The sequence below is a fragment of the Yersinia aleksiciae genome (assembly GCF_001047675.1).
GTDB lineage: Bacteria > Pseudomonadota > Gammaproteobacteria > Enterobacterales > Enterobacteriaceae > Yersinia > Yersinia aleksiciae.
This window is the reverse complement of the sequence record NZ_CP011975.1, coordinates 3,110,297-3,225,639: the sequence shown is the minus strand read 5'-3', so window position 1 is coordinate 3,225,639 and position 115,343 is coordinate 3,110,297. Positions and strand designations below refer to the sequence as shown.

Here is a 115,343-nt window from a genome sequence, read left to right as displayed (position 1 = left end):
CTCGACCATCGCAATTATTTCTGGAATATGGTGGGTCGCGCGCGGCTCTAAATCAGGGCGTTTAAGGTTCAATGCATCAAAATCTTTATGCATTTCCGCCAGCATGCGCGTGGTCAGTTGCTCGCAGGTTTCATTGTTTTCAATCGCACGTTTGATAATTTTATCGTCAACGTCAGTAACGTTGCGGACATATGTCAGTGAGTAACCTAAATAACGCAAATAGCGCGCAACAACGTCGAAAGCGACAAAAGTACGCCCATGCCCAATGTGACACAGGTCATAAATGGTGATCCCGCATACATACATACCTATTTTACCGGCATGGATAGGCTTGAATTCCTCTTTTTGGCGACTCAGTGTATTAAAAATCTTTAGCATCGGGACATTCCGTGGTTTTGTTTTTTGCGGTATGCAGGGTTCATACTCAAAGTAATTGACGTTGCAGCTAAGCAGCAAGCAAACGCCCTTTCAGCTTCAATTACGAAGGGTATATAGGATATCATCAGATTATGCGGTAAATCAGCCCGTGATTCAGCACTTTTTCGCCCCTATAGGCCGCGTTGCGAGTGCTGACTCAATCTCAGAGATATGATATAAGAGCCGTCTAAAGAGTTACGACTCATTTGTGAATACACTTATTACACTAGCAGGAATATTATTATGGTCACGTTTCATACTAATCACGGCGATATCGTCGTCAACACCTTCGCGGATAAAGCGCCGGTTACCGTTGAGAACTTCCTGAACTACTGCCGTAAAGGTTTCTATGATAACACTATTTTCCACCGTGTTATTGATGGTTTCATGATCCAAGGCGGTGGTTTCGAGCCGGGTATGAACCAGAAGGAGACTGATACACCTATCAAGAACGAAGCCAATAACGGTCTGAAAAACACCCGTGGCACTCTGGCAATGGCGCGTACCAACGATCCACACTCTGCCACTGCTCAGTTCTTTATTAACGTTGCAGACAACGACTTCCTGAACTTCCGTTCAGAGCGTCCAGATGGCTGGGGCTACTGCGTATTTGCTGAAGTGACCGAAGGGATGGACGTGGTTGAGAAAATCAAAAACGTCGCAACGGGCCGCAGCGGTATGCATCAGGATGTGCCAAAAGAAGACGTCATCATTAAAAGCGTTACTGTAAGCGAGTAATAGCGACTTGATGAGCACGCTTTTTATTGCAGATTTGCATCTTAGCGTTCAGGAACCGGCCATCACTGCCGGTTTCCTGCATTTTATACAGCGTGATGCTATTCATGCTGATGCTTTATATATCTTGGGCGATTTATTCGAGTCTTGGATTGGCGATGATGATCCCGAGCCGTTGTACCGGCAAGTCGCCGCCGCATTGAAATCACTCCAGCAACAGGGCGTGCCCTGCTACTTTATCCACGGCAACCGTGATTTTCTGCTTGGTAAGCGCTTTGCAGCCGAAAGCGGCATGACGTTGCTTGCGGAAGAAAAAGTTGTTGAGCTGTATGGCCGCAAGATAGTGATTTTGCATGGTGATACTTTATGTACCGATGATGCCGACTATCAGCATTTTCGCCGTAGAGTTCACAACCCCCTGATTCAAAAACTCTTCCTATGGCTACCGCTACGCTTTCGTTTACGTATTGCCGCTTATATGCGTAACCAAAGCCAACAGAACAATAGTGGTAAGTCACAGCTCATCATGGATGTGAATCCACAAGCTGTTATCGATACATTTCAGCGTCATCAGGTCAGTTGGATGATTCATGGCCACACTCATCGCCCTGCGGTCCATAATGTAGAACTGCCTACAGCAGCAACAGCACATCGGGTGGTGTTGGGTGCCTGGCATGTTGAAGGCTCGATGGTCAAAGTCACGGCTGAAAGTGTTGAGTTGATTAAATTCCCGTTTTAACCGCCTGACGGCAAATAACCGTAAAAACCGACTAAAAGCCACGACGCAACCGTTTTCCTCGCCTTTGGCTCATGATATGCTCTACGCCCTCATCGCCAGCCACGATATCTACATTCGTTCTGGCCGACGCTTGCGCAATCACAGGAGCCTTACCCTCATGGGAGCCAACCTCGATTCGGCTTATGCAGCCGGGGTTAAAATCGCTATCGTAATGGGGTCCAAAAGTGACTGGGCCACCATGCAGTTCGCCGCCGACGTGCTCACCACGCTCAATGTTCCATTTCATGTCGAAGTGGTCTCTGCACACAGAACTCCCGATAAACTGTTCAGTTTTGCCGAGCAAGCAGATGCCAATGGCTTGCATGTCATTATTGCGGGCGCGGGCGGTGCAGCTCACCTGCCGGGGATGATCGCGGCGAAAACGCTGGTACCGGTTTTAGGTGTTCCGGTGCAAAGCGCGGCGTTAAGCGGCGTCGATAGCCTCTATTCCATTGTGCAGATGCCACGCGGCATTCCGGTGGGAACGCTGGCAATCGGTAAAGCGGGTGCGGCAAATGCAGCATTGCTCGCAGCTCAAATATTGGCGCTGCATGACACTGAATTGGCTGGCCGTCTAGCGAGTTGGCGTCAAAGCCAAACGGACGAAGTGCTGGAAAATCCCGATCCGAGGGATGAAGCATGAAGCCAGTTTGCGTATTAGGGAATGGTCAGTTAGGGCGTATGTTGCGCCAAGCGGGTGAGCCGTTAGGCATTGCCGTTTATCCGGTGGGGTTAGATGCCGAACCAGAAGCGGTGCCTTATCAGCACAGTGTGATCACCGCTGAGATTGAGCGCTGGCCGGAGACCGCCTTAACCCGCGAGCTGGCAACACATACCGCATTTGTTAACCGTGATATTTTCCCGCGTCTAGCCGACCGCCTGACACAAAAACAACTGCTCGATAGTCTGAATCTGGCGACTGCCCCTTGGCAGTTATTGGCCAGTGCCAGCGAGTGGCCGCAGGTTTTCGCCACACTGGGCGAACTTGCCATCGTGAAACGCCGCGTCGGCGGTTATGACGGCCGTGGTCAGTGGCGTTTGCGCACGGGTGAGCAAGATACCTTACCCGCAGATGCTTACGGCGAATGTATTGTCGAGCAAGGCATTAATTTCTCTGGCGAAGTTTCGCTGGTGGGTGCTCGCAGCCATCAAGGCCAATCGGTTTTTTATCCGCTGACCCACAATTTGCATGAAGATGGCATTTTGCGCATGAGTGTAGCGTTACCTCAGCCGGATAGTCGCTTACAGCAACAAGCGGAAAAAATGCTCTCGGCCATTATGGATGAGCTGAATTATGTCGGTGTGATGGCGATGGAGTGCTTTATCGTCGGCGACAGTTTGCTGATCAATGAGTTAGCACCACGAGTGCATAACAGTGGTCACTGGACCCAAAATGGTGCCTCCATCAGCCAGTTCGAACTGCATCTGCGCGCCATTTTGGATTTGCCGTTACCTAAGCCGGTGGTGAATACCCCGTCTGCGATGGTCAATCTGATTGGCACTGCGGTCAATACCCAATGGCTGTCACTGCCATTAGTGCACCTGCACTGGTACGAAAAAGAGGTGCGTGAAGGCCGCAAAGTGGGTCATTTGAATTTGAATGATCCCGATGGCGCAGCATTAAGTACCGCGCTGGCCGAGCTGGCCCCTTTGCTGCCCGCAGAGTACCAAAACGCGCTACGTTGGGCGCAAGCGAAGCTCTGAATAATTCGCGGGCAACTCATGCTGCCCGCGAATAAAACCTACCCCTCGTAATTGCGGAATAATGCCCGACCCTGTAACAACCGCGCACCGAGCCAGCCACCACAGAGTGACAGCAGCAGCGCCGCCGCCAGCGGCAATAACCACCACATGACCCAGTTAGGCTGCCACGGGAAGTCAAAGACTAACCGCTGTAGCGCCCAGAGCGCAGCTTCCGCACCAATAGCTGCCGCCAACCCCGCCACCAACCCTAACAGTGCAAACTCCCACCACAGGGTGCCTCGTAGTAAGCGTTTACTTGCGCCGAGTGTACGATAGACCACCAACTCCTGACGGCGCTGGCGCATACCGACCTGTACCTGTGCCAGCAGTAGCAAGGTGCCACAAATCATCACCAGCACCACCATCACTTCCAGCGCGCGACTGACCTGCTGTAGCACCTGCCCGACCTGTTTCAGCATCGCGCCAATATCCAGCAAGCTCAGGGTCGGGAACTGGCGGTTCAGTTGCGTCAGTGCTTCGCCATCCCCCTGATAGCGGAAGCTGGTCAGCCAGGTTTGTGGCTGCTTATCCAGCGCACCCAGCGGGAAAATAAAGTAGAAATTGGGCCGCAAACTTTCCCAGTCCACCTGACGAATACTGCTCACCCTGGCCTCAAATGATTGCGTATCGCCACTGAATGTCAGCTTATCGCCGATTTTAATGCCCAGTCGATCAGCGATTCCTTTCTCCATCGACACTTCATCTGGCTTCGGCGGCCACTGACCGGCGGTCAAAATATTGTGTGCCGGCAAATCCTGCTGCCAGGTCAGATTCAGTTCACGGTTAACCGCCTCACCGCCGGGATCATCCTCATGCACCCGCTCAGTGGCCAGCTGCTGGTTAATTTCGCTCAATCGCACCCGAACAATCGGATAGAACGTCGAAGGGGTGATCTGATGCTGAGCAAGAAATTCAGTCACTTGCGGCACCTGCTGCGGGGTCATATTCAGCAAAAAGTAGTTCGGGCTATCCGGTGGCAGTTGCTGTTGCCAGCGATCCAGCAGATCGCCGCGCAGCACTAAGAGCAATGCCAACAGCATGAAGGATAACGAAAATGCCGCCAGTTGCGTCAGCGTCATCCATGGCTGGCGAAGCAATCGGTTGATGGCTAACCGCAATGACAAACGGGTGACAGTCAGGCGACGCAACAGCAACAAACCGCCCCAACCAATCACGCCCAGCAGTAGCGCCAACACCACCATGCCACCGAGGATCGCCCACAGCAGGGAGTTGCCGCCCATCAGTAGCGCCAACAGCCCCACCACGATCACCACCATCGCGGGAATAAAGTAGCGCAGCGGCCAGACATTGGCGGATACATCACGGCGCAAGACCCGTAATGGCTGGGTCGCCAGCAGTTGCCGATAAGGGCGAACCCCCACCAGCAACGAAATCAATATCAGCGATCCCATTGACCATACCCATGGCCATAAACCCGCGGCGGGAAGTGCAGCCGGTAACACCGGTGACAATAAGCGCACCAGTATCTTCTCGAACAGCAGGCCAATCAGGCTGCCACACAGACCCGCCAGCACCAGCACCGAGAGCCACTGGCCAATAATCAGCCGCCGTAGCGCACTGCGTCCGGCCCCCAAGGTTTTTAGCACCGCGACCAGATCATAGCGGCTGCGGCAATAGTGCCCCATCGCCACCGCGACGGCGGCAATGGAAAGTAATAGCGTCAACAGCGCCGATAACAGCAAGAATTGCTGCGCCCGTTGCAGGGATTTCCCTAATGCGCCACCGGACTCTTGCAGGCCATACCAGCGCTGCTCCGGCTTCAATCGTGGGGTGAGCCAGTTGCTGAACTGCGCCACCGCCTCCGGTGAACCCGCGAACATGTAACGATAGGTCAGGCGGCTACCCGGCTGTATCGCGCCTGTTTTCTCCACATCCGCCAGATTAATCAAAATACGCGGCGAGGTCTGGAACGGATTAAAACCAGAATCTGGCTCCTGAATCACTTCACCGACAATTTTCAGCGAGGTATCTCCCACCTCGAGCATGTCGCCGACTTTCACCCCCAGCAGCGACAACAGCCTTGGTGCCACCAGCACCGTACCCGGCGCCAGCACTGCTCCGGCGGGTTGAGTCTCTAGCTTGCCATACAGCGGATAGGCCAAATCGGTAGCTTTGACATCCGCCAACTGCGGACGATCACCGGCAAAAGTCATGGTCATAAAGGAGAGCTGACGGCTGACTGTCAATCCCTGCTGTTTCGCCTCCAATAACCAGCTCTCAGGCACAGGGTGCGCAGCACTCAGCACCCGGTCACCCGCCAAAAAGTCGCGGCTCTGCTGACTCAGCCCCTTCTCCATGCGGTCACTGATGGTGCCTAACGCCAGCACACAGGCCACCGCCAACGTTAATGCCAGCCAGACAATTAATAGCGAGGGTGAGCGCCACTCACGCCAAAACCAGCGCCAAATCATGCTTCCTCCCACAATTTACCATCTTGCAAGCGCAGCCGACGCTGGCAACGACCCGCCAGTTGCACATCATGGGTGACCAGAATCAGCGTGGTGTCATAGTCGCGATTAAGGGAAAACAACAAATCGGCGATGCGGTCACCGGTATGGCGATCGAGGTTACCGGTTGGCTCATCGGCAAATAATACTTTGGGCCGCCCACTGAAGGCGCGGGCCAGTGCCACCCGCTGCTGCTCACCACCAGAAAGCTGGGCCGGAAGATGGTGAAGGCGCTTATCCAGTCCCACCAGCTTTAGCAGCTCAATCGCATGGGCTTTACTTTCGCGCTCGCTCTCTCCCCGTAGCAAGGCTGGGAGCTGGACATTCTCTAATGTGTTGAGGGTGGGCACCAACATAAATGATTGAAATACAAAACCGACATTTTTTGCCCGCAGTTGCGCGCGCCCCTCTTCATCCATCGCCGTCAAAGAGTGCCCCAGTAGGCTCACCTCACCACTGCTACCGTCATCTAGCCCTGCCAGAATTCCCAATAAAGTGGATTTACCTGAACCTGACTCCCCAATCAGCGCAATTGTCTGAGCGGGTTTGACAACGAGCTCAACTCCGGTAAGGATGGAGAGCTGTTGCTCACCCTGACCGACGTGCTTATTAAGATGATGAACTTCAAGAACGTTTTCCGCTGGCATCTTCCCTTCCTATTGCTGTTGGGATTATTCAGTTTGCGTGCCGCCGCAACCGATACACTTTTGATTCTCGGCGACAGTTTGAGCGCCGGTTACCGCTTGCCCATTGCCGAAGCCTGGCCTACACGGCTGGATAAAACATGGCAGGTCACTCCCGCATTACCGAAGGTGGTCAACGCCAGTATTAGTGGTGATACTGCCGCCCAAGGTTTAGCTCGCCTGCCAGCGCTGCTCAAACAACATCAGCCCCGCTGGGTACTGATTGAACTGGGCGCGAATGATGGACTGCGCGGTTTTCCAACACAGGATATTCAACGGGATCTGACACAAATTATCAATCTGGTAAAAGAAGTTAACGCCCAACCTTTATTGATGCAAATCCGCATTCCGCCTAACTATGGCCGCCGTTATACTGATGCCTTCACTGCGATGTATCCACAGCTGGCACAGCAATTTGACATTCCACTGGTTCCTTTCTTTATGGAACACGTTGCCGTAAAGCCCGAGTGGATGCAGGATGATGGTTTACACCCTAACGCTGAGGCCCAGCCGTTCATTGCTGATTGGATGGCGCAGCAACTCAAGCCGTTAGTGACTAATAAACAGTAATAATGCTTTAGTTAACCACTTGTTCAAGCAAATAGATTCACTCACTAGGTAAAGTTATGCAAAAAGCCGTATTAATTACCGGTTGTTCCAGTGGTATTGGCCTGGTCGCAGCACAAGACTTGAAAAGCCGGGGCTACCGCGTCCTGGCTGCTTGCCGCAAGCCCGATGACGTGGCAAAAATGACACAGTTGGGGCTGGAAGGTATTGAGCTGGATTTGGATGACAGTGCCAGTGTGGAATGTGCGGCGGCACAGGTTATCGCCCTGACCGCCGGCCGCCTGTATGGCCTGTTTAACAACGGCGGTTTTGGCCTATATGGCCCGTTGCAGACCATCTCCCGCCAGCAGTTAGAACAGCAATTTTCCACCAATCTGTTCGGCACCCACCAACTGACGCAATTACTGTTGCCGGCCATGCTGCCCCATGGCGAAGGGCGCATCATTCAGACCAGCTCGGTAATGGGGTTGGTTTCAACTGCTGGCCGCGGCGCTTACGCGGCCAGTAAATATGCCCTAGAGGCTTGGTCTGACGCGCTGCGCATGGAGCTGCACGACAGCGGGATTCATGTCTGCCTGATCGAACCCGGCCCTATCAGCACCCATTTCACACAAAATGTGAATCAGGCCGAAGCCAATAAACCGGTCAATAATCCCGGTATCGCGAAGCGTTTTACGCTGCCACCGGAAGCCATATTACCGAAATTGCGCCATGCGCTGGAGAGCCCGCGCCCGCAATTGCGCTATCCAGTCACTTTGGTCGCCCATGCACTGACCTTACTGCGACGCATCTTGCCGGGGCGAGTGTTAGATAAAGTCCTGCGGGGCAATTCTTGATAATAGTGATGAGGGTTGAAGCAACTTAACTTGCCCCAATTAACTGCTATACCCTAAATAATTCGAGTTACTGGAAGGCGGCAACTGAGTGAATTCCCAGGAACTTACATCAGCAAGTGACTGGGGTAAACGAATGCAGCCAACACACATGCAGCTTGAAGTATGACGAGTATAAAACGGATGAGAGAAATATTTTATGCTAGCACCTACAACGATTGATATTACTGAAGCAAACCTACACCAGACCTTAGAACAATCCATGACCGTGCCGGTGCTGTTCTACTTTTGGTCTGAACGCAGCCAGCACTGCCTGCAATTGACCCCAGTGCTGGACAAACTGGCCGCTGAATATGCGGGTCAATTTGTTCTGGCCCGTGTCGATTGTGATGCAGAGCAGATGGTGGCTTCACAGTTTGGCCTGCGCTCCATTCCGGCGGTTTATCTGTTTAAAGAGGGTCAACCGGTCGATGGCTTCCAAGGGCCGCAGCCCGAAGAGCTGGTCCGCGAACTGCTGCAACGGGTGTTACCAAAACCTGAAGAGTTGAAAGTCGCTGAAGCCGCACAATTAATCAGCGAAGGTAAAGTACAGGAAGCCCTACCGTTGCTGAAAGATGCTTGGGCACTGAGTGGGCAAAGCAGTGAAATTGGCCTGCAACTGGCCGAAGTGCAAATCCAGTTGAACCGCAGTGAAGATGCTGAAGCGGTTTTGGCAACCATTCCGCTGCAAGACCGCGATACCCGCTATCAAGGGCTGATTGCTCAGATTGAGTTGCTGAAACAGGCCGCCGACACCCCAGAGATCCAGCAGTTACAGCAACAGTTGGCAGAGCAGCCGGATAACGTGGAACTGGCGGTCCAACTGGCATTGCAGCTGCATCAGGTCGGCCGCAACGAAGAGGCGCTAGAGCTGTTGCTAGGCCATCTGAAAAAAGATTTGGCCGCCGCTAACGGTACGGCGCGTAAGACATTAATGGATATTTTAGCCGCATTAGGCACAGGTGACGCGCTGGCCGCCAAATATCGCCGTCAACTTTATTCATTGCTCTACTGACCGCGAGAGTTCATCGCCATAGCCCTATTGGCGATATCCTTATTTGCTCCTGCGCGGGGTCATCCCGCGCTGTTTTATTCTGCTCCAGCCGAGTTTTTTCTCATTTACACGCTTTTACCTGCCTTTAGTTAGGCATTTAGCAACCCGTCACGTAATATTAAGAAACAAAAATCATTGCTGACAGGAAGTTAAATATGTTTACAGTTATCCCTGTTCTTATCGTTGTTGCCCTGATTGTGGTGTTTTCCTCAATCAAAATCGTCCCGCAAGGTTTTCAGTGGACCGTCGAACGTTTTGGTCGTTATACCAAAACGCTGATGCCCGGCCTGAATATCGTCGTGCCATTTATGGATCGTGTTGGTCGTAAAATCAATATGATGGAACAAGTCTTGGATATCCCATCCCAAGAGATCATCTCCCGCGATAACGCCAACGTGGCGATCGATGCCGTCTGCTTTATCCAAGTTATTGACCCGGTGAAAGCGGCGTATGAAGTGAGCAATTTGGAATCGGCCATCATCAACCTGACCATGACCAACTTCCGTACCGTTTTAGGCTCTATGGAGCTGGATGAAATGCTGTCCCAACGTGACAACATCAACGGCCGCCTGTTGCATATCGTCGATGAAGCCACTAACCCGTGGGGCATCAAAGTCACCCGTATTGAAGTCCGTGACGTGCGCCCACCCGCTGAATTGATCTCTGCGATGAATGCGCAGATGAAAGCAGAACGGACTAAACGTGCTGATATTTTGGAAGCTGAAGGGGTGCGTCAGGCGGCAATTTTACGTGCTGAAGGTGAGAAGCAATCACAGATTCTGAAAGCCGAAGGTGAGCGTCAATCCGCATTCTTGCAGGCGGAAGCCCGTGAGCGTGGCGCAGAAGCTGAAGCTCAGGCCACCAGAATGGTTTCTGAAGCTATCGCTGCCGGTGATATTCAAGCCATCAACTACTTTGTGGCACAGAAATACACCGACGCACTGCAACACATCGGTTCAGCCAATAACAGCAAAGTGATAATGATGCCGCTGGAAGCCAGCAGCCTGATGGGTGCTATCGGTGGTATTGCAGAACTGATTGGTGAGAGTAAAAACAGCCGGGGTAAATAACCATGCTGGAAGCAATTGCAGCGAATCCTAGCTGGTTTTGGCTATCACTCGGCGGGCTATTACTGGCCGCTGAGATGCTAGGTGCCAGTGGCTATATGCTGTGGAGTGGTGTTGCCGCCGTGGTGGTAGGCGCTTTGGTCTGGCTATTTCCCTTTAGTTGGGAGATGCAAGGGGTACTGTTTGCCATCCTGACCGTGGTTGCTGCATTCCTGTGGTGGTATTGGCTGAGTAAACGCACCAAGCCACAACCGGCGATGCTCAACCAACGTAACCATCAATTGCTAGGGACGCGAGCAACACTGACCGAACCAACGATTGATGGCTATGGCCGCATGAAAGTCGGCGACAGCAGTTGGCGCATTTACTCTGCTAATGAGCTGAGTATCGGCACTGAAGTTGAAGTGATATTAGTGGAAGGCAATACCTTGCATGTGCGAGCTGTTCATCACTAATTATTGATAGAAAGGCGTATTTATCTGAATACGCCTTTCGCTATATTCCAAACCCAGAATATTCCAACCCAGCCACATCGCCCCCTAACACCTCATTACCCCACTTTCTGCTTATCATTCACGTGACAACATCCCGCCAGGTTATTGATAATCGGGCAATCGGCTCCATCATCCCCTGGGCACTCATCCGCCAAAGCCAACAACCGCAAGCGCATCTGATTAAGATCATTAATATGTTGCTCGATTTCCGCTACTTTTAGCAAAGTTGCTGCTTTCACATCCGCGCTGTGTCTGGCTGGGTTATGGAACAGTGCCAACAACTCGCGACACTCATCCAATGTAAAACCAACCTGCCGCGCCTGACGCAATAATGTTAACTCTTCAATATGTTTGGCGCTGTAGCTGCGGTAACCGTTGTCGGTACGGATGGGAGGTGTCACCAGTTTTTTTTCTTCGTAAAAACGTATGGCTTTGCTGGTTAAGCCCGTTTTTTTTGCGACATCACTAATGTTCATATTTCCCCCTTGACCTTCCCCTTGCTGGAAGGTTTAACCTCCATAATTAGTGAAAATGACGTTGTCAGTCAAGCGGAATAAAAGTTGTACAGCCCAAGATAACGGATCAGTCCACTATTGCGCAGGGCGTGATATGCGACTGAAAATACCGACTAAACTTATGCCGACGAAATTAACGGATAAGTTGCTACTCGATAAGGAGTTAATTATGTTGCAAACCACAGTGCTGGCCTTAAACGGGCTCTCCTGTATGAGTTGTGCCAAACGGGTGAAAACGGCGTTAGAGAGCCGCGAAGATGTTCATCATGCAGAAGTGAATGTTCACTACGCCAAAGTGACCGGTGAAGCCGAGACTCAGGCGCTGATTAATACCGTCCAACAAGCGGGATATCAAGCGGAAGAAGCTCAAGCACCTGATATTGAGTTGCAGCTCTCTGGTTTGAGTTGCGGGCATTGCACCGAAACCACACGCAAAGCACTGGAAGCAGTTCCCGGTGTGATTGCCGCGGATGTCACTCTTGAGAGTGCCAAAGTCTACGGTAAAGTTGAGGCGCAAACGCTGATTGATGCGGTGGAACAGGCGGGTTATCACGCCACACTGCCAGGGGCTCAATCCCCAAAAACTGAGCCGCTGACTCACTCAGCCCCATCTCAGCCGGAATATCAGGCAGCGGCCTCTTCAACTATTCCGGCAACAAATGATGCTAACAAAGCAGAGATAGCTCAAGCCGCCCCCGCGACAGAGAGCGATAGCGTGCAGTTATTGCTTAGCGGGATGAGCTGCGCCAGTTGTGTCTCTAAAGTACAACACGCACTGGAAAGCGTCGATGGTGTCGAGGTGGCGCGGGTCAATCTAGCCGAACGCAGCGCGTTGGTGACCGGTAACCCAAGTAATGACGCTTTAATAGCAGCGGTCAAGCGCGCCGGTTATGACGCCGAGATCATTGAGGACGAAGCGGAGCGACGTGAGCGCCAGCAGCAAATGTCCCACGCCAGTATGAAGCGCTTCCAGTGGCAAGCAGCACTTGGCCTGCTATTGGGTATCCCATTGATGGGATGGGGGTTATTTGGCGGCAGCATGACGCTGACCCCAGAAACTCAAACGCCATGGCTGATTGTCGGGGTCATTACCTTGCTGGTGATGATATTTGCGGGCGGCCATTTTTATCGTAATGCTTGGGTCAGCTTGAAAAACGGCAGCGCCACTATGGACACCTTGGTGGCATTAGGGACGGGTGCTGCATGGATCTACTCCATCACGGTCAATATCTGGCCAGATGTTTTCCCGATGGAAGCGCGCCACCTCTATTACGAAGCCAGTGCCATGATAATCGGGTTGATTAACCTCGGTCATGCCATGGAGCAGCGGGCCAGACAGCGCTCATCCAATGCGCTGGAACGGCTATTAGACCTCGCACCACCCACCGCGCGAGTAGTGACGGAAGAAGGTGAGAGAGTGATCCCACTCGCTGATGTCCAACTGGGCATGACCTTGCGCCTGACCACCGGTGACCGAGTGCCGGTTGATGGTGAGATAGTGCAAGGGGAAGTGTGGATGGATGAAGCCATGCTGACCGGCGAACCTATCCCGCAACAAAAATCAGCCGGTGATATGGTCCACGCCGGGACGCAAGTACAGGACGGCTCGGTGCTGTTCCGCGCCAATGCCATTGGCAGCCAAACCACCTTGGCGCGCATCATCAAGCTGGTTCGTCAGGCGCAAAGCAGCAAACCAGAAATCGGTAAGTTGGCGGATAGGATCTCGGCGGTGTTTGTACCGACCGTGGTCGCGATTGCGGTGTTCGCTGGGCTGATTTGGTACTTCTTCGGTCCGCAGCCACAGTTGGTCTACACTCTGGTGGTCGCCACTACCGTGCTGATCATCGCGTGTCCTTGCGCACTGGGGCTGGCAACACCGATGTCGATTATCTCCGGTGTGGGCCGTGCAGCCGAGTTTGGTGTCTTGGTACGTGATGCCGATGCATTGCAGCAAGCCAGCAACCTCGACACTTTGGTGTTCGATAAAACCGGCACCCTGACCGAGGGGCACCCGCAAGTGGTGGCTATCCATACCTTCAACGGCGTGAGCGAACAGCAAGCGCTAGGGTGGGCAGCAGCACTGGAAACTGGCTCTAATCACCCACTAGCCCGGGCTATTTTGCAGCGTGCAGAAGGGGTGACACTGGCGACGGTTAACCAGTTCCGTACTTTGCGCGGCTTGGGGGTCAGTGGTGAAGTTGACGGCGTTCCGCTGTTACTGGGGAACAACCGCCTGCTGGAAGAGCAACACATTGATACCCGTGAGTTGCAATCTCTGATGCAGCAGCAAGCTGAAAGTGGCGCGACACCGGTGATCCTGACCGCAAATGGCAAACCGGCAGCACTGTTGTCTATCCGCGATCCACTGCGCAGTGACAGTGTCAGCGCCCTGCAACGATTGCATCAACTGGGATACAACCTAGTGATGTTAACCGGTGATAACCCAATTACCGCCAATGCTATCGCTAAGGAAGCCGGTATTGATCAGGTCATCGCGGGTGTCCTGCCCGATGGTAAAGCCGAAGCTATCAAGCAGTTGCAAGCGGCTGGGCATAAAGTGGCAATGATAGGTGACGGCATCAATGATGCGCCAGCACTGGCGCAAGCCGATGTGGGGATTGCCATGGGGGGCGGCAGCGATATTGCGATTGAAACCGCAGCAATTACCCTGATGCGCCATAGCCTGCATGGGGTTGCCGATGCGGTGGAGCTTTCCAAAGCCACATTGCGCAATATGAAACAGAATCTGCTGGGTGCATTTTTCTACAACGCACTGGGCATTCCGATTGCAGCGGGGATCCTGTTCCCGTTCACTGGGACGTTGCTCAGCCCAGTGGTTGCAGGCGCAGCGATGGCGTTGTCGTCCATCACCGTGGTTAGCAATGCCAACCGTTTACTGCGCTATAAACCCAAGCAGTAATCTTTCCCGGTAACCTATGGCGCACAACGCTTTCTTGTGCGCCATTTAGCGTTTAGCATAGAAACAAATGCTGATAAGGGAAAAACATGGGCCAATTATTACGCCGCATAGCAACACTCCTCGGAATTAGCGCGCCAACGACCTACACTTACCCCGCGTTGGATATCACCTTACCCGGTGATCGCCACTTCCATATGGTCGGTAGTATCCATATGGGAACCGATGGCATGTTCCCCCTCCCCCATAAATTGCTGAATAAGTTAAATCAGGCTGATGCGCTGATTGTCGAAGCGGATATTACCGAAGCCGCCCCCTCTTTTGGTCAGGATACCCTTACCAAACCCTTAGTCGATAGATTATCCGAGGAGCACTATCAACAGCTGTTGCAGCGCTGTGAAGAGCTGGACAACGACCCACTGTCGATAGCTTTTCTGCCCGCATGGCAAGTTGCCTTGATGCTGCAAGCCCGTCAGGCACAACGACTGGGATTGCGGGGGGAATACGGCATCGATTATCAATTATTGAACGCGGCCGCCGCACAGAAGAAAAAGATTATTGAGCTGGAAGGTGCGCAAATGCAGCTCGATTTGTTGGCGACATTACCTGACAACGGCATGTCTTTGCTGCTTGATACCCTGACCCATTGGCACACCAACGCCCGCCTATTGCAAACCATGATTGGCTGGTGGCTGGAACATCATCCGACCACGGAGCTGACAACACTGGCTCCCACCTTTAGCCAAAACCTCTATGACGTGCTGATGATTCAGCGCAACAAACGTTGGCAACAACAGCTAGAGCAGTTACCGCCCGGACGCTACGTTGTCGCCGTCGGCGCGTTGCATTTATACGGTGAAGGGAATTTACCGGAATTATTGAAACCGATGATTAACCATCAACAATAGCCGAAAAAAATGGCCGATATCGCTATCGGCCAGTCAAAGAGGAATTTTCATTATTTTAGTTATTTAGCGCCCACACACCTTGCGGATAATATGAGCAGCAGGTATAGGGTAGCAACCTGACGATTAGATTAGCAACTGACATTCATCGCCCGCGCGAAACTAATCAGCATCATGCTGATTTTATTAGATTAAATTTAACCCCCTTCGCACTAATTGGGTGTAGGATAATCCACCTGAATAAATTTTCATTTTTAACTGGACGTTTATTATGACACCTGCGGTCGTTTTGCTGGAAAAACAAAAAGTTCCTTTCACATTACACCCTTATCATCACGACGCGGCTGAAACCAATTTTGGTGATGAAGCGGTTAAAAAACTGGGGCTCAATGCAGCTCAGGTTTATAAAACACTGCTAGTTGCGCTAAATGGTGACGCTAAAAATCTGGCTGTAGCCGTCACTCCGGTGGCAACTCAACTTGATCTGAAGAAGGTCGCGCGGGCGCTGGGGGCAAAAAAGGCTGAGATGGCCGACCCACAATTGGCGCAGCGGACCACCGGATATTTAGTCGGCGGCATCAGTCCACTCGGGCAGAAAAAACGCTTACCTACAGTGATTGACAGTCTGGCGCAAGAGTTTCCGACCATATTTGTCTCTGGCGGTAAACGTGGTCTGGATATTGAATTAGCGGCTGCGGATTTGTGCCGATTATTGCAAGGCACATTTGCCGATATCGCAAAGCGGGATTGATTCATATATTGAATTAAAACTGTGCGGCGCTCGGCACATATCGCGTGCAATGAGAGAGCCACTGGCAGAAGCCCCCACCACCAGATGGAGGCTTCCAGCTTAACGACTTACTGATAAACAATCTGTTACTGATAAACAATCTCACCTTTCGGCTGATACTGACTGGCATCCAGTGGAGAGTGCTTTTCAATATACTGCTTTAGCACTTCTGCATCGATAAAACCGGTATTGACGTAACCCGGCAGCGTATCAATCTTCGGATAGCCATCACCACCTAAGGCATTGAAATTCAAGGTTGCCAGACGATAAGTTTTATTCGGATCTAGCGGTTTACCCTGTATTTTCACCTCACTGACACCCTTTCCATCAGCAACCAAACTCACATTGGCAAACTGCGCATAAGCCCCTGAATCGACTTTCTTATTGGCGACGACTGCCAGATATTTCTCAACCTCACTGCCTTTCATATCCGCGTATACCAGCGTATTACCAAATGGCTGCACCTTGAGCACATCTTTATAGGTGATATCACCCGCCTCGATTGAGTCACGAATACCGCCGCCACTCATCACGGCAAAATCAGCGCCAGCTCGTTCCATTTGCGCAGCCAATAGCACGCGCGCCAAATTGGTCTGCTCGAAGCGCACTTTACTGCGGTCGCCCTCAAGCTTGCCATTCACGCTACCCACTTTGACATCCAGTTGCGCCTTGCCCTGCTCTTCAAATGGCGTCAGCAGTTTCAGCATTGACGGATCTTCGGCAATCTCTCGCGTATAAAAGACTCGCTCGCTGGTGCCATCAGCCTTCTCAACTTTTTTCTTTAAATTGATCGGGATTAACTGATAACTCACCAACTTGAGTTCGCCATTACGGAATTTGAAATCAGCCCGGCCGACGTATTTCCCCCACTCATGGGCCTGAACAATCCAAGTCCCATTTTGCCGATCCGGCGCACAAGGGGTGCCAGGTACATAATCAGCTTGCTTATGGTTCTCGCTCGCCATACAGACCGGATCCTGTGAGTGACCACCCACTATCATATCTAAATAGCCCGTCGGTAAACTGCGGGCCATCTCGACATCACCTGGCGCATTAGATCCATGCTTGCCGTCATCGTAATGCCCCATATGGGTCGCCGCGATAATAATGTCAGGCTTTTCCGTTTTGCGCAGTTGCTCAACCACTTGCTTCGCTTCTGCTGCTGGCTGGCGGAATTCAATATCAGTGAAATACTCGGGATTGCCGATCTTAGCGGTATCGTCAGTGGTTAAACCTATCACCGCAATTTTCACCCCCTGCTTATCAAATAGGGCATAAGGCTTAAATAACCGCTGTTGCGTGCTTTTCTGGTAGATATTGGCAGATAAGAGTGGGAAGGCAGCCCACTTTTCCTGCTGACGCAACACACTCAGCGGGTTATCAAATTCATGGTTACCGATAGCCATCGCATCGTAACCCACCAGCGTCATGCCACGAAAATCAGGTTCGGCATCTTGCAAATCGGATTCAGGAACGCCGGTATTAATATCGCCGCCGGAGAGCAATAGCATGCTCCCCCCTTCTGCAGCAACTTGTTTACGGATGCTATCTACCAGTGTTTTTTGTGCCGCCAGACCATACTCGCCGTGATCGTTTTGCCAGAAGTGTCCATGGTGGTCATTGGTATGCAGTATGGTGATATCGTAAGTTTTATCTTTTTCCCAGGCAGCAGCCCATCCCGGTGCAAACACCAGCGACACAGCCAAGGCACATGCTGTGGTCGGTAATGAAAAACGCATGGCAAATCTCCATATTGTCTTTAAAAGCCAGCTCGGTAAGTGCCAGCTTAATGAGTAAAAATGGTGTAATACATAGCAATAGCACGATAAATCAAAGTCATACTGTGACAAGATTCGTATTGTCTGTGGTAACGCATGGATACATTTCAGAACTTTGGAATATATATCAAATTGTGTCAGATGTAGTAAAAATCATTCGATCTGCATAGTATGTATTCATTACCAACATACTATTAACAGTGAAAATTATTAGGCGAATACTCACTATGACCGATCGTTCTGATACTGCACTTCCTCCGGCCGTTAATGCATCTGTAAAACGTACATCCTTCTCAATTCTGGGGGCGATTAGCGTATCTCACTTTCTCAACGATATGATCCAATCGTTGATTCTGGCGATTTATCCTCTATTGCAAGCCGAGTTTTCACTGAGTTTTGCTCAAATAGGGCTAATCACACTGACTTACCAGCTTACGGCTTCGTTGTTACAGCCGTTGATTGGTTTGTATACCGATAAGCACCCACAGCCCTACTCCCTGCCAATTGGTATGGGATTCACGTTGTCGGGCATATTATTGCTCGCCGTGGCAACGACTTTCCCCGTGGTTTTACTGGCCGCTGCGTTGGTTGGCACCGGTTCATCGGTGTTCCATCCAGAATCATCACGGGTCGCCCGTATGGCATCCGGTGGACGTCATGGCATGGCTCAGTCCGTGTTTCAGGTAGGTGGTAACTTTGGTAGCGCACTCGGCCCTTTGCTGGCAGCAATCTTGATTGCACCTTATGGCAAGGGCAATGTCGGCTGGTTTTCACTCGCGGCACTACTCGCGATTGTCGTGCTATTGCAGGTCAGTAAGTGGTATCAGCAGCAACAAAGAGCCTCCCATGGGAAAGCTATAAAAATCTCATCGGCTAAAATGCTGCCAAAAAAGACAGTTATTAAGACGTTAGCTATCTTGATGGTGCTGATATTCTCTAAATACTTCTACTTGACCAGCATCAGTAGCTATTACACCTTCTATTTGATGCATAAGTTCGGTGTTTCGGTACAAAATGCGCAAATACACTTATTTGTATTCCTATTCGCAGTAGCCGCCGGAACCATTATTGGCGGGCCTCTCGGGGATCGAATAGGCCGAAAATATGTTATTTGGGGGTCTATATTGGGTGTAGCACCATTTACCCTGATTTTACCCTACGCTTCTTTGTACTGGATGGGCATTTTAACCGTGATCATCGGTGTCATCCTCGCATCGGCCTTCTCTGCGATACTAGTCTATGCACAAGAGCTGATTCCGGGGAAAGTGGGGATGGTATCCGGCTTATTCTTCGGTTTTGCTTTCGGTATGGGCGGTATAGGTGCGGCTGTACTAGGGTATGTTGCTGATTTGACCAGTATTGAATTGGTTTATCAAATATGTGCATTCTTACCATTACTCGGGATATTTACTGCATTACTGCCTAATATAGAAGATAAGTAATAGTAATTACCTAATAATCCCGACTGAGATATCTGTTTCAGTCGGGAGAGTTCCCTATGTAATAGTAGCAAAATCAGCAAATCCCTCACAAACAACCACTTCAAACAATTTCCATGCCAAACATGACTTTTATCGATAAAAAATGAATTTTTATCGCGCATTGATCGCATAAATGCAATAAACTGATGTTATTGCTGTGAAATGCTTACCGCCCTGTAAATACCTAATAAATTTCAAAATGCAGGAAGACGGCAAGCGAATGAATCCCGATGAGCTTACTTCGATAAGTCATTCGGGTGATTGAACGCCAACATACCCGCAACTTGAAAGATGACGGCTATAACTAGAAGGAGTCTGGATGCACCACTCAACACCCTTAATCACCACGATCGTCGGAGGCCTTGTTCTCGCCTTCCTCTTGGGCACACTGGCTCACCGCCTACGCATCTCACCACTGGTGGGATACCTTGCCGCAGGGGTGCTTGCCGGGCCATTCACGCCAGGTTTTGTTGCTGATACATCATTAGCACCGGAACTGGCTGAGATTGGTGTTATTTTGTTGATGTTTGGTGTCGGACTTCACTTCTCGCTTAAAGACCTCCTCGCCGTAAAATCGATCGCCATACCGGGAGCCATCGCACAAATTGCCGTCGCAACCTTGTTAGGGATGGGCTTATCTCATTTATTAGGCTGGGATTTGATGACTGGATTTGTCTTCGGTCTCTGTCTGTCAACCGCCAGTACCGTGGTATTGCTGCGGGCATTGGAAGAGCGGCAACTGATTGACAGCCAACGAGGACAAATTGCCATTGGCTGGCTGATTGTCGAAGATTTGGCGATGGTGCTGACATTGGTGCTATTGCCCGCTTTTGCTGGTGTCATGGGTAACGAAACCACCAGTTTGAGCCAATTATTCACTGAGTTAGCGATTACCATCGGTAAAGTGATCGCATTCATTACACTGATGATTGTCGTCGGTCGTCGATTGGTGCCATGGATACTGGCTAAAACCGCCAGTACTGGCTCGCGAGAACTGTTTACACTGGCAGTACTGGTGTTAGCGCTCGGCATTGCTTACGGTGCTGTGGGGCTGTTCGATGTATCCTTCGCCCTCGGTGCATTCTTCGCCGGAATGGTATTGAATGAATCGGAGCTAAGCCACCGCGCGGCACAAGATACCTTACCGTTACGTGACGCCTTCGCCGTGCTGTTCTTTGTGTCAGTGGGTATGTTGTTCGACCCGATGATCTTGTTACATGAGCCGTTAGCCGTACTGGCGTCATTAGCCATCATCATCTTCGGTAAGTCAGTGATAGCTTTCGCATTAGTGCGGATGTTTGGTCACTCAAAACGCACCGCACTCACCATTTCCGTCAGCTTGGCACAAATCGGGGAGTTCGCCTTTATTCTGGCGGGGTTGGGGATCTCACTTGGCTTAATGTCTGAGCATGGTCGTAATCTGGTGCTGGCGGGGGCGATTCTGTCCATTATGCTCAACCCATTGCTTTTCACCTTGCTGGATCGTTATTTAGCCAAGAACGAAACCATGGAAGATCTGATTCTGGAAGAGGCGGTCGAAGAGGAAAAACAGATCCCTGTCGACTTGTGCAACCATGCATTATTGGTTGGCTATGGCCGGGTCGGGAGCTTATTAGGGGCAAAACTTCATGCCGAAGGGATCCCGCTGGTCGTCATCGAGAATTCTCGGCCAAGAGTAGAAGCTCTACGTGAACAAGGTATTAATGCCGTATTAGGCAACGCTGCAAGCGCCGATATTATGTCGCTGGCGCGTCTGGATTGCGCGCGCTGGTTATTGTTGACGATTCCAAATGGCTACGAAGCGGGTGAAATTGTTGCATCTGCCAGAATTAAGAGGCCCGACCTCGAGATCATTGCTCGCGCCCATTATGATGATGAGGTGGTTTATATCTCAGACCGCGGTGCGAATCAGGTTGTTATGGGTGAACGCGAAGTGGCTAACAGTATGCTGAATATGCTGAAAATAGATACGCTGACGGAAGAAGATAAGCGTCCAGCTTGCCCAATCTAACCTCGCTTTCTGTCATTCAGTACCCGACAAAAACAAACAGGGCCAGCATATTTGCCGGCCCTGTTTTTTATCGGGTGTACTTCCACGGCTTATTACCGTTCCCAGTAGGACTCTTCCAAACTGTCTTCCCGCTCAGGCAAACCACGAGTTAAACGCGGTGAATGTTGGTTCAGTACCTGATAGCTAACCCGGTTTGCATATTTACACACTTGAGCCAATGAAGAGTAGCTAAGGTAACTGCGAACATGTTTACTGGAGTTAGGAACATTATTACGGTGATAACCATTGGCTGCAATATCATGCAGCACAGCGGATAGAGCGCCGTCCCCTGCCCCATTGGTATTCATTATTTTCTCAGGCCCACCCATATAAGGCGCAATATGAGAATAGATACGGAATGGATTATCACAATACTCTTTGCGCATCGCCCTACTGAATTCGTACAGATTAAATTCTGCAATTGCCCCCGGCAATAGTGGATGCTGAGTCTGGCGCTTATTCGCCTCTTCGGTATAACCCGCCATATAAAGCCCATTAGGGCCCGCGGTACACAGCACTAAATCTACCCAGTTCAGCGCCATATCCGAAGCCATCAGCGGATCATTTAGCCCAGTCAGCTCATAAGCCTCATCTTCATTCATCGCTAATATAGAGACATGATCATTAAGGAAATTACGCCACCACTGAGGATTATCTGCAATGACATATTTAGTGCCTAGCGTCATGACCACCGGAACATTATGTTTCTTCGCATAACTGATTGCCTGCATGGTGGCATCAGGCATCGGCTCACCCGGCTTACAACGCACCAGATAAGCCGTCAGAACTAAAGCAGATGCCCCTGCAATCACCTCTTCCGGAATACTTCCAGGACGTAGCTGATTCATTTGGCCAGGACTAATCGCAAAAGTCCGCTCGCCATTATCGGTAATCAAGGTAAAACAACGGCCAATAGCCCCATCAACGGCCTGCAAATAATTCAGGTCAGTCCGACTGGAGGTGTTGCACAAGTAACGATAGGCATAGCTACCAATTTTGATATTGCTACACATCGTCCCCAAAAGAATGGAGCGATCATCAGCTAACACGGAATAATTGTGCAACGTATTACCGATGGTACCGCCCGCAAACTCATGAGTAATTAACCCATTGAGTGTCAGTTCCTGATAAAGGCGCTCAGCAACATCATCCTCAATCACCAAAGAGTGCCCCTGGCTGAGGCCATAGCGCGCGATAAAGTCCTCATCGACCTTAGCTTCAATATCAACCAGCGTTTGATCAATGCCAACGATATAAGATGCACTCATTTCATTATCAGCCTGAACTGGCTGCAATAATGGATCACGGGCATTAACAGGAAAATAGTGCTTAGATTTGCGCTTACCAGGAAATTTCATTGTTTTGGGTTACAAATGTAGAAATGGGAAGATGCAGAATTTTAGCACATTTAGGGAAGAGGAACAGGGAGGGATAGGCCGAGCTACCAAGCTGTCAGCACAAAAATAGCAGATGATGAGATAAATTATGGCTATAAAAAAAGCAGCAGAGTTATTGTTCCACTGCCTTTTATTATTAATCTAATACAAGCTATTCTTTCGGTAATCTTACTAATGCATCTTGACGTTCACGCACATAATGGCGAACTAAGACAAAACCAATCGCCCCGACTAAGCCAACAAAACCAAATAAAATAACAATCAAGATACGTTTTTTAGTATCTTGAACTATAGGATCAGAAGGTTGCTGTAAATAGCTAAAGCTTTGAAAATAAACATAAATAGGCTTAAGCGCCATAATCTTATCAAGATGCATTTTTTTGTTTAACAGATCTATATTGACAGTAGTTAAGTCAGTTATAGATCTCTCAATGTCTAATTCGCGACTCAAGGCATCATAACCCAATGAAATTGGATAATTATTACTATCACCCGAAATATCAAATTCATCATGGGTTGGTTTCTGCAACCCCGCAGCCTTAGCTATTGAAGCCGCATATTCTAACTTCTGAATTCTGACTATTTGCTCATTTTTAGCCAACTGTAAGGCCAATTGATACTCTTCGGTAGCTGTCTTTTTAGCATTATCTATAATGAAGCTAATTTGATAATTAACTTCATTATTGACCTGTTTGTTAACATAAGAAATGTAGCCTGCTAACGTGTCCTTTATACCTAAATCACTGTTAGATTTGTAATTTAGGACATAGCTATTTTTATTCTCAAGATAATCACTCATATTTTTATCGGTAATTAATCTTGAAACATCCACACTACCGACTGGCTTAACGTCTAAATTGTCAGCATACTTATTAAATAAATCCCGAGAAGAATAATTCTTTTTAAAAGAACCAAAAATATCATCCTGACTAATATTCGCATCAATATTTAACAGTAACAGTGAAGAATTTACAGAGTCTAGAGATTGAAGTTCACGCTCAGAAGGTAGAGAAACTATTGCTGAACTGAGCCAGTTTTTCGGAGAGAGCAATGTAAGACCAACACCCAAAAAAACAAAAATAACAGTAATAAAAGCAACGATCTTATATGACTTTGATATAATAGATGCTAGTTCTATAAGATCTATCTCATCTTTGTTCGAAGATAAGTTACATTGCTCAAAAGAAGATAATTTCTTATTATCTAGAGATCTGCCAATCATCAATTTTTATCCATGTTCATAAAAGTATTAACTCATTAATTACTAAGAAAAAACCATTAATTATAACCATTGGGATTCATCTCTTGCCATTTCCAGGCATCCCGAAGCATGTCAGATAAATTCCTTTTCGCTTGCCAGCCCAACTCTATACCGGCAAGTTCAGGACTTGCCCAACACTCAGCTATATCACCTGGCCTGCGAGAAACAATATCAAATGGAACATTCTTACCTGTAATACGCTCAAATTCGTTAATCATTTGTAAAACAGAATAGCCTATTCCAGTTCCTAGATTATATATGCGAAACCCAGTAACTAATTTATTTAAAGTACTAAGATGCCCTTCAGCTAGATCCATAACATGGATATAATCTCTAACACCAGAGCCATCTGGCGTATCGTAATCATTTCCATAGACAAATAGTTTAGATAATCTACCGATGGCAACCTGGGTCATGAATGGTAATAAATTATTGGGTTTCCCATTAGGATCCTCACCAATTAATCCAGAAGAATGAGCTCCTACTGGATTAAAATACCGCAATGCTGTTATTGAAAAATCAGGATGAGATAAAGAAAAATCTTTTAGTATTTGTTCAACCATTACTTTTGAAGTGCCGTATGGATTGGTAGTACCACCAATTCGAGCATTTTCAGTCAATGGAACAAACTCAGGTTCACCATATACCGTAGCTGAAGAACTGAATATTAATTTATTAACATTAGCAGCAAGCATTTCCTCAAGTAATACAATCGAACCTGTAACATTATTTTGATAATATTCGAGAGGCTTCTCAACCGACTCACCTACCGATTTCAAACCCGCAAAGTGGATCACTGAACTGATTTTATGACTCGAAAAAATAAGCTTCAGACAAGACCTATCAAGCACGTCACCTTGATAGAACTTAGCCTCGCGCCCACAAATTTTTGATACTCTAACCAAGGATTCTGCTGATGAGTTAACTAGATTATCAAGAACAACAACATCTTTCCCTTGCTCTAACAACGTGAGTACTGTATGGGAACCTATATAGCCCGAACCACCAGTGACTAAAACAGTCATTTCTCACCCTCGATTAATAAATAAGTACATTATATTCATAATAACTAGATTAGTGCAGATTGCTTTGACATATTAAAAACCTATTAATCACCAAAAATAATTTTACTGTATTCTTCTTTCTTATTATTAATATCAAATTTGTTTTTTCTATTTTTTGCTATCGAATGAAATCGTTCATAATTAGTAAAGATAGTTTCTAATGCTACAGATAAGTTTGTTTCTGTGTTAGTAATAAGTATGCCATTCCCATCAATGACTTCGCTACAACCACCAACATCACTTAATATGAGAGGCACCCCAGCTGTTGCTGCCTCTAATGCGGACATGGGTAAGCCTTCACTATCGGATGTTAAGACAAAAACATCATATTGTTTAAACTCGTTAAAATTTTCTATCTCACCTAAAAAACTTATATTATTGTAATCCGAATACTTATTGCGTAAAGAATCTCTATACTCCCCATCCCCAATAACATCCAACTTATATTCAGGGTTATTAGAAACAACCTTACAAATCAATTCGGGTCTTTTAGGGTGAGTTAACCGACCTAAAAATAATATCTTATTTTCGCATACCCGATCATCACGAGGTGATAAAGGCGTAATCGCATTTAGTGACGTGACTATCTTATCTTTTTTTATTCCAATATCATTAACAGCCTTTACTTCATCACTTTTTGATACACACCATATTACATCGGATAAATGTGACAATAAACGTTCAACATAACAAAATATAGACTTTAAAAATTTTCCATTGTATAAACAAGACCAACCATGAGAAACATAAATGCATCTAAATCTCATGAAAATACGGGTAAGTCTACTATATAGTCCTGCATTAGCAGAGCTTGAAACAACAATATCAATATTTTTTTCCTTTAAAGCCTTATACATTAAATATAACGCCTTAATACTTGTCATTCTTTGCAACTGAGGGATTATTATAATATCATCACATGAAATTGACTCCGTCAACCAACCTGGTTCTGATGTTATCAAAGTAATGTTATGCTCCCGATTAAACAATTTAACCTGTTCTAAAACCCAACTTTGGGCTCCACCCACTTCAGATTTTGTTATTACAAATGCAATATTTGGCATCTTGCCCCCTCAAAAGAGCCTCACTAGTTATTGTGAATGATAATTATTAATTTTATTTATTCACAAACTCTTCTGAGATAGTTTTCACTACTGCATCTTGCAAAGAGTAAGGGGCTGAAAAGCTATAAGCACCAATATTTTTTGAGCTAAACTGTGTTTTGGCACAAAATTTCTTAATTCTAATACTACTGACAGGCAGTTCTTTACCGCTAATTTTTGCCAAAAAGTCAAAGAAATAACCAGCACAGATCCCAATAAAATAAGGGATCTTAACAACTTTATTTTTCCTCCCAAGGCAAGTATAAATTACAGTAGATAACTCATTCATCGTGAAATCAGGCTTATCTACATAATTCACTAAATGATATCCAGTAGGGAATGAAATACTTTTAGCCAAGAAAGCAGCTATATTCTCTACATAAGCCATAGATTTTTCATTTTCACCACGACCAATCATCAAAAACTTGCCTGATGCTATTTGCTTAAATAAGTTATATACATTACCTCGGTTACCAATACCAAAAACAACTGTAGGACGAATAGTCACTAATTTTGCCTCTGAGGAAGTATTAAACCAAGCATCATAAACATTTTCTGCTTCTAACTTAGATTTTCCATAATGATTGAAAGGAGAAAACTTTCCATTTTCATCAGTGTCTTCTTCAACAAACCCATAAACAGCAACAGAGGACGTAAAAATAATATTTTTAATATCAAGAGAATCTGCCGCTCTACAAATATTTTTAGCACCATCAACATTGACTTGATAGTAAAGACTTACGGGTCGCACATTATCTTTGTGTTCAGCCGCTAAATTTATAATTACATCATGACCATAAAGAGAGGATGCTAATGTATCATATTGAGTGACATCACAATACTTCCATCGCTCAGGATACGCATCACTTTTTTTCTTATCTAAAATAGTAAATTTGACATTACCATTACTAAGTAACCTAGCCAAATTTGTACCAATAAAACCAGAACCACCAATTATAGCTACATTCATATAAGATCCATACATTATTAAATAATCAAGAAAACAAAAAAATCATCTTCCCACAAAAGAATAAATATAAAGAGGAATAGCCTCTTGCTTATATTATGTTATGTTTAGCCTTAGACTCATTGATACAAGCAAGCACTAATAGAGGATAGAAATATATTAATGGTGTTATATTTTGTTTGTACCTTATTGCAGCTCCTGGGTTAAAAATTCCAAAAGGATAATGAATCATTAATACTATAACTACAGCTGGAATAAATGAGAAATAAAAGAACTTTCTATAAAATGGATTATTTTCCGTTGCTTTATAATATCGATAATATATATATATGGTTAGAATAAAACTAATAATTCCTTCAATAAAGAAAGGAGTATAAGTAACTCTATTTATTGTTTCATAAAATGTCGGTCCAACAATAGAAATAAAAAAACCCCACACCATATTATTGAAATAGTTTGAGATTGTACCCCATTGTATATAATACCGATTAGCATATGAAGTATCAGACGATAAGAAGTAATTCTTAATTATATCTAACACGGTCAAGAACTTGATACTCCACGTATCTACAGTTATAGCTAGTATCAACATCAATATAGTAGATAATACTATTAATGATAAGATATAGAACCATTTCGTAAAGTTAGCAAATTTAACATTACTCAGCAGAATACTGCTAATTGCAAGATAAACATATGCAATACCATAATGTGGCCGGAGTAGAAGTCCAAAAACAATACCTAGCCCCAAAAAAATTATTTTATTTTTTCTTCCAAACTGTACATTAACAAGCCATTTTATAAAAAAAAGAAATCCAGCTATAGCTATAACTTCCTTCCCAGCTACGCTGGTCCAAATCTGAAAGCTTGGCAGAAGAAAGCATATATATAATATTTTTCTATCTATAAAATTAAGAAGATCTTTAAATACATAAAAAAATGACAGGCCAAACATTATAGATATAAATATATTTGTCATTAACTTACTTGAAATGAAATATTGTAAAAGTGAAAATATATTATCTACAAATTGAGTTCTATCTAAAAAATCATTTAAGTTGATTGTTGCATTTAAATATCTTTCAGCGTCAGCCAAATGAGAAAACCGATTATATACAAAAACCGCAAAAAGTGTAAAGAAAACCTTTACTATAATAACTGAGGTAAGTTCTTTTTTATATAGCATATCACTCTCAATTAGCACCCATAGAAATAATTACTCACACTTATTCCTATATACTTCATCACTACTTGATATAAATAATTTCATTACAAAAGAGCAAGTAATTACAAATAAAACTCAAATTTTCTCTTTTGAAGAAAGTCAGATATAGGCTTTCCATATATTTTTTTGCATGCAATATTAATTATAAACAAATAGAATCGTGGAAATCTTAACATTGCTATTAACAAGAAAGCTCTTATTTTTTGCAGAAAATTACCATATTTTATATAGACACTCATAATTCTTCCTGCATAAGCGTTCACTTTATCAGAACACTCTGAATCAATTATTTTGTTAAATGCTAATTGAGCAATTAGAAATTCAGGAATAGATAGCCCTTCCATAATCGTATGAATTGCTCTTTCTCTGAACTTAGCATTTGATAAAACATCAGGTAAAAAAAGCAGATTAAAAGCAGATGATTGTTGCCAACAGTTCATACGATCTGGCTTTTGCCACTCAACAATACTTTCACCTGATAATAAAATACGAGCGTTATTTTCTAAAGCACAATATACAGGTGCTAAATGTGGTGCATTAACAAAACATCCCCAATATGTGAACTTCAGAAATGGTCGGAAAACTTTCATATTGAAAACATTATTAGAAATAAGCAAATGGTTACTAAAGTTTTTTCCAATTGAATCTAAATATGCTTCGAAAGACTCACATACAGAATCAACTCGTTTATTTTTTAAAAGCTCAGATGAAAAATTTATAAAATCAACTTTCCCTTCACCGATATATTTTTTTATTATACTTAACGCATTTGGTTTTACACAATCATCATCACTGAGTAGCCACATCCAGTCATTTTTTTCTAATTCAAAACATTTTGCAATATTCGCATTTGCACCAATATTTACTTTATTTCGATGGAAAGATATTCTTGACTCATTTCTGAAAAGATCAATAATTTCGATATCGAAGTTTTCAGTAGCATTATCTGATATCAACAGTGTATCACTTTTACTCATTTGTGGTAGTAACTCAGAGATGCGTCTCTTTAACTTTTCTATTCTATTGTATGTAGGAATGACAATTGCCACACTAATATCGGATTCAGAACTCATATTATAATACCTATCAATGATAGCTAGAAAGTTTCATATTAATGTTCAAAGAGATTAAAGTATTTCTATTTACAGTCAATAGCTACTTTAAATAAAAATTTATTTTTTTAAAACCAGATATTACATCATAGTGCGGAGTCCACTCAAGAGCACGTAATTTAGTTGTATCCGGATACAATACGATTAACAGTACTTGAAATATAGTTGTTATCATTATTTGAAATAATAATTTTTGAAATGTTATTTCTTGACAACTGATTTACCGACAAAGCCAAATCACGAATACTTATCTCACAATTTTCATTTCCAACATTATATGCTTCTCCTATATGGCCACATAGCAAAACCTTGAAAATTGCATGAATAGTATCGGATAGATTACAAAAAGCTCGTATGGCTGAACCATCACTTTTCATATTTATATCTTTCCCTTGAGCAGCACTGCTTACAAAGCAAGCAAAAACGCGGCCATCATTTAGGTCCATCCCCGGTCCATATGTATGGAATATTCTAACAATTTTGCACGGGACAGAATATTGTTTCCCCCATGAAATGCACATTGTCTCACCCATTCTCTTGCTTTCAGCATAGCAAGCACGTAATTCACTGCAATCCAATGAGCCAAAATCATTTTCCGAAACATATTGAACAACTTGATTTAGGTTCCCATAAACTTCGGCGCTACTAAAGAAAAGCACTCCATCAATACTTTGAAGATTATTCCTAGCAAATTCAAGTACGTTATAAGTTCCTTTTGTATTTGCCAGAAGAGTTCCGACGGGATCTGCCTTATAATACCTTGGGCTAGCTTGGCTCGCAGCATGGATAATATAATTAATAGTAGTGTCTATTTTAATTTCTATTGAAACATCTTGGCATATAAAACTCAACCAATTATCCTCCAGAAGGTGGTTAAATCTCTTTTTGGCTTTTATCTCATTTCTTACTAAAGCGCCTACTTTGATGTTTAAGCCATGATATTTATTTAACACTGAAATAGTTTCAACCATATAAGCCGGAATGAAACCATTTCCCCCTGTAATTAAAATGGTTTTGTTTTTTTAATTTTATCACCTCCTGGACTGAGTTAATTACATTGTTTATATCCTGAAAGATTATTTTTTATTCATCATATATATTTTGATATAAATACCATTTCAAAAAAATCGTAATACATTATTAGGAAAATACCATTCGGTATACTGCACACCTAAACTAAATCATAATGAGAGATACAAAATAATGACTATTCGACTTAGTCACCATCAACTACATCACGATAGTAATATTTTCGAAATAGTATATAGCACCAAGGCAATGATATAATTATCATTATAACTCCATAGATTGCAATTGTAGCAAATGAGCTAATTTTCGAAAAAATATAAATAAGCGGAAGAGCTATAAGTCCAGTTAACAATGAATTCCATATCATAGGCTCCTCCTTATGACACCGCATATAGACTGCCATAGAGAATATTGCATGATTAGCTATAGAAATCACGAAAAGCAATACGAGAATATCAAAGCTGGCAATTCTATTCACTATATCGATATTAAATTTTTTTAGGAGAAAAACAAGAATTAAGAACAGAATGGACACTAAGAGATTTAGTATCGCTGATTTTTTCATCAAAGATATAAATAATGTATTCAATTCTGACTTTTTATTTTCTGCGATCAACCTAGCCATTGTTGGACTCTTAGCTGTAACCCAACTCATTGAGAGGGATAGCATTGCACTAAATGTCGCCAATGTTAAGCCTACTCTTCCAGCCTCAATTGATCCTTGATGTGCAAATAGCATCGGATTAAATAGCTGAAAAATGAAGTATCCACTTAACCAACTTAAAGCAATTTTCCACTGAAAAGGAAAAATCTCTTTATACCAAGATATCTTTTCGCTAGATAGAAGGTTATTAAGCTCAGGTCTAAATAATAATTTTCCATATTTTCTTAATACTAAGACTGTCGAAAATAATGCTGCAGTGCCAGTGACTGCAGGTATGGAAATTAATCCTAACTTACATATGAATAGTATCGAAAGGGCTGTATAACCAACTATTGATTGTATTAATCTTATCGTTGCAACTTGACCAACAAGCCCCAACCCCTCTAATACTGCTAAAAATGGACTGATAAAAAGATTTACTGAAGAAAAGAAAACTAACAAAGCCCACCCTGGTAACCATTCATATAACATCAAGTTTCCATTGTGTTTAAAAAAATAGAATCCAGCAAAAAAGACAATCACAAAGAAAATCAATGAGATAATTGCATACCACTTTTTTAATAATGAAATAAGTGAGTAAATACGACTAATACTATTATTATCCCCTTCGAGCCTATTATTATTAATAGTGACATGAGCCATTTCATGACCAATAAGCTGGACAACGACGTAATTAAAGCCGAGTTCAAAAAACACCTGCATTGCAATTAAGCTTGCAAAGGTAAAAAAATAACCTTGTTCAGGTGCCGTTAGATAAAGTGGAATTAATATTATTAATATACCACCGGCAGCGATAGTCCATAACCTAAGTAATAAGGTCACGCCAACATGATAATCTATTGAAGTAATTTTTGACATTTTAGATACTAGGGTTTGGTTATTTATCATGTTTTTTAAAAAATATCGCTTTTGTAATTATAGTTAAATATACTAATCTATGCATCTTAATAGATACTAAGTTAGCCATTGATAAATTAAGTAAATTTTAAAGTACTTCCAACTAAAAATTTTTTACTTATACAGAAATTGCCTATCAATTTAATTACCAAATGCCAGTCGAGGGCAATATTCTCTAGCATCGCTCATTAAGACTTCGATAAGCATTGGTCTTGGGTTACCAATAAAATCATTTATATATTTTTAAAGCTCAACATCAGTCGTAGTAGTGAATGCTATAATATTATAGGCCTTAGCAATACTTGCAAATGATGAGCTATACCCATTCCAATATGTCGAATCATCTCGACCATCAAAATACATCTCTTGAAATACTCTAACCATACCTAAAGAATCATTATTAAGTACAATTGTTAGTATAGACCTTTTCTCTCTGGCGATGATATCAAGTTCTTGAATATTTAGCAGTGCTCCGCCATCACCGGTAATCACAACGACAAGATCATTAATCGCATAAGAAATACCGATCGCAGTCAGTATTCCAAAGCCCATGGCACCTAAGCCACCAGAGTTATGAATTGCCTGTCCTAAACTCAATCGTAGAGAGTGTGCAGCCCACATCTGATTGTTACCAACATCAGTAAAATAATGCACTTTTTTATCATTAAATGAGCTATTCAAAATTCCACATATCTTAAACGGGCTAATATCAAGTTCTTCATACTCATCAACAAACATCTCATCCAATGCTTATTAAGTTTTGAAAACCAATCATCATATTTACTATTTACAATATTACTTAACGAGTAAGAAAAGAAGTCTTCACACGGTGCAACAACGCTAAAATCGCCATTTACTCGGTTGTTAAGCTGTTGCTGATCAATATCTATTTGGACAATTTTTGCATTCCGAGCAAAATCATCTGTATCCGCACCAGTTTGGCGAACATCTAAGCGACTTCCCAGAACAATAACTAAGTCTGCTTGCAGTAGAGCATAGTTTGCAGTACGAGTACCATAGCTACCAATCATACCAAAGTATCCTGGTAGCGCTGTCGTCTTTTCACTCCCTTTCAAACTTGCAACGTGCGAGATATGATTATCAGAAATGTAAGTTTGCCACTCACCAAAATTTCTTGCATTAATGACTCCGCCACCAATTAAGAAAATCGGTTGTTTTGAATTATTTAATAAAGTAAACATCTCCTCAAAATCTGATGATTTGATGAAATTATCTTTTATTTTTTTAATTTTCATTTCTTTTAGATAATCAATCACATTTTCATCTAATTCTGCTCTTTGCAGATTCATTGGAATATCTATAAGTACAGGACCGGGTCTTCCACTTATTGCTGTGTCAATCGCATACTGCAGATATGGAATAATTTCATCTTTGTTTTTTATCTGATAAGCATACTTTGTAATACTTTGAACGATACTGACTATATCTAATTATTGGAACCCTTGCTGTCGAATATTATTTTCACTTTTGATTTCGTTAGTATTGACCTGACCAATAATAAAAATACAAGGTGAGCTATCCAACCAACAATCTGCGATGTCTGTAATTAAATTTGTGACTCCAGGACCACTAGTCCCTAATGCCAAGCCTAATTTTTTATTACCCGTAGCTCTAGCGATTCCACCTGCTGCAAATGCCGCGGCCTGTTCATGATGTACAGAGACTAATTTTTTCCCCTAATAAATTGATACTATCGACAAGATGTGCAATCATCCCGCCAATCAATTCAAATCCAAAGTCTCCATTATTAGCACTCAATACATGTGCTATGGCATCAGACGCTTTCATTAACTACCTCAGTAAAACTGAGCTAGACTAGCTAGTCTCAGCGTAATAGCTAAATTAGAAATTCAGACCAAAGAACTCTTCAAACTTACTCACGACATAATCTAAATGATCATGTGTCAGCCTTGAATAGATACCAATCCAAAAGTTTGATTCATGATTCTGTCAGTATTAGTCAATTCACCCACAATACGATATTTCACATCATGGCAATAGGGTTGACGAGTTAGGTTACCAGCGAAGAGTAAAAGAGTCCCTATTTTTGCTTCATCTAAGAATTTAACCAAATCAATACGACTGATTCCGCAATCTTCTTTTAAAGTTATAGGGAAACCAAACCACGATGGATCTGAGTTTTCGGTTGCTTCAGGTAACTCAATAAAATCTACACATGATTGAAGTTCTTCTTTGAGGTACTTAAAGTTTGCCTTATGCGTTTCAACAAACTCTTCTACACGTTCAAGTTGAGCGAGGCCACATGCAGCTGTAAGTATCCCACCAAAACGGCCCATTCACTTTTAGAGATCTTCCGACATACTGATTATGTCACCTGAGGAGATCGCTATGTGTAAGATCCGATTCACCGAGCACCAGATCATCGCAGTACTGAAGTCCGTCGAAGCTGGCAGGACCGTCAAAGATGTGTGTCGCGAGGCCGCTGATATCAAAAAACTCAAAGATCTTGAAGACGAGAATCGTCGCCTGAAGCAGATGTTTGCCGATCTGAGTCTGGAATGTCGGGCACTGAAAGACGTCATCGAAAAAAGCTTTAAAACCAGCGATAAAGCGTGAGCTCGTCAACTATTTGACCGAGCAGTTTACGATGAGCATACGCCAGGCATGCAGGACGTTATCGCTGAGCAGCGACGGTGTTTCGTTACCAGCCGGATACGCAACGCGATGAACCGGTGATGCAGGTGCTGACAGAGGTGGCCGAGCACTATCCCCGCTACGGATTTAAGAAATTTTTTCAGGTGCTTCGCAGGCAGGGCTACATCTGGAACCACAAGCGTGTACGCCGGAAGCCCTCAACCAAAGTTGGTCGATTGATTTTATGCACGACGCACTGACATGTGGCCGACGTTTTCGGACTTTCAATGTCGTCGATTATTTTAACTGTGAAGCTCTGGCTATTGAAATTGACCTAAACATCCCAGCGCAGCGTGTCGTACGGTGCTGGACAGGATAGTAGCAAACCGTGGATATCCGCTGAAGATGCGGATGGATAACGGACCGGAGCTGATATCACTGGCTCGGGCACAATAGGCTGAAGAGCATGGTGTGATGCTGGAATTTATCAAGCTAGGCAAACCGACGCAAAACGCACTTATCGAACGATTTAACCGAACGTACCGGACCGAAACACTGGATTTTTATCTGTTCAGAACGCTGAATGAATATAACAGTGAGCGGCCTCATGAGTCCCTGAATAACCTGACGCCGGAAGAATATCGGCTAACGGCTGAGAAACCGGAAATCTCAAAAAGTGTGTGGAACTAAAGCTGGGATACTTACAACACCATCACCATAAGTAAAGCAGAATGCCTCATCGTCCTTTACATAATCTTTAACGCGTTTCAAACGACCACCCGTCATTGAATGTTCACCGGTATCAACTAACGTCACATTCCACAGTTCTACTCGTTTATGATGTACTTTCATTTCATTATCGCGCATAGAGAAAGTAATATCAGACATATGCATAAAGTAATTAGCGAAGTATTCTTTTATTACATATCCTTTGTAACCACAGCAAATGATGAAGTTATTAATTCCATAAGCAGAATAGAGTTTCATTATATGCCATAAAATAGGCATCCCACCGTTCTCTACCATTGGCTTCGGTTTAACTATTGTTTCTTCACTCAGTCGAGTCCCCAAACCTCCGGCAAGAACGACTGCTTTCACTTTACTCTCCATTAATAATTACTTTGATGGCACGAAGGCGTCAGAGAAGAATTGGTCTTCAGCCAGTCCATATTGAACAAATTCCTGATGCGCAGCAGAAATCATGGCTAGCGAACCGCAAGCATATACACTGTATTTGCCTAGCTCAGAAAAATCGTTAATTACTGCTTTATGAACGAACCCTGTTTGGCCATGCCAAGAAATACCCTCCCCAGAAACGACGGGAGCACATTGAATATTTGGATATTCTGCTGCCCACTTATTGGCTATATCTGAATAAAAAAGTTTGCTTTCAGGCATTCCCCAGTAAATATGAATAGGGCGCTGATCATTCGTACTTATAAGTTCCTCGACCATTGCTTTAACGGGAGCAAACCTGTTCCTCCCGCTAAAAATATAAGTGGCCGGTTATTTTCACGTACAAAAAATATGCCTTGCGGCCCCTCAATGCGTAGAAGTTTCTGTAGCTTAAGTTCATTAAAAATGATTTCGCTGAAAATACCATTGGGGACTTTTCTTACATGTAACTCTATTTTATTATCAGGTGTATTAGCAATAGCATAACTACGCCTCTGACCATTAATGATTAAATCAATAAATTAACCAGCTAAATACTCAATTTTAGATGTTGGTGGTAAGCGTAATGTTAGAATAGCAATATTACTGCCAATAAATTCAATATTATCGAGTTTACATGGATAAGTTTTTCTCGTTATATGACTTAACTCAGGATAATATTTCACATTGATTTCTATATTACTTTTAGGTTTTGAGCAGCAAGTAAGAATAAATCCATTAGAAATATCTTCATCAGTTAACGAGATATTATTTCCTTGTTCTATTTCGTCAGAAACTAACTTTGCTTAGCAAGAACCACAACTACCATCTTTTCAACTATATTCTATATTAATATTATTCCTAAAGCTGAATCTAATATAGCCGTAGACTCTCCAGTATCAGAAATAATACCTAATGGCTGTAGTTTTATATTGAAAGACATATTTTATAGCCTGGCTAAATTAAAATTATTGGGGGGGAATTAATATTTTTAATCATCTCAAACAATATAGACAGTTTAATCTGACACTAAAGTAAAAAAGCAACACTCATTTATCACTAAATATCAATAAGTTACAGTATCTTTTTGGCTAAAGTACACGCTACCGCCCTTGGCTTACAGTAACCAATACACTGATAAATAACATACGGAATTGTAACGCTGTACATGACCTGCATTGATGCAACCTGCTAGTTTGACCAAAAAGATAGATGTTTTATCGCACTTTCAGTTAAACAAAAGTATGTACTTGTGGCTAATATTTTCCCTAATTTTCTTACATATAACCCATCATTACAAGTAAAATGTAAAACATATCATTTTCGAGATATTTCATATATCAACAGCTAAATATCGTTACGAAAATATATAAATATCAATTCGGTTTATTCTGATTTAATGGATGAAAAACACTCGATTAACATCGTTGTATTCGGTAAATCCTCCTTACATATAGAATCATTCCAACTGATATTAATATTATCGTTATTGAGACTATTGCACCATTAGCTCTACATATGGTCTCTAACTAACTGTTCTAAAAGATCAATATGCCCCACATCATCATTCAGCGCGGGGATGTATTCAAACTTTTTACCACCTGCATGTAAGAATATCTCACGATTTTGCTCTTTGATCTCTTCTAATGTTTCCAGACAATCAGCAGAGAAGCCTGGGCAGATTAGCTGAATATGTTCAACTCCCTGAGCAGGCAGGCTTTTTAATGTTTCATCGGTATAAGGAGTGAGCCAAGGTTCGCGACCGAATCGGGACTGATATGTCATCATGATCTGTTCTGGCGGTAGTGTTAGTTCTGCCCGTAACGCACGGCTGGTATCTTCACAGCGGATAGGATAATCATCACCCAATTGAGCATAGCGCTTAGGAATACCATGAAAGGACATCACTAATCGGTCTGGTTTACCGTGTTGTGCAAATGCATGTTCGACGCTCTGTTTTAGCGCTGAGATATAAGCGGGATGTTCTGCATAATCACGAATAAACGAAACTGATGGTAAGCGACGATACCCTTTCAATATGCGGGCAACCGCATCCCAGACGGCAGCACTGGTCGAACAGGAGTATTGCGGATAAAGCGGCAATATCACCAACTTAGTCACGCCTTGCGCTAATAGTTTATCAATGGCATCTGGCAGATTTGGTGAACCATAGCTCATCCCTAACTCGACAGGAATATCTGGCATACGTGCTGCCAGCGCTTTCTGTTGTCGCCGACTATAGACCAATAAAGGTGAACCCTCTTCCATCCAAACGGATTGATAGAGTTTGGCGACACGAGGCGAGCGAATCGGCAAAATAACACCGCGTAATAAAGGCCACCAAAGCAATGGGGATGTGTCAACGACCCTACGATCACTCAGGAACTCAGCCAGATAGCGTTTGACCGCTTGCGATGTAGGAGCATCTGGTGTCCCCAGATTAACCATCAGTACACCGAGCTTACTTTGCATCATGCACAAGTCCTTGTTTGGCTGTTACGCGTATTATTCGAGCTAATAATTGAGCTTTCAACGAGATCCGTAAAATACGAAAGGCGACCTCAGGCCGCCTTCGCTATCTTAGCATTCAGAATTAACCGAGAATAGTCGCCAGTTCGGCACTGACTTCTGCTACTTTACGGGTTCCGTCTAGTTTAAAGTATTTCGTATTACCCGCATCAGCTTCTTTACGGTAGTAAGAGACCAATGGCGCGGTTTGTTGATGATACTCAATCAAACGTTTACGCACGGTGGCTTCCTGATCATCTTTACGAATTGTCAGTTCATCACCTGTCACATCATCTTTATCTTCAACTTTAGGTGGGTTGAATTTAACGTGGTAAACACGACCTGAAGCAGCATGCACCCGACGGCCAACAATACGCTCGACAATCAGCTCATCCGGAACATCAAATTCCAGTACATAATCAACCTTGATGCCCGCTTCTTTCATGGCATCAGCCTGAGGAATGGTGCGCGGGAACCCATCTAACAGGAAACCGTCACGGCAATCGTCCTGTGTGATACGCTCTTTTACCAATGCGATAACCAGCTCATCTGTGACCAGCTTGCCGGCATCCATAATTTCTTTCGCTTTCAGACCTAACTCAGAACCTGCTTTTACAGCGGCGCGCAACATGTCACCCGTAGAGATTTGCGGAATACCGTATTTCTCCATGATGAATTGAGCCTGAGTACCCTTACCAGCGCCCGGAGCGCCCAGCAGAATGATACGCATTGCGTAAATCCCCTTGCTATGTAGTTTTTCTATGTGTTTTTACTTAAATAAATCGAAAATGCGGAAAACGAACAACCATACCATTTTCAGGGGGGTTGGCTCAAGGCGCGCGAAGTTGGTTAGCGGGATGGCATTAGCGACACTAAGGCAAAACTTAAGATTAAGGCACTGAAATTGAATAAAAAAAACGCCTCTGACAAGTTATATGCCAGAGGCGTTCCATTACGCAATTAAGCCGTTAATAACTGATTCATTCTGCGAATGAACTGGTTAGGGTCATCTAGTGTTCCCCGCTCAGCTAACAGCGCTTGATCCAGTAATAACTCTACCCATTCAGCAAACTGAGTATCATCCGCAACATCAGCTGCCCGTTTTACCAAGCCATGTTCTGGATTCAGTTCGAAGATGTATTTCACTTCAGGTGCCTGCTGACCCGCAGCGGCAAACAATTTCGCCATTTGCGTGCTCATCTCGTCGGCATCTGTCGTGACAATCGCTGGCGTATCGGTCAGACGATGCGTCAGACGCACATCTTTCACTCGCTCACCCAGCAAAGTTTTAACACGCTCGACGAATGGCGCCAGTGCTTTATCAGCCTCTTGCTGCTCTGGACGCTCTTCATCTGCCAGCTTATCCAGCGAATCATCTGCTTTGCTGACTGATTGGAAGACTTTACCATCAAACTCAGTTAGGTAACTCATCATCCATTCATCGATACGATCGGATAACAGTAAGACTTCAATGCCTTTTTTGCGGAACAGTTCCAAATGAGGGCTGTTCTTCGCTGCCGCATAGCTGTCAGCAGTGATGTAATAAATCTTCTCCTGCCCTTCGGCCATACGGCTGACATAGTCTTCCAATGACACGGTCTGTGCTGAGCTATCAGTGTGTGTTGAAGCAAAGCGCAGTAACTTAGCGATGGTCTCTTTATTGCTGCCGTCTTCAGCTGGGCCTTCTTTCAGCGCCATGCCAAACTGCTGCCAGAACTGCTGATATTTCTCAGCATCGTCTTTGGCCAGTTTTTCCAACATTTGCAGCACACGTTTGGTCAACGCACTGCGCAGATTCTGAGTCACACGGCTATCTTGCAGAATCTCGCGGGAGACGTTGAGCGGCAGATCATTAGAGTCTATTAAGCCGCGAACGAACCGCAGGTAGTTCGGCATGAACTGCTCCGCGTCATCCATGATAAATACGCGCTGGACATAAAGCTTCAAGCCATGCTTATGGTCACGATTCCACATATCCCAAGGAGCCTGCGCCGGAATATACAGCAGGCTGGTGTACTCCTGCTTGCCTTCAACGCGGTTGTGACTCCAGATTAATGGATCGGTAAAGTCATGGGCGATATGCTTGTAAAAGGCTTTGTATTCGTCATCCGTGATATCCGCTTTATTGCAGGTCCACAGTGCCTGAGCTTTATTAATTTTCTCCCAGGTAATGGTGCCATCTTCTTCATTTTTACTTTGAACTTCAACCGGCAACGCAATGTGGTCTGAGTATTTGCTGATGACAGATCGCAGACGCCAATCATCAAGATATTCATCTTCACCTTCGCGCAGATGCAGGGTAATTTCAGTACCACGCTCTTCTTTGGTGATATCTGCAATGGTGTAATCACCCTCACCTTCAGATTCCCAGAACACACCAGCTTCCGCTGGGGCACCGGCAGCGCGGGTACGAACAGTGACTTTATCGGCCACGATAAAGGCAGAATAGAAGCCGACACCAAACTGACCAATTAATTGGCTATCTTTGGCTTGATCTGAACCAATAGACTCAAGGAATGCTTTGGTCCCTGATTTGGCGATAGTCCCAAGGTTATCAATGACTTCTTCACGGCTCATACCGATGCCGTTATCACTTAGGGTCAAAGTACGTTTTTCTTTATCAAAAGATAGACGCACGCGCAGCTCGCCGTCCCCCTCGAACAACTCAGGGTTAGATAGCGCGCGAAAACGCAGTTTATCCGCCGCATCAGAGGCATTTGAGATCAGCTCACGCAAGAAAATTTCTTTATTGGAATAAAGCGAGTGAATCATCAAATGGAGAAGTTGTTTGACTTCAGACTGGAATCCACGGGTTTCTTGACCTTTCATACTCATTAATTACCTCAATCCAAATTACCGACAGGTACAAAATTGAACAATGAGGATTAAATGGGGCCGACAGGCGGGGGATTCAAGTCTCGACGCAGAAAAAATAGGGGATTAGGGGCGATAAGCTAATGATCACGAATAAAATTATTCAGATGGGAATCAATAACAAAACAATCGCCCGCACGATGACATGAGGTTAATACTTAATGGGATTACGCCCAGCTAACGAATGGGATAGTGTCGTACCATCAACCATTTCCAGCTCGCCACCAACAGGCACGCCATGTGCAATACGGCTGGCTAATACCCCATACTGACCACACATCTGACCGATATAGTTAGCAGTTGCGTCCCCCTCAACCGTCGGGTTAGTTGCCAGAATAACCTCAGTAATGGTTTCAGATTCAAGCCGTTTTTCGAGTAAATCTAAACCAATATCACCGGGGCCAATGCCATCCATGGGGGATAAGTGCCCCATCAGTACAAAATAGCGCCCACCAAACTGGCCGGTTTGTTCAATCGCATGGATATCCGCAGGGCTTTCGACCACACAGATTTGGCCATTTTGCTGACGGCGTGGATTGGAGCAAATAGTGCAACGGTCTTGCTCGGTAAATGTACGGCAGTCAGCACAGTGGCCGATTTCGGACATCGCACGGGTTAAAGACTGTGCCAAGCGCATTCCGCCGCTACGATCGCGTTGTAGCAGCTGGAATGCCATGCGTTGCGCTGATTTCGGGCCAACACCCGGTAAGCAGCGCAACGCCTCCATTAATGATTCAAGGAGTGGGCTGGTTTGCATCAGAACGGCATCTTAAAGCCTGGTGGCAGTTGCATGCCACTGGATACAGAGGCCATTTTCTCTTTTTGCGTTTCATCGATGCGGCGAGCAGCATCGTTCAATGCGGCAGCAATCAAGTCTTCCAGCATCTCTTTATCGTCTTCAACCAATAGGCTTGGGTCGATTTCAACCCGGCGGCAGTTATGCGCCCCATTAATTGTCACTTTTACCAAGCCCGCGCCAGATTCACCGGTAACTTCTAATTTGGCGACTTCTTCCTGCATCTGCTGCATTTTTTCCTGCATCTGCTGGGCTTGTTTCATTAAATTGCCAATACCGCCTTTACCAAACATAGTCATCTCTCATAGCAAGGGGCCACGTCAGTGCACCATGCACTTATCGCAGCAGTTAAACTGGTCGGATACTCTCTTCATCCAATTCGGCGTCAAAGAAACGACGCAGTGTCTGAATATTATTATCCGCGATAATTGACTGACGCGCTTGCGCCAGTTTTTCTTCATAAATGGTTTGCCGCCACTCCAGCGGGGTGCGCTCCGCGGGATTATCATCTTCGACAACACTAAGTGTCACCGCGTTACCTTGTAATTCACTCAGAGCCTCCGCCAACATCTTTTGTGCCGATGGCGAATTTAAGTGGCGCTGAGCAGAACGCAGGTGAAGGCAAATATTACCCGGTTCTATTTCTTCTTTAAATGCATTCAGCGCAAGCTGCTGCACCAATTTAGGAATTTGTAGCTTATCTATCTCAGCCGCCCAAGGATCCCGCGCCATCGCCTCTTCGGCCAATTTTGCCGAAAGCTCTGGCGTTTTTTCATGTTCCAGCGCCGAACGCATCGCTTTCGGCGTGGCTATCGGCTCAATTGAGACTTCAGGCTGATTCTGCGCGATCCAGCGGTAAGCTTCTTTCTTTACCGGTTTCTTCTCTTCCGTTGATTTGGCGGCCAGACGCTGCTGGCTGCGCTCAGTCACCGAAGCTAAGCGCTCAAGTGCTGAGTTTGCCGGCCGCGCTTTTCCTGGCGCCGCCGGTTCACTCTTTTTTGCGGTGGTCGTCCCCGACTGTCGCAGTAACTGCGTTCGCGCTTGAAGAAGCTGTGCGGTAGAGTCGGGTAACTGAGTACTCACTGTCGCGGCAGCCCCGAGTGGTGGGGCCTCTTGCTGCGATTCTGCTTGAACGGTTTGTGTATTTTGATCGCGTTGAGTGGCTGGTGCACTGTTATTGCCCATGGCGGCCATCGGCATGACTGCGGGCATGATCTGGGATTCGGCGATTATCGCTTTAGGATGAAAAGCCAGCGCTCGCAATAGGGTCATTTCAACCCCCATACGACGATCCGGTGCATAGGCCAGCTCTTTGCGGCCCACCAACAGAGTTTGATAATAGAGCTGAATATCCGCAGGCGGTAATGTACGGGCCAGTTCGCGTAAACGTGGCTCGATCGTTGCGTAATGATTATCCAGCATCGATGGCAGCAACTGCACCATCGCAATACGGTGCAGCAAACTTAAGGTTTCAACCAATAAGTTTTCCCAATCCACGCCACGCGATGCCGCTTGTTCTATCTGCGCCATCACCCGCACACCATCGGCACTCACTAATGCTTCGATAATCGCCAGTGGCTGCTCATCATCCAGCGTGCCAAGCATCTGGCTGACAGTGGCCGTCGTGATACTCCCATCCCCCATTGCCACCGCTTGATCTGTGAGGCTAAGGGCATCACGCATACTGCCATCGGCAGCCCGCGCCAGTAATTGCAATGCTCTAGCATCACTGCTGATATGCTCAACTTGCAATATCTTTTCGAGTAGCGCACGGATGACTTCAACATCGATCACTTTGAGGTGGAATTGCAGACAGCGGGAAAGGATAGTCACCGGCAACTTCTGCGGATCCGTGGTCGCCAGCAGAAATTTCACATGTGCTGGCGGCTCTTCAAGGGTTTTTAACAGCGCATTGAAACTGTGCCGCGACAACATGTGTACTTCATCGATCAAGTAGACTTTGAAACGGCCACGGGCTGGGGCATATTGCACATTATCCAGCAGCTCTCGGGTATCTTCGACTTTCGTCCGCGAGGCGGCATCTATCTCAATTAGATCAACGAAACGGCCTTGTTCGATCTCGCGGCAGTTAGCACAAGTACCGCACGGGGTGGCAGTGATACCCGTTTCGCAGTTAAGTCCCTTGGCTAATAAGCGAGCAATAGAGGTCTTGCCAACACCACGGGTGCCGGAAAACAGATAGGCGTGATGAATCCGCCCTAACGAAAGGCTATTGGCTAGCGCCGTCAGAACATGCTCCTGACCAACGACGTCTGCAAACGTTTGGGGGCGCCACTTACGGGCAAGGGCCTGATAGCTCATTAATACCGGAGAAGTTGGATAATCTAGAGGGTCATGCTAACACAGCCTCGCCACTAACGGCGAGGCCGATATTTTCAATACAATCAATGCCCGCTGAAGGAGACCAGACTGTAGCAAGTAATCCCTTGCTGAGTTAGGCGAGCTTCGCCACCCAGTTCAGGCAAATCAATGACAAACGCCGCGTCAGTCACTTCACCACCCAGACGACGAATCAATTTAACCGTTGCTTCGATCGTCCCGCCAGTCGCCAGCAAATCGTCAATGACCAAGACATTATCGCCCGGCTGAATGCTGTCCGTGTGGATCTCTAGTTTGTCGGTGCCGTACTCTAACTCATAGCTTTCGCTGATGGTGGCGCGTGGTAACTTACCCGGCTTGCGCACGGGAACAAAACCAACACCCAGAGCTAATGCCACTGGCGCACCGAACAAAAAGCCGCGGGCTTCTGTACCCACTACTTTGGTCACGCCTTTATCCAAATAGCGCTCAACCAGCATTTCGATGCTAGAGGCATAAGCTAACGGATCTTCCAGCAAGCTGGTCACATCACGGAACAGTATTCCCGCTTTTGGGTAATCGGGGATGGTTTTGATACTGTCTTTAATATATTTAAGCTGTTGTGCTGTATTAGGTGCAGTAGCGGTCATAATTTGTGCCTGATAAAACTGCTGTACATACTAAAGCGCGGCCAACCAATGCTAATGCCACATCAGCTGAGTAACTTGTTCTATCTACCGATGACACCCCGATAGTGCAAGTTACCGCATCCTTAACCCTAAGGACGCAACGAGGGATCACCCCGCGCACGAAAACGCTCAAATCTATGCAAACTGACACTAAAATGCAACTAGTGTGAACTGCTCAGCGCTTATTTTGTTGCGATAGGTCAATAACTGGCATCCGCAACATAAAGGTCAACAACACCGTTAATATGATAAGCAATAAGCCTCTAACCCACCAAATTTTTACCAACCAAAGTGAAACGGTAAAAGTGAGCACGGTGACCAATATCGCTTTCCACTTAACGCCTTGCGGCAGAGCACGATGTTGCTGCCAGGTGCGGATGTAGCTACCAAACCATGAGCGATAGAGCAGCCAATGATGAAACCGTGGGGAAGAACGAGCAAAGCACCACGCGGCCAGTAGCAAAAATGGCGTGGTAGGTAAAATAGGAAGCACGACACCCAAAGTTGCCAATATCACCGCTAGCCACCCTAAAATTATTAACAACCAACGAGACATACTCTCCCTTTATGTTCACTGTAGTGCTCATCAATATGTCTTATCATTAACGCATGCACTGGCTATCATCAACAGATATTCTTGCCATTATCAGTACCGTATCTGTCTATCCATTTTATTTAGCTGCCCACTTGCTTGTAACTACAACCATTCGAAGGCAAGCTGGCGGGAAATGCCCAGGAGCACCACCATGAGTACAGAAAAATTATTGCAGGTGCTTGAAAGCCAAATTGAAGCGTTGTCGACTCAGGTTGGCCCTCAAGCTAACACGCCCTCCCAACAGGCCCGTTTTGATCTGAATCTATTTGGTAATCATGGTAATCGTTTTCGCGACTATCTACAGGAAGTGCGCAAGAATATGGCACAACTGAAACAAGTGGTTGCCGAGAATCGCACCCAGCAGGTCGCCTTTCTGGCAGAGAAATTGGTCGCACAAATCTCAGCGCTGCAAAGAGAGCTGGCGACTCAAAAACTAAGGAAGTCCAATCCTGAACCTAGGGATAGTAAATTGGACCCTTATCATAAGTTGGCTGAGCATCAGGATTATGAGCGGCGTATAATGACCATGATTCAGGATAGAGAGAGTCAACTTGGCCGACAAAGTTTGCTCTCCGAACAGCAAAAGATACAAAAAGAACTCGCCGCGCTGGAAGGCCGTTTAATGCGTTGCCGACAAGCGCTAATCAAAATAGAGCGCAGTATCGAGAAAAAAGAGAACGGTTTTTGAATATTTGTCACATTTTTTGAATCGTTAGGGTTCCGGCAGCGAATAGTTTTCTATAATGTTTTATACCATCGCCGCTCAAGTCGCAGGTGTGTTGGCTGAGTTCAATCACCGGAACTACTTACTGATGTAAGCTCATCGGGGTTCCCCATTGACCATCTTTCTGCATCTTGAAATCTTTCGGGTAGATGGATTGAATCAAGTCAGGTAGAACTTTGCAGCGAAGCAATTTATCCCCCGACTTTCCTCATTCACTGAAAACCAAGTGTTGGTCACATTATGTCAGTTGAAAAAGCTTCACCAGAACTGCAACTGGCAGTAGATCTTATCTACCTGCTGGAATGCAATGAGATCGCGCCAGAAACAGCACTGAAGGCGTTAGAGATCGTGCAACTTGATTATCAGCGTAAGCTCCGCCATCAAACTTCAGATTGAAATCTATAGGGTATAAATAATTTACCCTATAGATGATCCTGAGTTATCGCCTCTCCCCACCTGCCAGATGGCCTCAAGCGAGCGGCTTGTTGATATCCGGTAAGTCAGGCTTAGTGTCCCCCAGCTCAGAGTGCGCGACAGGTAAATCTTTCGTTTCAAGCGGGCGATTAACTTCCTGAAGTTGAGTACCATCAGGTTTATGCAAGTACACTTCCAACTGGTTAAAGGCGATATTAATGTCATTCTCGCGACATAACTTATCAATCGCCCGATTTAATTCATCTACTGTATAGCTGCGGTCCCGCAATTCACGTACATACAGACGCAACTCGTGATCAAGAGTACTGGCACCAAAGTCTAGGAAGAAGACCTGTGGTTCAGGGTCAGTCATTACCCGTGGATTATCATGTGCGGCTTGTAACAGCACCTCTTTCACTTTTTCTAAATCAGAGCCATACGCAACGCCAACTTTGATTATGATGCGGGTGATCGTATCTGACAGTGACCAGTTGATCAGCCGCTCTGTCACGAATGCCTTGTTCGGAATAATCACTTCTTTGCGGTCAAAATCGGTAATTGTTGTTGCGCGAATCCGTATTTTGCTGACATTACCCGAGAAGGTGCCAATGGTGATGGTGTCGCCGATCCGTACAGGACGTTCGAACAGAATAATCAAGCCGGAGACGAAGTTGGCAAAGATCTCCTGCAAACCAAACCCTAGACCAACAGAGAGCGCCGCCACCAGCCATTGCAATTTATCCCACGAAACCCCAAGTGAACTTAGTGCGGTTATCCCACCAATGGCGGTAATAAGGTAGGTCAGGATCGTGGTGATGGCGTAAGAGGTGCCTTGGCGCAGTTGTAGACGCGACAGCACCACTACTTCTAGCAGACCAGGTAGGTTGCGGGTCAAAATATAGGCGACCACCAATGCCATTAAGGCCACCAGCATATTCCCCAAGGTCACGGCCTGCGTTACGCTCGCACCTGCAACTGTTGTGGTGTAATGCCACAAAGAGATGCTGTCCAGATAGGAGATAACGGTGATCAGGTCAGCCCAGATCCAGTAGAAGCAGGTGGCGAAAATCAGGAATAGCGCCATGGTGGTCAAACGCAATGACTGTTGGTTAATTTGATCCAGTGCCAGCGGCGGCTCTTCGACTGGCTCACCGCCTTCAGCACCCTCTTTCACCAAACTTTGTCGCCGTGCAATTGCTCGACGATAAGCCAGACGCCGCGCCGCGACCCCTAACCCACGAATCGCCGTCAGATAAACAATATTCCACAAGAATAATAAGTACAGGCTGTCAATCCAGCGCCCCGCTAATTGCAGCGTCGTGTAGAAATAGCCAGCAATCATTAATCCAATCAATATGATAGGGGTTACAGCCACGGCGGTGATAATAACCAGGCGTACCGCATGGGAGTCTTTCTCACGCCAGCTATCACGGCAGAATGGAAAGACAAACAGCGCCAGCAGCGCCAGCGCTATCACAATAACAATTTGCCCAATGACATCATCGACCAGCCGAAGTGGGCTTTTTTGCCCCAATGCAGACCAGAAGATTACCGGTAATAATGCCGCCCCCAAGCGCACCATTTGGCGACGGTAATGCGCACATCTGTCGGCTGAGATCATAAAGTGCCGCTCAGTGATGCCCCCGGGGGATAACATGCGATAAGTCAGATCAAATATCAGCCAGAACAGGGCCAGATGTTGGAAGAAGCTCCAGAAGAAATCACTGAGATTAAAGTCTGAACGTAAGCACCAGTAGCCGATGCCTAAGATGATTAAGCTACCCGGTAACACCTTCAGCAAGGTAAGCATGATGGCATTGGGTGTGTGCATTTGGCTATCGTGCTTTAATTGCCCGACATCAGCGGCGAGCCTGTCCAGGTGTTTATTAATGATTTTATAGCGTGATCGGATTACCCCTGCCACAACCAGCATGGGTATCAGGAACACCAGTGATTTGATCAGACCAGACACCACATCCCCTAGGGACAGGGTAAAGTGGAAATTGCTCAGTTCAGCTTTAAGCGCCCCCGGTAAGGCTTTCAGCCAAGACCAATCCATCGGTTTGTTGCTGCTAACCCAAAAAATCTGCTGTGTCAGGGTATGTTGCAATGACTCATTGACGCTGAGTAACTGCTGTTGGTTAATTTGCAGATTAATAGCCAGTGTCAGTTGGTTGCCCAACTGCTTATTCAATTGGTCCAGCAGTTCACGCCGAATATCAACAATTTGCCCGAGTGCGTCTTCCACATCAGGGCTGATCTTCTCTTTGCTGCCGCTCATCAGGGTTTGGATATAGTCATCCCCCTGGAATAGCTGGTCACGCTGCTGATTAATTTCAAATTGCTCAAGCCGCAAATCAGCAATGCGTGAGGTCATATTGGTAATTAAGCCGGACGCCGGCAAATTGAGTTGCTGCTGATAGAGAATACGTGAAAGCAGTAAACTGCCGCGTAATACGGTGATTTGCTCTTTTAAATTACGTTCAGATTGCAGGGCACGATCCAGCCAGTTTTTAACCCTAATATTCTGTTGTACCAGCGTATTGCCCTCTTTCGTGGCATTAATCAATCGCTGGCTCAGCTCTTTGTTAATCGCCAGTTCACGACTGACTAACGGGTCATTTTGGATGTCAGTCGCATCATTGGGTGCTTGTGCTTCTTTGGCTGTTTTCTCGGAGAGAATCAAACGTTTACCGCTAACTACCTCTTGCAATATCTGGACATAACGCTCCAACTGATTAATGTGCGCAGTGGTGTAATCCCGCTGTTTTTGCAGTAAGTCTTGCAGAGTCGTATTGGCTTCCAGACTTTTACGCTGCAAATCCAGTTGTGCATTTAGCATCACCTGCTCGGTCAATAGTTCTTGCTGCTGGCTTGGACGCAGAACTTCTTGATTTGGCGATAACCCATTGAGTTGATTGCGAATCTGCATCAATCGCATCGACGCGTTGTACATCGCACTCTGTACCCGCTCCGGCTGTGTTTGCAGGGAAATGAGCTGGCTGTTATAGGCGGAGAGGTCTTCCTGCGCGGTTTGCAAATCATCCAGCGTTTCATTTAGACGCGACTCCAACTGGCGTAACGAGTAGTTAGCCAGTGATTCGCGGGTCAATGTATCGGCTGAGCTGTCTTTAAGCGAATCCAGTGCTTCGGTTGCTTGACGCAACTTCGTCGGGGCCTGCGCCAATTGTTGTTTAAGCTGATTAGCTTCTTGCTTGGTACGCTCAATCGTATCAAGGTATTCCAGCGTCTTAGTCAGGTCTTGTTGTGCGAGTTTTTCCGCTGGCGATAATATTTTCTGTTTTGATAATGTATCCAGTTGACTCAGTACTTCACTGCGAGTCGGCACATCAATATTGATACTTGACGCAAAAGCAATTGACGATAATAGCAATGAAATTATAAGCAGGGTAATCATTATCTGGAGACGCAATAGAAATACACCTGCTGATGCCATCATGGGTAAAGAGAGCGATATGGAATATTGATTGCGAAATCTGCTGTTCATATTTGAACTTCATTTCAACAGAGAGGCTGAAATCCTATCACGTTCAGTCTCGGGTCATCATAAGAAAAGTCTTTCAGCACGTGAATAGCTGCAATAATGCGGGCAGTTACGCATTTGTCATTGAATCGATGTAACCGCTGGCAATATCAATGAAAGCAATACCGCTTAATTAGCAGGACGATTGGCCGTAATGCCTTTGTCACTCAGAATGTCAGTACTTTCTCGGCAGCCAAAGTCCACTGTGCCAGCTCTATCAACGTGCCAATTTCCACACCATCGACCAGTGTTAATCCAGTCACGCCACGGGCATCCGCGCAGGTTTTGCATAATTTAATGGGGACATTCTGTGCCGTGAGAATTTCCAGCATCTGCTGCAAATTATAGCCTTCTCGTGGCTGTTGCCCGTGAATCCCAGCGATAACAGCATCCGACATCAAAAATAGGCGTAAATCGAGATCAGTTTGTTGTTCTTTCAATGCAATGGATAAACGCAGAGCATTAAATAATGACTCATGGCCATAAGCGGCACCATTAGCAATCACAACCAGTGAACTCATAACATGCTCCTCATATAAGCTATTCCAGATAATCCTATACCCTGCTATTAATCTCTTTACGCAATGAAAAGCTGTGGGCTAGCATATCCAGATAGGCATCAACCAATATAGGTGCCTCTTGTTTTATATCAAAACTTTCTGGCATAAAGAGCCAGTTCTCCATCAAACCTGTAATATAAGCTCTCATGATAATCGCAGCGCGATAAGTATCAAGATTAGCGGGCAATTGATTCGCATCAATACAGTCTTGCAAAACGGACTCAATTCGCTCATAACTAGCTAAATCAAGAACTTTACGTGCATCATGGACCGAGGACATCTCACCGACAAACTCACATTTATGGAAGACAATTTCCATCAATGCGCGGCGTCGGCAATCCTCACGCGTAGAAACAAGAACATAGATAAGTATTTCACGTAAGATTCGGAGTGGATTATCAGGATATTTTACCTGATACTCTGATTCGAGCTGATCAATTTTAGACTCTGATAACTCCCAAATTTCGTTAAACAGGTCTACCTTATTCTTGAAGTGCCAGTAAATTGCGCCACGGGTTACACCTGCGGCAGCAGCAATATCTGTAAGCGAGGTGCCGGAAACGCCATGCGCAGAAAATTCCCGCACTGCGGCATCTAGAATTTGTTGCCGGGTCTCTTCGGCTTGCTGTTTGGTTTTTCGTGCCATAGCGTTGTTTTTTCGGGGGGGTGCGATTTACATACATTCACGAATGTATGTACCATAGCACGCACATATAATTTACGCAGCAATGGGTTTTAAAGCTTGTGATCCATTGAATTAAATTAAAAATCGGACACTTGAGGTTTATCTATGAGCAAAAACAGAGGGGTAATGCCTCTGGCTGCAATTCTGGTACTTTCAGGCAGCTTAGTACTTATAGGATGTAATGACAAAGATGCGGCGCAAGCCCATGCTCAACAGGCACCTGAAGTCGGCATTGTGACATTGAAAGCAGCACCACTAAATATCACAACCGAACTACCGGGTCGCACGTCCGCATTCCGTGTTGCAGAAGTTCGTCCGCAAGTTAGCGGAATAATTCTAAAACGTAACTATGTTGAAGGCAGTGATGTCACCGCCGGAACGTCACTTTACCAAATTGACCCTGCCACTTATCAGGCCGCTTATGACAGCGCAAAAGGTGATTTAGCCAAAGCACAAGCTGCCGCTGAAATTGCACGTCTGACAGTGAATCGCTACAAACCATTGCTGGGTACCAACTACATCAGTAAGCAAGAGTATGACCAAGCGGTATCCGATGCTATGCAAGCTAATGCAACTGTTCTTGCCGCAAAAGCCGCGGTAGAAACGGCACGTATTAATCTGGCATACACTCAAGTGACCTCGCCAATCAGTGGTCGTACCGGTAAATCTTCAGTGACTGAAGGTGCATTGGTGACCAGTGGTCAGGCAACAGCGATGACTACGGTTCAGCAGCTTGATCCAATGTATGTCGACGTAACGCAATCAAGCGATGAGTATTTGCGCCTGAAAAAAGAGCTGGCTGATGGCACGCTCAAACAAGAAGGCGGTAAAGCCAAGGTTCGCTTGTTACTGGAAAACGGTACTGAGTACGCTGAAACCGGTACGCTGGAGTTCTCTGGTGTGACTGTGGATGAGACCACGGGTTCGATTACTATTCGTGCAATTTTCCCTAACCCGAATGAAGCCTTGCTGCCGGGGATGTTTGTCCGCGCCCGTTTGGATGAAGGTGTTAGACCTGACGCACTATTAGTGCCTCAACAAGGTGTGACACGTAACCCGCGTGGGGAAGCGACAGCGATGGTCGTCGGTGCCGATGACAAAGTTGAATTGCGTACGCTGGTTGCTAACCAAGCCATTGGTGATAAATGGTTGGTTACTGAAGGCTTGAAAGCAGGTGATCGTCTTATTGTTTCCGGCTTGCAGAAAATCAGACCGGGCGTACAGGTAAAAGTGCAGGAAGTCACGACTCCAGCACCAAAAGCAGCCCCAGCTGATACAGCGAAGAAGTCTTAAAAGGAGCCGGTAATTCATGGCTAAGTTCTTTATAGATCGCCCTATTTTCGCTTGGGTTATCGCCATCATTCTGATGTTGGCCGGTGCACTTGCGATAATGAAATTACCTGTTGCGCAATATCCGACCATTGCGCCTCCGGCAATTACAATCTCCGCCAACTATCCTGGCGCCGATGCGACTACTGTTCAGAATACAGTGACGCAGGTTATCGAACAGAACATGAACGGTATCGACAACCTGCTGTATATGTCTTCCAGCAGTGACTCCTCCGGTAACGTTCAGTTGACGTTGACCTTTAACTCAGGCACTGACCCAGATATCGCTCAGGTTCAGGTCCAGAACAAACTGCAATTAGCCATGCCGTTACTGCCGCAAGAAGTGCAGCAGCAAGGTGTGAGCGTTGAAAAGTCCAGTAGTAGCTTCCTGATGGTTGCCGGCTTTATTTCTGAAGACGGCACCATGCAACAAGAAGATATCGCTGACTATGTGGGTTCTAATGTTAAAGATCCTATCAGCCGTACTGCTGGTGTGGGTGATGTTCAGTTATTTGGTTCCCAATACGCGATGCGTATCTGGATGGATCCGCACAAACTGAATAACTACAACCTGACGCCGGTTGATGTTATCAATGCGATCAAAGTACAAAACAATCAGGTTGCAGCGGGTCAATTGGGTGGGACTCCTCCTGTCCCGGGTCAAGAACTGAACTCATCAATCATTGCGCAGACTCGTTTGACCAATGCTGAAGAGTTCAGCCAGATCTTGCTGAAAGTGAATACAGATGGTTCGCAGGTCCGCTTAAAAGATGTGGCTATTGTTCAACTGGGTGCTGAAAGCTATAACATCATCGCCCGTTACAACGGCAAACCTGCTGCGGGTATCGGTATCAAGCTGGCGACAGGGGCTAATGCCCTGGATACTTCTGCTGCGGTAAAAGCTGAGCTGGCAAAATTGCAGCCGTTCTTCCCGGCAGGGTTGAAAGTGGTTTATCCGTATGACACCACACCGTTCGTTAAGATCTCCATTAACGAAGTGGTTAAAACGCTGGTAGAAGCCATTATCTTGGTGTTCTTGGTGATGTATCTGTTCCTGCAAAACTTCCGTGCAACGTTGATTCCAACGATTGCAGTACCGGTCGTATTGCTCGGTACCTTTGCCATTCTCTCCGCCTTTGGCTATTCGATAAACACCCTAACGATGTTCGGGATGGTGTTGGCGATAGGGCTATTGGTGGATGACGCCATCGTGGTGGTCGAGAACGTCGAACGTGTGATGCAAGAGGAAGGGCTACCGCCGAAAGAAGCCACCAAAAAGTCTATGGAGCAAATCCAGGGCGCATTGGTGGGGATCGCGATGGTTCTGTCTGCGGTATTTATCCCGATGGCCTTCTTCGGCGGTGCAACGGGTGCAATCTATCGTCAGTTCTCCATCACTATCGTTTCAGCAATGGTGCTCTCGGTGTTGGTGGCATTGATTCTGACACCTGCATTGTGCGCCACGATGCTAAAACCTATCGCTAAAGGCGAGCATGGGCCAAAAACTGGCTTCTTCGGTTGGTTTAACCGCATGTTCGAGAAAAGTACCCACCACTATACCGACAGCGTTGCCAATATTTTGCGCAGCACTGGCCGTTATCTGGTGATCTATCTGGCCATCGTGATTGGAATGGGCGTGCTGTTCCTGCGCTTACCGACATCATTCCTGCCAGAAGAAGATCAGGGCGTGTTCCTGACCATGGTGCAAATGCCTGCGGGTGCGACGCAAGAACGTACGCAGAAAGTGCTAAATCAGGTGACTGACTATTATCTCGACAAAGAAAAAGATGTGGTTAACTCGGTATTTACCGTTAACGGCTTCGGTTTCAGTGGTCAAGGTCAGAACACCGGTCTGGCATTCGTCAGTCTGAAAAACTGGGATGAGCGTCCGGGTGAGCAAAATAAAGTTCCGGCAATTGTAGGCCGCGCATCAGCAGCCTTCTCGCAAATTAAGGACGGTTTAGTCTTTGCCTTTAACTTGCCAGCGATTGTGGAATTAGGTACAGCTACCGGCTTCGATTTCCAGTTGATTGACCAGGGTAACGTGGGGCATCAGAAATTAACTGAAGCCCGTAACGAACTGCTCGGCATGGCGGCGCAACATTCGGATATGCTGGTGGGCATGCGCCCTAACGGATTGGAAGATACACCTCAGTTCAAAGTGGAAGTTGATCAGGAAAAAGCACAGGCCCTTGGCGTAGCGATTTCTGATATCAATACCACCCTCGGCTCTGCCATGGGCGGCAGCTATGTAAACGACTTTATCGACCGTGGTCGCGTGAAGAAAGTTTACGTACAAGCTGACGCGCCATTCCGTATGTTACCGGGTGATATTGATAAGTGGTATGTCCGTAACAGCGCCGGTCAAATGGTCTCATTTGCCACCTTCTCTAGCGCGAAATGGGAATATGGCTCACCACGACTTGAACGTTACAACGGCTTACCATCCATGGAAATTTTGGGTCAGGCAGCACCGGGTAAGAGTACCGGTGAAGCAATGGACCTGATGCAGGAACTGGCAGCTAAATTACCAAGCGGCATCGGTTATGACTGGACGGGTATGTCCTATCAGGAACGTTTGTCGGGTAACCAGGCTCCAGCACTGTACGCCATCTCACTGATTGTGGTCTTCTTGTGTCTGGCTGCGTTGTATGAAAGCTGGTCGATTCCATTCTCAGTTATGTTGGTGGTGCCACTGGGTGTGGTCGGTGCGTTGCTGGCAGCCTCACTGCGCGGCCTGAATAACGACGTTTACTTCCAGGTCGGCTTGTTGACCACCATCGGGCTATCGGCCAAGAACGCCATCTTGATTGTTGAGTTCGCCAAGGACTTGATGGACAAAGAAGGTAAAGGCTTGGTGGAATCAACGCTGGAAGCAGTGCGTATGCGTCTGCGCCCAATTCTGATGACCTCACTGGCCTTTATCCTTGGGGTTCTGCCACTGGTTATCAGTAGTGGTGCCGGTTCTGGTGCTCAGAATGCGGTAGGTACGGGTGTAATGGGTGGGATGATCACCGCCACCGTACTGGCAATCTTCTTCGTTCCAGTGTTCTTTGTGGTGGTTCGCCGCCGCTTTAGCCGGAAAAATGAAGATGTAGAGCACGCACATGCCGTTGAGCATAAGGCGAAGTAAACCTTATTAGCAGCAGATGATGTGATATTTAAAGGCCGCACTTAGCGGCCTTTTTCTTTGTCTCCCGCCAGCCCCACTCTATTGAGCCAGCAGAAAACAGGGCCTTATCATCAAGGTAAAGCAGCTGATTCGGTCAATGTGATTATATTGTGATCAATATTCCAAATAGCTTATGAAGCATTTGCAGCGCAACCATAAATTACTATCATCTAAATATTCATAAAAATGAAGATATAGGATAATAAGTAAATGGAAACGAGATTAAAAATTCTCTATGACGCACAGGTCATTGATTCAACGGTCTATTTTGGAATGATCAGGGTTATTGAACGCTTGGAGCTACATTGGAAATTATCTCTACGCCACCCTCAGGGAGAAATGCTGATCACTCACATGGCAAATGCCTTGATGCGAGCGAGTCAGGGAGAAGTGATTCCAGCTATCGATGATGAAATATTAAAAGAAATTGAAGCAACAGCTGCTTTTGCCGATGTCAGGATAATTAACAATGAGTTACTTTCGCTGTTTGCCTTCGAGGTCCCTGATCACGAAATAGGTTATTTATTAGCGAACCTCTATGGCCTGCATCTTGCTCAGCCAACGGAATGGTGATCGTATTTCCATAAGATAAATATTCAAAAAAATGAAAATTATGCCGTGATTTAAGGATCTAAAATGCTACTGAAAGCGTTACAAAAACAGAATCCAGCACTAGTGGAAGCCACTCTTTTATTGTGGCAGCAAGGGGCGATAAAACCTGACAGCTACGTTATTGATGTTGACCAAGTCAGACAAAATGCAAGCTTATTACTGGAAACTGCCGCCCGCCATGGCATTACACTTTATCTCATGAGCAAACAGTTTGGTCGAAACCCGCTGCTTTGCAAGCTGCTATTGGAGTGCGGTTATCAAGGTATCGTGGCCGTGGACTTCAAAGAGGTGCGTCAGCTCTATCAGCATGATTTACCCGTCGCCCACGTGGGTCATCTGGTGCAAATCCCCAGTGGCATGGTGGATGAAGTTGTCTCCCGTCAGCCAGAAGTCATCACGGTCTACAGCATCGCCAAAGCACGAGAAATCGCCGAAGCCGCCCTGCGCCAAGGGACAGAACAGGCATTACTGCTAAAAGTGTGGCACCCCAATGACCTTGTCTATCCAGGGCAAGAAGCTGGATTCACCCTGGATGAGCTGCCCATCACGATAAAGGAAATAAAAGCCTTAGCCGGTGTCCGTCTGGTTGGCGTGACACATTTCCCTTGTATGCTTTTTGATAGCGAAAAAGGAAAGACATTACCCAGCCCGAACCTCAGTACGCTCATTGAGGCAAAAAGTATTCTTGAGCGTGAAGGTATTCATGTGGAACAGGTCAATGGCCCTTCCGCAACTTGCGTCGAAAGTATTCCGTTGCTAGCACGTTATGGCGTGACTCATGCAGAACCGGGACACTCATTGACTGGCACCATGCCATCCAATCAACAGGGTGAACAACCTGAGCATGTCGCCATGCTCTATTTGACTGAGATTTCCCATCATCATCAGGGCCGGAGCTATTGCTACGGTGGCGGATACTATCGACGCGGCCATTTGAGTCACGCATTGGTACATGACCAGCAGTGGCATTCGAGCAAAGTTCTGAGCCCGGCGGCTGATAGCATCGACTACACCCTCAGTCTCACTGACCCCTTCGCCGTCGGCTGCCCGGTGGTGATGTGTTTTCGTACCCAAATTTTTGTCACCCGCAGTGATGTGGCACTGGTTGCAGGGATTCATTCAGGCCAGCCTAGATTGCTCGGAATTTATGATAGTCAGGGTAATACCATCCCCACGCCCACCGAACAGGAGGGGTTATGAGTAAATTTATCGTACTGGTCATCGACAGCTTTGGCGTAGGCGCCATGCCGGATGTTGCTGAAGTCCGCCCACAGGATATCACTGCCAATACCTGCGCCCATATTTTGCAAACTTATCCGGGAATGCGTTTGCCACAGTTGGAGAAGATGGGGTTGCTCAATGCGCTGCATATCGGCTCGCCGGATTTCAAGGAGAGCGTCATGCAAGAGAGTGCACAAGCCAGTTTTGGCGTCGCCCTGTTGCAACATGAAGGCGGCGACACATTTATGGGTCATCAGGAGATCATGGGCACCCTGCCCCGTTCGCCATTATCTATGCCTTTTTCCAGCGTAAAATCGCGTGTGGCTGATGCATTGCGTCAACAGGGCTATCAAGTTGAACAGCGCGGTGCGCCTGAAGATAACAGTGACCTGCAATTTCTCTGGGTCAATGACGCAGTGGCAATTGGTGATAATCTTGAAGCAGATTTAGGCCAAGTTTTTAATATTTGTGCTAATTTAAGTGTCGTTGATTTTGAGTTGGTTGAGAAGATTGGCCGGATAGTTCGCAGTTGTGTCGCCGTGAACCGCGTTATCGCTTATGGTGGGCAACTCACGGATAGCCATAAAATCGTAAGCGCGGCTGAAGTAAAGCAACAGCAATACATCGGCATTAATAGCCCGAAATCCGGTGTTTACGACAATGGTTTTCAGGTTATTCATCTGGGCTATGGTGTCGATGCAGAAGTACAGGCTCCTTATCAGCTTAAGAAAGTGCGTATCCCAACGATCTTGGTCGGCAAAGTTGCCGATATCGTGGCTAATCCCACAGGGCGAAACTATCAGCAATTAGTTGACTCACAAACTATTTTGGATATCACATTGGCAGAAGTTCAACGCACAGGCAGTGCCTTTATCTGCACCAATATTCAGGAAACTGACCTCGCGGGCCACGGGCAAGATGTAGAACGCTATGCAGAACGCCTGCAATTGGTCGATAACATGTTAGGCAAAATTACGGCTGCCATGGTAACCGGTGATTGTCTGGTCGTCATGGCTGACCACGGTAATGATCCCACGATCGGCCACAGTAAACACACGCGAGAACAAGTTCCCCTGCTGGTTTACCATGCAGGGGTGACGAATACGCAGCAGCAAGCCATCCGTCTTGGTATCCGCGAAACGATGTCTGATGTCGGCGCGACCGTCTGCGAATTCTTTGCTGCTCCGGCACCACAAAACGGCCACTCCTTCTGGCAGCAACTCATGAGTGCCAGCCAATAATGGAATATATACAGGCCATTCATAAATATTAGAAATGGGAAAAACAGAAATGCTTAAAATAGCGATTGGTGGGCAGCTTAATAAAAATGAAATACAAGAGTGTTTAGTCAAATACGGTGCAGGGAAAGTCTCGTCTGAAATATTTACCGACATGGACGCCGCCATGAAAGTAAAAAATGGCAGTTTCGACTATTACGTTGGGGCCTGTCAAAGCGGCGCTGGGGGCGCACTGGCCATGGCCTATGCCCTGATTGGCCGCGACAAATGTGCCACCATCGCCAATGCCCTGACTCAGCCCTCAGAGGCTAATGTCAGCCAATTGATTGAGCAAGGTAAAAAAGCATTTGGGTTTACCAATGATCGTGTTGAAAACTCAGTAAAAGCGTTGTGCGCCGTTTTATTGGCCGACAAATAATCCATAAATAATAAACAAATTAGCTTGGGGCCTGCTGGTCCCGATAGGGGAGTGATATGGAATCATTTAATTTCATCAAGATTATTCTTTTTTCGCTAATGGGCGGTTATGCCACCTTTCTTGCCAATAAGTCCATTGCGGTTTACCACGATGGATTACGGCCTATTATGCCGGAGTTTATGAACGGCAATATGAGCCGAAAAGAGCTGGCAGGGATCTCTTTTGCTATCAGCATTGGTTTTATTACCGGTTTTGCCATGCCGATCACTTTGGCGACCGGGGTTATTGTTATTCATATCGTGTTATTGACCGCTGATATTATTGGGGTGTCACTGAATAATACTAAGTTGGCGGTATTAATTGGTGCTGTTTATGGCGCACTGGTCACCATTGCTCTGGATGGGCTGATTAAAGGCTTCACCTATCTGCCGGTTAATTTCCTTGATGCGCTGGCATCCGTGGGTGATCCGATAATCTATGCTTTTGTGGCCTTCCCTGCCATTGCTGTAGGTTATCAGTTCGGTAAGAAAGCGGGCTTAATTACCATCATTATCGCCTTCTTGGCCAGGGTGGTGGTTGAACGTATTAACCCAGTCACCATTGCCGGTAATGAAGTCGCACTTAGCCCTGAAGGCATTGCAATGCTGTTCGGCATGATTTGCCTGCTGTTTTTCGCATCTCGTGATAAACGCCACGGCGAGGAGATGGAGCACAGCCTGTTTGACGATAATATTAAGCGCATTCGGAAAAACGCCATTTACCTGCTGCCAATGGCAGCGTTGATCGCCATTACCGCGCACTATCACTGGATCGCCGGTGAACCCATCGCTGCGGCACTGCTCGGTAAAGGGCAAATTACCTCTGCGGCTATCGTGGCAATCGTGCAAGCCCTTGCCTTTATGCCGCTGATTATTACCACCGCGATGATAAGTGGCGTTTATGGTACTAACGGCTGGTGTGACTGGTTCCTCGGATTGGGCTATCTGGCACCGAATCCAGTGGTTGCAGGCATCCTCGGTGCCAGTGCCATGGGGGTCGAGATCACCAGCCTGAGCCGAATCGGCAAGGTGATGAACCGCTTCCCCTCATTGAAAATGTCCGGTGACAATATCCGTACCGCCATGACGCAAATTCTGGAAATTGCGCTGTTGGTCGGTGGGGTAAATGCGGCAAATCAGATCTGGCCAGGCACCGGTATTTTCCTGGTTGTCAGCTTATATATCCTCAATGAAATTTGTGGGCGTCCGGTAATGAAGCTGGCCGCAGGCCCGATTGCGGCGATTATCGTCGGGATCTTAGCGAATGTTTTTGCAGTTCTTGGATTGCACGTCGTCGCCTAACCTCTAATGACCCGCTAGCAATTAATGAAGAAAGACCCGCGAACTCCAGTTTGCGGGTTTTTTTTCATTCGGATCTTGAAACAGGAAAATGAAAGGCGCATAATTATTGTTATGATATAACATAACAATTGGAGCTTCTATGAAACCTGGCATTCATCCAAACTATCGGACCGTGGTCTTCCACGATACCAGTGCAGATACCTATTTCACTGTAGGTTCAACCATTGCCACCACACGCACGATTGAACGTGATGGTCAGACCTATCCTTATGTCACGTTGGATATCTCTTCGGCTTCGCATCCGTATTACACCGGTAAACAGAAAGAGTTCTCCAAAGAGGGCAGCACCGCCCGTTTCCAACAGCGTTTCGGCAGTTTCTTGACCAAAAAAGCCAGCTAATTCTGAGAGTTAATCATGCAAGTATTGAGTTCATTACGTTCAGCAAAAAATCGTCATCCAGATTGCAAAATCGTCCGTCGCCGTGGTCGGGTGTATGTGATTTGTAAAAGTAATCCTCGTTTTAAAGCGGTTCAAGGCGGAACCCATAAGAAGCGTTAACAATGAGTTCGGTATCACCTGTAGTGAAAAGCCCAGTTGCTGCCCAACGGGGCTTTTTTTTCGCTGACGATAAACCTGTCATAAAGGGATTGCGGGCTCAACCTCCGCTAACAATCAGAGGTTGAGCACTATTTACGGCAACTCTGTTTTTTGCAGCAGTTATTTCATGCTACCTACAATTATTTCATGCTACCTACAATGGCATCGACATTGTGTTTGAAAGCTTCGGCGTAAGTCGCTGCCGGGCCGCCAACGGGAGACAATGCTTCTGGGTAGAGTTCGCCCCCAGCTTTAGCACCACTGGCTGCGGCAATCTGTTTGACCAAACGTGGATCCGTCTGATTCTCAATAAAATAGGCTTTTATTTTCTCTTGCTTGATTTGGTTAATCAACGCCGCCACACCACTAGCACTGGCTTCAGACTCAGTTGAAAAACCGACTGGCGACAAGAATTTAACCCCATATTCCTGGCTAAAATAACCGAAAGCATCATGGCTGGTCAGGACTTTGCGCTGCCCTGCAGGGATCGCGGCAAACTGCGCTTTGGCATAGGCATCCAGTTTTTCCAATTGCTGGATATATTCCCCACCCCGCTTGCGGAAATAATCCGCATCTTCCGGATCAGCGACAATCAATGCATTCATCACGTTGTTAGCATATTTAATGCCATTCGCCATGCTGTTCCATGCATGGGGATCAGTCACCATCTTACCTTCCTCATCCATTTTACGGGTATCCACTCCGGTAGAGGCAATAACGACTTGCCCTTTATAACCAGAGGCGCTGATCAGCCGCTCCAACCACCCTTCCAGCCCTAACCCACTGACAAACACCACATCTGCTTTGGACAACTGTTTGCTATTTTTCGGCGTGGGTTCGAAGCCATGGGGATCACCATTCGGCCCGACTAAGGTAATCACATTGACATGATCACCTCCCACCTGCTGAACGATGTCACCCAAAATAGAAAAACTGGCAACCGCTTCAACGGTTTTTGCCATCGCTACTGGGCTTGACAGCAGGGCAGCCACCGCCAAACTAATTGATAAACGCTTCATTTAACTCTCCTTTATTAAACAGGCACTGCTTAACGGCGCGCGGTGACTAAAACGCCACCACGCGTTCCAAATAAGATAGATAAAAAGAAAATCAGGCTGGCGCTAAGGACAATCGCCGGACCGGCAGGCAACGAGGCGTAATAGGACCACAGCAAGCCAACGAGGCTGGCAACCATGCCGATCACCATGGCGATACCCAGTGTATGGGGCAAATTTTTAGCCCAAAAGCGGGCGCTGGCGGCAGGTAACATCATCAGCCCGACCGACATCAGAGTGCCGAGGATCTGAAAGCCCGCCACCAGGTTGAGCACCACTAACGACAAAAACAGCGCGTGCACTACCATCAACCAGCGGCCCATGCTGACTCGCAGAAAGACAGGATCGAAAGATTCGACTACCAGCGCACGATAAATAGCCGCTAACGCCAGCATCGAGCATGTGGTGATGACACCCACCATAGTCATGGCGTGGGTATCAACCGCCAAAATAGAGCCGAATAACACATGGAGCAGGTCCATGCTGGAACCTCGGAGTGAGACCAACGTCACCCCTAACGCCAGCGAACCCAGATAGAAGCCGGCAAAGCTGGCATCTTCTTTTAATAGTGTTCGTCGGCTGACCCACCCCGACATCACAGCAACCGCCAATCCGGCAATAAAACCACCAACCCCCATCGCAACCAGTGACATCCCAGAAATCAAGTAACCCACCGCCGCCCCCGGTAATACCGCGTGAGACAAAGCATCACCCACTAAACTCATTCGTCGTAATAATAAGAAAACGCCTAAAGGGGCAGAACTGAGCGAAAGCGCCAGACAAGCCACCAATGCCCGCCGCATAAAGCCAAAATCCATAAAAGGATCAACGAGTAAATGGACCAATGTCATAAGTTGATCATCCTCAGGCGTTCGGGCTGTTGTTGCGCAGAGGCAAGCGCGCAAGACGCGCTGTGTGAACGATGCAATTCGGCTAAAACCAGATCCGATTGCTGCCAACAGTAGTCCTGCGGGGTTAGCCACAATGCGTCGGGGAAGTGCTCAGCGACCATCGACATATCGTGCAAGACCGCAATAATGGTTCGGCCCTCATGGTGTAGCTGGTGAATAACGTCGAGGAGAAGCCGCACCGTTTGGCTGTCAATACCGGTAAAAGGCTCATCCAACAAAATCAGCTGTGCTTGCTGCACCCAAAGGCGAGCAAACAACACTCTTTGCAACTGACCGCCGGAAAGCTCACCTACAGGCTGGCGCGCCATATCCTGCATACCGACCATATTAAGTGCCTGTTTTATTCGTTGGCGTGATTGATTATTTATCCCGCCGAGTAGCCCACTTTGCGGCCAACATCCCATCGCGACCACATCCTGAACCGCGATCGGGAACTGTTTATCCAATTCGGCCTGTTGGGGAAGGTAGGCCATTTGGGGGACTTGCCCTCCAGTAAAGGCTACTTGCCCGGTCACTACTGGTTGTAAGCCCGCCAGTGTTTTAAGCAACGTGGATTTACCCGCCCCATTTGCACCAATAATGGCAGTGAGGGAGCCTGCGGAAAAACAGCCATCAATGGGCGGCGTCAGTGGATTTCGATCATATCCGATTTCAATTTTTCTCAAATTTATCATGGAAGTACATTCGCCCAATAAATAGCACACCACAGCAATAGGCAAAGTAAGGCGACCCCAGTAATGCGCTGAAATGAAGAAAGTGAGAACAGCGTCCAGGTAGGAAACGAATTCAGCTGAGCTAGCAAAGAATGTTTATTCATATCAGAGAGAGATAGATGGCTTTAATGATATATTATAACATCACATGTAAGCACTAAATTCAAGAAAACATCACCGGCGAATCAGTATCAAAGGTAACAAGTCTTAACGGCGTGACTCGAACAGCACAACTCGTAGGCGGAAATAGACCTTCCGCTGGCGGAAAAGCAGCAGGTATTTACATCATTAGTTACAGTAAATTAAACTTTCTTTACTCATACTTCACTGGTGATGGCGGGCGGGGTTTTGGTACTCTAGTACCAAAATAACTCGGTAGCGTCCTCAAATCGATAACTAGTACAATAGAAAACAGGCAATGCAGCGGCCCCTCCTCTTGATCAAACCCGTAGCGCATTATAAATTAATAGAGTTTTGTTAAACTAATCGTGAGTAATAACCCTAAATATGAGAAATCCTCGTTAAGGGTTGTTATTTTATTGCAAAATTGCGTTATTGAAAGTTCATGGCTCAAATAACCTTACGACCTGTTAACTAACCGTATTGGTTGAAAACTGCATTAAGTTTGGTTTTTTGCACTTGAATCATACGGGTTGCGACAGAAACACAATGTCATCGCATTTTTTGCGACAATGGTCATACAATAATGAATTAATGTTACCATCATAAGCGGACAATTAATGAACAATGAAATAGCTGGCGACTTCACCTCAGAGTGTTACCCAGTTTCATTACTGAAGCACATTATCAACAATAATATCCGTGAAATTGAAGGAAGTTTAGTTTCCGGCTTAATGTATTATTCGGAAAATGCCAGGTACACCATTGGCTCATTAGAAATCCTTGATATTTCTCAGTTGAAAGAGAACTACTATTCAATGAGTTACTGCTATCAGTGGCATATCTTTAACCCCTGTCTGGATATCAACACTGAAGAGTCACTAACAAATGCTGTAACATTTATTGTACATCCGGAAAAAATCGTCTTTGATATAATTAACAACGATCGACCTTCAACTGCTGACGAATTGTAAGATTAAGTAATAAAGTTGCGCGGTGAACGAAGAAATGATTTATATTCATAGCAAGGCAAGCTTATTTAGGTTAACGGTAAGCTTCTGCGTTTATATGATTATCAATCTACTCACATTGTGTTATCAACACCGAATTAAGACTTTACGGAGGGGATGATATGGATGAGTACTCGCCTAAGCGGCATGATATTGCCCAACTGAAGTTTCTCTGTGAGAGTTTGTATGATGAAGGTATTGCTACGCTTGGTGATAGCCATCATGGTTGGGTCAATGACCCCACAGCAGCCGTCAATCTGCAACTCAATGATTTGATCGAGCATATAGCTTCATTTGTGATGAGTTTTAAAATAAAATACCCGGACGACGGCGACCTTTCAGAGTTAGTGGAAGAATATTTAGACGATACATATACTCTGTTTAGTAGTTACGGGATCAATGATCCTGAATTGTGTCGCTGGCAAAAAACCAAAGAGCGTTTATTCAGACTTTTCTCAGGAGAATACATCTGTACCCTGATGAAAACTTAAGGGATAGTTTCCCTATATTAATTTGTATATCGAGAAGAAAAATCACCATGACAAAAACTGACTATCTGATGCGTTTAAGAAAGTGTACGACTATTGATACGCTAGAACGTGTAATTGAAAAAAATAAGTACGAGCTTTCCGATGATGAGCTGGAATTATTTTACTCTGCCGCAGATCATCGTCTGGCTGAACTCACAATGAATAAGCTTTATGATAAAATTCCACCTACAGTTTGGCAGCATGTGAAATAGTCCGCTTAACGCTGGTTAAGGCACAACAACGTTGAGCCGATATCCGCTATCGGCTTCAATGCACCTGGTGATATGTACGTGTGTTAATTTGAGATAAATTTCTTAGCTAAAACGACGGTATTGAAGGCAAACTTTAATCCCGTAACACTGCGTACCAACGCTTAGGTGAAATTCTGTGATTTATCAGGATTATGTAGAAGTGTTTAAGTAAAAATGATTTAGCACTCTATTTATTAAAATTTTGTCTGACCGCTAATAGTTTCAAGACATTATTAATCCTGTGTCAGATTGAATTCGTAAATAGAAAGTTCAGACCAATGAGATATGAGAAAAATCTTATTATTCTGTTCAATACTCAGCCTGTTTTGCAATGTCTGACAAATAGAATGGGAAGGTTTAAAGCAGAACACTATCGGGAGGCAAGAGACTTCGGATCAGCAGACAAACTCAACGTAATAAAACATTTATCTATCAGAAATGGTGGAGGCCCTGCCAGCTACATCCCGGCACACACCTCGCCTGCTGCGGCTGCTTCCTTCCGGACCTGACCGAGTTCACAAGTTAGTGTTGCGGGAGAACCAACAGGACCTCCATTGACGTTAACGGCTCCTTGTACTCTGGAGCGGTGGGCATTATCGAACATGCCCCGCCAAATAGCAAGGCTACACAAGCTAACCGGTGGTTTATTGCACACTCGCACTCAGGTTAGCGTTTAATCTATTTTCCCCGAGCAAAAAAATAATCGACGATGTTATTTATATCGTGCGACGCTATCCTCTATACAAATAATCGAAACGTAAGAGGATGCCGTGACATCATCAGGAGCCGACCCCAAAAATCAGGATGAACCTACGACGACGGAATATCAGGATGAGCTTGATAGCCCACCGATAATGGACAGTTTTCGTCAGCGAGTATTTCAGGTTGTGGCCGCCATCCCCTACGGGCAGGTCACGACTTATGGTGATATTGCCCGGCTGATTGGTTCCCCTCGAGCAGCACGGCAAGTCGGTGGCGTTCTGAAGCGTTTACCGGAAGGATCTGCATTACCTTGGCATCGGGTTATTAATCGCCATGGTGAAATATCATTAATTGGTGATGATTATCTGAGACAGAAAAAGGCGTTATTAGCAGAAGGCATTGAAATAGATGTCACGGGTATAATTGATTTACAGCAGTATCGTTGGCAATACCGTTAATGCAAGCGCCACAGCATAGCGGTTATGCTGTGGCCGCTCGAAAGACAGTTACTGTATGGTCTCAGCACCTGATATTGCCGCCGCACCTGATGTTTTCATCGGTGCAGTCTCTATCGCGACAGAGGTCACAGGAACCAACAGCAAATTAGCCTGAGTACCGGCACCACGGTTTATCACTTCCTGAATGGTATCAGTAATAAACATTAGCTGACCGTTATGGGTGATAGCCGCACTCACGATAATACGCGCATTTGGCTGGATATCTGATGGGTTAAACGGCAAAACAAAGGTAAATGGTGCTTGTTTACCCTCGGTGCGAATCGCTTTTTGAGCAATAACCCGTGATGGTGCATCTGCCAGTGAGGCATCCGACAGCGTCACCGTAACAACGGCATCTGGTGGTAGCGCAATGCGCTCGCGGATGTTCACTGTCCCTTGCACCGCAGGCTGCGCAATAGGTGCGGCTGCAGCTGTCACCCCTGCTGGGGCTGGGACTGGCACATCAGCGCCTTGGTGAGCACACCCGGCCAGACTGACCACTAACACTGCCCCACCCGCTACCCGCCAAAATTTCATTGATTGCCAAGGTTTCATAGGTCGCACTCCTTCTTATTATTAAGATGCTGACTATTCATAGAATAGGCACGCGTTTAATAAGTGGCTTCAACCACCTAGCTCGCTAATTATAGCACAATCTGCTGAGACTTTTCGTTTACCCCAAGATTCAGCCATTTATCAGACGATTCCTTATAAGATGATCATTATCACAACAGAGGTCACAGCAATATATTGACGCCCCCCCAACAGATTCAGCACACTGTAGGTGAACTCAACAATCAAGGGCCACAACATGAGCCAGCCATTAGCAAAACTGCTCGATCTACTCCATCTGGAAAAAATTGAAGAAGGGATCTTTCGTGGCCAAAGTGAAGATCTTGGCTTGCGCCAGGTATTTGGCGGGCAGGTCGTCGGCCAGGCTATCTATGCCGCGAAACAAACTGTTCCCATAGATCGGATCGTCCACTCATTTCACAGCTATTTTTTGCGCCCAGGGGATAGCAGTAAACCGATTATCTATGACGTCGAAACGCTACGTGATGGCACCAGTTTTAGCGCCCGCAGGATCAGTGCCATTCAGAATGGTAAACCTATCTTCTACATGACGGCGTCGTTCCAGAGTCAGGAGGAGGGATTTGAGCACCAAAACACCATGCCAGAGGTCCCCTCGCCGGATGGCTTGATGTCAGAAACTGACATTGCCCGTAAGTTTGCCCATTTGATCCCCGAAAAAGTGCGGGAGAAGTTTATTGGCAACCAACCCATTGAAATGCGCCCAGTGAAATTCCACAACCCACTGCAAGGCTCGGTAGAGGAACCAAATCGCTATGTCTGGTTCCGCGCCAATGGTGAAATACCCGATGACTTGCGGGTTCACCAATATTTACTGGGTTATGCTTCTGACTTCAATTTCCTGCCAACCGCCTTGCAGCCGCACGGGATTGGCTTCCTTGAGCCGGGAGTGCAAATTGCCACGATAGATCATTCGATGTGGTTCCACCGGCCATTCCGTCTGGATGACTGGTTGCTGTATGCCGTAGAAAGTACGTCAGCTTCAGGAGCGCGGGGCTTTGTTCGTGGGCAGATCTACAACCAACAGGGCGTGTTAGTTGCCTCGACAGTGCAGGAGGGTGTGATCCGTTTACATCGGTGATCCCACTGCAAGCCTTACCTCCATACTCACAATAAAACAGGGGCGATAGAAAAATCGCCCCTGCTGCTTATCATCATTATTATTTGTTTTCTAACATCTCAACCTGTCTTGAGCCACTGAACTTCTTACATATCTTGCTTATTGATAAGCTAACTTATTGGTTGTAAGCATTTTCGCCATGGCTGTTAACATCCAGACCTTCGCGTTCTTGCTCTTCTGGTACCCGCAGACCGACAACCAGATCGGCAATTTTGAAGGCAACGAAGGCCACAACACCAGACCAGACCAAACACACACCGACGCTGAACAACTGTACGCCAACCTGATGGCCCATGGTGACGCCAGCCGCGTAACCTGTGCCACCCAGTGAAGCAGAGGTGAAGACGCCCGTCAGGATACAACCGATAATCCCGCACACACCGTGGACACCGAACACGTCACAAGTATCATCCACTCGCAGCCATTTTTTCAGCAGTACCACACCCCACAGGCCAGCCACACCACCCACCAGACCGATAATCAATGCGCCGCCCACACCTACTGTACCTGCCGCTGGTGTAATCGCAACCAGACCTGCGATACAACCGGAGCACGCCCCCAGTAAGGAAGGTTTGCCACGTAAAATCCACTCAGCAAAGACCCAAGAAAGAATGGCACCTGCTGTTGCGACCACGGTATTCAAGAAGGCAAGTGCGGCAATTTCGTTAGCGGCACTGGCCGAACCCGCGTTGAAGCCAAACCAGCCGATATACAGAATCGCAGTACCGGTAAATACCATCGGTAAGTTGTGTGGTTTGAACGCTTCTTTGCCAAAGCCAGCACGTTTACCCAGTAAGTAAGCACCTACTAAACCTGCTATAGCGGCGTTAATATGCACCACGGTACCACCCGCAAAGTCCAGCGCGCCGTCCATTGCCAGGAAGCCGCCGCCCCATACCATGTGCGCCATTGGCAGGTAGGAGAAGGTGAACCACAGCACAGCGAAGATTAATACCGCCGAGAAACGTATACGTTCTGCGAATGAACCCACCACCAGTGCGACAGTGATACAGGCGAATGAAGCCTGGAACACCACATGGATGTATTGGTAGAAAGTGCCACTCAAGCTCGTCAGGCCAATACCTTTCAGCATTGCCATATCGAAGCTACCGAAGAAGGCATTACCCGTACCGAAGGCCAGGCTATAACCGTAGAGAATCCACAGAACGCAGATAAGCGCAAAGGTCACGGTGACCTGAGTCATCATTGATAATACGTTTTTGGAACGCAGCAGGCCGCCGTAGAACAGGGCAATACCGGGCACGGTCATAAACAACACCAACGCGGTGCAAATCATCATAAAAGCATTATCAGCTTTGTCAGCTACGGCCGGTACAGCAGCCATTGCCAAAGAGGGCAGCATCGCTACCGAACTCAGGCCCAACACGGATAAAAGTTTTTTCATCATCAACCCATCCCTATTCACTAAATTTGAGCCTGCAAATTACAGTGCTGCTTCGTCTGTTTCGCCGGTACGGATGCGAATAACACGTTGCAATTCAGCAACGAAAATTTTGCCATCACCAATTTTGCCGGTATAGGCTGCCTTACTGATCACATCAATCACTTCATCTAATTGATCATCGGCAATCGCGATATCAATTTTCACTTTAGGTAAGAAATTGACGCTGTATTCAGCTCCACGATAGAGTTCGGCGTGTCCTTTCTGGCGACCAAATCCTTTTACTTCGGTTACGGTCAGCCCCTGAATACCCACAGAGGACAAGGCTTCACGCACATCCTCCAGCTTAAATGGTTTGATCACCACGGTAACCAGCTTCATATTTGCCCCTTCTCGAATTAGGTCGAATTTATGTCTGCCACAAAATCCTGTCTTCCACGAAACAGATAAAGCAAAGGCTATGCCATAAATAAAGATAGCGGAGATTTAGTATAAAAATGGCGAGCAGAGGGCCGTTGAGGTAGCCAAGCCCGTGCCTACAGGGCTGAACCGATAGCATTGAGTGTTTTTTGTGCACCAAATTAGTGCGATGCGCGTCACAGAAGTGCACCTCCGCATTGATGGGCTTTGGTGTTGCAAGATTATGGTGCGGTATGCCCACCTTCGTTCAAGTTGTCGGTGCAATGGAGGGGTTATTCGGTGGAGGGATAGAACGAGGAAGCAGCACTGGAAGTGATGCGAGGCCACTTGGCCTCGCTGATTACCCCTTAATTCACCGCAGTTTCCACTTGGTCAATGGCCGCTAAATCTTCACTAACCAATTGCAACTGGTACATTTGATAATAGCGCCCGTGGGCCGCAAGCAGCTCTTGATGCTTACCTTGCTCAACTGCCACACCACGGTGCAACACCAAGATGGTATCCGCATCGACAATGGTTGAGAGGCGGTGAGCAATCACCACCAAAGTGGTATTTTTGCGGATAAGCTGCAATGCCCGCTGAATCGACTGTTCAGTGCCAGAGTCAATATTGGCAGTCGCTTCATCCAAAATCAGGATTTGCGGCGCTTGTACCAATACCCGCGCCATCGCCAACAGCTGTTTCTGCCCGACAGACAAGGTATTGCCCTGCTCCCCAAGCATACTGTGCAACCCATCAGGCAATGCATGGACTAATGGTGCCAGTTGTACGGTTTCCAGCGCTTCCCAAACTTGCTGCTCACTGATATCACGGCCTAAGGTCACATTAGCAAAGAAAGAGTCGGCCAATACCACCGGATCTTGTTGCACCATCGCCACCCCTTGGCGCAAGGTCTGATGGGATAGCGCTGACAGCGGTCGGCCATCAAGTAAAATCTCCCCTTGCTGCACCGGATAGTAGCCCATCAGCAGATTAGCCAGCGTGCTTTTGCCACTGCCGGTATGCCCGACCAAGGCAATAAATCCACGCGACGGCACATCAAGAGAGATATTTTGCAACACCATTTTATCGTGACGGTAAGCAAAGCTGACATTTTTCACCTGAATACGTCCACTGGTCAGTGGGCGGTCATCAGTACCATAGCCTTGCTGAGCGCGATCCATCAGATCGAAAATACGCTCTCCTGCCACCACCGCTTGTTGCAGGATCGATTGCTGGGATGTCAGCTCAATCAAGGGCTCATTTAAGCGCCCCAGATAGTTAATGAATGCATACAGCACCCCTACTCCGACGGAACCTTCTGGACTGAAACCGAAAAGCAGCAACAAACCGCATAACACCATAGCAGAGAACAGACTCAGCAGCGGGCGTAACAGAAAACCTTCCAAGCGCAACGTTTGCATCCGTGCCATATAATGCGCGCGGCTGGCTGACTCCATCCGTTCCCCGAAGCGCCCTTGCTGGCGAAACTGCTGAATGACGCCCATACCATTGATCACTTCATTAAAACCGTCGTTGATGTCGGCCAGATAAGCCCGAACCCGCCGTACCACCGGAGTGCTATAGCGCTGATAAATCGCCATAACCACCAATACCGCAGGGAAGATACAGATTGAGATCAGCGCCATGCGCCAATCCAAACTGAACATCGCCACCAGCATCGCGCCGATTAATGCAGCACTTTTTAGCACCGTAGACACCACCATCACATATAAATCTTTGATGACTTCAGTGTCATTGGTTACGCGGGAGATCAATTGCCCTACCGGCTGGGTATCAAACGCACTGAGTGGCTGGCGCAAAGCGGCATCCATCACTTCAATACGCAATCGTTGAACCACGCCGACCGCTGCACGGTTAAACAGCAATGCCTGAAAATAGTGCAACGACGCGGCCAGTAATTGCAGCAGCAGATACGCCAATGCCAGCCCGCCCACCAAACCGAGCGGCAAGGTGCCTTTCGCCACCACATGGTCAATAAAATAGCTGATCAACAGTGGGCCACTGACTTCGGCGGCAGCGGCAACCCAGAGCATCAAGACCGCCAGCCCTAATGGTTTTCGATAGGGAGAACCATAGGAGAGCAGGCGTTTTAGTGTTGGCCAAAGTTGCTGAGGTTTACTCATCGATTTTGGCCTCCGGCTCACCATCATCTAATGCAGCTTCCAGTTGTTGATAGCGGTACATCTCGCGATACCAACCCGATTGATTGACCAATAAATTATGTGTGCCGCGCTGCATCACACCGCCATGTTGCATCACCAGAATTTCGCTGGCTTCCGTCAAAGCGGAGAGGCGATGAGCGCTGATAATCACAGTACGATGTTCACCCCAGAGGCGAAGGTTTTTTAAGATTTCATGCTCGGTCTGACCATCAACCGCAGAAAGTGCATCATCAAGAATCAGAATTTCTGTCTCCAGCAGCAGCGCTCTGGCAATAGAAATGCGCTGTTTCTGTCCGCCGGACAGCATCACGCCGCGCTCACCCACTTCAGTGCCATAACCCTGAGGAAGGCGTAAAATATCTTCATGCACACTGGCTAAACGAGCGGCCCGCTCAATCTGCTCCTGAGTGGCATCGGGTTTACCTAGCGCGATATTGCCCGCCACGGTGTCAGAGAAGAGGAATGGCGTCTGACTGACCACGGATAAGCGCCCGCGCCAGTCATGCAAACGAATATCCGACAGCGCATGCCCCTGATAACTGATAGCGCCATCATCAATATCAAATTGCCGCTGAATTAATGCCAGCAAGGTGCTTTTACCAGACCCCGTCGGCCCACATAGCCCCAACATCTGCCCCGGTGCTAACTTCAGCGCAACATCATGTAATGCGGGCTGTTCTGCCCCCGGATAATAGAAATGGCGAATATTTACCGCTAATGTGCCGCGCTCGTTAGATAATTCGATCTCGCCATCTTTCACCACAGGCGCTTCTTCCAACAAACTGCGGATACGGCTATAGGCCGCACTGCCGCGTTCGACGATATTGAACATCCACGCCAACGCCAGCATCGGCCAGATCATTAATCCCAGATACATCACAAAGCTGGTCAACTGCCCCAAGGTAATACTGTGATTGACCACCATCCAGCTACCACCGCCGATGGCTAATAAATTAGCAATACCGATAGCAATATAAATTGTCGGATCAAAACGGGCATCAATACGCGCGACATACATGTTCTTCGCTCCCGCTTCAGCGGCAACCTGCGCAAATTGCTGTGATTGATTATCCTCCAGGCCAAAAGCTTTAATCATGCGGATGCTGGTCAGACTTTCTTGCGCCTGATTATTGAGGCTAGAAAATGCGCCCTGCGCCGATTTAAAACGCTGGTGCAATTGGTCGCCATAATATTTGATCACTATCGCCATCACTGGCATCGGTAGCAGTGACAGCAATGTTAATTGCCAGCTGATTTGGGTGCTCATCACAATCAGCACTGCACAACCCATCACCAGCGAATCCACTAGCGTCAACACGCCCTCACCGGCGGCAAAAACCACGCGGTCGACATCATTGGTGGCGCGCGCCATTAAATCACCAGTGCGGTGACGTAAATAGAATCCGGGGGCCTGACGGCTGAGTTGGCGATAGAAGTTCGATCGCAACTCCACCGCCAATTGATAGGATGCACCGAAGAGTAAAACGCGCCAGACATAGCGCAGCAGATAGACCACGATTGCCGTCACCAACATCACCCCGATCCACACCAGTAGCATGTCGGTTGACATCTGTTTTGTACTGATGCCATCCACAATCACCCCGACCAGCTTTGGCGGCAATAATTGCAGGATGGCAATAATGATCAGCAGCAACACCGCGCCCACATAGCGACGCCACTCTCGGCGGAAATACCAGCCTAATTGTGCAAACAATCTCACGCAGTTTTATTCCATGGTCTGACACCGAATAGCATCGGTATTCTTCTTGCTATACGCAATCAATGAGGGAGTAGGATACCATCGTTAAAATGGCTTTTTATTCAAAAAAACTTTTTTACTCAGGAACAGGTAACATAGTCGTATATTTGATTTTTTCCATCGCAAAGCTCGATGTCACATCAATCAGCCCCGGTACGCCATTCACCATGCGTTTGTAAAAATTGTCGTAACTTTTCATATCGGCAACCTCTACCTGCATCAGATAGTCATATTCACCCGCCATTCGATAGAACGCCAGCACCTCAGGCATTTTCTTGGTGAATTCGACGAATGCCTGATACCAATCGCTATTATGCTGCTGCGTTTTGATCAGCACAAATGCCGTCAGTCCTAAGCCCAGCTTTTCACTGTCCAGCAACGCGACTCGTCCACGGATAAACCCCTCATCCTCAAGGCGCTTTAGCCGTTTCCAACATGGCGTGGAGGTCAAATTGACGGCCTCAGCCAAGACTTGCAGTGATTGAGTGCAATCTTTTTGCAACATACAGAGCAGCTTACGGTCTGTTTTATCTAGCATAACCATTATCCATGGAATAATTTTCTATCATTTGGCGATAAAGAAGGAAAGATGGCAACGTTTTTTTCTTTGATAACCGATAATATAGCAATCATTAGATTACTATTTATATCGCAGGCCACTAAATGACCAACACTTGGGTAAAAAATGCTATCAGTGAAATAGAAGCGGATTTTCAACGCTCCGCTGATACCCACCTGATCCGCCTAAATCTGCCTGCTTTTCCCGGTATCTTTCTCTATTTGAAAGATGAGAGCACCCATCCTACCGGTAGTTTAAAGCACCGCTTGGCCCGCTCACTGTTCCTCTATGGCTTATGTAATGGCTGGATCACCGAAGGCACCACGATAATTGAAGCCTCCTCCGGTAGCACCGCGGTATCCGAAGCCTATTTTGCTCGCCTGATTGGCTTGCCTTTTATTGCCGTCATGCCAAGTTGCACCGCGCGGCGAAAAGTTGAACAAATCGCTTTCTACGGTGGTCGCTGCCATTTTGTTGACCACGCAGGGCAAATCTATGCGGCATCGGAGCAATTGGCCCGTGAGTTGAATGGCCACTATATGGATCAGTTCACTTTTGCGGAGCGCGCGACCGACTGGCGCGGCAATAATAATATTGCTGATAGTATCTTCCGCCAGATGGCCCGCGAACCCTTCCCTGTCCCTGACTATATTGTGATGAGCGCTGGCACCGGTGGCACATCAGCTACCTTAGGCCGCTATATCCGCTATCAAGGGCATGATACCCAACTGATGGTTGTTGATCCGGAAAACTCGGTATTTTATGACTGTTTCTGCAACCGTGATCGCACAGTCACCGGCAGTTGTGGGAGCCGCATTGAAGGCATAGGCCGCCCACGGGCTGAACCTTCATTTATTCCAGAGGTAATCGACAGCATGTTGCGCGTACCGGATGCCGCCAGTGTGGCAACCATCCATTGGCTGGAGGGCATTCTGGGGCGCAAAGTGGGCGCATCGACGGGAACTAACGTCTGGGGAGCATTACAACTAGCCAAACAGATGCGCGAGCAGGGAAAAACAGGCGCAATTGTGACATTACTCTGTGACAGTGGTGAGCGCTATCTTGATACCTATTACGACGCCCAGTGGGTGAGCACGAACATTGGCGATTTAACCCCATTCCGCAATGAGCTAAATAACCTGTAACTTGTCGTTCAAGGGGGCTTGAACTGCCCCCTTTAGGAAGAAAAAAACCGGATATTTATCCGGCTGGCTAATAACTATACCCAAAGCCATTGATGTTGGAGCATCAGAACTCAGGGTATGAACCTCAGAATTCGGGGGAATAGGTGAGGTATGGTGAACTTAGCCAATGTTGCAAATAGTGCGCGACGCCTTGCTGCTCGCAGCGACCAATAACCTGTAAATGAGGTAATTCTTGCTTCAATTGCGGTAGTGCATTTCCCATCACCAACCCGCGCCCCACCCGTGACAGCATCTCTTTATCATTCATTGCATCACCAAATGCCATGCAATCTGTCAGGGTCAAATCAAGGTGATGGCTTAATCGTTCCAAAGCGGCCCCTTTGTTGCAGCCACGGGGTAACACTTCAAGACAATCAACGGCTGAGAAACAAAAATCAGCTTTGCCGCCCATCTGCTGTTCGAGCTGAGTTTTAAGCTCGGTCAGCTCTTGATGCGAGGCGATAAAGCAAATTTTGTGATTGCCAGTCAGCGGTAATGTGTCCAGCGCGGTGAGTTGGAACTGGAATCCACTGGTTTTATGGGCCGTTAACAGCGCAGCATCATTACAATCGGTAAACCAGCCGTCATCGCGGAATAAGTGGATACTGGCATTTGTCTGCCAAGGTGTTCGCAGCACAAACTCCACCAGCTCAGCGGGTAAATCCATACCATATAAGGGAGTCCCATCCAGATCAGCTACCCGCGTACCATTGCCGGTAATCAAGTAACCGTTAATGCCTGAATGAGCAAGAATCCCTTTCATATCAATATAGTGCCGACCCGTCGCAAACGTCAGGATCATCCCGCTCTCCACTAACTGATGCAACGCATTCAATGTCGCACCACCAATTTTATGGTCGCGCATCAGTAAGGTTCCATCCATATCAAAAGCAGCTAAACGGTACATTCAAAACCTCACTGAAAGTAAAACTGGTGGTATGAATAAAATTATGGCGTACTATTTACGGAACTAATAGTGAACAAATAGTTTAAACTATTCCGGATTTAATTATGCGCATTATTCACCGACTCACTCAATACCAGCGGTTGTATCAGAAATTCGGCGATCAACCCGCCGCCACTACGGTCGGTGAACTGGCAGGTTTGCTATTTTGTAGCGAACGACATGCCCGTACCCTAATCCAGCAACTACAGTCGAATGAATGGCTCAGTTGGCATTCACAAGTGGGCCGAGGGAAGCGTGCGCAGCTACAATGTCTGGAAAGCCCCGATACACTGCGGGCATCCTACCTAAAATTGTTCCTTGAGCAAGGTGACCATCAGGCGGCACTCGACTTGGCCCAGTTGGAGCCGGAACACCTACAAGCCTTACTGAACCCTCATATGGGGGGGCAATGGCAAGCAGATAGCCCAATCCTGCGTATCCCTTATTACCGTGAGCTTGAACCCTTAAATCCAATGATCGTCACTGGTCGGGCAGAGCAACATTTGATTTATACTCTGCACGCAGGACTGACCCGCTTTAACACCGGTGATCCACAGCCAAAGCCGGATCTGGCCCATCACTGGCAAATCAGTGACGATGGCTTAACCTGGCAATTCTTCTTGCGCAGCCAATTACGTTGGCATAACGGCGAGCACATTCGCGGAGAACAATTATTGCAAACGCTGGCGCTGTTGCAGGAAAATCCCCGCAGTCAACCCAGTTTTGCCAATATTTCAGCGATCACCCTCCCCCATGCTTTATGCCTAAAATTTACCCTTTCCCAACCTGATTACTGGCTGGCACATCGGTTAGCAGACTTACCCTGTCGACTATTTCACCCAGACGATCCACTGCTGGGGGCAGGCCCGTTTAAGTTGGCGACCTTCGACCAGCGTTTGATACGCCTGGAGCAACACGAGTTTTACCATTTACAGCACCCTTATCTGGAGATCATCGAATACTGGATAAACCCAAGTCTTGTGATGCAATCTGCTGATGGCAGTGACCAGCACCCAGTACGTATCACCATCGGTCAGGAAGAGGATTTTCCGTTGGCCCGCCCTGTCCAGCGCAGCATGAGTCTCGGTTTTTGCTATTTGGCGATTAACCGGCACCTCAGTAACATGACACCGCAGCAAATCGCCAAATTACTGATGCTCGTACAAACTTCCGGCATCTTGGAAGAGCTGTCAGTTCGTCGCGGAGTGATAACCCCTAGCCATGAAATGCTGCCAGGTTGGCCAATTCCGCAGTTTACGTCTGATGATAATCCCCCATTACCCGCACATCTGATACTGACTTATCAACCGCCAGTGGAACTTAAGAGTGTCGCCGAACAGTTAAAAACAGTATTGGCGGCGCAGGGTTGCACATTAGAGATCCGAGCCAGCCACGATAAGCGGTGGAAAGGCACTCATCAAATTGAAAGTGCAGACTTATTATTAGCTGACCATCTGGTTGGCGAATCACCGGAAGCCACCATGGAGAGCTGGCTCCGACTTGATCCCCTGTGGCGCGGTATTCTCTCTCCTGAGCAATTAATTCAGCAGCAAGAAACACTGACCGATATTCAGCAAATTGAACTGGCACCAGAACGTTTTCACCAATTACAGACATATTACAATGATTTGATGCTGTCTGGCTTGATTCTGCCGCTATTCAACTACCAATATCAGGTCAATGCCCCACCACGAATTAACGGTGTAATACTGACCGCTTATGGCTGGTTCGACTTCAGCCAAGCATGGTTACCCCCTGCGACGACTTGATCACCAACTACAATCCGGTCAACAACAGCAATCTGATCAACAACAGCAATCCGATCCACAACAAACTGATCACCAAACACGGGTTGCTACCTTTTAGCGTGCGAACTGAGTACCATACGGCCAGTTCTTAATTTTTGCTGCGGGTTTGCTCTTGCAAAACCACAGCCGTACGAGGTCAGAGTATGAAACGTGCCGTAGTTGTTTTTAGTGGTGGACAAGACTCCACAACCTGCTTAATTCAGGCATTGCAGCAATATGACGAAGTCCACTGCATTACGTTCGATTATGGACAACGCCACCGCGCAGAGATAGACATTGCTCGCGAGCTTGCCACGCAACTTGGCGCTAAAGCACACAAGGTATTGGATGTAGGTATGCTCAACGAACTAGCCGTCAGCAGCCTGACTCGAGACAGTATTCCTGTGCCAACTTATAACGAAGAAGATGCTGATACCCTTCCTAGTACCTTTGTCCCTGGCCGTAATATTCTCTTCCTGACATTGGCTGCTATCTATGCTTATCAAGTGCAAGCTCAAGTGGTTATCACTGGTGTCTGTGAGACCGACTTCTCCGGCTACCCTGATTGCCGCGATGAGTTCGTTAAGGCACTTAATCACGCCATCGATTTAGGTATTGGCCGAGATATTGCTTTCATCACCCCACTGATGTGGCTGGATAAAGCCGAAACATGGGCGTTGGCGGATTATTATCAGCAACTCGAACGTGTCCGTAAGGATACCCTCACCTGCTATAACGGAATTAAAGGTGATGGCTGTGGTGATTGTGCCGCCTGCCACTTACGCGCCAAAGGACTGGAGTTCTATCTCGCCAATAAACCTAAAGTCCTGTTGAGCCTGAAACAGAAAACTGGGCTGGTTTGACTATCTCATCGCCCTGCAACTACCCACACTGAACATTACCCTGCTCTAAGTTATAGCCTCGCTCTATCGGAGCGAGGAATTTACCTCAATCAGTAGTGGATCAATCTCCCCCTCAAAGGTCTCGGTTGACAAATTCTTGCAACTTTTCACGTAGTTCACCTTCAATCGGCAACGCTTTCTGGCTACGCAGATCAATACAAACGAAGGTCAATTCAGCATCCGCGACGGGTATAGACTCAGGCTCCAGCGAAACAATCTGTTTCATCACGCCACTTTTACCGTTTAGCCTTAATAGCTGGCTATCAATACGCAATAGGTCACCCAATACGGCTGGCCGACGGTAGCTAATATTGATATTCACCACGATAAAAGCAATTTGGTTCTCTGCCATCCATTGGGCTGCGGGCTCTCCGTCCAGCCATTCCCAGCGCGCTTCTTCGAGAAACTCTAAATAACGGGCATTATTAACATGTTGAAAAACATCAATATGGAAACCCCTGACTTTAATATGTGTATGCATGACGGCGAGCTTCTCCAGACAGTGATAAAAGTTATAAGGTAACCAGCACAACTGGTATGACCTCAAAGCAAGATTAGCAGAGGAAAAAAACCTTATAGCGTGCTTACTATATAATCTGGATCAACATCACAGTTTTCCCTTACAGCTGCAGCTTACATTATGAGATGTTGGCAGTTGTTTGTGCGACGAAAGGGTCAGACAAATACTTACCTGTACTCGCCTGACACCTGAATCTACTCGCGACAAACCAAGGTTACATTTTAAGCTTGGTGCTATTGCGCTCTAAAAACGAGGGGCCAATACCGGGAACTTCAAGCAGTTGTTCCACATCAGTGAAAGGACCAAACTGCTCACGATAAGCAATAATAGCTTCCGCCTTCTTCTTACCAATCCCACTTAGTTGCTGCGCTAGTTGCTCTGCATTAGCACTGTTAATATTGACTTGGCCTTGTGGGCTATCCGATGGATTGCCAGCAGACGCCATGGCACTAACCTGCTCGTTCTTCTTCTCAGCCGCTTTTATCTTCACATTGTCTGCGTTGATCGGGCTCTGCTTCGCGACATCACCGGGCTGGTTGAGCGCTTTATCCAACGGGGCATTGGTGGAGCTTACCGGTGCTGCGTAAGCTATCTGCGAGAGATTAATACTGGCCAATAATGCAGTTATAACGAATAATTTTCCTATAGATTTCATGCTGTATCCTCCTTGTGTTTGACAGCATGGCTACCTTGCCGCAACCGCTTGTTAATCGCAAAGGGCAGATTTCAGATATGCGAAAGGTCGCCAAAGCGACCTTTCGTTGTTACATCGAGTTGCAAATGAATGCGAGAGCTATTGCGGTTATTACTGCGGCTGCTGTTGCTCCGCAGGACCCATTTTGATGGTAGCCTGTTTGTGCAGGTTCGCCATCAGTGCATCAAAGGTCACACCGCTAGACCCTTCCTGCATTTTAGCCATGAAGGTCTTCATTTCGCCTTCAGGTAATTTACCCGGAGTCACCGACAGCAGTTCGATCAGCACGATATTGTCCTGACGATCCTGTGACAAGCCATAGACTGACTGATCTTTTTGCGGATGAGGCAATGTAAAGATCGTCTGCACTAATTGGTCATCATCTGGCGCTCGTGACAAGGTTTTCTTCTCACCAAAGCTGATACCAGCGGCTTTCATGGCTTCTTCACCTTTGCCCTGTTTCAGCGCAGTCAGGATCTTCTCACCATCAACACGTGCCAGCTGTTCTGCTTTCTGACGTTTCACCAGTTCAGCGACCTGATCACGAACTTGATCAAATGGCTCAATGCCTTCTGGCTTATGACCATCAATACGGATAACAAAAGCGCGGTCGCCATCAACAGTGATGACATCTGAGTTACTGCCCGGTGCGCCGTTCTCACCGACCAAACTACCGTCAAAGATAGCCTGTGCCACTGGTTTGAAATTCACTTCAGCAGGTATTGAGTCGCGGGTAAACCAATCCGTTTGCTTAGCTTTAGCGCCAGCGGCTTCTTCAGCCGAAGCGAGGGATTCGTTATCGCTGGTTGCTGCTTCGCTCACTTTTTGCTGCAACGCGTAATAGGCGTCAACTGCTTTTTCCTGCTTAACCTGTTTCGCCAGCGCATCATGCACTTCTGACAGCGGTTTAACTTGTTCTGGCTTAATGTCGTTTAAGCGAACAATCAGATAGCCAACAGAGGATTTGACCACATCAGATAACTGACCTTTTTCACTCAACTTAGCTTGTTTCAGCTCATCAGCCGTGGTTTCTGGCTCCAACCAACCCAGATCTCCCCCATTCTTGCGAGAGATGATATCGGTAGATTTCTCTTTTGCCATTGCGGCAAAATCAGCCCCTTTTTTCAGCTCATCCAGTGCTGCTTTGGCTTCAGCTTCAGTCTTGAACTGAATAACACTGTAGTTACGGCGTTCTGGTTGGGTATAGCTGCTTTTATGCTGATCGTAATACGCAGCGATATCTTCTTCAGTGACAGTAGTTTTGTCCTGCATTGCTGCGGCATCCATCGCAATGAAACTGATTTTCATCTGTTCCGGTGCAATGAAGCTATTTTTGTTCTGGTCGTAATAGGCTTTCAGCTCTTCATCAGTGACTTTTTGCTGCGCCTGAAGTGCTTTGAGGTCAATCGTTGCCAGACGAACTTCACGTTGCTGCAAAATCAACTCTGACATTGCCTGTGCTTCGATAGGCAGAACAAAGCCAGTATCACCAAAGGCTTGTAGCAATTGTTGGTTAATGAGCTGCTGACGCTGCAATTGCGCGAATTGATCGGGGGTGTAGCCCATCCGGTTAACCAGCTCGAGATATTTATTATTATCGAACTTATTATCAGTCTGGAAATAAGGTGCCTGACGAATAGCCTCTTTAACTTGTTCATCGCTGGCAGTCAGACCCAGCTTTTTGGCGTACTGGTCAAGTAGCATGTTGTTGACCAACTGGCCGAGAACCTGCTGGCGCAGTTGCAGCATGTAGCCTTCGTTAGCGGCCAGCGCGGAGAACTGTTCACCTAGTTGCTGCTGCAAGCGGCCACGCTCACTCTGTACAGCCTGTTCTAACTGAGCACGACTAATCTCTTGGCCATTAACTTTGGCTGCAAAGTCGTTGGAACCACCAATCAGATAGCTGCCAACCCCGGTCAGGATAAAGGACAACATGATCAGGGCCAGAAGGATTTTGAGCACGACGTTATTAGCAGCCGCGCGTAAATTGTCCATCATAATGTGACAATACTCCGCTGTAATATGGATTAAAACTGTTGCGCAGGTCTAAATAAACCCAGCATTCCTTGCGACAGCCATTCGTGCTGCTGCGCGTTAAAACTGCTACCTAAACGAAAAAAAAGCGCATCAGTAACGATGCGCCTTGTATCTTACCTTACCAGCTCAACTGCGTCAGGTTATTGTTTAACACAAACAATCAAACAATAAGTCCGCAGGTGAGAATTGACGCGGCAATTTAGTTTACAGCGTCTTTCAGACCTTTACCGGCGCGGAAGCCTGGTACTTTAGCTGCTGGAATACTGATTTCTTTGCCTGTCTGAGGGTTACGGCCAGTACGTGCAGAACGCTCACGGACTGCAAAAGTACCAAAACCAACCAGAGCTACGTCATCACCTTCTTTCAAAGATTCAGTAACAGAAGCAATAATTGCATCTAATGCGCGCCCAGCGGCCGCTTTAGAAATATCAGCACCAGCGGCAATTTTGTCGATCAGTTGTGACTTATTCACTCTTTCATCCCCTTTAGAATTCTATCGTCGCGCCGAAAATCCCTACGGACAACACGACAGCGCAGCTGTTATATCAATCCTGCCCGACCTTAGCAAGCAGCCCAAAGGCTCAAACTTTTACCGGACAGCCGAACTAACTTAGCGGCACAAAAAATAGCTGGCAAGTAGCATTTCACTTACCAGCATCAGTTTTATCAATACTTCTTGCGATACGTCACTATTTTGACGCTACTGGCTGTGCCCCGAAGGCAGGATTTTGCAAAGCAATGGCTAAAACATCATCAATTCGTTTAACCGGATGAATTTCCAGATCAGCAATAACGTTGTCTGGAATCTCTTCCAAATCACGTTTGTTATCTTCTGGAATTAGTACCACTTTGATCCCACCACGGTGAGCGGCCAGCAATTTCTCTTTCAAACCACCGATGGGCAAAACTAAGCCACGCAAGGTGATTTCACCGGTCATTGCAACATCGGCACGCACCGGGTTACCGGTCAGGCAAGAGACCAGTGCGGTACACATTGCAATACCTGCGCTCGGGCCATCTTTCGGCGTCGCACCTTCAGGCACATGCACGTGAATATCACGTTTTTCGTAGAAATCAGGGTTGATACCTAATTTATCCGCACGTGCGCGTACCACGGTCAAGGCAGCCTGAATCGACTCTTGCATCACTTCACCCAGAGAACCGGTGTAAGTCAGCTTACCCTTACCCGGCACACAGGCGGTTTCAATGGTCAGCAAATCGCCGCCAACTTCAGTCCACGCCAGACCAGTCACTTGCCCGACACGGTTTTCAGTGTCAGCACGACCATAATCGACTTTCTGCACACCAAGGAAATCTTTCAGATTATCGCCAGTGATTTCAATGTGCTTAACCGTTTTATCCATAAGCAGATTTTTTACTGCTTTACGGCACAGTTTGGAGATTTCGCGCTCCAGACTACGCACCCCAGCTTCGCGGGTGTAATAACGGATAATACTCATGATGGCACTGTCATCAATGGTCAGTTCGCCTTTCTTAATGGCGTTGCGCTCAAATTGTTTCGGTAACAAATGCTGCTTGGCAATATTGAGTTTCTCATCTTCGGTATAACCGGACAGGCGAATCACTTCCATACGATCCAGCAAAGGTGCTGGGATATTCATGGAGTTAGAGGTCGCAACAAACATGACATCAGACAGATCGTAATCCACTTCGAGATAGTGATCGTTAAAGGCCACGTTTTGTTCCGGATCTAACACCTCCAGCAAGGCCGATGCCGGATCGCCGCGCATATCGGAGGCCATCTTATCGATCTCATCCAACAGGAATAGTGGGTTTTTGACCCCAACTTTTGCCATCTTCTGGATCAATTTACCCGGCATAGAACCGATATAGGTACGGCGGTGACCACGGATTTCAGCTTCATCACGTACTCCACCCAACGCCATACGCACATACTGACGACCTGTCGCGCGGGCAATAGATTGCCCCAAAGAGGTTTTACCCACTCCAGGAGGCCCTACCAGACATAGGATTGGCCCCTTAATTTTGCTGACTCGGCTCTGTACTGCGAGGTATTCCAAGATACGATCTTTAACTCGCTCCAAGCCGTAGTGGTCGGTATCCAGAACTTCCTGCGCTTTAACCAAATCTTTTTTAACTTTACTGCGGCTGTTCCACGGAACCTGCAACATCCAGTCGATGTAACCACGAACCACGGTGGCTTCCGCCGACATCGGCGACATCATTTTCAGTTTTTGCAGTTCAGCTTCCGTTTTTTCGCGCGCATCTTTCGGCATTTTGGCCGCTTCGATTTTACGTTTTAGCGCTTCGTGCTCGTCAGGCGCATCATCCATCTCACCCAGCTCTTTCTGAATGGCTTTCATTTGCTCATTCAGATAGTACTCGCGCTGACTTTTTTCCATCTGCCGTTTGACGCGGTTACGGATCCGTTTTTCGACCTGTAACAGATCGATTTCTGATTCCATCATCGCCATCAGGTATTCCAGACGTTCGGTCACATCGAACATTTCCAGAACAGCTTGCTTATCGTTTAACTTCAACGGCATATGTGCCGCGATAGTATCAGCAAGACGCGCCGCATCATCAATACTGTGCAACGAAGCCAGTACTTCCGGTGGGATTTTTTTATTCAGTTTAATATAGCCTTCAAACTGATTAATGGCTGTGCGAACTAATACTTCTTGTTCACGATCATCCATCACAGGCGATTCAAGGTATTCCGCCTGAGCAGCAAAATGCTCACCGCTATCGGAAAGCGTGGTGATACGCGCACGCTGTAACCCTTCGACCAGCACTTTAACCGTGCCATCAGGCAATTTCAGCATTTGCAAAATCGAAGCTACGGTGCCGACTGAAAACAGATCATTGATACCAGGCTCATCCGTCGAGGCTTCTTTCTGCGCAACCAGCATGATTTTCTTATCATGGTCCATTGCAGCTTCCAGGCACCGAATCGACTTTTCCCGGCCAACAAATAGTGGGATCACCATATGCGGATAAACCACCACATCGCGCAGAGGCAATACGGGGATTTCTATGCGTTCGGAACGCTCAGGGTTCATAGAGCTCTCTCTTAGTTTAGCTTCCGCCAGATTACTGGAAATCTCGTGAAACACGAATCATCACGAGTTTCACTAAATAGGTAATTGAGTATATGGGGACGAATGTCTTACATTCAACGATTACAATGCGAGGAAAAAGAAATGGGGGATAAAATCCCCCATTGTCATACTAACCATCTGGATTATTTGGCTAATTATTCGCCAGAAGCCTGTGCTTCCGGTTGACCGTAAATCAGCATTGGAGCAGATTGACCAGCGATAACTGACTCATCTACTACCACTTTTTCCACACTGTCCATTGACGGTAAATCGTACATTGTATCCAGCAAAGCGCCTTCTACAATCGAACGCAGGCCACGTGCACCTGTTTTACGTGCCATCGCTTTCTTGGCAATTGCAGTTAACGCCTCATCACGGAACTCAAGCTCCACACCTTCCAGATTGAACAACGCCTGATACTGTTTAGTCAGTGCGTTTTTAGGCTCTTTCAGGATTTGAATCAGTGCGTCTTCGCTCAATTCACTCAGGGTAGCAACCACAGGTAGACGGCCGATAAATTCTGGGATTAAACCGAATTTAATCAAATCTTCTGGCTCAGCCTGGCTTAATAACTCGCCTTCTGTTGCCTTCTCCGACTTGCCTTTTACCGTCGCGCCAAAACCGATACCGGTTCCGGTGTTAATGCGTTGCCCGATCACTTTGTCCAAACCAGCAAAAGCACCACCACAGATAAACAGAATTTTAGAGGTGTCGACCTGCAAAAACTCCTGCTGTGGATGCTTGCGACCACCTTGTGGTGGCACAGCAGCAATTGTCCCTTCAATCAATTTCAACAGGGCCTGCTGCACACCTTCGCCCGAAACATCACGGGTGATCGACGGGTTATCAGACTTACGTGAAATTTTATCAATTTCATCGATATAGACGATACCACGTTGCGCTTTTTGAACGTCGTAATCACATTTCTGCAATAGCTTCTGAATGATGTTTTCTACATCTTCGCCCACGTAACCTGCTTCAGTCAGCGTGGTTGCATCTGCCATGGTAAATGGCACATCCAAGAAGCGAGCCAATGTCTCCGCCAGCAGCGTCTTACCGCTACCCGTCGGGCCGATCAGCAGAATATTACTTTTACCCAGCTCGATGCCATTGCTGGTATCGCCGTTACGTAAACGCTTGTAATGGTTATACACCGCAACAGCCAGCACTTTCTTCGCCGGTTCCTGCCCGATGACATAGTCATCAAGGTGGCGACGAATTTCGTGCGGAGTTGGCAGCGAACTGCGCTCCCGGTGCGGGGCAACTTCTTTGATCTCTTCGCGAATAATGTCGTTACACAAATCGACACATTCATCGCAGATATACACTGACGGCCCGGCGATTAGCTTACGCACTTCATGTTGGCTTTTGCCGCAGAAAGAGCAATACAGCAGCTTTCCAGAACCGTCTTTGCGCTTATCTGTCATCAGTAAACCTCTTTTTCAGTATCTGCCACACCCAGAATCACGGTGGCAGGGAGACTATTCTCGCTATTTCTGGACGCCACATTAGTTTGCAATGGGCAGCCGATATAGTGGGTAGTGTACGAACAATACGCAATTGAACGGGTTCGACGCCACAATTGGCTCTATTCACATTCACTACCTGTTCTATTTACGTACAATTATAGTATATCGGCTCACAGAAATAAGTCGTTAGTCACGACGGGTGAACACGGAATCAACTAATCCATATCCTACAGCCTCTTCAGCTGACAAGAAACGGTCGCGCTCAGTGTCTCTCTCTATTTCTTCAAGAGATTTTCCCGTGTGAAGCGCCATCAGTTCATTCATGCGCGATTTCACTTTTAAAATCTCTCTTGCATGAATTTCAATATCTGTGGCCTGGCCCTGGAAGCCGCCCAACGGTTGGTGAATCATTACCCGTGAATTAGGCAAGCAGAAACGTTTACCTTTAGCGCCTGCTGTCAACAGGAATGCACCCATTGAACATGCCTGGCCCATACAGATAGTGCTGACATCAGGCTTAATGAATTGCATGGTGTCATAAATTGACATCCCGGCCGTAATTACCCCACCAGGTGAGTTGATATACAGGAAGATGTCTTTTTCTGGATTCTCTGCTTCCAGAAACAGCATCTGTGCCGTAATCAGGTTGGCCATATGGTCTTCAACCTGGCCGGTCAGGAAAATAATGCGCTCTTTCAGCAGACGGGAGAAGATATCGTAAGAACGCTCCCCACGTGAAGTCTGCTCAACCACCATTGGCACCAGAGCCATGTTAGGTGCAAATTGATCTCGTTCGCCACTGTATGACATTACCGTCTCCTAATAGAATTTACTTTGGCGCCATTCATAACCGATTCTACTTGAGATAAGTAATGATGACTATGTTCATGCATCAAGGTGCGTACAAACAGTCTGGTTATCCAGACACATTCGACAGCGGTAATCAGCCAGTGTTTCATCAACATTTTATGAATGCTTGCTAAGTAAATTGGGGATTAATCTTCTTTTTCAAGTCCCCACCCACACTTTATTAGCCTAACAACCGCTCGCTATCCCTGTCAAAATCCCGACGCCCAATTGATTTTGCATCCGTATTTTACTTTTCAAATATAGCGCAGATTACAGAGAAACATGCCAGATTAATCATACTATTGAGTGATTGTTGTTACCAAAAGAAAAGCCCGTGGCCAAGGGCAACGGGCTTAATCAATCAATACACTGGATATCCCCTTTCCAATTTCTTGGAGAACAGATTATACCCAGCTTGATGCGCTAAAAAACATTACGCAGTCGTGGTCTGATTCATCAGTTCACTAAAGGTAGTTGGTTTTTCAGTTACTTTGGCTTTAGCCAGCAGAGTTTCTACCGCTTGCTCTTCCAGAGCAACGCTACGCATATTGTTCATCAGCTCTTTGTTTTTGCTGTAGAACTCAATAACTTCTTGTGGATCTTCGTACGCAGAAGCCATCTCTTCGATCAATTCTTTAACGCGGCCTTCATCAGCTTTCAGCTCGTGCTGGCTGATAACTTCACCCAGCAACAAACCAACAACGACACGACGTTTAGCTTGTTCTTCGAACAGTTCACGTGGCAGTTCAGCAGCTTGTTTCTCGTTGCCACCGAAACGCTGTGCAGCCTGACGGCGTAGAACATCAATTTCGCCTTCAACCAGTGCAGCAGGAACGTCGATTTCGTTAGCGCTAACCAGACCGTCGATCGCCTGAGTTTTAACACGGTTACGTACTGCGCCTTTCAGCTCACGTTCCATGTTTTTACGCACTTCAGCACGCAGACCGGCAACTGAACCATCAGCAACGCCGAAACGTTTGATGAATTCTTCAGTCAATTCTGGCAGCTCACGCACTTCAACTTTCTTCAACACGATGTCGAATTTAGCTGATTTACCTTTCAGGTTTTCTGCGTGGTAATCTTCTGGGAAGTTTACGTCGATGGTGAACTCTTCACCGGCTTTATGGCCGATAACACCCTCTTCGAAGCCAGGGATCATGCGACCCTGGCCCATTGCCAGTACGAAATCAGACGCTTTGCCACCTTCAAACTCTTCACCGTCGATAGAACCGGTGAAATCCAGAGTTGCGCGGTCTTCAGCAGTTGCTGCAGCGTCAGTCTCTTTCCAGGTTGCTTGTTGCTTACGCAGAGTTTCCAGCATGGTATCAACGTCAGCGTCGTTAACTTCAACAACTGGCTTTTCTACTTCAATGCTTTCCAGATCTTTCAGCTCAACTTCTGGATAGACTTCGAACTCAACAGAATAAGTAAAATCTTCACCCTGCTTGTATTCACCTGGCACATAGTTTGGTGCGCCAGCTGGGTTGATTTTTTCTTTAATGATCGCGTCAACGAAATTGCGTTGCATCAGGTCACCCAGTACATCCTGGCGAACAGATGCGCCGTAGCGCTGTTCAACGATGTTCATCGGCACATGGCCTTTACGGAAACCGTCGATACGAACACTTTTAGCGGCTTTCACTAATTCACTTTTTACTGCTTTCTCAATGCTGTCAGCAGCAACAGTAATTGTTACACGGCGGCCAAGGCCTTGAGTGGTTTCAACAGAAACTTGCATCTTGTTACCTCAAAAAAATCACAGTGCTCGGTCAACTCCAGAAGCTGCAAACGAAGCAGCACCATTTACCCTTTCAGGAATGATGCGAACTCTGAAAACACCCTCTAAGAACCGGGACGGCCGCATTAAACAGAACCGAGTATCCCAGATGTCAGAAGCGTCCCGAAACCATTCCGGAAAAATAAGACGCGACATTATAGCGGTGCACAGGGTATGAGTCGAGGAAAGCAAGCGAATGTTGTCGCGGTAAAATTCACGCGTGAATCGTTCCCTCGGCTAAAACTCCTGCGACGCACTAATAAAACGGTGTGTCGCCTACACAGAAAAACAAGCGGCCCGGAGGCCGCTTGCGAAATTCTCATCTACTAATACCCTAAATCAGGCCAGAATTACTACTGTTATCCAGCCTGTTTTTGATTAGGCCCGCAGTTTACGCCAATGTTCCGGCTCCGCGACAAGACGGTGAATCCGGTACAGTATCTTGCAATCCAGCCCACTCTTTTAATGTATAAGTGTGCAAAGCCAGCGCATGAACGCTGCCCGCCAACTCATCAGCTAACACGCTATAAATCGCACGATGGCGGCTCAGAAAGCGCTGATCTTGAAATTTATTGCTGACGATAACAATTTTAAAATGACTTTCAGAACCTGCCGGAACATTGTGGCGGTAACTTTCATTTATTACCTCCAGATGATCCGGTTCGAATGCCATTTTTAGTTTTTCTTCAATTTGTTCTCGAATCAAAATCATCATGCTCTCCTTACTGCTGAGGCAGAAAACTGCCTACTCTCTTATGCAATATTAGTTGATCTCCGCTGTTTTATAACATTTCAGATACAAAATAACCCGAATATCTCCTTTCAATTGGCTCAAGGTATGAGGCTAATCTGATAGTCAGGTAAAAAGGTTACTTGTAAGGTCTTTAATGTAAATTGACGGGGCACTTGGGGGAAAATCGTCTTTTTTGGTGAAATTCTCTGCATCGGGATCTTCCACCAGCCAATCCCAGTGCTATGATGTCGCGACTGCACACTCGCAAAATAACATGGCTGCTATCCCGCTCTGATTATTAAAGAATTCCATAACTATTGAGATAAAGTGAACATGCTAAAGAAAATTCTTTTCCCGCTGTTGGCTGTTTTCATCCTGGCGGGTTGTGCTGCCAGCAACAACACGTTGAATGTCACGCCAAAAGTGGTATTGCCACCACAAGATCCAACCTTAATGGGGATTACTATCAGCATTAACGGTGCTGATCAGCGTCAAGATGCAGCCCTGGCTAAAGTCAATCGCGATGGTCAATTGGTCGTGTTGACCCCATCCCGTGACCTGCGCTTCTTATTACAAGAAGTACTGGAAAAACAGATGACTGCCCGTGGTTATATGATTGGTACTGGTGCGCCGGTGGACTTGCAAATCGTTGTAAACCAGCTATTTGCTGATGTGCAGGAAGGTAATCTGCGCTATAACATCACCACCAAAGCGGATATCTCTATTACTGCTACCGCGAAAAATGGTAATAAGCAGGTTAAAAACTACCGTGCCAGTTACAATGTTCAGGGTGCATTTACTGCGACTAACGAAAAAATCACTGATGCCGTCAATACCGTGTTAAGCGATGTGATAGCAGATATGGCGCAAGACACTAGTGTCAGCAGCTTTATTAAACAAAACGCTCGCTAATCTTCCGTTTGCTTAACATCATTATTACTGCTTAACAGAATGCTCCGCCCTGCTCATCGGGTGGAGCATGTAGGTCTCACATGTCCAATCGCTACTCAAATCTTTTTACCCAACGTAATTCGCTTATTCTTCTGTTGTTGGGGTTTGCTTCGGGTCTCCCTTTAGCCCTCACTGGTGGTACGCTGCAAGCGTGGATGACGGTTGAAAACGTCGATCTGAAAACCATTGGTATCTTCTCTTTGGTTGGTCAGGCTTACGTCTTTAAGTTCCTCTGGTCCCCATTAATGGACCGCTACACCCCTTCGTTTCTTGGCCGTCGACGTGGCTGGTTGCTGATAAGCCAGCTATTACTCATTGTCGCCATTATCGCCATGGGCTTTATGGAACCGGCTAAGCATTTATGGTGGTTGGCGGCAATTGCAGTATTAGTCGCATTCTGCTCCGCGTCGCAAGATATTGTTTTTGATGCCTATAAAACCGATTTGCTCACGGCCGAAGAGCGCGGCACCGGGGCGGCAGTTTCAGTGCTGGGTTATCGTCTGGCGATGTTGGTTTCTGGCGGGTTGGCATTGTGGATAGCCGATCGCTACCTTGGCTGGCAATCCACTTACTGGTTAATGGCCGGTTTGATGTTAATTGGGGTATTTGCCACCCTATTTGCCCCTGAACCTGATATCCGCATTGCGCCACCAAAAACATTGGAAGAGGCGATCGTTGCCCCATTACGTGATTTCTTTGGCCGTAACAATGCTTGGCTGATTCTGTTGCTGATCGTGCTGTACAAAATGGGCGATGCTTTTGCCGCCAGCCTGAGTACCACCTTCTTGATCCGTGGCGTCGGGTTCGATGCCGGTGAAGTTGGGCTGGTTAATAAAACATTAGGATTGATTGCTACCATTATTGGCGCACTCTATGGCGGCCTGTTGATGCGGCGGCTGAGTTTATTCCGAGCATTGATGATATTCGGCATTTTACAAGCGATTTCCAATGTGGGCTATTGGCTGCTATCCATCACTGATAAGAATATATTTTCCATGGGCAGCGCTATCTTCCTGGAAAATCTCTGTGGGGGTATGGGTACTGCGGCATTTGTCGCACTGCTAATGACGCTCTGTAACAAATCTTTCTCCGCTACGCAATTTGCGTTGTTATCTGCACTATCCGCCGTCGGTCGCGTTTATGTCGGCCCGATTGCTGGTTGGTTTGTCGAAACACACGGCTGGCCTCTGTTCTACCTGTTTTCTATTGCCGCAGCCATTCCCGGCTTATTACTGCTTTATATCTGCCGTCATACGCTGGAACATACCCAGAAAACAGATGAATTTATGCCCCGAACCGCATTTAAAACCGCTTACCGTTGGGCATTACGCTTCTTAACCATTGGCTGCATATTACTAGTTGCATGGCTGATTTTACTGATATGTAACGCACTGGATTGGACCGCTGCACCACAAATAGCCGATACCTTACTACTGCGCGGCATCCAACTCAGTGTGGTCGGAATGGTTCTGGGGGGAGTATTGGATTATCTGGCGCTCAGGCGGGAAAAACTAGCGTAATCACCTAAGTTAACATTCAAAGGCCGGCACTCATGCCGGCTTTTTTATATTTATCAGCCAAAAAAATAATCCTACCCAATAAACAATTGCGAAACCACCCCGTAAAATTAGTGAATCAAGTCACATATATCAGTAACAGTTGCAAAATATTATTCCCAAAATGAGATCAAGATCACCTCTCGGTCTTTATCCTTTCGTGCGGTAAGACTATGATGTGCGCACTTTTTGTTAAGGACTGTGTCCTTTTGTTTCTTCTGACATCTTTCAACTACACAGAGGCATTTATGCGTAAATCTCTTATCGGCGCTATCGCACTGGCCACGGTCACTTTGGCTCCTGCCGCACAAGCTGAATACCAGTGGGGCTTCGGTAACATCAGCATGAACTATCTTGACTGGACCCGAAGTACTACGCATAAATCAGGCAATTCCTCGCATAAAGATGACTTTGCTTATATCGAGTTGGAAGGTGGTGCAGGTTATAGCTGGGGCGAAATTTACGGTTTCTTTGATTTAGAAAATCCGTTCAATTCCAAAACGGCGCAACCGGGTGACAACCAACGCTATACGTTCAAAACCACCGGTCGCTACTACTTGGGTGACACCGGCTTCAATCTATATGGTCACATTTATGGCACCTACTCGCTGCCAAGCGCTGAAGGCAACGATTACAGTAATTTCCACGAAGTGAACACCTTGTATGGTATCGGCTATAACGCGACAGTTGCTGGCGTGTGGATGAAACCTTTCGTGGCATTGCACTATGTTGACCAGACTTATTACTCTGGTAATAACGGTTATGTCGTGGGTTGGGTTGCAGGTTATGACTTTACCGCGTTTGATGAGAAATTTAGCATCACCAACTGGAACGAACTGGAATTCAACCGTGCGGAGCGCTATGCCGCAGGCAACGGTGGCCGTAATGGGGTTAACGGTGCTATCGCACTTTGGTGGACACCGATTAAGCAATTTACCACCGGCATTCAGTACCGTTATGCGTATAACAAATTGGGTGAAGACTTTTTACAAGACGGCATCATTTACTCAATAAAATATAATTTCTAACTAAATGATTCCGGGGTGCCTATTTATGTCACCTCGGAATATATTTTAATTTACTTTTGCATCACATATTTTTCACACAAAATAAGTTCACGTACGAATTAAAAATCAGTACTTCCCTTGAATAAAGCCCTAATTACCGTTGTTTTTCCATAACATCCCTGCTTTGCTACTCAGCCATATCGCCAACATATTGTTGCCATTAGTAAATTGTCACGCCAGTCAACATCTGTGACCCCCTTAACATAAAGTGTCAACAAGCCGCTGACACAATCTTAAGCATGTTTACAGTCCTGCAACCTTCCCGTAAAATGCCCGCACAGATGAAACGACAATAGAGCCATTTGTAATTGAGGTCGTTAGATGAGACTTAAGAAATACATTAAAAATATGGGTATGCTGTCTTTATTTGCAGCCACGGTAATGCTCAGTGGTTGCGATATGGTATTGATGAATCCCAAAGGCGCAATCGGAGTCGAACAAAAAACACTGATACTTACTGCTATCGGTTTAATGTTGATCGTCGTAGTTCCGGTTATTTTTATGGCGTTCGCTTTTGCATGGAAGTATCGCGCATCCAACAAAAGTGCGACCTACACCCCAAATTGGTCCCATTCAAACAAAATTGAGCTTGTTGTATGGGCTGTTCCAATCATTATTATCGCCATTTTGGCGACGATAACCTGGAAAACCTCTCACGAACTTGACCCGTTCAAACCGCTTGAAGTGGCTGGCAAAGAGCCAATCACCATTGAAGTGGTTTCCCTTGACTGGAAATGGCTGTTTATCTATCCAGAACAAGGTATTGCTACAGTAAATGAACTGGCCTTCCCTACTGATGTTCCGGTGAACTTTAAAATCACCTCTAACTCAGTAATGAACTCGTTCTTTATTCCTCAGTTAGGCGGGCAGATCTATGCGATGGCCGGGATGCAAACCAAGCTGCATCTAATTGCCAATGAAGCCGGTAAATACAATGGTATTTCCAGTAGCTTCAGCGGTAAGGGCTTCTCTGGTATGAAATTCACTGCGATTGCAACGCCAACGCAGGAAGACTTTAACCAGTGGGTCGCACAGGTGAAAAAATCGCCGAACACCCTGAATACTACTGACGATTTCAATAAACTGGCTGAACCGAGCGAAAATAACCCGGTTGAGTATTTCTCCAGTGTTAAACCGGAGCTGTTTAAAGGAATTATTGGCAAATTTATGGGCGATATGAACATGCACAAGAAAGGCGATGATACCCATAAAGGTATGGATATGAGCCAGGGCATGGATATGGGCGAACACGCCGCTCACGCCGGAGCCGAGGAATAAAACGATGTTGGGAAAATTAACACTTGATGCGGTTCCGCTACACGAACCAATCATTATGGTTACCGTTGCTGCGATTGTTCTAGGTGGGCTGGCACTTGTTGCCCTCCTGACCTATTTTGGCAAATGGAAGTGGTTATGGAGCGAATGGTTGACGTCAGTTGACCATAAAAAAATCGGTATCATGTACATTCTGGTCGCCATGGTCATGCTTTTGCGTGGTTTTGCCGACGCCATCATGATGCGTAGCCAGCAAGCACTTGCTTCTGCTGGCGAGGCTGGATTCTTACCACCTCATCACTATGACCAGATTTTCACCGCTCACGGCGTTATCATGATTTTCTTCATGGCAATGCCTTTTGTTGTGGGCTTGATGAACGTGGTTGTACCACTACAAATCGGTGCTCGTGACGTTGCCTTCCCGTTCCTGAACTCACTGAGTTTCTGGTTCTTCGTCGTCGGGGTGGTGTTAATCAACATCTCTCTGGGGGTCGGTGAATTCGCGCAAACTGGCTGGCTGGCCTATCCGCCGCTGTCAGGTAAAGAGTACAACCCTGGTGTCGGGGTCGATTACTGGATCTGGAGTCTACAGATTTCCGGTTTGGGGACCTTGCTGACCGGTGTTAACTTCTTCGCCACTATCTTGAAGATGCGTGCACCTGGCATGTCAATGATGAAGATGCCTGTCTTCACATGGGCGGCGCTCTGCACCAACATTTTGATTATCGTTTCTTTCCCGATTCTGACGGTGACCGTCGCGTTACTGACCCTGGATCGTTACCTTGGCACCCATTTCTTTACTAATGATATGGGTGGCAACATGATGATGTACATCAACCTGATTTGGGCCTGGGGCCATCCGGAAGTGTACATTCTGGTCCTGCCGGTATTCGGTGTGTTCTCCGAAGTTACCGCGACCTTCTCAAGAAAACGCCTGTTTGGTTATACCTCTCTCGTTTGGGCAACCATCGCGATTACCGTACTGTCGTTTATCGTTTGGCTACACCACTTCTTTACCATGGGATCCGGTGCCAACGTTAACGCCTTCTTCGGTATTGCCACGATGATCATTTCCATCCCGACAGGGGTGAAAATATTCAACTGGTTGTTCACCATGTACCAAGGCCGTATTCAGCTAAACTCCGCAATGCTGTGGACTGTTGGCTTCATCATCACCTTCTCTATCGGTGGGATGACCGGTGTTCTGCTGGCAGTTCCAGGTGCAAACTTTGTTCTGCATAACAGCTTGTTCCTGATTGCGCACTTCCATAACGTGATTATCGGTGGTGTGGTATTCGGTTGCTTCGCTGGCCTGACTTACTGGTGGCCTAAGTCCTTCGGCTTTACGCTGAATGAGAAATGGGGCATCCGAGCATTCTGGTTCTGGATCATTGGTTTCTTCGTTGCCTTTATGCCGCTGTACGTACTGGGCTTTATGGGCATGACCCGTCGTTTGAGCCAAGACATCAACCCAGAATTCCACCCGATGTTAATGGTGGCAGCTGGTGGTGCAGCACTGATTGCTTGCGGTATCTTGTGTCAAGTTATTCAGGTCTTCGTCAGTATCCGTGACCGCGAACAAAATCGCGATCTGACCGGTGACCCATGGGGTGGCCGTACGCTGGAGTGGTCTACCTCTTCTCCACCGCCATTCTATAACTTCGCTGTTGTGCCAGTAGTCACTGACCGTGACGAATTCTGGGATATGAAAGAGAAAGGCGAAGCGTATAAGCGCCCAGAGAAATACGAAGAGATCCACATGCCGAGAAATACCGGTGCAGGTGTGATTATTGCTGGCTTCAGCTTGATCTTCGGCTTTGCCATGATCTGGTATATCTGGTGGCTGGCCATCATTGGCTTCGCTGGCATGATTGTGACCTGGATTGTGAAAAGCTTCGACGAGGATGTTGATTACTATGTGCCAGTTGCAGAAGTTGAGCGCATTGAAGATCTTCATCATGAACAAATCAGCAAAGCAGGCGTGAATCATGTCAACTGAAACTCTGACTAACCATAACGTCGCCCATGTAGAGCATGGGCATCACGATGCAGGAGCCACCAAAGTATTTGGCTTCTGGATCTACCTGATGAGCGACTGTATTTTGTTTGCGACGCTGTTCGCAACCTATGCAGTGCTGGTAAACGGGACCGCTGGCGGTCCTTCAGGCAAGGATATCTTCGACTTGAACTTTGTTCTGGTCGAAACCTTCCTGTTGCTGTTCAGTAGTATTACTTACGGCATCGCTATGCTGGGTATGAATAAGGGCCATAAAAACCAAGTGAACACTTGGTTAGGTCTGACGTTCCTGTTCGGCCTGGGCTTTGTGGCAATGGAAATCTATGAATTCCATCACCTGATTGCTGAAGGCTATGGTCCGGATCGCAGTGCGTTCCTGTCTAGCTTCTTCGCGCTGGTTGCCACCCACGGTATTCACGTTACTGCTGGCCTGGTTTGGATCATCATTATGATGATTCAAGTAGCAAAACGCGGCCTGAATGAAATGAACCGAACCCGTCTGATGTGCCTGAGCTTGTTCTGGCACTTCTTGGATGTGGTTTGGATCTGTGTATTCACCGTTGTCTATCTGTTAGGAGCCATGTAATGAGTCATCCAACAACTAGCCATCCAACAACGACACACGGTGGAGCCAGCCACGGTAGCTTAAAGTCATATCTTATTGGCTTCATTCTGTCGGTCATTCTGACAGTTATTCCATTTGCGATGGTAATGAGTGGTACCGCCTCCCATACCACTATTCTGGCCACAGTGGTCGGTTTAGCCGTTGTGCAGATTATCGTACACTTAGTGTACTTCCTGCATATGAATGGATCGTCCGAAGAGCGTTGGAATCTGGTGGCGTTCCTGTTCACCGCTATGATTATTGCAATCGTTGTTGTGGGCTCACTCTGGATTATGTACAACCTCAACATCAATATGATGGTTGACTGAAGAGCTGCATGTGATGATTAAGCAATACCTGCAAGTAACTAAACCAGGAATTATCTTCGGCAATTTAATTTCTGTCGTTGGGGGATTTCTCCTCGCTTCCAAAGGCGTGATTGATTACCCCCTTTTTCTCGCCACCTTGTTCGGTGTCTCGTTAGTTGTTGCCTCCGGGTGCGTGTTTAACAACTATATCGACCGTGATATCGACCGTATCATGGAGAGAACGAAGAATCGTGTCCTGGTAAAAGGGCTTATCGATCCGAAAGTGAGCCTGATTTATGCTTCAGTGCTGGGTATTGCTGGCATGCTGTTGCTCTATGTCGCCGCCAATCTATTAGCAATGCTGCTGGCAGTCATTGGTTTCGTTATTTATGTTGGGGTTTATAGCCTCTACATGAAGCGGAAATCAGTCTACGGTACGTTGATTGGTAGTTTGTCGGGTGCTGCACCACCGGTGATTGGTTACTGTGCCGTGACCGGGCAGTTCGATATGGGTGCATTGATACTGCTGCTGATCTTCAGCCTGTGGCAAATGCCGCACTCCTATGCCATCGCGATATTCCGCTTTAAGGATTATCAGGCTGCCAACATTCCGGTGCTGCCAGTCATAAAAGGAATATCGGTCACCAAAAACCATATTACCCTTTATATTCTGGCATTTATGGTAGCAACCCTGATGCTGACACTGAGTGGCTATGCCGGTTATAAATACCTGGTTGTCGCTGCTGCGGTGAGTGTCTGGTGGTTAGGCATGGCATTGCGTGGTTACAAGGCAACCAATGATATCGTATGGGCGAGAAAACTCTTTGTCTTCTCCATCATCGCCATCACGTCATTGAGCGTCATGATGTCAGTTGATTTCAATGTTCCTTCCTCGGCAGGATTACTGACTTACGTCGGCTAATATCAAGCTGATGTTGATATAGAGAGTGGCTGGCGGGAAAATACCTGCCAGTCACTTTTTTTGCCCTCCCCTACTTCCCTCCATTTCTCTTTTCGTCTCTTTCGGATTTCACTGGCACCTATAACAGTTAGATTCCTTTAATTCACCGATTGCTCTTATTCGGGTTATTCAGCCTCGAGTTTTGCCTAAAATATCGCCTGTAATACATTCTAAACATCAATAGATTTCCCACTGGCCCTAACATCATTACAATGGCGCAGAATGTTTTTTTGAGGTGGTAATGAACGATAATAAAATGACTCCGCTAGAGCTTCGGGCTACTTGGGGGCTGGGGACAGTATTTTCACTGCGCATGCTGGGCATGTTTATGGTTTTGCCGGTTCTCACCACCTATGGCATGGCACTTTCTGGTGCTAGCGAAGCGCTAATTGGCATTGCGATTGGCATTTACGGCTTGGCTCAAGCCATTTTCCAGATCCCGTTTGGCCTGGTTTCCGATCGCATTGGTCGTAAACCCCTCATTGTCGGTGGCCTGCTGATATTTGCTCTCGGCAGTGTCATTGCCGCACTAAGTGATTCTATTTGGGGCATTATTCTGGGTCGAGCATTACAGGGTTCCGGCGCAATCGCTGCGGCGGTGATGGCGCTGCTGTCAGATCTGACCCGTGAGCAAAACCGTACAAAAGCCATGGCATTTATCGGCGTCAGTTTTGGTGTCACCTTTGCTATCGCAATGGTGCTCGGCCCCATCGTCACCCACGCCTTTGGCCTGCAAGCCCTATTCTGGGCAATTGCCATACTGGCACTGTTAGGCATTGTCATTACGTTAGCCGTAGTACCGGACGCCGATAGCCATGTACTTAACCGTGAATCCAGCATCGTAAAAGGCAGCGTGAGCAAAGTGCTCAACAACAGTCGGCTGCTGAAACTTAATTTTGGCATCATGTGTCTGCATATTTTATTGATGTCTAGCTTTGTGGCCTTACCACAGATTATGGCTAGCGCCGGATTAGCCCCAGCTCAGCACTGGATTGTCTATCTGGTTACCATGCTGGTTTCATTCGCCGCAGTGGTTCCGTTCATTATTTATGCTGAAGTCAAACGCCGGATGAAGCAGGTCTTTATGGGCTGTGTGGCAGTGCTGTTTGCCGCAGAAGTGGTGCTGTGGTCGGCTGGGCAACAATTGTGGGTAATCATTGCTGGCGTGCAGTTATTTTTCATTGCTTTCAATGTGATGGAAGCCATATTGCCGTCATTAATCAGCAAAGAGTCTCCTGCGGGTTATAAAGGGACGGCGATGGGAATTTACTCCACCAGCCAATTTATTGGCGTCGCTATTGGCGGTAGTTTGGGTGGATTGATATTTGGTATGGAAGGGGCAAGTATGGTGTTTGCTGCTGGTGCAGCGATTGCACTGATCTGGTTTGCGGTCAGTGCAACCATGCAGGAGCCGCCTTATGTCAGTAGCCTGCGGATCACATTGTCAGAGTTGGCGGTAAAAGACTCGGCATTGGAAGAGCGGATCAAAGCTCAGCCCGGCGTAACTGAAGCGGTAGTCGTGACTGCAGAACGCAGCGCATACGTCAAAGTGGATACCAAAAAAACCAATCGCAGTCAGCTTGAGCAGTTAGTCAACGCGATATAAACCTAAATCAGGTACAAAATTTTTGTACCTGATTCGGATAATGATAAATCTGGCTAAATATCAGTCGCGGAAGTTATTAAACTGGAATGGCTGACCCAGATCAGCGCCGCGAATCAAAGCCATCACGCCCTGTAAATCATCACGCGCTTTGCCTGTGACCCGAACTTGCTCACCTTGAATCTGCGCCTGAACTTTCAGCTTGCTGTCTTTAATCAGCTTAACCAGCTTCTTGGCCTGCACGCTTTCAATCCCTTGCTTCAGCTTAGCTTCTACACTGTAGGTTTTACCACTGCGATCCATCTCTTCAGGGATCTCCAGTGCCGCACCTTCAATACCACGCTTGGTCAGTTGAGCGCGTAAAATATCCAGCAACTGCTCAACCTGAAAGTCAGACTCACTGACCACTTTGATGCTTTCGTTCTTCTCATTTAACTCAAAACTCGCTGGGACATTACGGAAATCCCAACGGTTTGCCAGATCACGGGTGGCGTTTTCAACGGCGTTACGCACTTCCTGCATATCGATTTCAGATACAATGTCGAAAGATGGCATATTCCCTCCTCCTGATAAGATGAATGGTGAGCATAATAACCGCTTTATCCCCACAGACAAAGCCAAGCCGCTGACAATGGCTCAACTAATCCTCAGTTATCGCCAACCCTGCGTTTAATGGCTAAAAAGTCTATAATCAAAGCATAAGACATAAAAAGAAGAAGTGAGTTTTCCGCTCATACCAAGGAGGTCTCAATGAAAATCACTGTGCTTGGTTGCGGAGCGTTAGGGCAATTATGGCTATCTGCGCTATATCAGCAAGGCCATGATGTACAAGGCTGGCTTCGTGTGCCACAGCCCTTTTGTTCGGTCAATGTCATCACGTTAAATGGCGAGGCATTCAATCAAAATCTCCCAACTAACGATCCAGAGCATTTATCGAAAAGTGAATTACTGCTGGTCTGCTTAAAGGCGTGGCAGGTCTCCAGTGCAGTGACCGCATTGCTACCTAAGCTTAACCCTGAATGTCAGATTTTACTGTTACATAACGGTATGGGAACCCAGGAAGAACTCCCTCGGGATGAGCATATTTTTCTGCACGGTGTGACCACCCATGCTGCGCGTCGTGACGGTAACACGATTGTCCATGTCGCCAGTGGCATTACCCATATTGGCCCGATGTCGCCAGTTGTGATGGACATCAGTCATCTAGCCGATATTCTACATCAGGCACTGCCCGATGTTGCCTGGCATAACGATATTTCATCCGCCTGTTGGCAAAAACTGGCGGTAAATTGCGTGATTAACCCGCTGACTGGCCTGTATAACTGCCGCAATGGTGATTTACAGCGCTATCCAGAGTTGATCAAAAGTTTGTGCGCCGAGGTTGCTAGCGTGATGGAGATGGAGGGCTATCATACCTCAACAGATAACCTGCTCAGTTATGTTAACAATGTCATCCAAAGTACAGCAGATAACATCTCTTCGCTATTGCAGGATTTACGCTGTCAGCGGCATACCGAGATAGATTACATTACCGGCTATTTACTGCGCCGCGCGCGCAGTCACGGCATGACACTGCCTGAAAATACCCGGCTGTATGACTTAATTAAACGTAAGGAAAATGAGTATGAGCGTATCGGCGCTGGTTTGCCTGGCTCCTGGTAGCGAAGAGACCGAAGCAGTTACCACCATTGATGTTCTGGTACGCGCTGGTATTGAGGTCACAACAGCAAGTGTTGCCAGCGATGGCGCATTAGAGATTGTCTGTTCGCGCGGCGTGCGGTTACTGGCTGATACACGTTTAGTGGATGTGGCCGATCAGAAGTTTGATGTGGTTGTCCTTCCCGGTGGTATCAAAGGTGCGGAGTGCTTCCGCGATAGCCCGCTATTGGTCGCCACCGTGCGCCAAACCCATAACGAGGGCCGTCTGGTTGCGGCCATTTGCGCCGCCCCCGCATTGGTGCTTGAGCATCATAATTTGTTCCCGATCGGCAATATGACGGGCTTTCCCGCGCTGAAAGATAAAATCGATGCCACCAAATGGATGGATCAGCGCGTGGTCTATGATCGACGGGTGAATTTAGTCACCAGCCAAGGACCAGGAACCTCCATCGATTTCGCATTGAAAATTGTTTTCCTGCTACTCGGACGAGAAAAAGCCGAAGAGATTGCCTGGCAGCTGGTACTGCCGCCGGGAATTTATAATTATCGGGAATAGCATTAGATGGGTGGGAGAGTAAAAGATTGACCATACCCATGGCATAACCATTTGTAATACGCAGTAGGTAACGGCGACGAGCACTGCGCAAACCCAGAATGGCAAAGCGCAGTAGCCGTTAACCTATAACAATAATCTAAGGCCGATACACTTTCACATTAGTGTAGCCCTGCTCACGCAGATAAAGCGCTTGCAGACGGCTCATCACTCCACGATCACAATACAGCAGGTAAGTCTTGCTCTGATCCAGATCGGCGAACTGCGAGCTTAGCTTATAGAATGGCACAGATTTTACCGTCACCTGATCCAACTTCAGTGGCTTTTCTTCTTGCTCATCCGGCGCACGGATATCCAGCAACACATCGCTATCAGCCAGTTCAGCCACAGTTTCAACTTCTACCAGTTGCTCACGGCTTTGCTCTGCGATTTCACGGATATCGACGTTTTTAGCTTCGCTGACTACGCGATCCAAGATGGAGAAATCAAAGTGAGACTCCTCTTCCTCAATCTTCGCCTTAACTGCTTTCACCGTCGGGCTTTTTGAGATCACGCCGCAATATTCCGGCATGGTTTTAGCAAAATCTTCAGTACCGATCTTCCGCGCCAGATTAATGATGTGCTCTTTATCATGGGAGATAAGCGGACGTAGAATCAGGGTATCCGAGGCATTATCAATTAAGCGCAAGTTGGTCAGTGTTTGGCTGGAAACCTGCCCCAGCGCCTCACCGGTAACCAGTGCCTGAACGCCATAACGTTCTGCAACCTGCGACGCCGCTCGCACCATCATGCGTTTCAGTACCACGCCCATCTGACCGTCTTCGACTTTTTCGAGAATTTCGCCCACGACAGGTTCGAAATCAATCGCGACAAAACGCACCCGGTGGGAGCTACCGAAACGGTTCCACAGGTAATGTGCGACTTGTTTAACCCCAATTTCATGGGCTGAGCCGCCGAGATTGAAGAAGCAGTAGTGCACGCGGCAGCCACGGCGCATCAGCATGTAGCTGGAGACACCCGAGTCAAAACCGCCTGAAATCAGAGATAAAACATCTTCCTGCGTACCAATCGGGAAACCGCCCAGACCTTCGTGACGCGCCTTGATCAGCGTCAGTTTGTCCTGAGCAACTTCCAGATGCACCGTGACCTGCGGATTAGTCAGTTTGACCTTAGCACTTTCAATATGTTGATTTAGACCGCCACCAACATATCGCTCAACATCACCAGACGTAAATTCATGCTTACCACGGCGTTTTACCCGCACACAGAACGTTTTTCCGACCAGCGTCTCGCGATAAGCTTCCAGCGTTTGCTCGAAAATGTTGTGCATATCGGTGTAGCTGCGATCTTCTACTTCAAGGATATGGTGAATCCCCGGTACGCGAGTCAGCGCATCACAAATCTGTGGGCCAAGATTGTCATCTTTGGTGCGGATTTCAATATGATCCCAATGACGAACAACCGCGAGGCTGTCATCCTCAAGGTTTTTCAGTACGTTGCGGATATTGGTGGTGAGAATTTTGATAAAGCGCAATCGCACCGATTGACTCTTAATGGTGATTTCTGGGAATAATTTAATGATAAACTTCATGGCGGTTTTTAGTTGTCTGGTTATGGGGTGATGGCGTTGCTATAGGTAGCAACAGTCAATAGACGTCAGCAAAAAATGCAAGCCGTGGAGTATATCACTATATGATGCCCTGCTGCGTACTAAAACCAGACTTAAACGTCACGATTTCCCCCGCATTATCCGCTAGAATAGCCGATAATAAGTTTTCGCCTGAAAGTTGTTCTCAGCAAGCAGAAAAACGTGACGGGCCATTAAGGTTACGTTTCATAAAAATAGTGAGTCGAATAAAACTATGCCGAAAAAAGCCGCATCACCAGAAACCAAAGCAGCCAGTTTTGAAACATCGCTCAGCGAACTGGAACAGATTGTGACTCGTCTGGAGTCCGGTGAACTCCCACTGGAAGAGGCGCTAAATGAGTTCGAACGTGGCGTACAGTTGGCGCGTCTTGGGCAGCAGACCTTGTTACAAGCCGAACAGCGCGTACAGGTTCTGCTGAGCGACGACGTTGATGCGCCATTAGCCCCTTTCACGCCAGATGCTGAGTAAGTCTTATGTCTAACGCCCACTCATCCACTGATTTTAGCCAGCAACTTGCTTCGCACCAGCAGCGAGTCAATCAGGCGCTACTGGACTTTATCGCCCCTCTGCCCTTTGGTGATAGCGATTTGGTCGAGGCCATGCGTTATGGGGCCGTGTTAGGCGGCAAGCGGCTGCGTCCATATTTGGTGTATGCCACGGGGCAAATGTTTGGCCTGTCGCTGACCACTTTAGACGCCCCTGCGGCGGCAATTGAATGTATCCACGCTTATTCATTGATTCACGATGATTTACCGGCGATGGATAACGATGATTTACGCCGTGGACAGCCCACTTGCCACGTTAAATTTGGTGAGGCCAACGCTATTCTGGCGGGTGATGCGCTGCAAACACTGGCCTTCTCCATTTTGGCCGAAGCGGATATGCCCAATGTGGCAGATAAAGATCGCCTCGCGATGGTGGCTGAATTAGCCCATGCCAGCGGTGTTGCAGGAATGTGTGGTGGTCAGGCGCTGGATCTGGAAGCCGAAGCCCGTCAGATCTCACTGGCTGATCTTGAACAGATTCATCGCCATAAAACCGGTGCTTTGATCCGCGCGGCAGTGCGCCTTGGCGCATTGGCAGCCGGTGCGAGTGGACGCGCTGCATTGCCGTTACTTGACCGTTACGCCGAGGCGATCGGCCTGGCCTTCCAAGTGCAGGACGATATTTTAGACGTTATTGGTGATACAGCTACAATTGGTAAACGTCAGGGATCAGATCAGCAACTTGGGAAAAGCACCTATCCCGCACTTATGGGGCTAGATTGCGCTAAAGCGAAAGCCATGGATCTGTATCAGGAAGCGCTCAGCGCCCTGAATGCCCTTTCAGCACAATCCTATAACATAGCGCCCTTGCAAGCATTAGCCTGCTTTATTATTGAGCGCGATAACTAGAATTATATTGGTCGTTAATAAACGTCTGATATGCCCGAAGCACTTAGAGTTGCAGGTAAATAGCATGCAAATGCCCCTGTAACTTCAAGCTCCAAGGGTATATAACCACTTTTGATATGAGCATCGAATGAGCCTTGATATAGCCAAATACCCGACATTGGCACTTGCGGAGAATCCTGAAGAACTGCGCATGTTGCCAAAAGATAGTCTGCCGAAGTTATGTGATGAACTACGGCAGTATTTGCTCGCGTCTGTCAGTCGTTCCAGTGGGCATTTTGCTTCTGGGCTAGGTGTGGTTGAGCTCACTGTCGCGTTACATTACGTCTACAACACACCTTTTGATCATCTGGTGTGGGACGTCGGCCATCAGGCTTATCCGCATAAAATATTGACCGGCCGCCGTGAACAGATTGGCACTATTCGCCAGAAAGATGGCTTGCATCCGTTCCCTTGGCGCGGTGAGAGTGAATATGATGTGCTTTCTGTCGGCCACTCCTCCACTTCAATCAGTGCGGGTCTGGGCATGGCTGTCGCTGCTGAACGTGAAGGTAAAGGGCGTCGCACCGTGTGTGTCATTGGTGATGGGGCGATTACTGCTGGCATGGCTTTCGAAGCCATGAACCATGCTGGAGATATTCACTCAGACATGCTGGTTATCCTTAATGATAACGAAATGTCTATCTCAGAAAATGTGGGTGGCCTGAACAACCATTTAGCTCAGCTATTATCTGGGAAACTGTACGCCAGCCTACGTGAAGGCGGTAAAAAGGCGCTTTCCGGTTTGCCGCCGATTAAAGATCTGCTGAAACGCACCGAAGAACACCTGAAAGGCATGGTGGTCCCGAGTACATTATTTGAAGAGTTAGGGTTTAATTATATTGGTCCGGTCGATGGCCACGATGTGCAGGCACTGACGCAGACGCTAAAAAATATGCGTGATTTGAAAGGTCCGCAGCTTCTTCATATTATGACCAAAAAAGGCAAAGGCTACGCACCGGCGGAGAAAGATCCTATCGGCTGGCATGCGGTACCCAAATTTGACCCCGCCTCGGGCACCTTACCAAAGAGTCAGGGCGTACTGCCTACTTACTCCAAAATCTTTGGTGAATGGTTATGTGAAACAGCCGCCAAAGACAGCCAGTTGATGGCAGTGACCCCGGCAATGCGCGAGGGCTCAGGGATGGTGCGTTTCTCCCGCGAATATCCGCAGCAATATTTTGATGTGGCGATAGCTGAGCAACACGCCGTGACCTTTGCTGCTGGCCTGGCGATTGGTGGCTATAAGCCGATCGTGGCTATCTACTCGACCTTCCTGCAACGGGCATATGATCAATTGATTCATGATGTTGCCATCCAGAATCTACCGGTTCTGTTTGCGATTGACCGCGGCGGTTTGGTGGGTGCAGATGGTCAAACCCATCAGGGCGCGTTTGATCTCTCATTCATGCGTTGCATTCCAAACATGGTCATCATGACTCCAAGTGATGAGAACGAGTGCCGTCAAATGCTGCACACCGGCTATCACCACAATGGGCCTGCGGCTGTACGCTACCCACGGGGTAATGGTACCGGTGCAGTGCTCGAGCCATTAGAGATCATGCCTATAGGTAAAGGGATCGTGCGTCGCGAAGGTGAAAAGGTTGCCATCTTGTGCTTCGGCACTTTGCTGGCGCAGGCGCAACAAGTGGCCGATAACCTGAATGCCACACTGGTGGACATGCGTTTCGTGAAGCCATTGGATGAGGAGTTGGTTCAGGAGATGGCCGCCAGCCATGAGTTCTTGGTCACAGTGGAAGAGAACGCCATCATGGGCGGTGCAGGCAGTGGGGTCAATGAGCTATTGATGGCAAAACGGCAGTTAGTGCCAGTGCTGAATATCGGCTTACCCGATCATTTCGTTCCGCAAGGTGAGCAAGATGAGATGCGGGCTGAATTTGGTTTAGACGCCGTAGGTATACAGCGCCAAATTGAAGCTTGGCTGGTCTAATAGCATCGTTAAGGCATAACCACTCGGTTATGCCTTAAATAGCTGTTCAATAAAACAAATCTATTGGCCAATAATGCCCGATAACAAAGATAATCGCGGCGGCAATCACCCCAGCAATAATGTCATCGATCATTATCCCCATCCCGCCGTGTACATTACGATCAAACCAGCGAATCGGCCAAGGCTTCCAAATATCAAAAATGCGGAAGGCGACAAAACCGGCAGCAATCCATTGCCAGTCATTCACTGGCAACGCCATCAAGGTGATCCACATCCCGACAAACTCATCCCAGACAATGCTGCCGTGGTCATGAACTTTCATGTCTTTCGCGGTGCGATGGCAGATATAAACGCCAATGCAGATGCTGAACATCACCACCAAGGAGTAAAGCTGCCAAGGTAGCTGAATCAATAACAGCCAAAAGGGGATAGCCGCGATAGATCCCATGGTGCCCGGTGCCCACGGAGACAACCCACTACCAAAACCGGTTGCCAATAAGTGCCAGGGATTAGATAACCGCAAACGGCCTTTGGCTTCATCCATGGGATTTACCCGTTGCGAAGTGATCAAAACCACGAAAATCCAGATCAACCACTTTTCCTTCGCGGAAGAATTTAACCCCTTCCGCTTGTGGCCCGATCTGACCAATGCAAGTATAGCCTGCGCCTGTATGACTGAGTGCAACATCTAATGCACCGCGGTTTATCTCTGGCACAGTGAAGCATAACTCGTAATCCTCGCCACCACTCAATGCCCAGCGCAACGCCTGTTCGGCATCAACTTGATTTTTCAGTGCATCAGAATACGGCAAATGATCTAATTCTATGCGCGCCCCGCAGTGACTGGCTTTCAGGACATGTTGCAGATCAGAAATTAGCCCATCGGAAATATCGATAGCAGAACTGGCGAGTGAGCGCAGCGCCTGTCCTTGTAATACGCGAGGTTGTGGCCGCAAATGGCGGTGAATTAACGCCGCCCGATCAGCTTCATCATCAACACGCAGCTCATTTTGTAAGATAGCCAGACCCGCAGCACTGTCACCCAGAGTACCGGTGACATAAATCCAATCACCAATCCGCGCACCGGCTCGGGTCAATGCCCGCCCTTCCGGTATCAAACCTTGGATAGTCAGCGTTAGACTCAGTGGCCCACGGGTAGTATCACCACCAATCAACTGCATGCCGTAATAATTAAGCTGATCAAATAAGCTGTCACTGAATGATTGCAACCAATCTTCATTGACATTGGGTAGGGTCAAAGCAAGGGATAACCAGGCAGGATCGGCACCCATTGCAGCTAAATCGCTCAGGTTTACCGCTAAAGATTTGTAACCCAGATCGGCGGGATCGATATCCGCAAGGAAGTGAACGCCAGACACCAGTGTATCCGTACTGATGGCTAACAGCTGTTTCTCTGCCACTGTAAGAAGTGCGCAGTCGTCTCCAATACCCAGCTCTACATCCCGGCGATTGCTTCTAAACCGGTCAAAGTAGCGGGCAATGAGGTCAAATTCGCCACATGCCATAATACAATTCCAGAAATGTTAACCGATATATGATTAAGGCCGGTAGCCGGCCTTAATCATACCCTCCGCCCTTGAAATTGCAGTGATGCTACCGCTCTTATTACTCGGCCATCCACGCGCCTCTGCAAGGCCGCTGCAACACCAATGACGTTGGGTAGGTGTAATGATAATGAGATTATTTTTTCTTACGTACTGTCGGAGCAACCTTATCCAGCACTCCATTGACGAACTTATGGCTATCTTCCGCGCCGAAAGTTTTGGCTAGTTCGATCGCTTCATTGATTGCCACTTTATAAGGGACATCGTCACGTTTGCTCAGTTCAAACAGCGCAATACGCAGAACCGCTCTTTCAACCTGACCTAATTCTTCGAGCTGGCGGGAAAGGAATGGTGCCATTAGCGCATCCAGAGATGCGGCGTGAACAGCGACCCCAGACAGCAATTCGCGAAAATAGGAGATGTCGACATCTTTGACATCCTGCTCCGACAGGAACTGTAATTCAACATCAGCGATGTCGTTTTTAGACAACTGCCAAGAGTAAAGCGCTTGAACAGCGCACTCACGAGCGCGGCGACGAGCAGCAGGTTTCACGGAATTCCCCTTAACTTAACTAAATTCAGCCTTTAATAGCTTTGATTACATTAATCATTTCAAGCGCGGTCAGGGCAGCTTCTGCACCTTTATTACCTGCTTTAGTACCGGCACGCTCAATTGCCTGCTCAATACTTTCTGTGGTCAGCACACCGAAAGCTACTGGGATATCACTGTTCATGGCTACATTGGCTAAACCAGAACTTGCTTCACCAGCAACATACTCAAAGTGCGCAGTACCCCCGCGGATCACGGTACCCAGTCCAATTACCGCATCGTAACGATTTGTTTTTGCTAATACATTCGCGACCAACGGCAGCTCATAAGCCCCTGGCACCCAAACAACAGTAATGTTGTCATCGGATACCTGACCAACGCGCTTCAGGGCATCAATTGCACCTTCCAGCAAGCTGTTGTTGATAAAATTATTAAAACGCGCAATCGCAATCGCCACGCGGGCATTAGGAGTAGCAACAACACCTTCGATAACGTTCATAGCTTTCCTCAATATGGGTTCATACCCCGCAGGGGGGCGGATTCTATCATATTCTTTCACGCCCCGCCCCTGCGCATTTGTAAAACGCGGACAAGACTCTGATTAGGCAGAGGGAATCTCTACCGGATTATTCAATTAATACTTCGGTTTCAAGCGCAAGCGGAGATCTGGCCCCACCTGCCGCACATCACTGAACACGAACTCAGGGGTTTGCGATAAACGGGTTAATCCCGCCAGTTCGCATAGCCCACGGGCCTCACTGCCCAGCAGTTTTGGGGCAATATACAAAATGAGCTCATCAACCACGCCTGCCTGTAACAGTGCCCCCGCCAGTTGTGGCCCCGCCTCGACCCAAACTGAGTTAATCTGCCGCTTGCCCAGTTGCATCATCAGCAACACTAGGTCCACACCATTGCCATGGCGCGGTAGCAACAATTGCTCGACATTCGCGGGCCAATGCTGCTCATCAGCATTAACGCGAGCCAGCCAGCATGGGCCATCTTGCTGTATCACTTTATGCTGCGGTGTCACACGGTTATGGCTATCGAGTATAATTCGTGTCGGCTGGCGCAGCGTCGCTTGAGGATACAAAGCTTGGGTTTCAGTATCCAGATCATTCCAGCGTACAGTGAGCAAAGGATCATCCGCCAATACTGTGGCGCTGGTACTTAGAATTGCCGCACTTTCAGCCCGAAAACGCTGCACATCCTGCCGTGCCTGTGGTGAGGTAATCCACTGGCTTTCACCCGATGCCATTGCCGTTCGCCCATCCAAGGATGCAGCCATTTTCAGTTGCAGGTAGGGAAAGCCAGTGCGCATACGTTTGAGGAAACCAAGATTAACCGCCTCGGCCTCCGCCAGCATCAAACCATGATCGACGGCGATACCGGCTTGCTTCAATTTATATAACCCACGCCCAGCAACTTGCGGATTGGGGTCCTGCATGGCAGCGACAACCCGAACGACGCCAGCGGCAACCAATGCATCGGCACAGGGCGGTGTCCGCCCGTGGTGACTACATGGCTCAAGGGTGACATAGGCCGTGGCACCACGCGCTTTCTCACCAGCCATACGCAAAGCATGCACTTCAGCATGTGGCTCGCCGGCTCGCAAGTGATAGCCCTCACCGACGATCTCACCATCACGAACCAGCACGCAACCAACATTAGGATTTGGTGGCGTGGTAAAGCGCCCTAATCGCGCCAATTCGAAGGCGCGTGCCATATAGAACTCATCGGGCTGCATGGCTTTCCTTATTTTTGATGCAAGCGGCTTTACGTTACAAAGATTACGCTGCAATGAAAGATGCGGGCAACCCACTGATTAATCCTGCAGACGGGCAATTTCTTCGCCGAACTCGCGAATATCTTCAAAACTGCGATATACCGAAGCAAAGCGGATATAAGCCACTTTATCCAAGCGTTTTAGCGCCTCCATCACCAGGTTACCGACCATCTTGGTGGGGACTTCACGTTCGCCAGTGGCACGTAACTGGGATTTGATATGACTTATTGCGGTTTCAACGTCATCAGAGCTGACGGGCCGCTTTTCTAATGCTTTCAGCATGCCACGTCGCAATTTATCTTCATTGAAAGGTTCACGTACATCATCACTTTTAATCACGCGCGGCAAAACCAACTCAGCCACTTCAAAGGTGGTAAAGCGTTCATTACAATCTAGACACTGGCGGCGACGGCGCACTTGCGAACCATCGCTCACCAGACGGGAGTCAATGACTTTAGTATCCACAGCGGCACAAAACGGGCAATGCATGGCGCTTCCTGATGAGTGAGCCTAAACTTAGCGACAGTTTACCGCGAACTGCTGTGACAACAAAGAGTGGATCAGCGTGTTTATAGGCTATTGAGTGCTTCAAGTAATAAATTAGGCACAGTTTATTTGGCTGGCCCCCCCCCATTTAAATTAAGGAGCTTAAGCCATGCAGTGCGATCCGGTGATAAAATACCTAGGGGATCAAAGGAATATTTGGCCGGAATATTTTTTAACAACGAACAATATACTGCTTTATTAAATAACTCTCTTTTAGTCAGGATATCTCTATTTCCATCATTTAATCCCATTATCATATACGCTAACTCTTTTAATTCTACAATATACGCTTCTTTTTCTTTTTCTCTCTTGCTATGTGTTAAAGGAAATATATGAGAAGCAAGTGCACTTAAAATACGAACTAGTATATTTTTTTTCTTATCATTAAATTCTATAAGTTGAACAATAGTTTCCATCCCTCTCGGTACACTCTCCATATCCACTGTGCTATTTTCAACCTTAATATTTAATTCCAATTCTACTTTCAGAATGGAGGTTATAAGAACTTGTTCATTCATAAGCACATAAGATCCCAATTTATTATTACGTCTTTCAGATAAACTCTTATGTTCTTTCAGCTTATCGTAGCTATCGCATTCTTTTATTTTATTATATTCACTTTTTGCTCCATGCATTTTCATTCTTAGCTCTTCAATACCCATACATGGAGAATTATTTAGCATTGATAATAATTTATCATTTAAATAATATTCAAATATTAATTTACATTCATTATAATAAAGACTATAAATGTCATCTCTTAACAAGTTAATATCCTCATTATATTTAATGACCTCTTGATTTTTATATTCATGAGTATTACGGGGGGGGTGGACACTTCTTATACTTGAAAATGAAGGATCAGTAGGTGGTATGGCAATATTCTGTTTTTCATAAGGAACCAACTCATAACATATTCCCTCATTGATTTTTTTTTCCTGTAAAGAGTAAAACCCACCTATAATAGACTCACTATCGGACATTAACAATTTCAAAATATCAACAAATGATTTATACTTTGTACTATTAACATTATTTTCTAGATAAAAATTCATGTTATCAATAAGGTTAATTTCACCATTACTTTGCTCTATAATGATTCTAAACGTATGAAATTTACTTTTAGATTTTACTTTATTAGCTTCTTCTAATTTATTAAACACATCCTTAACCTCACGCTTAATTGCACTTAATCTTTTACCAAACTCCTCATCTTGTATTTTTATTAATGCATCATCATTTATATTACTTGATTTATCACATTCTCCTTGCCTTGTTATACTGGTGGAAGTGGAAAGATAATTAGTTAAATGGTAAGACATTCCTTTTATATTTACAGGCATAGAATTACTCCACTGTCAATATTAAATGAACGACTATCTAAAATAGCCAGAGACATCAAAGTATCTAGTTAAAAGTGAGGCAGCTATCAAACTAATTTATTATCTTTTAGAAAAGATCAGTTTTAAGCAAATAAAATCATTCTTATCATTAGGTTTTATAATAAATGACAAGTTAAAAATTCACTGCGGGAATAAGTTAATTTACCCACCTTTATTATTAGTAATGAATAAGTTATTAGTAATGAATAAGTCATCATAAATGCAATTAGCCCTATTAAGCGTTGACACTTTTCATCCTTAAACGCCTGATATGCCTCATCAGATGTAGGCCTGCCGACTGTGGCAGAGAAATTGACAGGTGTGCGTGACTAGACAGGTGTTGGGGCTAAGCTTGTGCCAAGATTTACCGGGGCGCTTTTTAACCAGCGTGACTCCATTGTCATTTTTCAGGACATTGGTGACGGCTTAAAAAAATCAGCTTTCTGGCTGGCTCAACTTGAGTTGATCTTCAGGCTCTTTAATTCTTTGCTCAGGCGTTAGAGGCTTGGGAGAATGATTCATCAATAGGCTTCAGAGAAAGAGTGCACTCAGAGGGGATCCACTCAAGAAGTCCATGCTTATGCAGCCATTTTAGAGGGGTTGAGCGCCCTTGGACACCCTATTGGTACAGGGTCTGTAGGTTAGTTGGCCTTTTTCACTTGCTCAGAAATAGCCAGTTTAAAGGCCAGAGTATAATCACATTTTCC

General features: G+C 46.8%; 103 protein-coding genes, 1 other RNA gene, 4 pseudogenes and 1 other annotated feature (1 of these 109 cut by a window edge). Of the genes and pseudogenes, 48 read left to right on the top strand and 60 right to left on the bottom strand.

Annotated elements, in window-relative coordinates; all coding sequences use genetic code 11:
• Window positions 1–378, bottom strand: the beginning of a protein-coding gene (gene cysS, locus ACZ76_RS14400) for a cysteine--tRNA ligase (protein ID WP_048619543.1). Its footprint begins 1,008 nt before the window's first position; only the first 378 of its 1,386 coding nucleotides appear in the window; its start codon is at window positions 376–378; its stop codon lies beyond the left edge, outside the window.
• A 282-nt stretch (window positions 379–660) separates the two neighbouring features.
• On the opposite strand from cysS, the gene ppiB reads away from it, so the two are divergent.
• The 4 genes from ppiB to purK all read left to right on the top strand — a co-directional run bounded on the left by ppiB (window position 661) and on the right by purK (window position 3,634).
• The gene (gene ppiB, locus ACZ76_RS14395) at window positions 661–1,155 is read left to right on the top strand and encodes a peptidylprolyl isomerase B (RefSeq protein WP_048619542.1); all 495 of its coding nucleotides are present in this window, start codon (window positions 661–663) and stop codon (window positions 1,153–1,155) included.
• A gap of 10 nt (window positions 1,156–1,165) precedes the next feature.
• Window positions 1,166–1,891: a UDP-2,3-diacylglucosamine diphosphatase gene (locus ACZ76_RS14390; protein ID WP_048619541.1), complete on the top strand. Its 726-nt coding sequence runs from the start codon at window positions 1,166–1,168 to the stop codon at window positions 1,889–1,891.
• 157 nt (window positions 1,892–2,048) lie between these two features.
• Window positions 2,049–2,573: a 5-(carboxyamino)imidazole ribonucleotide mutase gene (purE, locus tag ACZ76_RS14385; RefSeq protein ID WP_048619540.1), complete on the top strand. Its 525-nt coding sequence runs from the start codon at window positions 2,049–2,051 to the stop codon at window positions 2,571–2,573.
• Window positions 2,570–3,634 (top strand): 5-(carboxyamino)imidazole ribonucleotide synthase, encoded by a 1,065-nt coding sequence (purK, locus tag ACZ76_RS14380; RefSeq protein ID WP_048619539.1) that lies wholly within the window; start codon window positions 2,570–2,572, stop codon window positions 3,632–3,634. The genes purE and purK overlap by 4 nt, the downstream gene beginning before the upstream one ends.
• 38 nt (window positions 3,635–3,672) lie before the next feature.
• Here purK and ybbP read toward each other — a convergent pair whose 3' ends face one another.
• Window positions 3,673–6,105, bottom strand: coding sequence for a putative ABC transporter permease subunit YbbP (gene ybbP, locus ACZ76_RS14375; RefSeq protein ID WP_048619538.1), 2,433 nt, complete (start codon window positions 6,103–6,105; stop codon window positions 3,673–3,675).
• Window positions 6,102–6,788: a putative ABC transporter ATP-binding protein YbbA gene (gene ybbA / locus ACZ76_RS14370; protein WP_048619536.1), complete on the bottom strand. Its 687-nt coding sequence runs from the start codon at window positions 6,786–6,788 to the stop codon at window positions 6,102–6,104. Before ybbA ends, ybbP begins: the two co-directional genes overlap by 4 nt.
• Between ybbA and tesA the strand changes: the two genes are divergently transcribed.
• The 5 genes from tesA to ACZ76_RS14345 all read left to right on the top strand — a co-directional run bounded on the left by tesA (window position 6,759) and on the right by ACZ76_RS14345 (window position 10,839).
• Entirely contained in the window at window positions 6,759–7,394 is a 636-nt protein-coding gene (gene tesA / locus ACZ76_RS14365; protein ID WP_048619534.1) for a multifunctional acyl-CoA thioesterase I/protease I/lysophospholipase L1, read from the top strand. The two genes, ybbA and tesA, sit on opposite strands and share 30 nt — an antisense overlap.
• A 56-nt stretch (window positions 7,395–7,450) precedes the next feature.
• Entirely contained in the window at window positions 7,451–8,227 is a 777-nt protein-coding gene (locus ACZ76_RS14360; RefSeq protein ID WP_048619533.1) for an SDR family oxidoreductase, read from the top strand.
• Window positions 8,228–8,423: 196 nt separating this feature from the next.
• Window positions 8,424–9,278, top strand: a complete 855-nt coding sequence (locus tag ACZ76_RS14355) for a co-chaperone YbbN (RefSeq protein ID WP_048619532.1) — start codon at window positions 8,424–8,426, stop codon at window positions 9,276–9,278.
• Window positions 9,279–9,472: 194 nt separating this feature from the next.
• Complete coding sequence (locus tag ACZ76_RS14350) at window positions 9,473–10,387, top strand: SPFH domain-containing protein (protein WP_004704953.1); 915 nt, start codon at window positions 9,473–9,475, stop codon at window positions 10,385–10,387.
• Window positions 10,388–10,389: 2 nt separating this feature from the next.
• Entirely contained in the window at window positions 10,390–10,839 is a 450-nt protein-coding gene (locus ACZ76_RS14345) for an NfeD family protein (RefSeq protein WP_048619530.1), read from the top strand.
• 95 nt (window positions 10,840–10,934) lie between these two features.
• On the opposite strand, the gene cueR is transcribed toward ACZ76_RS14345, so the two are convergent.
• Window positions 10,935–11,354, bottom strand: coding sequence for a Cu(I)-responsive transcriptional regulator (gene cueR, locus ACZ76_RS14340; protein ID WP_048619528.1), 420 nt, complete (start codon window positions 11,352–11,354; stop codon window positions 10,935–10,937).
• A gap of 208 nt (window positions 11,355–11,562) precedes the next feature.
• Here cueR and copA point away from each other — a divergent pair, with 208 nt between their 5' ends.
• The 3 genes from copA (at window position 11,563) to ybaK (ending at window position 15,966) form a co-directional block, all read left to right on the top strand.
• Complete coding sequence (gene copA, locus ACZ76_RS14335; RefSeq protein ID WP_048619526.1) at window positions 11,563–14,313, top strand: copper-exporting P-type ATPase CopA; 2,751 nt, start codon at window positions 11,563–11,565, stop codon at window positions 14,311–14,313.
• 86 nt (window positions 14,314–14,399) lie between these two features.
• A complete protein-coding gene (locus ACZ76_RS14330; protein ID WP_048619525.1) occupies window positions 14,400–15,218 on the top strand; it encodes a TraB/GumN family protein in 819 nt (272 codons plus the stop codon).
• A gap of 268 nt (window positions 15,219–15,486) precedes the next feature.
• Window positions 15,487–15,966, top strand: a complete 480-nt coding sequence (gene ybaK / locus ACZ76_RS14325) for a Cys-tRNA(Pro)/Cys-tRNA(Cys) deacylase YbaK (protein ID WP_048619524.1) — start codon at window positions 15,487–15,489, stop codon at window positions 15,964–15,966.
• 125 nt (window positions 15,967–16,091) lie between these two features.
• On the opposite strand, the gene ushA is transcribed toward ybaK, so the two are convergent.
• Window positions 16,092–17,744: a bifunctional UDP-sugar hydrolase/5'-nucleotidase UshA gene (gene ushA, locus ACZ76_RS14320; RefSeq protein ID WP_048619522.1), complete on the bottom strand. Its 1,653-nt coding sequence runs from the start codon at window positions 17,742–17,744 to the stop codon at window positions 16,092–16,094.
• Between the two features lie 266 nt (window positions 17,745–18,010).
• Here ushA and rosA point away from each other — a divergent pair, with 266 nt between their 5' ends.
• Window positions 18,011–19,225 (top strand): MFS transporter RosA, encoded by a 1,215-nt coding sequence (rosA, locus tag ACZ76_RS14315; protein WP_048619521.1) that lies wholly within the window; start codon window positions 18,011–18,013, stop codon window positions 19,223–19,225.
• Between the two features lie 358 nt (window positions 19,226–19,583).
• Window positions 19,584–21,275, top strand: a complete 1,692-nt coding sequence (gene ybaL / locus ACZ76_RS14310; protein WP_048619520.1) for a YbaL family putative K(+) efflux transporter — start codon at window positions 19,584–19,586, stop codon at window positions 21,273–21,275.
• 92 nt (window positions 21,276–21,367) lie between these two features.
• On the opposite strand, the gene ACZ76_RS14305 is transcribed toward ybaL, so the two are convergent.
• From ACZ76_RS14305 to ACZ76_RS14255, 13 genes and pseudogenes are all read right to left on the bottom strand, one after another.
• Window positions 21,368–22,672: an inosine/guanosine kinase gene (locus tag ACZ76_RS14305; protein WP_048619519.1), complete on the bottom strand. Its 1,305-nt coding sequence runs from the start codon at window positions 22,670–22,672 to the stop codon at window positions 21,368–21,370.
• A gap of 190 nt (window positions 22,673–22,862) precedes the next feature.
• Window positions 22,863–23,933, bottom strand: a complete 1,071-nt coding sequence (locus ACZ76_RS14300) for a Wzz/FepE/Etk N-terminal domain-containing protein (RefSeq protein ID WP_048619518.1) — start codon at window positions 23,931–23,933, stop codon at window positions 22,863–22,865.
• A 56-nt stretch (window positions 23,934–23,989) separates the two neighbouring features.
• Complete coding sequence (galE, locus tag ACZ76_RS14295) at window positions 23,990–24,997, bottom strand: UDP-glucose 4-epimerase GalE (RefSeq protein WP_048619517.1); 1,008 nt, start codon at window positions 24,995–24,997, stop codon at window positions 23,990–23,992.
• An 83-nt stretch (window positions 24,998–25,080) separates the two neighbouring features.
• A complete protein-coding gene (locus ACZ76_RS14290; RefSeq protein ID WP_048619516.1) occupies window positions 25,081–26,100 on the bottom strand; it encodes a glycosyltransferase in 1,020 nt (339 codons plus the stop codon).
• Between the two features lie 52 nt (window positions 26,101–26,152).
• A complete protein-coding gene (locus tag ACZ76_RS14285) occupies window positions 26,153–27,109 on the bottom strand; it encodes an NAD-dependent epimerase/dehydratase family protein (protein ID WP_048619514.1) in 957 nt (318 codons plus the stop codon).
• 88 nt (window positions 27,110–27,197) lie between these two features.
• Entirely contained in the window at window positions 27,198–28,292 is a 1,095-nt protein-coding gene (locus tag ACZ76_RS14280) for a hypothetical protein (RefSeq protein WP_048619513.1), read from the bottom strand.
• A gap of 101 nt (window positions 28,293–28,393) precedes the next feature.
• Entirely contained in the window at window positions 28,394–29,404 is a 1,011-nt protein-coding gene (locus ACZ76_RS14275) for a glycosyltransferase family 2 protein (protein ID WP_048619512.1), read from the bottom strand.
• A gap of 158 nt (window positions 29,405–29,562) precedes the next feature.
• A complete protein-coding gene (locus ACZ76_RS14270; protein WP_048619511.1) occupies window positions 29,563–30,414 on the bottom strand; it encodes an NAD-dependent epimerase/dehydratase family protein in 852 nt (283 codons plus the stop codon).
• A gap of 245 nt (window positions 30,415–30,659) precedes the next feature.
• Window positions 30,660–31,994 carry a hypothetical protein gene (locus ACZ76_RS14265; protein ID WP_144413918.1) on the bottom strand — a complete coding sequence of 445 codons (1,335 nt, stop codon included), beginning with the start codon at window positions 31,992–31,994 and terminating at the stop codon, window positions 30,660–30,662.
• Window positions 31,995–32,276: 282 nt separating this feature from the next.
• Window positions 32,277–32,771 (bottom strand): thiamine pyrophosphate-dependent enzyme, encoded by a 495-nt coding sequence (locus ACZ76_RS19455; protein WP_200898140.1) that lies wholly within the window; start codon window positions 32,769–32,771, stop codon window positions 32,277–32,279.
• Entirely contained in the window at window positions 32,711–33,343 is a 633-nt protein-coding gene (locus ACZ76_RS19450; protein ID WP_235428227.1) for a hypothetical protein, read from the bottom strand. The genes ACZ76_RS19455 and ACZ76_RS19450 overlap by 61 nt, the downstream gene beginning before the upstream one ends.
• A 141-nt stretch (window positions 33,344–33,484) precedes the next feature.
• Window positions 33,485–33,673, bottom strand: coding sequence for a thiamine pyrophosphate-binding protein (locus tag ACZ76_RS19705; RefSeq protein WP_327213645.1), 189 nt, complete (start codon window positions 33,671–33,673; stop codon window positions 33,485–33,487).
• Between the two features lie 223 nt (window positions 33,674–33,896).
• Window positions 33,897–34,330: pseudogene (locus tag ACZ76_RS14255) on the bottom strand (DegT/DnrJ/EryC1/StrS family aminotransferase); the annotation flags it as partial.
• Between the two features lie 73 nt (window positions 34,331–34,403).
• Between ACZ76_RS14255 and ACZ76_RS18870 the strand changes: the two are divergent.
• A pseudogene (locus ACZ76_RS18870) lies at window positions 34,404–35,339 on the top strand (DDE-type integrase/transposase/recombinase).
• Window positions 35,340–35,345: 6 nt separating this feature from the next.
• On the opposite strand, the pseudogene ACZ76_RS14240 reads toward ACZ76_RS18870, so the two are convergent.
• The 10 genes and pseudogenes from ACZ76_RS14240 to ACZ76_RS14195 all read right to left on the bottom strand — a co-directional run.
• Window positions 35,346–35,747, bottom strand: a pseudogene (locus tag ACZ76_RS14240) (sugar phosphate nucleotidyltransferase); the annotation flags it as partial.
• Between the two features lie 18 nt (window positions 35,748–35,765).
• Window positions 35,766–36,747: pseudogene (locus ACZ76_RS19700) on the bottom strand (FAD-binding oxidoreductase).
• A gap of 569 nt (window positions 36,748–37,316) precedes the next feature.
• Entirely contained in the window at window positions 37,317–38,279 is a 963-nt protein-coding gene (gene hemH / locus ACZ76_RS14230; protein WP_048619507.1) for a ferrochelatase, read from the bottom strand.
• Window positions 38,280–38,397: 118 nt separating this feature from the next.
• Window positions 38,398–39,042: an adenylate kinase gene (gene adk, locus ACZ76_RS14225; protein WP_048619506.1), complete on the bottom strand. Its 645-nt coding sequence runs from the start codon at window positions 39,040–39,042 to the stop codon at window positions 38,398–38,400.
• A 230-nt stretch (window positions 39,043–39,272) separates the two neighbouring features.
• On the bottom strand, window positions 39,273–41,141 hold the full coding sequence (gene htpG / locus ACZ76_RS14220; RefSeq protein WP_048620309.1) for a molecular chaperone HtpG: 1,869 nt from the start codon (window positions 41,139–41,141) through the stop codon (window positions 39,273–39,275).
• A gap of 196 nt (window positions 41,142–41,337) precedes the next feature.
• Window positions 41,338–41,943, bottom strand: a complete 606-nt coding sequence (gene recR, locus ACZ76_RS14215; RefSeq protein WP_032812952.1) for a recombination mediator RecR — start codon at window positions 41,941–41,943, stop codon at window positions 41,338–41,340.
• On the bottom strand, window positions 41,943–42,275 hold the full coding sequence (locus ACZ76_RS14210; protein WP_004718772.1) for a YbaB/EbfC family nucleoid-associated protein: 333 nt from the start codon (window positions 42,273–42,275) through the stop codon (window positions 41,943–41,945). Before ACZ76_RS14210 ends, recR begins: the two co-directional genes overlap by 1 nt.
• Window positions 42,276–42,330: 55 nt before the next feature.
• Entirely contained in the window at window positions 42,331–44,304 is a 1,974-nt protein-coding gene (dnaX, locus tag ACZ76_RS14205; protein WP_048619505.1) for a DNA polymerase III subunit gamma/tau, read from the bottom strand.
• Window positions 42,937–43,001 (bottom strand) — a sequence feature (DnaX frameshifting element). It overlaps the preceding gene by 65 nt.
• A gap of 83 nt (window positions 44,305–44,387) precedes the next feature.
• Window positions 44,388–44,951 (bottom strand): adenine phosphoribosyltransferase, encoded by a 564-nt coding sequence (apt, locus tag ACZ76_RS14200; RefSeq protein ID WP_048619504.1) that lies wholly within the window; start codon window positions 44,949–44,951, stop codon window positions 44,388–44,390.
• A 214-nt stretch (window positions 44,952–45,165) separates the two neighbouring features.
• Entirely contained in the window at window positions 45,166–45,546 is a 381-nt protein-coding gene (locus tag ACZ76_RS14195) for a DUF454 family protein (RefSeq protein WP_048619503.1), read from the bottom strand.
• Between the two features lie 190 nt (window positions 45,547–45,736).
• Here ACZ76_RS14195 and priC point away from each other — a divergent pair, with 190 nt between their 5' ends.
• Together priC and rsmS are read left to right on the top strand one after the other, a co-directional pair.
• On the top strand, window positions 45,737–46,273 hold the full coding sequence (priC, locus tag ACZ76_RS14190; RefSeq protein ID WP_048619502.1) for a primosomal replication protein PriC: 537 nt from the start codon (window positions 45,737–45,739) through the stop codon (window positions 46,271–46,273).
• Window positions 46,274–46,549: 276 nt separating this feature from the next.
• Entirely contained in the window at window positions 46,550–46,705 is a 156-nt protein-coding gene (gene rsmS / locus ACZ76_RS17985; protein ID WP_004873416.1) for a pleiotropic regulatory protein RsmS, read from the top strand.
• A gap of 73 nt (window positions 46,706–46,778) precedes the next feature.
• Here rsmS and mscK read toward each other — a convergent pair whose 3' ends face one another.
• The 3 genes from mscK to acrR all read right to left on the bottom strand — a co-directional run bounded on the left by mscK (window position 46,779) and on the right by acrR (window position 51,473).
• The gene (gene mscK / locus ACZ76_RS14185) at window positions 46,779–50,231 is read right to left on the bottom strand and encodes a mechanosensitive channel MscK (RefSeq protein WP_048619501.1); all 3,453 of its coding nucleotides are present in this window, start codon (window positions 50,229–50,231) and stop codon (window positions 46,779–46,781) included.
• Between the two features lie 203 nt (window positions 50,232–50,434).
• Window positions 50,435–50,788: a DsrE/DsrF/TusD sulfur relay family protein gene (locus tag ACZ76_RS14180; RefSeq protein ID WP_048619500.1), complete on the bottom strand. Its 354-nt coding sequence runs from the start codon at window positions 50,786–50,788 to the stop codon at window positions 50,435–50,437.
• A gap of 34 nt (window positions 50,789–50,822) precedes the next feature.
• Window positions 50,823–51,473, bottom strand: coding sequence for a multidrug efflux transporter transcriptional repressor AcrR (gene acrR, locus ACZ76_RS14175; RefSeq protein ID WP_048619499.1), 651 nt, complete (start codon window positions 51,471–51,473; stop codon window positions 50,823–50,825).
• Between the two features lie 144 nt (window positions 51,474–51,617).
• Between acrR and acrA the strand changes: the two genes are divergently transcribed.
• The 9 genes from acrA (at window position 51,618) to ykgO (ending at window position 61,401) form a co-directional block, all read left to right on the top strand.
• Window positions 51,618–52,805: an efflux RND transporter adaptor subunit AcrA gene (gene acrA / locus ACZ76_RS14170; RefSeq protein ID WP_048619498.1), complete on the top strand. Its 1,188-nt coding sequence runs from the start codon at window positions 51,618–51,620 to the stop codon at window positions 52,803–52,805.
• 16 nt (window positions 52,806–52,821) lie between these two features.
• A complete protein-coding gene (acrB, locus tag ACZ76_RS14165; protein WP_048619497.1) occupies window positions 52,822–55,974 on the top strand; it encodes an efflux RND transporter permease AcrB in 3,153 nt (1,050 codons plus the stop codon).
• Between the two features lie 249 nt (window positions 55,975–56,223).
• Window positions 56,224–56,586, top strand: coding sequence for a PRD domain-containing protein (locus ACZ76_RS14160; protein ID WP_048619496.1), 363 nt, complete (start codon window positions 56,224–56,226; stop codon window positions 56,584–56,586).
• A gap of 63 nt (window positions 56,587–56,649) precedes the next feature.
• Entirely contained in the window at window positions 56,650–57,825 is a 1,176-nt protein-coding gene (locus ACZ76_RS14155; RefSeq protein WP_048619495.1) for a YhfX family PLP-dependent enzyme, read from the top strand.
• Window positions 57,822–59,087, top strand: a complete 1,266-nt coding sequence (locus ACZ76_RS14150) for a phosphopentomutase (protein ID WP_048619494.1) — start codon at window positions 57,822–57,824, stop codon at window positions 59,085–59,087. Before ACZ76_RS14155 ends, ACZ76_RS14150 begins: the two co-directional genes overlap by 4 nt.
• A 49-nt stretch (window positions 59,088–59,136) precedes the next feature.
• On the top strand, window positions 59,137–59,502 hold the full coding sequence (locus ACZ76_RS14145) for a DUF2620 domain-containing protein (protein ID WP_048620308.1): 366 nt from the start codon (window positions 59,137–59,139) through the stop codon (window positions 59,500–59,502).
• A 56-nt stretch (window positions 59,503–59,558) separates the two neighbouring features.
• The gene (locus ACZ76_RS14140) at window positions 59,559–60,842 is read left to right on the top strand and encodes a YhfT family protein (protein ID WP_048619493.1); all 1,284 of its coding nucleotides are present in this window, start codon (window positions 59,559–59,561) and stop codon (window positions 60,840–60,842) included.
• Window positions 60,843–60,981: 139 nt separating this feature from the next.
• The gene (locus ACZ76_RS14135) at window positions 60,982–61,242 is read left to right on the top strand and encodes a type B 50S ribosomal protein L31 (RefSeq protein WP_048619491.1); all 261 of its coding nucleotides are present in this window, start codon (window positions 60,982–60,984) and stop codon (window positions 61,240–61,242) included.
• Between the two features lie 15 nt (window positions 61,243–61,257).
• On the top strand, window positions 61,258–61,401 hold the full coding sequence (gene ykgO / locus ACZ76_RS17980) for a type B 50S ribosomal protein L36 (RefSeq protein WP_002208618.1): 144 nt from the start codon (window positions 61,258–61,260) through the stop codon (window positions 61,399–61,401).
• 179 nt (window positions 61,402–61,580) lie between these two features.
• On the opposite strand, the gene ACZ76_RS14130 is transcribed toward ykgO, so the two are convergent.
• The 3 genes from ACZ76_RS14130 to ACZ76_RS14120 are packed head-to-tail and all read right to left on the bottom strand — an operon-like array spanning window position 61,581 to window position 64,080.
• Complete coding sequence (locus tag ACZ76_RS14130) at window positions 61,581–62,459, bottom strand: metal ABC transporter substrate-binding protein (protein ID WP_048619490.1); 879 nt, start codon at window positions 62,457–62,459, stop codon at window positions 61,581–61,583.
• A 29-nt stretch (window positions 62,460–62,488) separates the two neighbouring features.
• Window positions 62,489–63,346: a metal ABC transporter permease gene (locus tag ACZ76_RS14125; protein WP_048619489.1), complete on the bottom strand. Its 858-nt coding sequence runs from the start codon at window positions 63,344–63,346 to the stop codon at window positions 62,489–62,491.
• Complete coding sequence (locus tag ACZ76_RS14120; RefSeq protein WP_048619488.1) at window positions 63,343–64,080, bottom strand: metal ABC transporter ATP-binding protein; 738 nt, start codon at window positions 64,078–64,080, stop codon at window positions 63,343–63,345. Before ACZ76_RS14120 ends, ACZ76_RS14125 begins: the two co-directional genes overlap by 4 nt.
• A gap of 779 nt (window positions 64,081–64,859) precedes the next feature.
• On the opposite strand from ACZ76_RS14120, the gene ACZ76_RS14115 reads away from it, so the two are divergent.
• From ACZ76_RS14115 to ymoA, 3 genes are all read left to right on the top strand, one after another.
• Window positions 64,860–65,213, top strand: a complete 354-nt coding sequence (locus ACZ76_RS14115) for a hypothetical protein (protein WP_048619487.1) — start codon at window positions 64,860–64,862, stop codon at window positions 65,211–65,213.
• 158 nt (window positions 65,214–65,371) lie between these two features.
• Window positions 65,372–65,740, top strand: a complete 369-nt coding sequence (gene tomB, locus ACZ76_RS14110) for an Hha toxicity modulator TomB (RefSeq protein WP_048619486.1) — start codon at window positions 65,372–65,374, stop codon at window positions 65,738–65,740.
• A gap of 47 nt (window positions 65,741–65,787) precedes the next feature.
• Window positions 65,788–65,991, top strand: coding sequence for an expression modulating protein YmoA (ymoA, locus tag ACZ76_RS14105; RefSeq protein ID WP_002208622.1), 204 nt, complete (start codon window positions 65,788–65,790; stop codon window positions 65,989–65,991).
• Between the two features lie 487 nt (window positions 65,992–66,478).
• Here ymoA and ffs read toward each other — a convergent pair.
• An RNA gene (ffs, locus tag ACZ76_RS18540) (signal recognition particle sRNA small type) lies at window positions 66,479–66,575 on the bottom strand.
• Window positions 66,576–66,884: 309 nt separating this feature from the next.
• Between ffs and ACZ76_RS14100 the strand changes: the two genes are divergently transcribed.
• Window positions 66,885–67,190, top strand: coding sequence for an MGMT family protein (locus ACZ76_RS14100; RefSeq protein WP_048619485.1), 306 nt, complete (start codon window positions 66,885–66,887; stop codon window positions 67,188–67,190).
• 48 nt (window positions 67,191–67,238) lie between these two features.
• Here ACZ76_RS14100 and ACZ76_RS14095 read toward each other — a convergent pair whose 3' ends face one another.
• The gene (locus ACZ76_RS14095) at window positions 67,239–67,784 is read right to left on the bottom strand and encodes a YbaY family lipoprotein (RefSeq protein WP_048619484.1); all 546 of its coding nucleotides are present in this window, start codon (window positions 67,782–67,784) and stop codon (window positions 67,239–67,241) included.
• 256 nt (window positions 67,785–68,040) lie between these two features.
• Here ACZ76_RS14095 and tesB point away from each other — a divergent pair, with 256 nt between their 5' ends.
• Complete coding sequence (tesB, locus tag ACZ76_RS14090; RefSeq protein ID WP_048619483.1) at window positions 68,041–68,901, top strand: acyl-CoA thioesterase II; 861 nt, start codon at window positions 68,041–68,043, stop codon at window positions 68,899–68,901.
• A 154-nt stretch (window positions 68,902–69,055) separates the two neighbouring features.
• Here the strand turns inward: tesB and amtB are convergent, their stop codons facing one another.
• The 5 genes from amtB to ACZ76_RS14065 all read right to left on the bottom strand — a co-directional run bounded on the left by amtB (window position 69,056) and on the right by ACZ76_RS14065 (window position 75,224).
• Window positions 69,056–70,345, bottom strand: coding sequence for an ammonium transporter AmtB (gene amtB, locus ACZ76_RS14085; RefSeq protein WP_048620307.1), 1,290 nt, complete (start codon window positions 70,343–70,345; stop codon window positions 69,056–69,058).
• A gap of 39 nt (window positions 70,346–70,384) precedes the next feature.
• A complete protein-coding gene (gene glnK / locus ACZ76_RS14080) occupies window positions 70,385–70,723 on the bottom strand; it encodes a P-II family nitrogen regulator (RefSeq protein WP_002208627.1) in 339 nt (112 codons plus the stop codon).
• A 386-nt stretch (window positions 70,724–71,109) separates the two neighbouring features.
• On the bottom strand, window positions 71,110–72,888 hold the full coding sequence (locus ACZ76_RS14075; protein WP_048619482.1) for a SmdB family multidrug efflux ABC transporter permease/ATP-binding protein: 1,779 nt from the start codon (window positions 72,886–72,888) through the stop codon (window positions 71,110–71,112).
• Window positions 72,881–74,647: a SmdA family multidrug ABC transporter permease/ATP-binding protein gene (locus tag ACZ76_RS14070; RefSeq protein ID WP_048619481.1), complete on the bottom strand. Its 1,767-nt coding sequence runs from the start codon at window positions 74,645–74,647 to the stop codon at window positions 72,881–72,883. Before ACZ76_RS14070 ends, ACZ76_RS14075 begins: the two co-directional genes overlap by 8 nt.
• A gap of 115 nt (window positions 74,648–74,762) precedes the next feature.
• Window positions 74,763–75,224 (bottom strand): Lrp/AsnC family transcriptional regulator, encoded by a 462-nt coding sequence (locus ACZ76_RS14065; RefSeq protein ID WP_048619480.1) that lies wholly within the window; start codon window positions 75,222–75,224, stop codon window positions 74,763–74,765.
• A gap of 125 nt (window positions 75,225–75,349) precedes the next feature.
• On the opposite strand from ACZ76_RS14065, the gene ACZ76_RS14060 reads away from it, so the two are divergent.
• Window positions 75,350–76,390, top strand: a complete 1,041-nt coding sequence (locus ACZ76_RS14060) for a PLP-dependent cysteine synthase family protein (RefSeq protein ID WP_048619479.1) — start codon at window positions 75,350–75,352, stop codon at window positions 76,388–76,390.
• A 124-nt stretch (window positions 76,391–76,514) separates the two neighbouring features.
• Here the strand turns inward: ACZ76_RS14060 and cof are convergent, their stop codons facing one another.
• Window positions 76,515–77,336: an HMP-PP phosphatase gene (cof, locus tag ACZ76_RS14055; protein WP_048619477.1), complete on the bottom strand. Its 822-nt coding sequence runs from the start codon at window positions 77,334–77,336 to the stop codon at window positions 76,515–76,517.
• 104 nt (window positions 77,337–77,440) lie between these two features.
• Between cof and ACZ76_RS14050 the strand changes: the two genes are divergently transcribed.
• Both ACZ76_RS14050 and queC read left to right on the top strand, forming a co-directional pair.
• Window positions 77,441–79,144 carry an SgrR family transcriptional regulator gene (locus tag ACZ76_RS14050; RefSeq protein ID WP_048619475.1) on the top strand — a complete coding sequence of 568 codons (1,704 nt, stop codon included), beginning with the start codon at window positions 77,441–77,443 and terminating at the stop codon, window positions 79,142–79,144.
• A gap of 182 nt (window positions 79,145–79,326) precedes the next feature.
• The gene (queC, locus tag ACZ76_RS14045; RefSeq protein ID WP_048619474.1) at window positions 79,327–80,025 is read left to right on the top strand and encodes a 7-cyano-7-deazaguanine synthase QueC; all 699 of its coding nucleotides are present in this window, start codon (window positions 79,327–79,329) and stop codon (window positions 80,023–80,025) included.
• Window positions 80,026–80,137: 112 nt separating this feature from the next.
• Here the strand turns inward: queC and ACZ76_RS14040 are convergent, their stop codons facing one another.
• From ACZ76_RS14040 to bolA, 9 genes are all read right to left on the bottom strand, one after another.
• Entirely contained in the window at window positions 80,138–80,545 is a 408-nt protein-coding gene (locus ACZ76_RS14040) for an acyl-CoA thioesterase (protein WP_048619473.1), read from the bottom strand.
• Between the two features lie 253 nt (window positions 80,546–80,798).
• Window positions 80,799–81,239 carry a ComEA family DNA-binding protein gene (locus ACZ76_RS14035; RefSeq protein ID WP_048619471.1) on the bottom strand — a complete coding sequence of 147 codons (441 nt, stop codon included), beginning with the start codon at window positions 81,237–81,239 and terminating at the stop codon, window positions 80,799–80,801.
• Between the two features lie 150 nt (window positions 81,240–81,389).
• Complete coding sequence (gene ppiD, locus ACZ76_RS14030) at window positions 81,390–83,276, bottom strand: peptidylprolyl isomerase (RefSeq protein ID WP_048619470.1); 1,887 nt, start codon at window positions 83,274–83,276, stop codon at window positions 81,390–81,392.
• Window positions 83,277–83,514: 238 nt separating this feature from the next.
• Window positions 83,515–83,787: a nucleoid-associated protein HU-beta gene (hupB, locus tag ACZ76_RS14025; protein ID WP_004392663.1), complete on the bottom strand. Its 273-nt coding sequence runs from the start codon at window positions 83,785–83,787 to the stop codon at window positions 83,515–83,517.
• A 217-nt stretch (window positions 83,788–84,004) separates the two neighbouring features.
• Window positions 84,005–86,359 carry an endopeptidase La gene (gene lon / locus ACZ76_RS14020; RefSeq protein WP_048619469.1) on the bottom strand — a complete coding sequence of 785 codons (2,355 nt, stop codon included), beginning with the start codon at window positions 86,357–86,359 and terminating at the stop codon, window positions 84,005–84,007.
• Between the two features lie 194 nt (window positions 86,360–86,553).
• A complete protein-coding gene (gene clpX / locus ACZ76_RS14015) occupies window positions 86,554–87,825 on the bottom strand; it encodes an ATP-dependent protease ATP-binding subunit ClpX (RefSeq protein WP_004714578.1) in 1,272 nt (423 codons plus the stop codon).
• A 228-nt stretch (window positions 87,826–88,053) separates the two neighbouring features.
• Entirely contained in the window at window positions 88,054–88,677 is a 624-nt protein-coding gene (gene clpP / locus ACZ76_RS14010; protein ID WP_005272733.1) for an ATP-dependent Clp endopeptidase proteolytic subunit ClpP, read from the bottom strand.
• Between the two features lie 472 nt (window positions 88,678–89,149).
• Window positions 89,150–90,454: a trigger factor gene (gene tig / locus ACZ76_RS14005; protein ID WP_048619468.1), complete on the bottom strand. Its 1,305-nt coding sequence runs from the start codon at window positions 90,452–90,454 to the stop codon at window positions 89,150–89,152.
• A 430-nt stretch (window positions 90,455–90,884) separates the two neighbouring features.
• Window positions 90,885–91,205, bottom strand: a complete 321-nt coding sequence (gene bolA, locus ACZ76_RS14000) for a transcriptional regulator BolA (RefSeq protein ID WP_074007611.1) — start codon at window positions 91,203–91,205, stop codon at window positions 90,885–90,887.
• A gap of 354 nt (window positions 91,206–91,559) precedes the next feature.
• Between bolA and ACZ76_RS13995 the strand changes: the two genes are divergently transcribed.
• From ACZ76_RS13995 to ACZ76_RS13955, 9 genes are all read left to right on the top strand, one after another.
• Complete coding sequence (locus ACZ76_RS13995) at window positions 91,560–92,138, top strand: lipoprotein (protein ID WP_048619467.1); 579 nt, start codon at window positions 91,560–91,562, stop codon at window positions 92,136–92,138.
• A gap of 80 nt (window positions 92,139–92,218) precedes the next feature.
• Window positions 92,219–93,697, top strand: a complete 1,479-nt coding sequence (ampG, locus tag ACZ76_RS13990; RefSeq protein WP_048619466.1) for a muropeptide MFS transporter AmpG — start codon at window positions 92,219–92,221, stop codon at window positions 93,695–93,697.
• Window positions 93,698–93,981: 284 nt separating this feature from the next.
• Entirely contained in the window at window positions 93,982–94,761 is a 780-nt protein-coding gene (locus ACZ76_RS13985) for a nucleoside-specific channel-forming Tsx family protein (protein ID WP_048619465.1), read from the top strand.
• Between the two features lie 360 nt (window positions 94,762–95,121).
• A complete protein-coding gene (cyoA, locus tag ACZ76_RS13980) occupies window positions 95,122–96,078 on the top strand; it encodes a cytochrome o ubiquinol oxidase subunit II (RefSeq protein WP_048619464.1) in 957 nt (318 codons plus the stop codon).
• 4 nt (window positions 96,079–96,082) lie between these two features.
• The gene (gene cyoB / locus ACZ76_RS13975) at window positions 96,083–98,074 is read left to right on the top strand and encodes a cytochrome o ubiquinol oxidase subunit I (protein WP_048619463.1); all 1,992 of its coding nucleotides are present in this window, start codon (window positions 96,083–96,085) and stop codon (window positions 98,072–98,074) included.
• Complete coding sequence (locus tag ACZ76_RS13970) at window positions 98,064–98,678, top strand: cytochrome o ubiquinol oxidase subunit III (RefSeq protein WP_032812971.1); 615 nt, start codon at window positions 98,064–98,066, stop codon at window positions 98,676–98,678. Before cyoB ends, ACZ76_RS13970 begins: the two co-directional genes overlap by 11 nt.
• A complete protein-coding gene (locus tag ACZ76_RS13965; protein ID WP_048619462.1) occupies window positions 98,678–99,025 on the top strand; it encodes a cytochrome o ubiquinol oxidase subunit IV in 348 nt (115 codons plus the stop codon). The genes ACZ76_RS13970 and ACZ76_RS13965 overlap by 1 nt, the downstream gene beginning before the upstream one ends.
• A 13-nt stretch (window positions 99,026–99,038) precedes the next feature.
• Entirely contained in the window at window positions 99,039–99,926 is an 888-nt protein-coding gene (cyoE, locus tag ACZ76_RS13960; RefSeq protein ID WP_004873457.1) for a heme o synthase, read from the top strand.
• Between the two features lie 280 nt (window positions 99,927–100,206).
• Window positions 100,207–101,571: an MFS transporter gene (locus ACZ76_RS13955; RefSeq protein WP_048619461.1), complete on the top strand. Its 1,365-nt coding sequence runs from the start codon at window positions 100,207–100,209 to the stop codon at window positions 101,569–101,571.
• Window positions 101,572–101,631: 60 nt separating this feature from the next.
• On the opposite strand, the gene ACZ76_RS13950 is transcribed toward ACZ76_RS13955, so the two are convergent.
• On the bottom strand, window positions 101,632–102,123 hold the full coding sequence (locus ACZ76_RS13950; protein ID WP_032897217.1) for a YajQ family cyclic di-GMP-binding protein: 492 nt from the start codon (window positions 102,121–102,123) through the stop codon (window positions 101,632–101,634).
• A 195-nt stretch (window positions 102,124–102,318) separates the two neighbouring features.
• Here ACZ76_RS13950 and panE point away from each other — a divergent pair, with 195 nt between their 5' ends.
• Both panE and yajL read left to right on the top strand, forming a co-directional pair.
• Entirely contained in the window at window positions 102,319–103,230 is a 912-nt protein-coding gene (panE, locus tag ACZ76_RS13945) for a 2-dehydropantoate 2-reductase (RefSeq protein ID WP_048619459.1), read from the top strand.
• Window positions 103,193–103,783 (top strand): protein deglycase YajL, encoded by a 591-nt coding sequence (gene yajL, locus ACZ76_RS13940; protein ID WP_048619457.1) that lies wholly within the window; start codon window positions 103,193–103,195, stop codon window positions 103,781–103,783. Before panE ends, yajL begins: the two co-directional genes overlap by 38 nt.
• A gap of 136 nt (window positions 103,784–103,919) precedes the next feature.
• Here the strand turns inward: yajL and thiI are convergent, their stop codons facing one another.
• Window positions 103,920–105,371: a tRNA uracil 4-sulfurtransferase ThiI gene (gene thiI / locus ACZ76_RS13935; RefSeq protein WP_048619456.1), complete on the bottom strand. Its 1,452-nt coding sequence runs from the start codon at window positions 105,369–105,371 to the stop codon at window positions 103,920–103,922.
• Window positions 105,372–105,642: 271 nt separating this feature from the next.
• Here thiI and xseB point away from each other — a divergent pair, with 271 nt between their 5' ends.
• The 3 genes from xseB (at window position 105,643) to dxs (ending at window position 108,810) form a co-directional block, all read left to right on the top strand.
• Window positions 105,643–105,897: an exodeoxyribonuclease VII small subunit gene (gene xseB / locus ACZ76_RS13930; protein ID WP_048619455.1), complete on the top strand. Its 255-nt coding sequence runs from the start codon at window positions 105,643–105,645 to the stop codon at window positions 105,895–105,897.
• 5 nt (window positions 105,898–105,902) lie between these two features.
• Complete coding sequence (ispA, locus tag ACZ76_RS13925; RefSeq protein WP_048619453.1) at window positions 105,903–106,823, top strand: (2E,6E)-farnesyl diphosphate synthase; 921 nt, start codon at window positions 105,903–105,905, stop codon at window positions 106,821–106,823.
• A 127-nt stretch (window positions 106,824–106,950) separates the two neighbouring features.
• Window positions 106,951–108,810, top strand: coding sequence for a 1-deoxy-D-xylulose-5-phosphate synthase (gene dxs / locus ACZ76_RS13920; protein ID WP_048619452.1), 1,860 nt, complete (start codon window positions 106,951–106,953; stop codon window positions 108,808–108,810).
• Between the two features lie 46 nt (window positions 108,811–108,856).
• Here the strand turns inward: dxs and pgpA are convergent, their stop codons facing one another.
• The 7 genes from pgpA to ACZ76_RS13885 form a co-directional block, all read right to left on the bottom strand.
• Window positions 108,857–109,354: a phosphatidylglycerophosphatase A gene (gene pgpA / locus ACZ76_RS13915; protein ID WP_048619451.1), complete on the bottom strand. Its 498-nt coding sequence runs from the start codon at window positions 109,352–109,354 to the stop codon at window positions 108,857–108,859.
• On the bottom strand, window positions 109,347–110,336 hold the full coding sequence (thiL, locus tag ACZ76_RS13910; RefSeq protein WP_048619450.1) for a thiamine-phosphate kinase: 990 nt from the start codon (window positions 110,334–110,336) through the stop codon (window positions 109,347–109,349). The genes pgpA and thiL overlap by 8 nt, the downstream gene beginning before the upstream one ends.
• Before the next feature lie 175 nt (window positions 110,337–110,511).
• Window positions 110,512–110,928, bottom strand: coding sequence for a transcription antitermination factor NusB (gene nusB, locus ACZ76_RS13905; protein WP_048619449.1), 417 nt, complete (start codon window positions 110,926–110,928; stop codon window positions 110,512–110,514).
• A 25-nt stretch (window positions 110,929–110,953) separates the two neighbouring features.
• A complete protein-coding gene (gene ribH, locus ACZ76_RS13900; RefSeq protein ID WP_005272766.1) occupies window positions 110,954–111,424 on the bottom strand; it encodes a 6,7-dimethyl-8-ribityllumazine synthase in 471 nt (156 codons plus the stop codon).
• A gap of 135 nt (window positions 111,425–111,559) precedes the next feature.
• Window positions 111,560–112,669, bottom strand: coding sequence for a bifunctional diaminohydroxyphosphoribosylaminopyrimidine deaminase/5-amino-6-(5-phosphoribosylamino)uracil reductase RibD (gene ribD / locus ACZ76_RS13895; RefSeq protein ID WP_048619448.1), 1,110 nt, complete (start codon window positions 112,667–112,669; stop codon window positions 111,560–111,562).
• A 78-nt stretch (window positions 112,670–112,747) separates the two neighbouring features.
• The gene (gene nrdR, locus ACZ76_RS13890; protein ID WP_004707531.1) at window positions 112,748–113,197 is read right to left on the bottom strand and encodes a transcriptional regulator NrdR; all 450 of its coding nucleotides are present in this window, start codon (window positions 113,195–113,197) and stop codon (window positions 112,748–112,750) included.
• 122 nt (window positions 113,198–113,319) lie between these two features.
• Entirely contained in the window at window positions 113,320–114,597 is a 1,278-nt protein-coding gene (locus tag ACZ76_RS13885) for a hypothetical protein (RefSeq protein ID WP_048619447.1), read from the bottom strand.
• Between the last annotated feature and the right edge of the window lie 746 nt (window positions 114,598–115,343).

Coding starts and splice junctions, on each gene's coding strand:
- ppiB (WP_048619542.1), top strand. CDS start 661: ATGGTCACGTTTCATACTAATCACGGCGATATCGTCGTCAACACCTTC.
- ACZ76_RS14390 (WP_048619541.1), top strand. CDS start 1,166: ATGAGCACGCTTTTTATTGCAGATTTGCATCTTAGCGTTCAGGAACCG.
- purE (WP_048619540.1), top strand. CDS start 2,049: ATGGGAGCCAACCTCGATTCGGCTTATGCAGCCGGGGTTAAAATCGCT.
- purK (WP_048619539.1), top strand. CDS start 2,570: ATGAAGCCAGTTTGCGTATTAGGGAATGGTCAGTTAGGGCGTATGTTG.
- ybbP (WP_048619538.1), bottom strand. CDS start 6,105: ATGATTTGGCGCTGGTTTTGGCGTGAGTGGCGCTCACCCTCGCTATTA.
- tesA (WP_048619534.1), top strand. CDS start 6,759: ATGAACTTCAAGAACGTTTTCCGCTGGCATCTTCCCTTCCTATTGCTG.
- ybbA (WP_048619536.1), bottom strand. CDS start 6,788: ATGCCAGCGGAAAACGTTCTTGAAGTTCATCATCTTAATAAGCACGTC.
- ACZ76_RS14360 (WP_048619533.1), top strand. CDS start 7,451: ATGCAAAAAGCCGTATTAATTACCGGTTGTTCCAGTGGTATTGGCCTG.
- ACZ76_RS14355 (WP_048619532.1), top strand. CDS start 8,424: ATGCTAGCACCTACAACGATTGATATTACTGAAGCAAACCTACACCAG.
- ACZ76_RS14350 (WP_004704953.1), top strand. CDS start 9,473: ATGTTTACAGTTATCCCTGTTCTTATCGTTGTTGCCCTGATTGTGGTG.
- ACZ76_RS14345 (WP_048619530.1), top strand. CDS start 10,390: ATGCTGGAAGCAATTGCAGCGAATCCTAGCTGGTTTTGGCTATCACTC.
- cueR (WP_048619528.1), bottom strand. CDS start 11,354: ATGAACATTAGTGATGTCGCAAAAAAAACGGGCTTAACCAGCAAAGCC.
- copA (WP_048619526.1), top strand. CDS start 11,563: ATGTTGCAAACCACAGTGCTGGCCTTAAACGGGCTCTCCTGTATGAGT.
- ACZ76_RS14330 (WP_048619525.1), top strand. CDS start 14,400: ATGGGCCAATTATTACGCCGCATAGCAACACTCCTCGGAATTAGCGCG.
- ybaK (WP_048619524.1), top strand. CDS start 15,487: ATGACACCTGCGGTCGTTTTGCTGGAAAAACAAAAAGTTCCTTTCACA.
- ushA (WP_048619522.1), bottom strand. CDS start 17,744: ATGCGTTTTTCATTACCGACCACAGCATGTGCCTTGGCTGTGTCGCTG.
- rosA (WP_048619521.1), top strand. CDS start 18,011: ATGACCGATCGTTCTGATACTGCACTTCCTCCGGCCGTTAATGCATCT.
- ybaL (WP_048619520.1), top strand. CDS start 19,584: ATGCACCACTCAACACCCTTAATCACCACGATCGTCGGAGGCCTTGTT.
- ACZ76_RS14305 (WP_048619519.1), bottom strand. CDS start 22,672: ATGAAATTTCCTGGTAAGCGCAAATCTAAGCACTATTTTCCTGTTAAT.
- ACZ76_RS14300 (WP_048619518.1), bottom strand. CDS start 23,933: ATGATTGGCAGATCTCTAGATAATAAGAAATTATCTTCTTTTGAGCAA.
- galE (WP_048619517.1), bottom strand. CDS start 24,997: ATGACTGTTTTAGTCACTGGTGGTTCGGGCTATATAGGTTCCCATACA.
- ACZ76_RS14290 (WP_048619516.1), bottom strand. CDS start 26,100: ATGCCAAATATTGCATTTGTAATAACAAAATCTGAAGTGGGTGGAGCC.
- ACZ76_RS14285 (WP_048619514.1), bottom strand. CDS start 27,109: ATGAATGTAGCTATAATTGGTGGTTCTGGTTTTATTGGTACAAATTTG.
- ACZ76_RS14280 (WP_048619513.1), bottom strand. CDS start 28,292: ATGCTATATAAAAAAGAACTTACCTCAGTTATTATAGTAAAGGTTTTC.
- ACZ76_RS14275 (WP_048619512.1), bottom strand. CDS start 29,404: ATGAGTTCTGAATCCGATATTAGTGTGGCAATTGTCATTCCTACATAC.
- ACZ76_RS14270 (WP_048619511.1), bottom strand. CDS start 30,414: ATGGTTGAAACTATTTCAGTGTTAAATAAATATCATGGCTTAAACATC.
- ACZ76_RS14265 (WP_144413918.1), bottom strand. CDS start 31,994: ATGTCAAAAATTACTTCAATAGATTATCATGTTGGCGTGACCTTATTA.
- ACZ76_RS19455 (WP_200898140.1), bottom strand. CDS start 32,771: ATGTTTGTTGATGAGTATGAAGAACTTGATATTAGCCCGTTTAAGATA.
- ACZ76_RS19450 (WP_235428227.1), bottom strand. CDS start 33,343: ATGAATCTGCAAAGAGCAGAATTAGATGAAAATGTGATTGATTATCTA.
- hemH (WP_048619507.1), bottom strand. CDS start 38,279: ATGATGCAAAGTAAGCTCGGTGTACTGATGGTTAATCTGGGGACACCA.
- adk (WP_048619506.1), bottom strand. CDS start 39,042: ATGCGTATCATTCTGCTGGGCGCTCCGGGCGCTGGTAAGGGTACTCAG.
- htpG (WP_048620309.1), bottom strand. CDS start 41,141: ATGAAAGGTCAAGAAACCCGTGGATTCCAGTCTGAAGTCAAACAACTT.
- recR (WP_032812952.1), bottom strand. CDS start 41,943: ATGCAAACCAGCCCACTCCTTGAATCATTAATGGAGGCGTTGCGCTGC.
- ACZ76_RS14210 (WP_004718772.1), bottom strand. CDS start 42,275: ATGTTTGGTAAAGGCGGTATTGGCAATTTAATGAAACAAGCCCAGCAG.
- dnaX (WP_048619505.1), bottom strand. CDS start 44,304: ATGAGCTATCAGGCCCTTGCCCGTAAGTGGCGCCCCCAAACGTTTGCA.
- apt (WP_048619504.1), bottom strand. CDS start 44,951: ATGACCGCTACTGCACCTAATACAGCACAACAGCTTAAATATATTAAA.
- ACZ76_RS14195 (WP_048619503.1), bottom strand. CDS start 45,546: ATGTCTCGTTGGTTGTTAATAATTTTAGGGTGGCTAGCGGTGATATTG.
- priC (WP_048619502.1), top strand. CDS start 45,737: ATGAGTACAGAAAAATTATTGCAGGTGCTTGAAAGCCAAATTGAAGCG.
- rsmS (WP_004873416.1), top strand. CDS start 46,550: ATGTCAGTTGAAAAAGCTTCACCAGAACTGCAACTGGCAGTAGATCTT.
- mscK (WP_048619501.1), bottom strand. CDS start 50,231: ATGAACAGCAGATTTCGCAATCAATATTCCATATCGCTCTCTTTACCC.
- ACZ76_RS14180 (WP_048619500.1), bottom strand. CDS start 50,788: ATGAGTTCACTGGTTGTGATTGCTAATGGTGCCGCTTATGGCCATGAG.
- acrR (WP_048619499.1), bottom strand. CDS start 51,473: ATGGCACGAAAAACCAAACAGCAAGCCGAAGAGACCCGGCAACAAATT.
- acrA (WP_048619498.1), top strand. CDS start 51,618: ATGAGCAAAAACAGAGGGGTAATGCCTCTGGCTGCAATTCTGGTACTT.
- acrB (WP_048619497.1), top strand. CDS start 52,822: ATGGCTAAGTTCTTTATAGATCGCCCTATTTTCGCTTGGGTTATCGCC.
- ACZ76_RS14160 (WP_048619496.1), top strand. CDS start 56,224: ATGGAAACGAGATTAAAAATTCTCTATGACGCACAGGTCATTGATTCA.
- ACZ76_RS14155 (WP_048619495.1), top strand. CDS start 56,650: ATGCTACTGAAAGCGTTACAAAAACAGAATCCAGCACTAGTGGAAGCC.
- ACZ76_RS14150 (WP_048619494.1), top strand. CDS start 57,822: ATGAGTAAATTTATCGTACTGGTCATCGACAGCTTTGGCGTAGGCGCC.
- ACZ76_RS14145 (WP_048620308.1), top strand. CDS start 59,137: ATGCTTAAAATAGCGATTGGTGGGCAGCTTAATAAAAATGAAATACAA.
- ACZ76_RS14140 (WP_048619493.1), top strand. CDS start 59,559: ATGGAATCATTTAATTTCATCAAGATTATTCTTTTTTCGCTAATGGGC.
- ACZ76_RS14135 (WP_048619491.1), top strand. CDS start 60,982: ATGAAACCTGGCATTCATCCAAACTATCGGACCGTGGTCTTCCACGAT.
- ykgO (WP_002208618.1), top strand. CDS start 61,258: ATGCAAGTATTGAGTTCATTACGTTCAGCAAAAAATCGTCATCCAGAT.
- ACZ76_RS14130 (WP_048619490.1), bottom strand. CDS start 62,459: ATGAAGCGTTTATCAATTAGTTTGGCGGTGGCTGCCCTGCTGTCAAGC.
- ACZ76_RS14125 (WP_048619489.1), bottom strand. CDS start 63,346: ATGACATTGGTCCATTTACTCGTTGATCCTTTTATGGATTTTGGCTTT.
- ACZ76_RS14120 (WP_048619488.1), bottom strand. CDS start 64,080: ATGATAAATTTGAGAAAAATTGAAATCGGATATGATCGAAATCCACTG.
- ACZ76_RS14115 (WP_048619487.1), top strand. CDS start 64,860: ATGAACAATGAAATAGCTGGCGACTTCACCTCAGAGTGTTACCCAGTT.
- tomB (WP_048619486.1), top strand. CDS start 65,372: ATGGATGAGTACTCGCCTAAGCGGCATGATATTGCCCAACTGAAGTTT.
- ymoA (WP_002208622.1), top strand. CDS start 65,788: ATGACAAAAACTGACTATCTGATGCGTTTAAGAAAGTGTACGACTATT.
- ACZ76_RS14100 (WP_048619485.1), top strand. CDS start 66,885: ATGGACAGTTTTCGTCAGCGAGTATTTCAGGTTGTGGCCGCCATCCCC.
- ACZ76_RS14095 (WP_048619484.1), bottom strand. CDS start 67,784: ATGAAACCTTGGCAATCAATGAAATTTTGGCGGGTAGCGGGTGGGGCA.
- tesB (WP_048619483.1), top strand. CDS start 68,041: ATGAGCCAGCCATTAGCAAAACTGCTCGATCTACTCCATCTGGAAAAA.
- amtB (WP_048620307.1), bottom strand. CDS start 70,345: ATGAAAAAACTTTTATCCGTGTTGGGCCTGAGTTCGGTAGCGATGCTG.
- glnK (WP_002208627.1), bottom strand. CDS start 70,723: ATGAAGCTGGTTACCGTGGTGATCAAACCATTTAAGCTGGAGGATGTG.
- ACZ76_RS14075 (WP_048619482.1), bottom strand. CDS start 72,888: ATGAGTAAACCTCAGCAACTTTGGCCAACACTAAAACGCCTGCTCTCC.
- ACZ76_RS14065 (WP_048619480.1), bottom strand. CDS start 75,224: ATGCTAGATAAAACAGACCGTAAGCTGCTCTGTATGTTGCAAAAAGAT.
- ACZ76_RS14060 (WP_048619479.1), top strand. CDS start 75,350: ATGACCAACACTTGGGTAAAAAATGCTATCAGTGAAATAGAAGCGGAT.
- cof (WP_048619477.1), bottom strand. CDS start 77,336: ATGTACCGTTTAGCTGCTTTTGATATGGATGGAACCTTACTGATGCGC.
- ACZ76_RS14050 (WP_048619475.1), top strand. CDS start 77,441: ATGCGCATTATTCACCGACTCACTCAATACCAGCGGTTGTATCAGAAA.
- queC (WP_048619474.1), top strand. CDS start 79,327: ATGAAACGTGCCGTAGTTGTTTTTAGTGGTGGACAAGACTCCACAACC.
- ACZ76_RS14040 (WP_048619473.1), bottom strand. CDS start 80,545: ATGCATACACATATTAAAGTCAGGGGTTTCCATATTGATGTTTTTCAA.
- ACZ76_RS14035 (WP_048619471.1), bottom strand. CDS start 81,239: ATGAAATCTATAGGAAAATTATTCGTTATAACTGCATTATTGGCCAGT.
- ppiD (WP_048619470.1), bottom strand. CDS start 83,276: ATGATGGACAATTTACGCGCGGCTGCTAATAACGTCGTGCTCAAAATC.
- lon (WP_048619469.1), bottom strand. CDS start 86,359: ATGAACCCTGAGCGTTCCGAACGCATAGAAATCCCCGTATTGCCTCTG.
- clpX (WP_004714578.1), bottom strand. CDS start 87,825: ATGACAGATAAGCGCAAAGACGGTTCTGGAAAGCTGCTGTATTGCTCT.
- clpP (WP_005272733.1), bottom strand. CDS start 88,677: ATGTCATACAGTGGCGAACGAGATCAATTTGCACCTAACATGGCTCTG.
- tig (WP_048619468.1), bottom strand. CDS start 90,454: ATGCAAGTTTCTGTTGAAACCACTCAAGGCCTTGGCCGCCGTGTAACA.
- bolA (WP_074007611.1), bottom strand. CDS start 91,205: ATGATTTTGATTCGAGAACAAATTGAAGAAAAACTAAAAATGGCATTC.
- ACZ76_RS13995 (WP_048619467.1), top strand. CDS start 91,560: ATGCTAAAGAAAATTCTTTTCCCGCTGTTGGCTGTTTTCATCCTGGCG.
- ampG (WP_048619466.1), top strand. CDS start 92,219: ATGTCCAATCGCTACTCAAATCTTTTTACCCAACGTAATTCGCTTATT.
- ACZ76_RS13985 (WP_048619465.1), top strand. CDS start 93,982: ATGCGTAAATCTCTTATCGGCGCTATCGCACTGGCCACGGTCACTTTG.
- cyoA (WP_048619464.1), top strand. CDS start 95,122: ATGAGACTTAAGAAATACATTAAAAATATGGGTATGCTGTCTTTATTT.
- cyoB (WP_048619463.1), top strand. CDS start 96,083: ATGTTGGGAAAATTAACACTTGATGCGGTTCCGCTACACGAACCAATC.
- ACZ76_RS13970 (WP_032812971.1), top strand. CDS start 98,064: ATGTCAACTGAAACTCTGACTAACCATAACGTCGCCCATGTAGAGCAT.
- ACZ76_RS13965 (WP_048619462.1), top strand. CDS start 98,678: ATGAGTCATCCAACAACTAGCCATCCAACAACGACACACGGTGGAGCC.
- cyoE (WP_004873457.1), top strand. CDS start 99,039: ATGATTAAGCAATACCTGCAAGTAACTAAACCAGGAATTATCTTCGGC.
- ACZ76_RS13955 (WP_048619461.1), top strand. CDS start 100,207: ATGAACGATAATAAAATGACTCCGCTAGAGCTTCGGGCTACTTGGGGG.
- ACZ76_RS13950 (WP_032897217.1), bottom strand. CDS start 102,123: ATGCCATCTTTCGACATTGTATCTGAAATCGATATGCAGGAAGTGCGT.
- panE (WP_048619459.1), top strand. CDS start 102,319: ATGAAAATCACTGTGCTTGGTTGCGGAGCGTTAGGGCAATTATGGCTA.
- yajL (WP_048619457.1), top strand. CDS start 103,193: ATGAGCGTATCGGCGCTGGTTTGCCTGGCTCCTGGTAGCGAAGAGACC.
- thiI (WP_048619456.1), bottom strand. CDS start 105,371: ATGAAGTTTATCATTAAATTATTCCCAGAAATCACCATTAAGAGTCAA.
- xseB (WP_048619455.1), top strand. CDS start 105,643: ATGCCGAAAAAAGCCGCATCACCAGAAACCAAAGCAGCCAGTTTTGAA.
- ispA (WP_048619453.1), top strand. CDS start 105,903: ATGTCTAACGCCCACTCATCCACTGATTTTAGCCAGCAACTTGCTTCG.
- dxs (WP_048619452.1), top strand. CDS start 106,951: ATGAGCCTTGATATAGCCAAATACCCGACATTGGCACTTGCGGAGAAT.
- pgpA (WP_048619451.1), bottom strand. CDS start 109,354: ATGGATGAAGCCAAAGGCCGTTTGCGGTTATCTAATCCCTGGCACTTA.
- thiL (WP_048619450.1), bottom strand. CDS start 110,336: ATGGCATGTGGCGAATTTGACCTCATTGCCCGCTACTTTGACCGGTTT.
- ribH (WP_005272766.1), bottom strand. CDS start 111,424: ATGAACGTTATCGAAGGTGTTGTTGCTACTCCTAATGCCCGCGTGGCG.
- ribD (WP_048619448.1), bottom strand. CDS start 112,669: ATGCAGCCCGATGAGTTCTATATGGCACGCGCCTTCGAATTGGCGCGA.
- nrdR (WP_004707531.1), bottom strand. CDS start 113,197: ATGCATTGCCCGTTTTGTGCCGCTGTGGATACTAAAGTCATTGACTCC.
- ACZ76_RS13885 (WP_048619447.1), bottom strand. CDS start 114,597: ATGCCTGTAAATATAAAAGGAATGTCTTACCATTTAACTAATTATCTT.